We start from the raw sequence: 110,242 nt of genomic DNA, 5'->3' as shown, positions 1-110,242 counted from the left end.
GGGCACCAATGCGTTCGTGGTGCTTGCGCAGCAGGGGAGCCAAGCGGCTTCCGCCTTCGGACCGTTGGGCGCCGCAATCGCACGGCTGTTGCCATCGCGGCACGCTGGCGGCGGTCATGTTCGGGCTTGGGCAGAAGACGGAGGACACAACCACCTCCTTCAACGACTACGCCAAAGCGCTCGACTTCGCCCGCAAGGTCAGTGAACAGATGCGTTCCGCATCCGAGGGCGCCCGTGCTGCGCTGGAGGCAGAGGGGCGCTCTGCAGTCGACGCCGCACAAAAGCGGCTGGCCAAGGCTGACGCGGACCTGAAAGCGCTCGAAAGCGGCATGATGGGCAACGGCGACGCTGCATCTTCTGCTGGCGCTGCTGTCGCCTACCTTTTCCAGTCCAGCAAAGTTAAGGAACTGCGCCAAGAAATCGAGGTGCTTCGCGGGACGCTTGGCCAATACAACGACGGTGCGCGTGAAGTCCGCATCCAAACCGAACAGGGCAATGGAAAGCTCCGGGAGGCGCGGAGCGCGATTGAGGACTATCGGGAAAGTCTGCGACAGCAGATCGCCGAAACCAAGCTCTCTGCCGACAGCGAAGATCTGAGCAACGCAGGGAAGCTGCGGGCCAAGCTGGAGACCGAAGCGCTGACGAAGGCGCGGGCGGCCGGGCGTGTGGAGATCGACGCCGGCACCCGCGCGCTGATCGAAGAACTGGTTAAGCAACAGGAGCGCATTGACGCACTGCAGGAGGAGGGAGAAGGCTGCCAACAAGGCGGAAACCGCCAACGCCACTCTTGCCAAGGCGCGGGCTAAGGTTGTCGAGGACCTGGACCGGGACGTTGCCGCACAAAAGCGCCTCGCTGAAATTGCCGGTATGAGCGCGTCCGAGCAGCGCGAAGCCAACGAGCAGACGCGCATTGCCGCAGAGCTGGCGAAAGCCCACACCACGGCGTCGACGGAAGAGGGCCGGGCGATAGCGGCCAAGGTCAAGAGGCCGAGAAATGGAAGGCTGTCGCCGCTGATACCAAAGCCATCAAGGACGCCGAGTCTGCGCTGGAATTTGCCAAGAAGGAGATGGAGCTTACCAATCTACTTCCCGCGGCGAGAGAACGCGCCGTCCGTAGCCTGCAAATTCAACGCGAAGCTACTCAGAAGTGGGGAGACACCACGGACGAGGTGAAAGCGAAGTGGATCGCGCTGCAGGAGCAGATTGCCGACGTCCAGGCTGTGAAGAGGTTTCAGGACGACGTCACCCGCGTTGCGACCGATATCGGCAAAGATATCTCGGAAAACCTGTGGGACCAGATCACCGGGCAGGCCAAGGCCGGGGACGCGCTCCAGTTCTTCAAGAATTGGGCGAAGCGTCTGGCGGTGGAGATGCTGAACCAGAACATCGTCCTGCCGATCACCATGCAGATCGTCGGCTCCATGCCGTCGCTGTTCGGCATTCAGGCGCCCGCCGGTGCGGCGGGAGCGGCGGGCAACGCCACCGGCGGCCTGACCAACACCGTCCTGTCGAAGGCGATCAGTTGGGGTGCCGACAAGCTGGGCCTGACCGGCGGCATGGACCAGCTGATGAACACCACCCTGATCGGCTCGGCCGGCGGGTGGGCGATGGCCGCGCCTGCCAGTGTCACGGCGGCGACAGCCGCGCCGATCACCGGAGCGGCCAGCCTCAACGCCGCGACCGGCGTCGCGGCGGCCGGCAACACCGGGGTGGCCAACACCCTCTATGCCGGCGCGGCGTCGGGCGTGTCGGGCAGCGGCATCACGCTCAGCGGCGTGCTGGGGGCGGCCGGCCCCGCGGCGCTCGCGGGCATGGGCGCCGGCTATCTCGGCACCATGGCGAACAGCAAGGCGGTCGGCGGGCTGTCCGGCGCCGCGCTCGGCGCCGGTGCCGGCTACCTCTCCACCATCGTCGGTCTGTCGTCGCTGGGCGGCCCGATCGGCGCCGCCATCGGCGCCGTCGTCGGTGCGATCGTTGGTTTGCTCGGCACCCAGAAGGCGACCGTCGGCAAGACGGCGTCGGCTGACGTGACGATCAATGCCGGCGGCAAGTCGGCGACCTTCGGCAACATCCAGACCGACAACGAAGGGGACCCGGAAACCGGCAAGGCGCTCGGCACCGCCCTGTCCGGCATCTACTCGATTGCGGCCATGGGCGGCGGCACGCTGACCAAGGACTTCGGCATCGGCCAGACCGCGGCCAAGGGCCTCTATGTCGGCGGTTCGGTGCCCTACAAGGAGTTCGGCAAGGGCGACAACGCCATCGGCGACCTGCTGCGCTACACGCTGCTGGAGCAGGGTGGCCTGAAGGACGGCGGGGCCAACACCATCGCCGCGCTGAAGGCGACCAAGGCGAAGGACTGGGAAGAGGCCGCAAAGGACATCGGTCTCGGTGCCTCCATCGACGCGGGCACCACCGCACTGGCGGCCCTGGACAAGTCGCTGAACAGCTTCACCAAGTCCGCCAAGGAGACCACGGCGGAGGCGATGAAGCCGATGCTGGAGGAGTTCGAGCGGGCCAAGAAACTGGGCATCGATGGGGCGTACAAGACCCTCGCCACCGACCAGCTGAAAACCTACCTGGACCAGCTGAAGAACCCGGTCGACTTCACCCAGCGCGAACAGGACATGGCATCGCTGACCGGACAGTTCCAGGCGATCCGGGAGGCGGTGGTGCAGCTCAACCCGGCGATGGCGGCTTATGTCGACCAGATCGAGGCGGAGACCCGCGCGCGGATCAAGGCGCAGACCGCGCAGGAAGCCACCGTCCTGCTGAACGAGGCGATGGGGCGGGGCTATCTGAACCAGATCAAGGATCTGGAGAAGGCGCGCGACATCAACGCCCGCAACCTTGCCGCGGTTGGGTTGGACGTCTCGACGGCCGGCGACATCTTCAACGCCTCCCTCACCAGCCTGTTGAGGGGGCTGGACGACGCGTCGCTTTCCGTGGTGGCGCAGTCCTTCACCGGCGACATCGCCACTCTGGCGACGACGCTGCGGAACGCCAGCAGCGCGGCGGTGTCCTTCGCCACCGACGTTGCCGGCCGGGTGCAGACGGCGCTTGGCAATGATCGTGGCGCATCGCTCATTGCCCTGGACGCGCAACAGGCAGCGGCACTCGCCACCGCCCGCGCCAGCGGCTATGACACGACCACGCTTCAACAGGTCCAGGCGACCGAGCGGGCGGCGCAGGCCTTCAAGTTGGCGCAGGCTGACGTTCTGGCTGCCTATGACCAGCAGATCGCGGCGCAGCAGGACTATGTTGCCGCGCTCACCGACGGTGCGGTAAAACTGGCACAGTCGGCCCGTGAGTTCCGGTCCGCCTACGACGCTCTGGCGCTCAACGACAATTCGCCGCTGAACGCCAAGGATCGGCTGGAGGAGGCGCGCCGGCAGTTCGGAACCGCGCTCACCACTTACCGTGACGTTGCTTCCACCGCTGAAGACCGGGACGCAGCCAAACAAACCCTGCTGTCGCTTGGCCCCTCGCTGGTCCAACTGGCCAAGGGCTTTCTCGGCTCCACCGACACCACCGATTACGACTATGTCCGATCTGTGTTCGCGGAGTTGGGCGACACCACGGCGATGGGGGTGGACACCGCCGACAAGCAACTGGAGGCCGCGAACGCCACGCTGAAGGAGATGCAGCGCCAACGGGCGGACGCCGCGGCCATCGGGCAGAAGCAGTATGGGGTGTTGAGCGACCTCAACAGCATCATGGCGCAGTCTTACGGCATCTGGCAGGCGCAGTTGACCGCCCTGCAGGCCAGCACCGGCACCACCTCCAGCACGTCGCCATCCACCTATGTGGACAGCTCCGTCGAGGCGAAGCGGACGCGCCTGCAGGCCTTCACGAATGCTGACATCGAGAGGACTTTCGGCGGCTTCTCGGACATCATCGCGGCACGGGCGGCCGATCCATCCTTCAACCTTGCCCTGTGGTTCAAGACCTTCGGCATCAACGAAGTGCTGGCCGGCACCCGCAAGATACCCGGCTTCGCCACCGGCACCCTCTCCACTCCGCCGGGCGCGGTATGGGTTGGCGAGCAGGGGCCGGAACTACTGTGGCAGGGGGAGCGGCGGCGGTCGCCTCCTCCGTCGACAGCCTGCGCATCGCCAAGGCCTTCGAGGCGGCCAATGACCGTTGGTCGGGCAACGTCACCCCCCTCCGGTCGGCCGGCGCCTCCACCATCAGCACCCGCGGCATTGAGCAGCGGTTGGACCGGGCGGTTGCCGTCCTGGAGCGGGTGGTGGAGGCCATCGACGCCGGCAATGAGGAAGCGGTCCCGGTGCTCAAGACGCTGGCGAGGCAAGCCGGCCGGTCGCCCGAACCGCTGGGGCGGCGGATCGCAGTTGCGAGGTAATCCATGCCCTACCTGATGCGCGCGGAGCCGTACGACGCCGATCTAGGCGCCGTGCGGCCCGTCTACCGGTCTGACGTCGGTTTCACGACAGAGCCGGGAGACAGCCCCTCCAACACCTACTTCGTGCGCCGGATCGACACTCCGTTGACCGTCAAGCGGAGCCTTTTCAATGGGACCGCCATCGGGGGCTATTCGGAGACCTCCTTCGGCTCCGTCACGCTCGGCAACGATGACGGAGCCGATGATTGGCTGGCCGAATTGGATTGGGATGGCCGGCTGGTCGAAGTCCTCTATTCACCTCTGGAGCGGCCGGCACTGGCCGACTTCGGGGTGTTGTTCTCCGGCGCCGCGGAGCAACTGGTCCTTGGCGACGCCATCGAAATCCAGCTTCGCGACCTGCTGGTGTTGCTGGACACTCCCGCCAGCCGCGGGCAGTTCGGCGGAACCGGCGGCATCGACGGGACGGCGGAGCTGAAGGGGCGGGAAAAGCCATGGCTGATCGGCCGGCGCCGGCAGATCGAACCGGTGCTGATCGACGCCGCCAACAACGTCTACATGGTCGATCCGCTGGGCTTCTCCGCCCTGCTGACCGCCCGCGACAAGGGGGTGGACTACCCCGCAACGGTGGGTGATTACGGCTCCTATGCCGCACTGGTCGCCGCCTCCCTCACCGGCACCAACGTTGCCACGGCCAAGGCCGCCGGGCTGATCCGTCTCGGGCAGAAGCCGTCCGGGCGCTTCACCATCGACGCCGAAGGGGTGTCGGTCTCCGGCGCCTGGATTTCCCGCTATGCCGATCTGGTGCGCCATCTGGTCACCAGCATGACGACACTATCGGTCGACGATCTGGACGACACGTCTTTCGTGGCCTTCAACACGACGCAACCGGCGGTGTTGGGCTACTGGTGCGACGGCTCCAGCGTGCCGAAGGTGCGCGACGTCATCGACCAGTTGTCCGCGACCGTCGGCGCCTATTGGGGGTTCGGGGATGACCGCCTGCTGTCGCTGGGGCGCTATGAGGGGCCGGCGGCAACCGCCGACTATGAGTTTGACGCGCGGGACATCATCGACCTGACCCCCGAACCGGTGGAACGGCGCATGAAGTCCCTGAAGCTGGGCTATCGCCCCTTCGGAGTCGTGTTCACCGCCGACGAGCTGGACCAAGTCAACGTCACCGCGGCCAACCGGGAAGCATTCCAAAATGAATACCGGTGGACTGCCGTGGCCACCGATGCGACGGCTGAAGCGGCGTCGCTGCTGGCCACCGAAGACGAGGCGCAGACCCTCTTTGATGCGGAAGCGGACGCCGTGGCGGAGCGGGACCGGCGCCTCTCCCTTTACGCGGCCAAGCGGAAGGGCTTTTCCGTCACGGTCCCGATCACGCCGGGCCTGACCACGGGCCACACGGTCAAGCTGACCGACGAGCGCTATGGACTGTCGTCCGGCTGGCGCGGCGTCGCTTTGGAGATCGAGCGGAACGCCAACGATGAAACCCTGACCATGAAGGTGATGGGCTGATGCACGCGCTATGGAAGAAGCCGACCGATGACGGGACCTATTCAGAAGGGTCATGGGTCGACACGGGCGGGCTGTCGCTGGACAACCTCAAGACACAGGACGTGATGGAGTTGGCCCGCTCCACCGACACGGCGGAGGCGTCCACCTGCTGGCGGGTCGACTTCGGCCGGCTGGTGCCGCTGAGCCTCTTCGCCGTCCTGAACCACAACGCCACCGTCTCGGCCAAGCGCCGGCACGTCGTCACCAACAGCCCCACCAACAGCGGCCCCCCGGTTTACGACACCGGCATGGAACGGATGCGGGTGGCCACCGAGATTTGGGGCGGGCGTCCGTTCGGCGCGTTCTCTTTCGACGGCATCGACACGGCGGCTTATCCAGGCGGCACCATCGACCTGCATTTCGCTCCCTCCACCGTCTATGGCCGCTATCTCTTCACCTACGTGAGCGACGTCGACAACCCGGCCGGCTATTTCCAGGCGGGACGCTTCATGGCGGGAGAGGCTTGGTCCCACCGGGTGAAGTACGGGTTCCAGGTCCGGACGGTGGACCCGAGCGAGACCCGCCGGACCCGCGGCGGCCGGCGCCTGGTTAGACGCCGTCCGCGCTACCGGACCATGACGATGACCTTTGAGGCGATGACCGAGCGGGACGCCTTCGCGACGGGCTTCGAAATCGAAAACCAACTCGGCAAGGATGGGGATTTCCTGCTGGTCTACGACCAGAACGACGATCCATCCATCCAGTTCCGCCGAACCATCTACGCCGCGCTGGTCGATACCGCCGGCATCACCACCACGTCGCACCAGCGCTATGGCTGGTCGATGAATGCGGAGGAGCTGATCTGATGGCCACTTTCAACGGGAGAAACTGGACGGTGGCTGACATGGTGCCGTTCAAATACGTGGAGAATTGGGACACCTTCTTTGATGACGTGATCGCGGAAATGGATGCGCGCCGCAATGACTTGGGCGCCTCAATAGTCGCCACGTCCTCCACCAGTGACGTATCCATCGGCACCGGAACCAAAACCCTGACGGTCGCCAGCCCGTCCACCAAGGGCTTCTCCGCCAGCATGTACGTAGTGGCGGTGGATGGCGCCAACAGCGCCAACGCCATCACGGGCCGCGTGACCAGTTACAACACCACCACTGGTGCGCTGGTCATCGCGGTTCCGACCGGCGGCACGACCGGCAGCGGAACGCCGTCGTCTTGGGTGATCGGCATTTCCGGCGCTGTTGGGCCGCAGGGACCGACCGGCCTCATGCCGCTGTGGGGCGGAACTGCCGGCGGCACGGCGAACGCGCTGACCGCCACGACCGGCACGAGCCTGTCCAGCCTGACCACCGGGCAGATCGTCGGCGTGAAGGTCGGCGCATCGGCCAACAGCGGCGCGTCCACTCTGGCGGTGGACAGTACGGGCGCCATCGCGATCCGCAAGGACGGCAGCGCTCTAGTCGGCGGTGAGTTGGCGGCCGGGGCGGACCGGTACTTCATGTACGACGGCACCTATTGGCGACTGCTGTCTGGAGCCGGCGGGTTGGGGTGGCTGTCTACCACCGTCGCCAAGACGGCAGACTTCACCGTCACGACCACCTACAACGCCAACCTGATCCGCTGCACCACGGCGCTGACGGCCACGATGGACACCATCGCCAGCCTGCCGGCAGGGTTTGCCTGCCGCATTTGGGGTGATGGGGTATCCGTCGTCATCTCCGGCGGCGCCAGCACGATTAATGGCGCGGCGACCATCACGATTGCGGCCGGTGAGTTCGCTGACATCGCCAAGGACCAAGCCGGGACCAACTACGTGGCGACCAAGGGCGGCGCCAGCACGGTTGGGTTCGCATTCGATCCGACGAAGAAGGGCTCCGGCATCGTCCTGTCATCCAACAACACCGTTGCAACGCTCAGCACCGCAACGGTTGGTTCTGTGATCGGCGCCAAGGGGATTGCCGGCACAGACAAGAAGGTTTTCGCTTTCCGACTGACGGCCCTTGGAACGGGCGTGACGGTCGCGTGCGGGTTCGGCGCCAATGGCGTGCCGTACGACGGAGCAGCATACGTCAACTCGCCCAATGGCTACAGCTACACTTCGCAGGGCAACAAGGGCAATAACGGGGGCGGCACGACTTTCGGCGCTTCCTACACTGTCGGCGACGAAATCGAAGTTGCGCTTGATATCGCGGCTGGCAAGGCGTGGTTCGGCAAGAATGGCACATGGCAGGGCAGCGGCAACCCGGCGACGGGCGCGAACCCAGCTTTCACCTTCACGGCGGGCACCACAATGTTCCCCGCGGTCTACTTGGACGGAGCGTCCGGCGGCGCGTCATGGACCATCGTCACCACCCCGGCCGTCGTGCCGACCGGCTTTGCGATCCTGTAAGGAGGGCGCGCCATGACTGATCTTCCCCGCATTTGCCCGCCCTTTGATGCCTCAACCCATCACGCGATTGACCGGTGGATGGAGAAGGTGGACGCCAGCGGCAACGCCTACCTTGAACAGACAGTGGAGCCGATCCCGCCGGAGGAAATCGCCGCGGCGGAAGCGGCCAAGCGCCGGGCCGAGCGCGACGCCGCCATGCCGGAAGCCTTGAACATCCTTTCGCGACACCGGAACCAGCGCGACTACGGCATCACCACGACGCTGACAGAAGAACAGGCGGCGGCATGGGCCGCGTACCTGCAAGGGCTACGGGATTACCCTGAAACGGGAGAGTTTCCGTCTGCTCCAACTTAATGTTGGAAAAGGGGGAGCCTTCACCTAACCTGCGAGTGCGGAGCGCTACTGTGGGTGGCTTCCCCTAGCCCATTCTCTAGATTTCCAAGGAATATAGAGGTTGATGATGAGTGAGAGTGACGATCGGATTGTTAGTATAAAGCTCAGAGATTTCCAGATGCTACTTGGGAATTATCAGTATAGAGACAGCCGTATTGACTATGCGTTTAAACTGTTAGATGACCGCCTCCAAAAAACAAGACACTGGCTGAAGGCATCACGAGAGGTAGCTTCATTTACATATGATATTACCGAGGAAAGCTTGCGCGCTATGGTTGGGCTTGCAGCTTCTGTTTGCGGCGTCGGAATTGTTGAAGCTGAAGCCTATTTTTCTGAGCTGCTTGAAGATAGTGATTTTTTGGATAAGATCAGCAAGGCGAAAGGAGAATGCAAATACGCTAACGAGCTTGATGAAACTGCTAAGCCAGGGCATAGGATGTTTCTTTATGCAATAGCGCGCATTAAGAAGCCAAAGATTGTAGTAGAAGCTGGCCCGTTTCGTGGGTTTGGGAGTGTATTTTTGATTGAAGCCATTCGCCGGAATGACTTGGATGGATTTCCGGGAGAGATTTTTACTGTTGATATTATGAATGCCTTCGATGGAGACATCGTGGAAGCGTGCGGATACGGAGCTTTCAGGAAAGTCCGCGTAGGCGACGCAACAGAGTTCATTGAGAATTTTGAAGAGAAGATAGATATTTTTTTATCTGAGACACATTACTCTGGAGGATATGGGAAACAATTAAAGGCAATTGAGGGAAAGCTACAGCAGGGTGGAGTTATAACTATGAGCGCGCTTGATGACGAGCTTTATAACTTCAGCAAGATGTTTGGGAGGCGCTATGCTTCGTTTTATACTGAAGCAGTAAATCATATTTATCAGGGTCAGTTCTGTTGCGTTTCGTATTGACGTGGTGGCGCTGCTAACATAGCGGCGCGATAACACCCCAATCTCTACAGGCCGCCCGTGAGCGGCCTTTTTCATGCCTGGATTTTCATAACTGGAGGTTCCAATGCCCGATGGTCCATCCCCTGCCGAGCAGGAGGTGCAGCAGGCGCTGGATGCCTGCGGTGGCAATAAGGACGCCGCCCTCCTGTTGCTCGCCCTACTGTTGACCAAAGCCCGCGGCGGACTGTCCGCCGGGATGCTGCGGCTGCCGCCGGCCAACCGGCGCTAAAAGCGTTACAGGCGCCCTGTAACGCATAATTCCCCAACCATGGAGACCATCATGCCCACCACGCCGACCGGCGCGGCGATCCCGCGCGACCCTACCGAAGCCATCATCGACACCATCCTCCGCCGTGAGGGCTGGCCGCGCTACACTGACCGGTCCAGCGACCGCGGCGGGCCGACGAAGGGCGGCATCACCCTGGCGACGCTAGCCGCATGGCGCAAGCGCCCGGTTATCGCGGCCGACGTCGCAGCCCTGGACGAGGCCGAGGTGCGGACCATCTACCGCGCCCGGTACATCGAGGAGCCGGGCTTTGCCGGCATCACCGACGACGCGCTGCGCGCCCTGATCATCGACTCGGGCGTCAACCACGGCACCGCCCGCGCCGGGACGTGGCTGCAGGATGCGGTCAACGACCTCGCCGGCCGACCGGTGCTGAAGGTCGACGGCGCCGTCGGGCCGAAGACGCTGGCTGCGGTCAACAGCGGTGATGCGGCCGGGCTGTGGCGCTCGGTGTTTGTCCAGCGCATGCGCTTTTACGGGCAGATCATCACCGGCGATGCCCGGAAGCGTGGCCGGACGGAAGACGACGCCTTGAATGCTGCCGGCTGGCTCAACCGGCTGGCCGAGTTCATGGAGGTGTGAGGCGAGTTTGACCGGTCCTGTGCCGTCAGCTACGCTTTATCCCGTGCTGTCGGAGGATAAATCCATGGCCGATTTGATGGAAGCCCTCTGGGATGTCGTGCTTGGAAACCGTCTCCTCAGATGGTTCTTCATCGGCCTTCTTATTGGATTGGTCCTGATCGGCTACATGATCTGGTCCGGTTCCGATATGGAGGCTGCAGATGCCCTAATGGGGATCGTCGTCAGCGGCATTCTCGTGCTTGGACTGCGTCTTCTCCTTTGGTTCTTTAGCCATTAACGTTACGGACAGATCATCAGGGGTCGCGCCAGGAAGCGCGTTCGGACTGAGGGCGACGCACTGAACTCCGCGGGCTGGCTCAACCGGCTGTCCGAGTTCATGCAGGTGTAAGAGGCGCTCCTACTCTCCGCTGGCAATTGGCGGCGCCGGCTCGATGACGAGTTCCACGCCTTCCACGCGGAGGAATGAGCCGGGTGAGATAATCCCGTCCGCGATGTCCTCATTGATCATCATCTGCGCATCTGCAAGGGAGATGGGCTCGCCGGAGTAATAGACCGGCCCATCAGCATGCCGAATGTGGTGGTAGAGGGTCTGCAAAGCGGGCCTCCAGGATTGTCATCGTCTACCAACGTCCGAGCAACCCAATCCATTCCCATCCGCCCGCGCCATCCCGGCAGCGGGCTTTTTTATGCCCAACAGGAGGCACCCATGGCCGTAGCCATCCCGCTCATCACCGCGCTTACCCCGCTCATCTCCGACCTGATCGACCGCATCCCCGACCCGGACGCCAAGGCTGCGGCCGAAGCCAACGCGAAGTTGGTGGGCATGCTCCAGGCTGGCGACACGGCGCAGCTCCAGGTGAACGCCGCAGAGGCCGCCAACCCGTCGCTCTTCGTCTCGGGCTGGCCGGCCGGCTGTCGGTTGGGTCTGCGTTGGTGGGCTGTTCGTCCAGACCGTCGGCTATCCGCTAATGGGCTGGGCACTGTCGATCTGGTCACCCGGTACGCCCATGCCGCAGATCAACACCGACACGCTCATGAGCTTGCTGGTGCCGATGCTGGGCCTGGGAGCCTACCGGACCTATGAGAAGGTCAAGGGCGTGGCGCGCTAACGCAAAATCTAACTCAATAAGGCTTAGGTCGTCGCTGACCTGCCAAATAAACTGGTACTACAGGATGAATAGGAATTCCGTGAAATTCAACATCCCACCCTCCAACCTTCAAAGTTGATCCGCTACCGGATATATGCGAAGCGGCTAAAAATCCCCAAGGATGAATGACGGCCGGAGTGTAAGCAACTTGAATTATTTGATTTATATCGGCCATATTTACTGCGTGAGGTTCGCTCGGTATAAATTCAACCATAACTTTCCTCTGACAGTTAGCCCCGATAGTTACAGACATGCAGTGTGGTCCAACTGTCGATGAGCGAGATGAGGCTACACGTGTTGCAGTGACGAATTCTCTGATAATTGGGTTCCTGCTCGGTTGATTGCTATTGTTAAAGTCTGAACCCGGTATATTTAATCCAAACATAAGCCCAGAATATCCCGAAGATATGGTTGCAGGGTCAACTTGCTGATTTGTTATTGCTTCGCATGAAGAATTAATCTTGACCGAAGAAAGATGAGAATGAACTAGCTCTGACAAGTGAACATTTGGGGAGTGGTCGAAAGCATGAATGGCGCCCCTCGATCTGGATACGTCTCTATTTCTCTTGATGACGCATTCTGTACTGTTCGGTTTTTTATGAATTACATCAAAGACAGGAGTGTACCGATTGTTTACTAACTCGAAACCTGCAACGCACAGAGAAAATAGAATTTTCTTTTGAGGCTTGGATGCGCGACGGAACGCTGATGTGAGGCTATCTCGCAATTTTCTTAAGCAAGGCCTATATCTAAGACTGATATCTTTGTCTTGCTGACCAATGGATGGGACGCGGCCGCCAACGGTCATGCTCTTGCCGTGCAATATTTCAGCGATACGCTGGTCAGTTGGTAGCCCTTCCAAAAACGCAGCCCCCGTGTAGCTCATGACAAAAACTCCGTCGATAGCCACGAAAATGACTGTTTTGTTTGAAACTCTATCGAGAGCAACCCCATCTCTTGTAATAAGTCTGTCTGAAGTCTGAAAAACCCCGTCGCGCGAAGCGTGAGTAAGTATAAGGGTCATCGCAAAACTTTCCTGATATTTAGTTATGTCGTATATTTGTCCTAACGACAGAGTGAGCAACGTCTGCGCAACTTAGGCTTTCGCTCTTCTTTTTCACTTAAGCCATTCTGGGCATGCGAGAGCCAGCTATCTATTGAGCTAGCTCTCACAGTGTTCTGCCATCCCTAACAGCGCCGGGGTCTTACTCCATCTTAGCAGGCAACTGTCCGGTCAGCTCACTAAGCCATTCCGGATAACCAAATAGCGGTAACCTGCACTGCACTTCTGCTGTGGTTGCTTGCTTGCTATCCCCGCTTCAACTGCCTCCCTGACTGCTGCGCATCGTGCTCTAAGGTTTGGGCATCTCGGAAGGTCCCACATAATAGTTCCGATGTGATACGCGAGTCGCTCGCCCGGCTGGAGCGCTTCAATCCGGAGTCGCATTGCCTCCTTCTCCCGCTCGTAGTCCGTCGTTGCTGGGGACGGCGGGTAGTCCGTCATACCAAGCTCCTTTAGCTTGGCCCTCACCAAATCGTCCAGGATCGACACCCGAAGCATGATGATGCTCATGTCGTGGGTATGCGGATCGTAATCGAGGTTGCTCATTCTACGCCCTCGGTCAGGAAGGTCAGAGCGTTATGGACAAGCGTCTGGCGACTTGCCCGTACATCGGCGCCGGCCGGGCGCTGAGCCTCATAGCGCATGCGCCAGACCTGAAGCTGAATAACGGCATCGGCCATCGACAGCGGCGGGACGGCTGCAATCTCATCCATGGCCGCCGCGATCTCCTTCAAGACGGCGTCGCGCCGCTCCATAAGCTGGGGAATGCCCTTCTGCTTCTGAGCACGCCGCAGAAGCTTCTGCATGATCTCCCACGCGGTCAGCAGCTTCCCGCCCTCATCGAGAGCGGCGATCACGTCCCCGCCCTCCTTTCGTGCTTTGGCAACCCGCTTGAGGATGATTTTGCGGAGTTCCCCCTTCGTCACCTTGGCGTGGGTATCCGCCACGATGCCGTAAGCCTCTCTCATCGACGCCGGCATGCGCGCCAGCATCTGCGGCCGGTAGGAGTGACCGATGCATACGTCCTCCGCTGCGCCGCTGGCCGTGCGAAGATCGGTCTCGGCTCGATGCAGATCAGCGCAGAGCATCGCGAACCGGGCGGCCATGTCCAACAGGGCGGGATTGGCCGTGCTGTAGTCGACGGCCAGCGGCTTTCCAATATGGCTCATGCTGCACCTCCGATGGCGCGCGGGGCGTCCGGCAGATAGTCCAATTCGCCGCGGTCCTCTTCCGGCTCCATGTCCGGATCGGCGTCCATGCAGTCCAGCACGGTCAACAGCGCGTCGACGGTGCGTTCGATCAGCCGGCGGCAGCGCGCGGGGACCTGGCCGAACGTCTCCGCGGCGTCCATGGCTTCGCGGAGCGCTTCAGGCAGGGTCGGGTCGCGTTCCACAATGCGCAAAGCGGGAGAATTTTTGCATCCCACACGTTGAACGGCTATTGCGCCGTTCGATTGCGGGGCTATACTGAGGACGAGTTTAGGCATTGCCGTCATCTCCACGAAAGATGGGCGGTAAGTCAGGGGCCGGTTGAGCGCTGCAACGCTCGCCGGCCCTACTCATTTGCGGGGAGTGAGCCCCGCGACTCGGGGATCAGACGTCGCTGCGTCTGCTGCCGATCACGCTTTTCATGTCTCAACCTTTCGGGGGAAGTCACCCACGAGTGGGTGGAAACCAACCATACATCCGAGGTATGCTTGCCGCAATAGTTTGAATTGCCCCAAGGTGCCAGATGACAGCGACCCTCTGTGACATTGGCAGCATGACTCCCGAACAGCTCCGCATGGCCCGTGCCGCTCTGGATTGGTCGGCTGAGCGCTTGGCCGACGAATGCGGCATTGGCGTCAACACCGTGCGCCGAATTGAGAAGGGGCGCGGTGCGCTGTACGAGACGATCCAGAAGCTCCAGAAGACCCTTGAGGCGGCTGGCGTCGAGTTCATCGGCGAAGGGGAGTATCGGGGCGACGGCGGGCCGGGCGTGCGCCTGCGCAAAGGGCTTATCTAAGCCTCGACAGCCGACGATTGCTGCCTCATGCTGCCCCGGTTGCGCTGGGCGATGGACGCTCGCGCGCATGCTCGGGGCTGGACCATGATGCTGAGACTTCCCTTCCTGATCGGGGCGGCTGCCCTCTCTTGCCGGGTGTCAGACGGCGGCGGCTCGCCCCACGACCTGGGAACAGGTGCAGGCGAACTGCACTCAGCAGCACGGCACCCCGGCCGCGTGCAAGTGCATGACGGACAACCTGTCTAAGTCGGTCACTGTTGAGCGGTATCAGGCCCTTGCTCTGGCGGCAGTCCAGCGCGCCAAGCCGGGCGCCAACGACTGGCAGACGCTGGACCAAGCGACGAAGAGTGAGGACGAGTTCACCCGCCTGTCTTCGTCGGCCATGAAGCCCTGTTCCGATCTTGTGCTGAGGAGGCTGTAAGGCAACTATAAACTGGACACATAGTAAATACTCCGCCTGAAACGATAGCACTCAAGGAAGAAATGTGGAAAAGCCTCGCACGGAAATAACTGATGACATTGCGAAGAAATTGCTCACTCTTCTTGAAGAGGATGGGTGCTTCAATGACGAACAAACGCAGCTTGGAGCTACCGACGTCGAACGTCATAGCGATTACATCGAGAAAAGATTGCGAGATGTAGGATATGATGGGCCAAGCCTGGGGAGCTACACCAAACATTACGACATGTATGGCCCGGTATACTGTCTTTTCAATCCAGAACGCATAAATATGGGCGAAGCTGGTCGCTGCACGGACCGTTGGGTACGGCGCAGAAAGGCGGAGGACGACGCAGCTTGCGATATTAACTAATACCTCAATCCTTTAATGTTCGCTTTGCGAAATCTATGGAGCGAGCTTAAGTGCGCAAGTTGGAATAAAACAGTATCTTGTATAGAAGGGGTCCAGAAGTTACTTGGACAACTCGGAGGGTTTCGCGAAAAATATAGGGGGTGCGTGGCGCACCCCTTAAATTATCATCTATGTGGTTATAGTCGCCTCTCAGTTCTTATAAACCTAATAGTATCTTTGTGTAGATGCATGCCAACCCCAAGGAATATCAGCGCCACAACTGCTGCTGTGATGGCGATTTCTCCTAGGGAAAAGCTCATATTGAATTTACCCGCCACAAAAGTTGTTAATAAAAATCCCGCAAAAGCTCCGAGGCCCATAACTCCTTTCTGTTCGCTTGCCGTCATTCCATGAACCTTTATAGCTCCACAACCTGTACAAACACGCTGCGAGACCTGAGTTCCACAATGCCCGCATACGTAGGCCATGGTTACCTTCCTTACCGAGTTAAGGTTATAACCCTAAATCGGTACCACGACCGACGCTTTGGGTCGATCACATCGTGTGTCCCTACGTGCGACAAAGTGAGATTTTAATCGCAGAAAGCTTCGGGCATCCCGTTCCTCACTCTCAAACGGTCAACGCTCCAATCCCTCCTCCCGCTCTGCCTTTTCCAGCTCTACCCGGCGATCCCTGACAATCCCTTGGAACATGCGAGCTTCGTACTTGATCTGACAGCCCGTTTCAAAAGTCTGGTGAAGGAAGCCGCTTTCGGTTTGGGTGAGCGAGGCGGTGTATCATGATCCTGATGGCGGCAATGGTGACCATGGCCTCGGCGACGTCGGTGCGCTCCTCGTAATCCTTTGACAAGCGTCGCCACCGTCCGAGCCAGCCGAATGATCGTTCGACCACCCAGCGGCGGGGAACGAGGATGAAGCCGCCGCCGGCGATGCGCCGGACGATGATCAGCGTCAGCCCGAGCAGGAAGCAGGCGAGGATCACCGGCATCCGATTGTAGATGCTGTCGGCAAAGATGGCGCGCAGCCAGCAGTAGAGCCGCTTGATCCGCGTCAGCAGCGCTCCGGCGCTGTCGGCGTCCTGAATGTCAGCGGCGTGGACGAGGACGCCGAGCAGGAAGCCCGAGGTGTCGACGGCGATGTGACGCTTGCGGCCCTTGATCTTCTTGGCCGCGTCAAAGCCTCGGGCGCCCCTTTTTCCGTCGTCTTGACGCTCTGGGTGTCGAGGATGGCGGCCGAGGGTGTCGGATCACGGCCTTCCTGCTCGCGCAGCATCACCACCAGATGGTGGCGAAGGGCCTCCCACACGCCGGCTTCCAGGAAGGCGCGGAAGTAGCGGTAAACCGTGGGCCAGGGCGGAAAGGCCGGCGGGGGCGGCAAATGGCGCCATTGGCAGCCGGTCCGCACCACATAGAACAGGGCGTCCAGCAACCGACGCATGTCCGTACTGCGGGGCCGTCCACCGGGCTTGGCTGACGGAATCAGGGGCTCGATCAAGCGGTACTGGTCATCGCTCAGGGCTTGGCCGGCGCCGTAATCGCCAACCAGCCGGCGGTCCTCGGGCGTCCACATCGGCGGCCTCCGGCAGGGTGTGTGTCCCCTGCCAACAGCCTTTACGTCAGACCCTCACCACGTCAGCGACAACTTTCGAAACGGGCTGTGAGCCAGCCTGGAGCGAAGTGTTCCCTCTTGGGACTCCAAAGCTCTGTCGATGGTATCGGCAAGCTCCCTAAACAGGTCAGCAATTTCAGGAAGAAGGCTGACATGGATGATCGGAAATTCCAGTCGTATCGCTCTCCCCAACAGCTCCTTCTCCACTTCAGTGAGCCTGTTCCCGCCATTTGCGTTGAGCTTTCTGGCCTTATCCCATTCGGCTTCATTGACCTTGACCATCACCAAACCCTCGCAAGTGAATGTAGAGGGGCTATCGTGTGCTGATTATGATGTTGCCGCATCTGTCCATAAGGTGAGGCGGCGTAAGATGGGCGGTCAATCTCTCTGGCAGGCAAGAGTTCCATTCATGCTGAATACGAACAGCCTTCCACGCGTCCTGTCTATCTATCGATGGCTTGCGTCCTGAGCTTGAGTTCAGAGCAATGCCGTTGAGCGACTCGTGGACCGAACCAGACCGGACGTGTCGTTCTACATACGAAACGGTCCATTTAGCTCTGGTCATTAGACTGCACTTCCGTCATGACCGTTTAAGACGCCGATTGCGGTGCTCCTACAGCCAATACCAAGGGAGAGTCGTGCGGGGCCACAAAGGGCTTCATTATCATTGTTATCTGCAACAATCTGTCCATAACAGGTACTTAACACCGGTAGTAGGTGCGCGCATTAGATGTTTCTTGGATAGATAGACCCAATACAACAACGGAGAACATTATACAATGAAGACTATACTCTCGATTGTTAGGAAATTTGTTCTTTTGGTATTCATCGCTTATATCATTAACGAAATTGCCTCAATTTGGCCAGAAATTGCCAATGGAAGGGGCGCCTGTTATATAGATGAAGGCAACATTTTTAAGTCTGTGATAACGCTGGCCTTAGTAATTATAACGCATATAGTGATTATCAAGGATTTCATCTGTCTAATTTTTTCAAATTCTGAGGAATATAGTAAAGTATACGAAAATAGTGGATTTTACAGTCATTCTATTTTGAAAGCAATTTTCCATTTTATATTTAAATTTTCTCCCCCTTACATTGTTCCGCTTGTTATTGGAATAGAGTTTAGTGGAAATATTTCTGATATGTTTAGCCCTAAGATATTTTGTCTCCCAGGCTTTGGATCATTCACTTCGTTTTTTACACAAATGCCACTGTATTTAGCCACGCATATCTATGCAATAAGACTCTATATCTACGCTATGGATAGGCGATGGGCAGTCTCGCCAACCTTCCGGATTAGCTTGAACTGGAGCGATACACATACAATACTTTCAGTAGCGGCGATGGTTCTTCTGGGAATTATTTACACATTTGTGCTATGAATTGTCACCTCTTAGCCTTTCTACATCTCCTCCATTCTCGGAAATTAGCGTGATACGCGTCAAATTATTCTACCCTTCTCTTTGTTGGAGAAGCAGGTAGATTGTGCATAGCGCCAGACCGGATGTATCGTTCCAAACGTACCAATGCCCATCTGGTTCGGCCCACTAGGTAGTTACCTGGGTAATCCGATGGCATCGGACTACCCGCTGGCGCCGACCGGGGTTCAGACCAAGGCCCGGTCAGCATGGAGGGGCACCACGTTGACCGATGCCTCCAAGGATTTATCAGCATCAGTCAGTAGATGAGGGAAGGCGCTTCCCACCCTTCTTGTAGCGCTCCATTTCCGGACTCTCTGCCAGGGCACGACAATCAGGGCAATCCTCTGCGTGTTCAACGGCTCTCAGCCAGCGGACGTGGTACTCATCCACCTCATACAAAAGAACATGGCTGTTCAGCAAATCTTCGGCATCTGTCCAAGACAAACCAGATGCTTGAGATAGTTCATTTGGGTTAGGCATTTCTCCAGATGAAGCCAAGCGCCCGCGGCAGAAGGCTACGGCGCGTTCAATCTTCCGCATATAGGAAATTTGCCTATTGGCGTCTGCATAAGCTAGCAATTCCCATGCAAGGCGTTTCGCCACGATCACGGTAATAGGAGCCTCATGCGCGAACACTGGACGTTTGTCTTCTTGCAGCGCTTCAAGGAAGCGCGCAGCCTTCGCACTCTTTGCGCCAGAGTTGGGCACTGTTGAGGCGTAAGAAGCCAAAGCTACGATAGCCGGTGTAAGCTCTATAACCTTTATCTGGCAGAGATGAAGAAGGAATACAGTTAGTTGGTGAAACCAAGCGGGACCAACTCGTTCCGTACCTCTGGAGCGCTCGCCCTCTTCATCATTGTAGTGTTCCTTGTTGGCTTTCTTCCGTGGATTATTTACTATGTTATGACGGTCTGTTTCCTTTAGGTATCGCAACGCGCCTTCTACGAACACTGCAGTTGACCATTCGTGCCCCTTTGCAACATCAATAAGAAGTGGCGCGAGTCGCTGGAACGAGCGGTAGCGGTTAGGAAGTAGAGACGCGCTGGCGACATGTGCAACACGAACCGCTTCGGCGAAGCTATTGTAAATAGCCGCGCGATGCTCACCGCAATAGCCTGCACTATGTCTCCATAGTGCCTCTTGGAACCTGTATCTAATTTCGCTCCAAACTTCTTCTTCCGCGTCGTAGAACTGATCGTCAGTCACTTTAGAAAGAGCATGGCAAACATCCGGTGTAAAATATTCATGCCCGGATCGAAAAACAGAACGTGCGGTCAATATCGAAGCTTCCGCGATATGCCAGTTAGCTCTAGCAAGATCGCGGAGGCCCTCTGGAACATCATCAACGGATGGGGGATCGTCAACATCATTGGAGTGAAAATAAGAAACAATTATGTTAACATAGTTTTGCATTATTGTTTTTGGTTCTTGGTAAATCCTGTAACTAGCAAAAATATCTTTGCCGACGTCCTTTTCATGTTCGTTGGTCATTTGCGTATCAGCAGTGCCGAGCGCAATATCTAGCAAATTGGCTTCTTCCAAGTTAGCAGGTTTGTTATTCATTTTGCCTCCAGGGGAAGAGCGCTGCTCGTATCAGCGCTCATGCTGAAACGTGGGGCATTGGCCCGGATCACATCGGCCTTGTAACTCTGAGCAAGGTGCCCATAGTGGCGCTCCACCATGCGCGTGTCTGCATGCCCGAGGTTGGCCGAAACCACCATGAGCGGAACGCCGTTCATGACGGCCAGCGATGCCCATGTGTGCCGCAGGATGTGGAAGGAGACGTCAGGGCCAAAGCCGGCCCGTTCCGCCGCTTCACGCATGAGCCTCAAGTGGTAGCCCTTGCGCCATTGCGACCCGTCGTCCCTGACAAGGATATGGCCAGTGGGTGCTTTCCCTTCGCACAGGCGGCGAAAGAGTTCATTGCCCTCATCGGTCAGGACGATGTGCCGCGCTCTGCCTCCCTTGCTGGCTCGGACGTGAACAGTTCCTGCGTCAGCATTGAAATCGGACACTCGAAAGCTCGCCAGTTCGGAATAGCGCGCCCCGGTCTGGAGCGCAGCCTCTACCAGCGCGCGGAACCCACCCTCTGCCGCCTCGATAAGGCGCCGCGCCTCGTCGACCGAAAGGTACCGCAGACGTGCGGCGTTGGCCTCTCTGAAGGGCTGGACCTTGCGCCACGCTTCGTCCGAGGGGGTCCGCCCCTCCCTCCAGGCGAGGTTTAGTCCAGCCTTGAGAATGCCGAGCATCCGGTTTGCGGTCGCCCTGCGCTTCCTAACTATCTCAGGACTGCCAAGATCAACATCCCTGTACCGGACAGGGGGCGGCCCTTTCCCGTCTTTGGGCGCCTTTGTCCGGAGCCTAGGCGGCGTCTTTACGATCTTGCCCATCCAATCGCGGATGTGCTTAGGGGTGAGCTTGGCGACCTCAATGCCGCCGATCTGTGGGACGATTAGGGCATCAGACCGGATGCGCGCATCGTCAACCGACTTTCCGCCCTCTGCCTCCTTGTGCGAAAGGTAGTCGGCCATAGCGTGCGCTACGGTGTAGGGGCCGGAGGAGTCTGGCAGGCCTCGTTCCTGTCGGGTCAGCGCTTCATGCCGGCTACGGGCGAGAGCCTGCGCCTGACGATAGTTCAGGACCCCTACGCCATCCGCGTCGGCCCGGTCATCGGCCAGAGCTAGAGTTTCGACGGCATACTTCTTTGCTCCCACATAGCGGCGAAGCACCCACTTCCCGCCAGTCTTTCCCTTTCGGTATCCGAGGTCGGCCCCGTCGACGCCAAGGTCTGCATAGATGATCGCCGCACCGATAGGGATGGCATCGCGGGCGTTCCGCGTGTCAATCTTGGTGTTCTTGATTTGTCTCGCCAACTGCAAGCCCCCTCAGTGCAAGGTGTAGCGCAGGCCAGTCAATTGACTTCGGACGATAGCGCCGTCTGTCAAACTTCTGTCGAACTGTCCGGCCTATCGCCAGCAGCAGCCCGTTAGCGCTAGTGTTGCTCAAGGCGGCAAGGAAATCAACGCTTCCAATGCCGGCGTTAGCGCTGGTTCGACAAACCTAGCCCATCAGTCAAACCGCTTCCCGCTGCTGCACAGCGGCATCCTGCTCGGCACCCTGACGGCGGTGGCGCTGAACTGGTACTTCAACGGCCTGGCCGGCGCCGACCGCGCCCGTCACGATGTGGCGGCCGCCGCGCAGGGGGTGGAGGCTTGAGACTGAGACGGGCAATGAGAAATGACAAGGGCCTCACCGTTTCCGGTGAGGCCCGATTCTTGAGGTCCCGGCCAGCTTGTCATCGCCATCTGCCGGAACCTGCCACGGTCGCCCGTGGTCTTCCAAGCCCGTTGCCGACAAATGCCGACAGTGCGGGAACATCACTATATGGTGACTTTTCTCGCGGATAGTCAAGGCCTTACGGTGAGAGAAGTTTTTGCATTAGCCAAGCCTTTACAGACCGAGCGCGATCCGGAGGCAGTTGTCGATTGCAGTCATGTCATCGGCAGGCATTGTGTAAACTAGGTATTGTCGTTGTCCATTCGATAGTTTCACTTTGACCCGGTCGAGACGACTACAAGAAACCGTCACTGCCATATCGCATTTGGCCCATATCGCTCCCCGAGCTGGCGGATAAGCGATTGGCGACAATTGGTGGTGATATGGTTCGATCGGGTCCGGCTCAACGCTGCTCAAGGGCACCACGGTACACAGGCCCGGCCCACGACGGCGACGAGCGGAAACCACCACGACCGGCCGGACCTTGATCATCTCCGGTGGTTGGAAACCGGTATCGAAGTCGCAGATGAGAATCGAGCCACGGCAGGGATGGAAGGTGATCGGCATGTCCTCTGGGTAGCATTCATGCCGCTTCTGTTCAAGCAGGAGGCTGTTCTCCGGTTGCTCTTACCTCCGCCGCAGCAAATCCTTGCTGGCGAGAAGCGACCCGCCGGCGATCAGGGCGCAGGACACCCAGATGATGCCGGAGTTGGGGGCTAGGCCGAACAGGACCAGCAGCAGGGTCGACAGCAGGGGCGCCAGATAGGACAGCGCCCCCAGCGCCCGGATGTCGCCGTGGCGCACGCCATAGTCCCAGACGAAGAAGGCCGCCCCCACCGGCCCCAGCCCCAGCAGCAGCATCGCTCCCCAGCCGGCGGCGCTCTGCGGCCACACCGTCTGCTCCAGCGCCAGATGGCAGAGCAGCGACAGGAGCGCGGTGACGAGGCAGAAGGCGCTGACCGCGTCGGTCGGCGCCTCGCCGATCTGGCCCAGCCGGCGGCGCAGCACCGAATAGCCGGCCCAGGTGACGGCGCTGCACAGGGCGATGGCATAGCCCGGAAGATGAGCGGGATCGATGGAAACACCCCCTCCCAGGCCGCCGCTCCCGCCGCGCACGATCAGCAGCACCGTGCCCGCCAGCCCGGCCAGCGCGCCGCCGACATGCCAGGACCGCAGACGCTCTCCCGGCAGCAGGGCGGAGAACAGCACGATCAGCAGCGGCCACAGGTAGTTGATCAGGTTGGCTTCCACCGGCGGTGCCAGCCGCAACGCCATGAAATAGAGGAAGTGGAAGCCGAACAGCCCGCCGACCCCCAGTGCCCAGGCCGCCGGCGGCTGGCGGAAATAGCGCAAGGGGTTGTCGCCGCGCGACACCGTCCAGCCGCTGCCGACCAGGAAGGCCAGGAAAAAGGAGGTCGCCACCAGCTGGAACGGCGGCACCATCGAGGCCAGCGTGGCCAACGGGGCCAGAGTCGCCCACAGCAGGATGGCGGTGAAGCCGACCAGCGTGGCGCGGTTGACGGATCGGCGATCAGGCAAGGTGGCGGAGACGGTCATGATGCGTGTCGGTCGGTTGGCGCGGGGGAGGCGACCATAGCCGGCCGGCGGCGGCCTGTCTTGACCGGACCTCCGCCGCGCGTTGACCGAAACTCCGGCCCTATGCCGTCCCCTCAGGCCGTCAGGGGCAGCGCCTCGTTTCGGGCGAAGGCGGTCATCACCATCGCTTCCGCCGCCTCGGCCGCCAGCGGGCGCGAGATCAGGAAGCCCTGCAGGCAGTCGCAGCCCGCCTCCGCCAGCCAATGCCGCTGCTCGGCGGTCTCCACCCCCTCCGCCACGGTGGACAGCAGCAGCCGCTGCGCCAGCGCGATGACGGTGGAGGCGATGTCGGGGGCGTGCGGCAGGTCGTTGACGAAGCTGCGGTCGATCTTCAGCACGTCCACCGGCAACTGGCGCAGATAGGCCAGCGAGGAATAGCCGGTGCCGAAATCGTCGATGGCGATGCGCACCCCCAACGCCCGCAGCCGGTTCAGCGTCGGCAGATGGTGGCGCACATCCTTCATGATGACGGTCTCGGTGATTTCCAGCTCCAGCAGGTGGGGCGGGGTGCCGTGGCGCTGCAGCACCTGCTCGACCAGCCGGGCGAAGCCGGGGTCGGCGAGCTGGCGGGCGGAGACGTTGACCGCCACCGGCACCGGGCCATGGTCGAGCGCCCAGCGGGTCGCGGTGCGGCAGGCCTCCTCCAGAACCCAGCGGCCGATCTCAATGATCAGGCCGGTGTCCTCGGCCACCGGGATGAAGTCGGCGGGGGAGATCGCCGCCCCCTCGTGCCGCCAGCGGATCAGCGCCTCGAAACCGGTCAGCCGTCCGCCGGCCGCCTCGATCTTCGGCTGATAGACCAGCTCGAAGGCCCGCGCCGCCACCGCCTCGCGCAGGCCGGATTCCAGCCGCAGCCGGGTCTCGGCGCGGTCGGTCATGTCGCGGGTGTAGAAGACGAAACGGTCGCCGCCCGCCGTCTTGGCCGCCTGCATCGCCGAATCGGCCATCCGCATCAGGCCGGTGCTGTCGGGCGTTTCCACGGTTTCTTGGCCGTTGCCCTGCTGGGGATGGACGGCGATGCCGATGCTGGCGGTGAGGTGGACGCGATGCTCCCCCACCTCGCGCAGGGAGGACAGGCCGTCGAGCAGCCGTTGCGCCACCATGGCGGCCTCGTCGCGGTCGGCGACGCGCTCCAGCACCACCAGGAACTCGTCGCCGCCCAGCCGGCCGACGGTGTCGCAGCGGCGAACGCTGGCGCCCAGCCGCTCCGCCACCCGGCAGAGCAGCAGGTCGCCGACGCTGTGCCCCAGGCTGTCGTTGATCCGCTTGAAGCGGTCGAGGTCGACATACAGCACCGCCAGCCGGCCGGAGTCCGGCTCCCGCGCGCGGTTCGCCAGTTCGATGGCGTGGTCCAGCCGGTCGAGCAGCAGCGCCCGGTTGGCCAGCCCGGTCAGCGGGCAGCGCGTCGCCAGCCGCCGCAGCTCGTCATGCTCGCGCTCCAGCAGGGTCAGGGTGTGATTGAAGCGGGCGATGACGAAGCCAAGCTCGTCGTCGGCATGGCCGCGCGGCACGGCCAGCGGCTGGCCATAGGGCTTTTCCGGGTCGATCCGCGCCACCGCGCGGCCGATCTGCAGCAGCGGCCGGGTCAGCAGCCGGTGGAACACCGCCGCCATCGCCAGCCCGATCAGCAGGTTGCGCAGGGTCCCCGCCACCAGTGCCGCCGAGACATAGGCGAGAAATCCCGACGCCGCCCGCCCGGTATCGATGCCGACGATCAGCGTGCCGATGCGGGAAACGCCGGCGGCCTTGTAGCCGCTCGGCGGGGTCGTCAGGTCATGCGCCACCACCGGCCGGTCGATGAACAGCAGCGCGGTCGCCGCGCGCACCGGCAGGGTCGCCGGTCCGGCCGCGCGTTCGCGGCGGGCGAGCAGGGTGCCGTCGCCCAGCCGGATCTCGGCCCAGGCGGCATTGGCGCGGACCATGCCCTGCAGCACCTGACCGGCCAGTTCCGCGTCGATCAGCCAGGCGGCGGTGGCGGCCGGCCCGTCCACCAGGGCGACGGCGTCCGCCATCTGGGCCAGGGCCGTGGCGCGCTCACGGCTGGCGGTCCAGGCGAATTCGGCCGCGGTGATGGTCAGGCCGATGACGAAGGCGGCGAGAACCGCGTGAATCGCCTGCTTCAGCGTCAGGCTGCGCAGGACTGGGATCGCCATCGCACCGTTCCTCGGCCGCATGTTTCGCACCGCCGCATCTGTCGGGCTTAAGCCTTTCGGCAGAGGCGGCGAACCGAAGCATTAGTGGGATGGGCGATGACCGCGGCGCGGCGGTTCCGTGAAATTTTTGTAACCGGGGACTCGCTCTATTGCTGACAATGCATATTGCTGCATGGGCCCATTCCCGCGGCGCATGGCTACCATTCAGCATTGGTAATACCAGTTCGTGTGCGCCGCAGCATATCTTGGCCTTGCCCATTCTCGGGGCGTTTCCTCCCTAAACTTCAGGGCCGCGCGATTGCGCGGCCCTTTTTCTTTTCGGGGATGGGAGGAAGAGGCTTGCGGCTCAGACCCGGCGGGCAAGCGCCAGCAGGCCGCCGGCGCCGATCATCAGGCCGCCGGTCAGGCGGTTCAGCGACTTGGCCGCCGACACCGTGGTCAGCTTGGCCGCCAGCCGGTCGCCACCGGTGGCATAGGCCATGATCCAGCCGAACTCGATCACCACCATGGTGGCGACCAGCGCCATCAGCTGCGGCGCCAGCGGGGCGGCGGCGTCGATGAATTGCGGGAACAGGGCGCCCATGAACACCAGCGCCTTCGGGTTGCTGAAGGCGACCAGCGCGCCGCGCAGGAACAGGCGGGCGGGCGTGCCCTCGCCGGATACGGCGGCGGTGTTACGCTCGCCGGGCTGTTCGACCGGCGCCAGCCATGCGGCGATGCCGAGCCATGTGAGGTAGGCGACGCCGGCCCAGCGCACGATCTCGAAGGCCAGGACCGAGGTGGAGAGCAGGGCGCCCAGCCCGAAGGCCGACAGCGCCGCCATCACCGCCAGCGCCGCGCACATGCCGGCGCCGCCCCAGGCGGCCCGCTTTGCGCCGAAGCGCAGGCCGAGGCTCATCGCCAGCAGCATGTTCGGGCCCGGCGTGGCCGAGATCACGAAGGCGGTGGCGAAGAAGAAGGCGAGCGTCTGCCACATCATGATTGGGGAGCCTCAAGAGCGGGGATGCCGGGTTGTGCAGCAATCTGCCGCACCACAGCAGCATGCGCCCGGCTCCGCCGCAAGCGGCTCCGGCGAAACACAGCCATGCTCGCGAAGGCCGGGGCCCGCGGAGACCGGCACGGCGTCGGAGTACCCCGCACTGGCCGTTCGCGACTGCCGGAATAGCCCGGCGGGGCATGGACAGAGAAGCTTCGCATACCAATCCTCAATCCTTCGTCCGGCGCGGCCCTTCCTTCGGCGCGGCAGCCGGGACACCGGTGGCGAGAAGGAGGGTGCGTATGCGTGCATACCGTCTCTTGGCCTATAGCCGTGCCTGCCTCCTCGCCTCCCTGCTCGTCGTCGCTCCCTTATGCTTGTGCTTATCCGCGGTTCCGGCCGCGGCGCAGACGCCGGTGGACCTGGAACTGGTCCTGGCGGTGGACGTGTCCGGCAGCGTCGACCCGGACGAGGCGAAGCTGCAGCGCAACGGCTATGTCCAGGCGCTGCTGAACCCGAAGGTGCAGGCGGCGATCCGCGGCGGTCCCTTCGGCCGGATCGGCGCCACCTATGTGGAATGGGCGGGCGAGAGCCACCAGCACGTGGTCGTCGCCTGGACCGAACTGAGCGACCCGGCCAGCGTCGAGCGCTTCGCCGCCATGGTGGCGGAGGCGCCCATGATGACGGAGCAATGGACCTCGATCAGCGCCGCCATCGACTATGTCGTCCCGCTGTTCGACAACAACGGGTTCGAGGGCATGCGGCGGGTCATCGACATTTCCGGGGACGGCGAGAACAATCGCGGCCGTCCGGTGGAGGAGGCGCGCGACGCCGCGGTCGCCCGCGGCATCACGATCAACGGGCTGCCGATCCTCAACGACCGCCCCAACCCCTGGGGCGGCGCGGCGCCGAACGACCTGGAGGGCTATTACCGCGACCATGTCATCGGCGGCCCCGGCGCCTTCCTGGTGCCCGCCCGCGACTTCGACGCCTTTGCCGACGCCATTCTCAGCAAACTGCTGCTGGAGGTGTCGGGCGTTCCGCCGGTGGGGCGGGGACAGGACCTTGCCGCCCGTTGATCCAACTGTCCAGACAGTGGTTCGCGCGGCTATTCCACGCCTTCGAAGTGCACGATGTGGCAGGTCAGGTTCTTTCCGGAAATTTCGGTGCAATGGGCCAGGACATGCATCGCGGTTCCTTCCTGCGTTACAAGGCCGCTGGCGTCGCGGCTTAGGATGCAATAGTCCTTCGACGTCTTGCGCAGCTTGAAATCAACGAGGATGGCCTTCTTGTCACCCGCCCTCCATGGAGACTTTTCGTGGAGGCCGCGGGCGAACGCATCCCACAGCTCGGCAGGGTCGAGGTAATCACAGATGACGACGGTGTTGCGCTTGGTGACGGCTCCGCCCAAGGCTACCTTGGCGTATTTTCCCTGCCCATCGGCACTGAGAGCGTTGAATTTGGCTTCGCGCTCCAGATTGTAGGCGTTGACGGTCTTCTTATTGAAGCGATGGGCCAGGATTCCCTGCGCCTTATGGTCCGGGTCTGCCGACCGGCCACCTTTGTCGTGACCCTTGCCGCCCTTGAACGTGATCAAATGCTTCTTGGCGAATGAGTTATGTTTGGTGGTCGTTCCGTCATTATATTGACCGGACAAATGTATATGATATGTAAACTTTCCTTTCGTTATTGATTTCACCTGCTCTGCTTCTCTGTGGCAGCCTGCGGTGTTTCCGTCGAAGAAGTAAGTGAAGTAATCATTGCCGTTCAACGACATCAGATCCTCCCTGCATACATGCTTATGCAACCCTGCGGTATGGTAAATTTTCCACCGCAACTAAAATAATCGTGCCTAAGCAGCAGAAAGAAGTCGAGTCTCGCGAGGACGGGGCGGCGGGCAGCGCCCGCCGGTCCTGTCAGTCAACCGCGCGGTCGATGGCGCGGCCGGCCTTTTCCGCCGGACCCGGCGGGTCGATGGCGTCCTTGACGCTCTGGCCCGCGTTGTCGATGGATTCGCCGGCCCGCTCGGCCGGACCGTCCTTGTGGCAGGCGGCGACGGCGACCAGAGGCAGGACCAGGACGGCGGTGCGCAACAGCGTCAGCATGACGGTCTCCTTCTTGTGGCGCGCGGCGTCCGGTGACGGGCGGCGCGCTGCAGTGCGATAGGGAACGGGACCGCCCGGCCTTGGGTTCGGCCGCCTAGCCGATTGCTCCGCTGACGCTTCCGCTTGGACCGGGGTTTGCCCGGAGGGGGTATGCTCCCTCTCCGGGGCGGGAGAGGGACCCCGGTGGGGCTTCTGACCCACCCGCATTTTGTGTTCTACGGTCAACTGCCCGCCGCGTTTCCCGTGCCACTCTCGTCCCAGGATGAGACGGGCGGGAGGGCGGCATGGCCGGGTACCATTGCGATCTGGGGCGGCAGCGCCACCGTTTCGACGACCTGAAGGCGGTGATGGCCTGCGCCTCGCCGCGGCGGTCGGGGGACGAGCTGGCGGGCATCGCCGCCGACAGCGACGAACGGCGGGTGGCGGCGCGCATGGTGCTGGCCGACCTGCCGCTGAAGGTCTTCCTCAGCGAGGCGCTGGTCGCTTACGAGACCGACGAGGTGACGCGCCTGATCATCGACCGCCACGACGCCGACGCCTTCCGGCCGGTGGCGCACATGACGGTCGGGCAGTTCCGCGACTGGCTTCTGTCCTATGATGCCGACACCGCGGCGCTGGGGGCGCTCGCCCCCGGACTGACGCCGGAGATGGTGGCGGCGGCCTCCAAGCTGATGCGCAACCATGATCTGGTCTGCGTCGCCGCCAAATGCTCGGTCGTTACCCGCTTCCGTACCACGGTCGGGCTGCCGGGCCGGCTGTCGAGCCGGCTGCAGCCCAACCACCCGACCGACGACCCGACCGGCATCGCCGCCTCGACGCTGGACGGGTTGCTGTACGGCATCGGCGACGCGGTGATCGGCATCAACCCGGCGACCGACAATGTGCCGGCCTGCATCGCGCTGTTGGAGATGCTGGACGCCGTGCGCACCCGCTTCGACATTCCGGTGCAGTCCTGTGTGCTGGCCCATGTCACCACGACGATGCAGGCGATGGAGCGCGGGGCGCCGGTCGATCTGGTGTTCCAGTCCATCGCCGGCACCGAGAAGGCCAATGCCGGCTTCGGCGTCACCCTGTCGCTGCTGGCCGAAGCGCAGGATGCCGCCAAGTCGCTCAAGCGCGGCACCATCGGCGACAACGTCATGTATTTCGAGACGGGGCAGGGCTCGGCGCTGTCGGCCGACGCCCATTTCGGCGTCGACCAGCAGACGGTGGAAGCCCGCGCCTATGCCGTCGCCCGCGCCTTCGATCCGCTGCTGGTCAATACGGTGGTGGGATTTATCGGTCCTGAATATCTCTATGACGCCAAGCAGATCACGCGGGCGGGGCTGGAGGACCATTTCTGCGCCAAGCTGCTGGGCGTGCCGATGGGCTGCGACGTCTGCTACACCAACCATGCCGAGGCCGACCAGGACGACATGGACGTCCTGATGACGATGCTGGCGACCGCGGGCGTCAATTTCCTGATCGCGGTGCCCGGTGCCGACGACGTCATGCTGAACTACCAGAGCCTGTCCTACCACGACGTGCTCGGCCTGCGGCATCTGCTGAAACGCCCGCCGGCGCCGGAGTTCGAGGCGTGGCTGGACAAGGCCGGCTGGCTCGACGAGCAGCGCCGCCTGCCGCCCTGGCCCGACCAGAGCCTCGTCGTCTCCGCCCTGCTGGGGAGTGCGGCCTGATGAGCGACAATCCCAAGGATAATCCCAAGGATCCGTGGGCGCGCTTCCGCAGCGCCACCCGCGCCCGCATCGCGCTCGGCCGCAGCGGCGACGCCCTGCCGACCAAGGCGCTGCTGGAATTCCAGCTTGCCCATGCCCGCGCCCGCGACGCGGTGCACAGCGCGGTCGATTTCGACCGGCTGGCCGCCGACCTGTCGCCGCTGGAGACCATCCGCGTCCACAGCGCGGCATCCGACCGGCCCACCTATCTGCGCCGGCCGGACCTCGGCCGCCGGCTCGACCCGGACAGTGCCGCCGGGTTGCCGGCCGGGGAATGGGACCTGCTGTTCGTCATCGCCGACGGGTTGTCGGCCGCTGCGGTGCAGGTGAATGCCGCGCCGCTGGTCCATGCCTGTTTGGCGCGGCTGGGGCATCTGCGCATCGGGCCGGTGGTGCTGGCCGGACAGGCGCGGGTGGCGCTGGGCGACGAGGTGGCGTCGGCGATGGGCGCCCGGCTGGTGGCGCTGCTGGTGGGCGAGCGGCCCGGCCTGTCGGCCGCGGACTCGCTGGGCGCCTATCTGACCTGGGACCCCAAGCCCGGCCGCGCCGATTCCGAACGCAACTGCATTTCCAACATCCATGCCGGCGGCCTGTCCATTCAGACGGCCGCCGACAAGCTGTGCTGGCTCGCCACCGAGGCGGCGCGGCTGAAGCTGACGGGGGTCGCCCTGAAAGAGGACGCCCCGTCCCTTGCCGGTCCGGACAACGAGAAAAACCAACGGATCGGCAATTCCTGAGAGAGCGCCGCCATCGGCACCAATGCCGTGACTTTCAAAGCCTTGAACAGGGGCAGGAGGCAACATGTCTGGGAACACGAAGCCTGAATTGAGCAAGAGCCTGAGCGGGCTCCATCTGTGGGGGATCGCCGTGGGGCTGGTGATCTCCGGCGAGTATTTCGGCTGGAGCTACGGCTGGGCGGCGGCGGGGACGCTTGGCTTCCTCGTCACCACGATCCTGATCGCGGCGATGTACACCACCTTCATCTTCAGCTTCACCGAACTGACCACCGCCATTCCCCATGCCGGCGGTCCCTTCGCCTACAGCTATCGCGCCTTCGGGCCGAAAGGCGGCTTCGTCGCCGGCTTCGCCACGCTGATCGAGTTCGTCTTCGCACCGCCGGCCATCGCGCTGGCCATCGGCGCCTATCTGAACGTGCAGTTTCCGGGGCTGGACCCGAAGACAGCGGCGGTCGGCGCCTATGTCATCTTCATGGGGCTGAACATCGCCGGCGTGTCCATCGCCGCCACCTTCGAGCTGTTCGTCACCATCCTGGCGATCATCGAGCTGGTGGTGTTCATGGGCGTCGTCTATCCCGGCTTCTCCTGGGCCAACTTCACCGCCAACGGCTGGGCGGGATCGCCCAGCTTCAGCATGGACGCCTTCGGCGGCATCTTCGCCGCGATCCCCTTCGCCATCTGGTTCTTCCTGGCGATCGAGGGGGCGGCGATGGCGGCGGAGGAGACCCGCGATCCCAAGCGCACGGTGCCGCGCGCCTATATCGGCGGCATCCTGACGCTGGTGGTGCTGGCCTTCGGCACCATGATCTTCGCCGGCGGCGTCGGCGACTGGAACGCGCTGTCCAACATCAACGACCCGCTGCCGCAGGCGATGAAGGCGGTGGTCGGTGAATCGAGCGGCTGGCTGCACATGCTGGTGTGGATCGGCCTGTTCGGCCTGATCGCGTCCTTCCACGGCATCATCATGGGCTATTCGCGCCAGATCTTCGCGCTGTCGCGCGCCGGCTTCCTGCCGCCGGTGCTGGCCCGCCTGCACCCGACCCGCAAGACCCCGCATTGGGCCATCCTGGCCGGCGGCGTCATCGGCATCGCCGCCATCTATTCTGACCAGTTCATCCAGATCGGCGGGCAGCCGCTGACCGCCAACATCGTCACCATGTCGGTGTTCGGCGCCATCGTCATGTACATCATGAGCATGGCGGCGCTGTTCCGCCTGCGCGCCACCGAACCGGCGCTGGAGCGGCCGTACCGTGCGCCCTTCTATCCGGTGTTCCCGGCGATCTCGCTGGTGCTGGCGGTGCTGGCCCTGGTGACCATGGTCTACTACAACGCCCTGGTTTTCGGGCTGTTCGTGGCGCTGTTCGCGCTGGGCTACCTGTTCCATGTCGCCACCGCCGGCATGCGGGTGAAGGCCGGCGGCGCCTCCGGTCTGGGGCACATGGATGCCTTCACCGAGGCGCGGACGATGGTGGATTGAGGAGGGGGTGGGGGGTGGATGGGGGTGCCTAACGGGTGCCCCCTCCCTCCCGCTCTTACGAGCGGGTCCCTCCCTCCCCCGCTTTGCGGGAGAGGGTGGATTCGCAAGACGGCGGCAGTCCCCTCTCCCGCGAAGCGGGGGAGGGTTAGGGAGGGGGCACCCGCAGCCGGCGCGCCCCCAACTCCCCCTCACTCGCCGTCGTGGCTTCGGATGAAGCTGCGGATTTCCGGCAGGATGCTTTCGCGCCAGCGGCGGCCGTTGAAGATGCCGTAATGGCCGACGCCCTTCTGGAAATGCGTCTTGCGCATCCCGTCCGGCAGCGACGAGCACAGGCGCTGCGCCGCAATCGTCTGGCCGGGGGCGGAGATGTCGTCCAACTCGCCCTCCACCGTCATCACCGCCGTCTTGGCGATCGCCGCCGGCTCCACCTTGCGGCCGCGCGAGACCATCTTGCCTTCGGGCAGGGCGTGCTTCTGGAACACCGTCTCGATGGTCTGCAGGTAGAATTCCGCCGACAGATCCATCACCGACAGATATTCGTCGTAGAAGCGGCGATGCTGCTCGGCCGAATCGCCGTCGCCGCGGACGAGGTGGCGGAACAGCCCGACATGCTCGTTGATGTGGCGGTCGAGGTTCATCGACATGAAGCCCGACAACTGGATGAAGCCCGGATAGACGCGGCGGAAGGCGCCCGGATAATAGACCGGGACCGTGGTGATGACGCTGCGCTCGAACCACTTCAGCGGGCGTTCCATCGCCAGCTTGACCGGCACCGTCGGGTTGGCCATCGGGTCGATCGGGCCGCCCATCAGGGTCATGCTGCGCGCCTGCACCGGCTCGTCGGCCGCCGCCATCAGCGACACCGCCGCCATCACCGGCACCGCCGGCTGGCACACCGCGATGACGTGGGTGTTGGGGCCCAGGAAGCGGATCAGCTCCGCCACCGTGTCGATGTAGTCGTCAAGGTCGAATCGCCCGGCCGCCATCGGCACCAGCCGCGCGTCGATCCAGTCCGTGATGTAGACGTCATGGTCGCGCATCAGCGCTTCGACCGTGCCGCGCAGCAGCGTGGCGTGGTGGCCCGACATCGGGGCGACCAGCAGCACCTTGGGCTGGCGCGGCGTGCCTTCCGGCTTGGCGAAGTTCAGCAGCTTGCAGAAGGGGGACTGCCAGACGAAGCGTTCGGTGACCGGCACGGTCTGCCCGTCGACCACCGTCTCCGCCAGCCCGAAGGCCGGCTTGCCGAAGCGGCGGGTCGTCCGCTCCACCAGCTCGGCCCCGGCGGCGACCGCCCGGCCAAGCTTGGTGTAGGACAACGGCATCAGCGGGTTCTGGAAGGTGTGCTGGGCGGCTTCGGCCCAGAAACGCATCGGCCGCATGGCGGCGTGTTGCATGTCGTACAGGTGATACAGCAAATCAGATCCTCACGTCACGGCTACCCCCGGTCGGCCAGGGTACGATGGTCCGGTTCGTTATTCCTTCGATCAGCTTATTGATCGTATTACCAACCATATCCTTCGTCAGGGGTCGCGTATAGGTCAAGAGCCTCTTCGCATTTGCAAAGCTCTGTTGTTGAAAGAACATTGCACTGCACAAAAAATTATCAACCGCAACAATCCCGCTATGACCTCGGCGCGTGACTCCGTTGGTCATACTGACGTTCTGGGATGGCAGCTGACGATCAGGGGACGGCGAGCACCGCGCGGACCGGCAGGTGGTCCGATGCCCGACGGGTGAGGATGGTGCGGACCACCTCGAAAGCGGGGATTTGCAAGCCTCCCGTCACATAGATGCGGTCGAGCCGCAGGGTCGGCATGCGGGCGTGGAAGCTGCGCGGATTGGCGACGTCGGCGAAGGAGGCCGCCAGCTGGCGCAGCCGGGGGGAGCTGGGCGTCCATTCGTTCAGGTCGCCCATGAACAGGGTGGGCAGCTCCGGCTGGCTTTCCACCCGCGACACTATGTCACCCACCTGTTTGGCCCGCTCCCAGGGGTCGAGGCCGAGATGGGCGACGATCACCCGGACGGGGCGGCCCTGCACCTCCACCACCGCGTCGATGGCGCCGCGCGGCTCGCGCTTGCCGACGGACAGGTCCATCGTCTCCATCGACCGTACCGGCAGGCGGGTCAGCAGGCAATTGCCGTAATGGGCGCGCTCGCTGTGCTTGGTCGGGCCGGCGAAGGCCTTCAGCCCGGTGTTCCGTTCGAGGAAGGCGAACTGGTCCATCCCCGATTCGCCGCGATGGTGCCAGCCGACCTCCTGCAGGCCGATCAGGTCGACGTCGAGGTCGCGGATCACCTGGGCGATGCGGTCGGGGGCGAATCGGGCGTCGAGCCCGACGCAGCTGTGGATGTTCCAAGTGGCGACGCTGAGCGCCGCCATGCCGTCCGGGATGGGGTTGCTGCGGCGGTCGGCACGGCGGGGACGGCGGGCGCGGGCGGCGCGCAACGCGGCGGCGATGCGCTGGACACGGTCACGGCTGAAACGGATCACGGTTCCAAAATCCTTTCGTCTGCCCTGTCGTCTGGCCGGTCCTCACCGGTCTTGCTTCCGCCGGACCGGCCGAGAAGGCGGCTGGTCACCCAGCCGAGCCCGATCGCCACCGCCGCCATCCCCACAAGCAGCGCGATGTCGGCGGCCCCGGGGTCGGTGATTGTGCGCTCAAGCTGGTGCCCGAGCAGATTGAAGGCAAGGATGCCGGGCGCAAGACCGACCATGGTGCCGATCACATAGTCGCCGAAGCGCAGCTTCGACGCGCCGGCGGCGAGGTTCACTATCGTATAGGGCGCCACCGGCACGGCGCGTACGCCGGCCACCGCGGCGATGCCGCTGTCGGCCAGCTTCTCGTTGATGCGGGCGATCAGCGGGCCGCCATGGCGGTCCAGCAGGTTGCGCCCGGCCATCCGCCCGGTCCAGAACATCGCCACCGCAGAGGCGACCGCCCCGGCCATGGCGGTGGGAAAGCCCCACCACGGCCCCATGACGATGGCGGTGGCGGCGATCATCACCGTCAGCGGGAACATGACGTAGCCGCCGGCGACATAGGCCAGCATCAGCCACAGCGGCGCCAGCGGACTCTCGCCCAGACTGTGGAAGACGGTCAGCACGGAGCCCAGCGTCGCCCATTCGCTGAGCGCGGTGTAGCGCCACATGCCCCACAGCCCCAGCAGGGTCAGGATGCCGGCCAGCGTCAGCCAATGGCGGGTGCGCGGGATGCGCGACGGCAGCACCCGGCGGACGATCTCCACCGCGCCGACCGGATGTTCGGGATCGAAGACGCGGGCGTCGGCGACGGCGGCGGCCAGCCCGTCGGGTTCGGGGTCGTGCAGCGGCTCCAGCGTGCGGCCGATCGGCTTGCGCAGCTGGTCGATGGCGGCGGCGAGCGAGCCCAGCCGACGGTGCGCCGCCGCGACTGCCGCCGCGGTGGATCCCAGATGCTCGGCGATCAGGTCGTCGCGGGTGTGCCGGATGGCGCGGCGGGTCTCCGCATGCTCCGGCCCCGGCCCGGCCTCCAGCGCCAGGTCGCACTCGGTGTCGAGGCCCATCGAGCGGTTGTTGAGATTGGCCGAGCCGATGCGCAGCAGCCAGTCGTCCACCACCATCACCTTGGCATGCACCGTGATGCAGGCCCCGTTGTCGGTCAGCGCGGCGAACAGGCGGAAGCGGCCATGGCGGTCGGCCTCGCGCAGCTCGCGGGTCAGCCGGGCGCGGGCGCCCAGCATGACGGTGTTCTCCAGCCAGCTGGTGGTGCGCACCGGGTTGACGACGATCACCTCCGGCCCGTCCGGCTCCATCAGCCGGGCCTTCAGCGCCTCGGCCACCGCGGTGGAGGCGAAATACTGGCTTTCCAGATAGATGACCTCGCGCGCCTGGCCGATGGCCTCAAGATACAGCGCTTCCACCTCGCGCACCGCCTCGCGCCCGTTGCAGGCGGGATCGGTGCGGGCGATGCCGACGCGCACGCCGCGCAGCATCGGCTCGAAGCCGGGCGGCCAGGGATCGGCGGCCAGCGGGTGGCGGCGGGCCGGCCGGCCGGGGGCCGGGGCGGGGGGCGTCAGCGTCTCGCCGGTCGCCCGCGCCCAGCGGTCGCGGAACAACTCCCCCAACGCGCGGGCGGCGTCGCCGTCCACCGCCATCATCAGGTCGTGGAACGGCTCGTAGGGTTTGCCGTCGGGCTGGCGCCGGCGCGGGTCATGCCCGTGATGGGCGCGGGTGTCCCAGCGGTTGGCGGTGATGTCCAGACCGCCGCAGAAGGCGACCCGGTCGTCGATCACCAGCATCTTCTGATGATGGCAGGCGCCGGTCGGATGGTCGCTGTCCAGCCGGTATTGCAGGCGCCGGTGGGTCAGCCAGTTGCGCAGCATGAAGGGGTGCGACCAGCGGGCGAGGTCGAACAGCTCGGCATAGTCCCATTTCAGCACATGGATGTGCAGATCGGGCCGGGTGGTCGCCAGCCAGTTCAGCAACGTGCCCAGCCGGTCGGGCCGGCGCGGACGGCGGGTCTGCGGCATCAGCCGGATGCGGGCGTCGAAATCCCAGGCGGTCAGATAGATGCTGCGCCGGGCGCGCCGCATGGCCGCCTTGGCCAGAGCGAAGTAATCCTCCCCATCGACGATGACGCCCAGCCTCGTGGTGTCCTCCACCCGCCAGCAGGTCCGCCCCGGCTCCAGGATCGGCCGCAGTGCGCCGATGGCCCCGGTGGGGTCGGGCGGCGATCCGGCTGACGGGATGGGCTGGGGCGAGTGGGCGTACATGGTGTCCGATCGGCTGCGTGTCCTGGGTCATAACATGTGGGAAGGCCAATCCTTCCCCACCCTTCGCCATTTGGTGAAAGCCGGTGGGAATTGCAGCCACCCGGACCACGCCGCCGGTCGAAAAATCCGCCGATTGACCTCGCTCAGTGCGGGCGGGGATCGGGTGTGGCAGGACTGGGCCGTCGCCGGGCACCACCCTCGAGGGGACCGCAGAGCATGAAGATCGCCGTCGGCACCAAGGATTTCGCCACCATCGCCACCCATGGCGGCCGCACCCGCCGTTTCCTGGTCTATGAGGCCGAGGCCGGCAGCGACCCGGTCGAGACCGGGCGGATCGAGTTGGGGGAGGAGGAGGTGCTGCACCTCTGCGGCGACGGCCGGCCCCACCCGATCGACGCGGTGCGGGTGGTCATCACCGGCTCGTCCGGCGCCGGATTCGTCGCCCATATGAAGCGCCGCGGCATCGAACCGGTGACGACGACGGAGACCGACCCGGTGCGGGCCATCCAGGGCTGGTTCGCCGGCACGCTGGACCCGGCGCCGGAACCGGCACACCCGCACGAGCATGATGATGGCCATCAGCACGATGATGGGCACCGGCACTGAGGGGAGTGAGTCTCTTCAGACCGGGAAGCTGACGCTGGCGGTGGTGCCGGCGGCGTCGCTGTCGGTGGACAGCGTGTCGCCGAGCTGGCCGGCCAGCGCCTCGGCCAGCATCATCCCGTCTTCGGAGGTGGTGTCGAAGCCGGCGGGGAGCGCACGGCCGTTGTCCTCGACCGTCAGGCGGGCACGGCCGCTGTCGTCCTGCTGGCGCACGGTGATGCGGATCCAGCCGTCGTCGGGGAAGGCGTGGTGCAGGCAGTTCGTCACCAGCTCCGCGGTGATGAGGCCGAGCGGCATCGCCTCGTACAGGCCGATCTGGATCGGGTCGGAATTGACGGTCACCGGCACGCGCGACAGGGCGCCGGGCGTGCCTTCCCGCACCGCCTCGCACAGCGCGGTGACGTAGCGGCCGAGGTCGACATGGGTGCCGGCGCCGCTCTCGTGCAGCTGGCGGTAGAGGATGGCCAGCGCCTCGATGCGGACCATCGTCTGCTCGTAGGCGGCGCGGGCGTCGGGGTCGCGGATGCGGCCGGCCTGCAGCTTCAGCAGGCTGATGACCAGCTGCAGGCTGTTCTTGGCGCGGTGCTGCAGTTCCCGCAGCTCCGCTTCCAACTCCTGGATGCGCGCCGTCAGCCGGTCGGCCAAGGGCATGCCGCCGGCCTCGCCGCCGGGCACGCCGCCAGACGCGCCGGGCGCGACGCCGTCGCCGGTCTGGTCCGGAGGAGAATAGGCGGTCTGCGACCGCGGAAGCATCGGCATGGGAACGGGCTCGGCTCGGTCGTCATGGATAGGCATCGTCGAAAACATTCGTCAATCTAAGCGCTTGTCCCGCGGACCCCATCGGTTCTGAGGGAGTAATCCGCCGCGCCTAGCCGGTATGATGGATGTGCCGTAACGGTCGCGCCGCAGGTCGCCATATGCACGAAAGCATCCTCAAAAGAAAGATTGTGTCTTTCGATTGCACTGACAAGAGTCGCGCGATGACGATGCGAAAGACAGTTGTATGGAGCCTGCTGCTGGTGGCCCTGTCCGGCGGCTGCGTCGCCGTGGTCGGTGCCGGCGGCGGGGAGCCCGAATCGGTCAAGGCCGCCGCGGTTCCGCTCGACCGCGGGCGGTCGGGCAGGCTGGCGGTCGGGCCGCTGCGCTTTCTGGGCGGGCTGGACATCGCCGGGGGCGACCGGGTCGGCGGCCTGTCCGGCCTGTCGGTGGACCCGGCCGGCGACCGTTTCGTCGCCATCGGCGACACCGGGCTGGTGGTGGATGGCCGGCTGCAAACCGATGCCGGGGGGCGGCTGACCGGCCTCTCCGATCTCCATTCCCGTCCGCTGACGATCGAGGAGGGAACCTCCCACAGCAAGCACCGCACCGATGCGGAGGATCTGACGCGGCTGCCCGACGGCGGCTGGCTGGTCTCGCTGGAGCGCGACCACCGCATCCTCCGCTATAAGGACGGCGAGCGAGGGCCGGAGGGTACGCCGACACCCATTCCGCTGCCGCCGGGCATGGACAGCGCGCCGGAGAATGGTGGGCTGGAGGCACTGACCCGCCTTCCCGACGGGCGGCTGCTCGCCATGGAGGAGGGGAGTGATGACGGCCGCCGGGAGCGCCGCGCCTGGATTACCCGGGTGGGGATCAAGGGAGACGGGGTTCCGCGCAGTGCCGCCGATTGGCAGCCCTTCACCTATCTCGCCGCTCCGCGCTACCGCCCGACCTCCGTCGCGCCGCTGCCGGACGGCGGCGTTCTGGTGCTGGAGCGCTGGGTGTCGCTGCTGGGCGGCTGGTCGTCGCGGCTGGTCCGCGTGGCGCCGGGCCAGTTGACCGCCGGCGCGGTGGTGGACGGCGAGGAGCTTGGGCGGCTGGAGCCGCCGCTGGTGAACGACAATTTCGAAGGCATCGCCACCCGGCCGGGGCCGGCGGGGGAAACGCTGGTCTATCTGATCTCCGACAACAATTTCAGCCCGCTGCAGCGCACCTACCTGCTGCTCTTCGCCCTGCATGGCCCGTCCTCCTGACTCGTCCTCATGACCTCTGCGTCCGACCAAAGTCGGACGGGAGCGACGAGGCTCGGCATTTGACAGGGCGGCGGCCCTGCGGCTAGCTGGGCTGGACCGGTTGCGAGGGAAACAATCATGGCGGCGAGCGATAAGATGGGGGCCGTTCCGACTCCGGTCCCGGCCCCGCACCCGGCCATTCCCGGCGCCGGGCGGGCGGCGCTGCTGACCCTGCTGGCGATGCTGGCCTTCGCCGCCAACTCCATCCTGTGCCGGCTGGCGCTGACCCAGACCGCCATCGACCCGGCCGGCTTCACCCTGGTGCGCATCGCGTCGGGGGCCGCCAGCCTGTGGCTGATCGCCCGCGCCACCGGCCATGCGAAAGCGGGGGCGGGAAGCTGGCGCGGGGCGGCGGCGCTGCTGGCCTATGCCGCCGCCTTCTCCTTCGCCTATCTGACCATGACGGCTGGGACCGGGGCGCTGCTGCTGTTCGGGGCGGTGCAGGCGACCATGATCCTGGTCGGGCTCTATCGCGGCGAAAGGCTGGTGCCGCTGCAGTGGGGCGGTCTGGCGCTGGCGCTCGGCGGTCTGGCGCTGCTGCTGGCGCCCGGTCTGTCGGCGCCGGACCCGCTGGGGGCGGTGCTGATGGTGGCGGCCGGTGCCGCCTGGGGCGTCTATTCCCTGCTGGGGCGCAGCAGCCGCGACCCCATCGCGACCACCGCCGGCAACTTCCTGCGCGCCGCGCCGATGGCGGCGGCTCTTGCATTGATGGCCGCTCTGGTCGGCCCGCTGTTCGGCGGAGGCGTGCGTTGGGATTCCGGCGGGCTGGTCTATGCGGTGCTGTCGGGGGCGCTGGCGTCGGGCGTCGGCTATTCCATCTGGTATGCGGCGCTGCCCGCCCTGACCGCCGCCCGCGCCGCCTCGGTCCAGCTGAGCGTCCCGGTCATCACCGCACTGGCCGCGGTGCTGGCGCTGGGCGAGCGGATCACGCCGGTCCTGGCGCTGTCGTCGGCCGCCGTGCTGGGCGGCATTGCCCTGGTCATCGTCGGCAGGGCACGACGCACTTAACATAGTCCCTCACGCCGAGGCGGCCTGCACCCGGTCCAGGGCCGGATGGTCGTCGTGACAGGTGCGCAGCCGCGACTGCGGGAACAGCACCGTTGCGGTGGTGCCGCGTCCCAGCACGCTGGACAGCACGAAGCGGCCGTCCTGCAACTCCACCAGCGACTTGACCAGGGGGAGCCCCAGACCCGTCCCGGCATAGCGGCGGGTGTGGGAGTTGTCGACCTGATGGAAGGGCTCCATCACCTGTTCCAGCTCCACGGCGGGGATGCCGATGCCGGTGTCGCTGACCCGCAGGCGCAGGCTGCGCGCCGCCCGGTCGGCCTCCACCGCGATCCGCCCGCCCGGCGGGGTGAACTTCACCGCGTTGGACAGCAGGTTCAGCAGGATCTGCCGCACCGCGCGGGCGTCGGCATGGAGGATGGGCAGGGAGGCGGGCAGCGCCGACGTCAGGGTCACGCCCTTTTCCACCGCCAGCGGCTCCATCTGGCGCAGGCATTCGCCGATCAGCTCGCCCACCGCCAGATCCTCCTGGTGCAGCACGTATTTGCCCGATTCGATCTTGGTGGTGTCGAGGATGTCGTTGATCAGGCTCAGCAGATGCTGGCCGGACTTGCGGATGTCGCCGACATATTCGGTCTGCTTGCCCGACATCGTGCCGAAGATGCCGCTCTCCAGCGCCTCGGCGAAGCCGATCACCGCATTCAGCGGCGTGCGCAGCTCGTGGCTCATGTTGGCCAGGAACTGGGTCTTCGCCCGGTTGGCGGCGTCGGAGACCTGCTTGGCGGCGATCAGCTCCGCCTCGATCCGGTGGCGGGCGGCGATGTCCTGGATCAGCCTCTGCTGGCTGTCGCGCAGCGCCTGCTCGCTGTTCTGGAGGTCGGCGATGGCGCGTTCGCGCCGCTCCGCCTCGCGCAGCAGGGCCAGCGTCATCGCCGCCAGCACCAGCGTCCCGGCGAGGTCGGCCGCCGCCAGCGTCATCGCCTTCGACCACCAGGGGGCCAGCACCGCGTCCTGCGACGAGGACACCGTCACCACCAGCGGCATTTCGGCGGAGGCGCGGTGGCTGAGGATGCGGCGCGGTCCATCGACGCTGCCGTCCAGCATTGCGGTCCCCGCCCGCGCCGTCTTCATCAGGTCGGTGAACAGCGGCAGGAGCTTGGCCGAGCGGCCGATGAAGCCGTCATGGTCGGGGAAGCGGGCGATCACCGTGCCGTCGGCGTGATAGAGCGTCACCACCGCGTCGCCGGCCAGAGGAAGCGACTGGTAGAAGGCGCGGAAGGCCATCGGCTCCAGCACGGCGACCACCACCCCGGCGAAATGGCCGTCGGGCGAGTCCAGCCGCCGGCTCATGCTGAAGAACCATGTGCCGGAGGTCCGGCCGCGAACGGGATTGCCGACGAAGACCCCGCCGTCGGGAACCAGCCGGTCGCGGTGGGCCATCAGGTAATCGCGATCCGACAGGTCGATGTTCGCCGGGCTCAGCGTTTCGGTGTCGTGGATCAGCCTGCCGTCGGCGGACACCACCAGGATGGCGCGGACCAGCGGCGACAACGCGACCTGACGGCGCAGCAGGGCGTGGATGTCGGCATCGCCGCGGGTCCAGCTGTCGGACCTGACGGCCAGCACCTCCACGGTGCCGGCAAGGATCTTCGACACGCCGGACAGGGAGTCGCTCGCCTGGCGTTCCAGCACCAGTGCCATCGACGCGGTGTCCTCCCGCGCCCGGGCGATGGTCTGGTCACGCTGGTGCAGCAGGTCGTAACCGACCATGGCGTTGAGGCCAATGATCAGCGCCACACCGAATGCGCCCATTCCCCCTTTGAGACGCGAGATCAAGCAATGCCCCGCCGTGTCCGGTCATGGATCGACCGATCCTACACCGTGCGCCGGGCAGCCGGAAGTCGCCTTTTCGTGGAATGGAGCGGTTGGATATTCCCCTACAGGCGGACGGAGGTGCTGGAATAACGCTCCGCGGTCGAATGGCCGACGGCGTTCAACGCCGCAGCCGTGCCCAGCGCGATCACCGCCGCGGCGGCGAAGCCGAGGATCATTGCCTTCATGTGGTCTCTCCCAAACAGGCGTCCGAAATCATTCGCATAAAAGCAAAGCCGCCGCTGCCGCGCAATCCGCGCTTTCCCGGAGTGTCCAGCCCCAAACCCCAGTGCCGGACTTCAGATCTCGTCCGGATCGACCACCGTCAGCGCAATGACATCCGAATCGATCAGCACCTTGCCCGCATGCTCGAAATTCACCGTGATGCGGTTGCGGATGGCCGACTGCACCTGTCCCAGCCCCCAGTCGGGCTGGTCCGGGTGGCGCACCCAGGCGCCGGGCACCAGCGAATCGTCCATGTCGCGTCCCATCCATGCCGCTATTCTACATAGGAAATGCGACCGCCTGTGCGGCGGCGCCCGGAGAGTATAGAGTCTCCGGCACCACGCCGTCGCCGTTCCTTTTTCCCGGAGTCCGCCCTGTGACCGATTCGTCCTCCCGCCCCGTCAGCGTCGACATCCGCGTGCTGGAACTGCTGGCGTCCAAGCTCTGCCACGATCTGGTCAGCCCGGTCGGCGCCATCCGCAACGGCCTGGAACTGATCGAGGAGATGCAGGAGGACGAGGATGGCGGCCCCGCCGTCGGGGGATTCCTGGGCGAGGCGGTGAAGCTGATCGACCATTCCTCCGGCCAGGCGGACCGCCGGCTGCGGGTGTTCCGGCTGGCCTATGGGCTGGCCGGGCGAGACCAGAAGGGATTCGGCGACGCCCGCGCCGCCGCGGCCGGCTATGTCGAGGGCGGGCGCACCCGGCTCGACTGGCCGGAGCGGGTGCCCCACGACATGACCGCCCAGCGCCGCGGCGTGGTGAAGCTGGTGCTGAATCTGGTGATGCTGGCGGACGAGGCGCTGACCCATGGCGGGCTGGTCTCCGTCGCCGCCGAGGGCGACGAGACCGCCGGCCGCATCACCGTGACCGCCGCCGGGCGGCCGGGCACGCTCAACCCGGAGGCCGCGGCGGCGCTGGCCGGCACGGCGGGGGCCGAGGCGCTGACCCCGCGCACCATCCACGCCTATCTCGCCGGCCGGCTGGCCGAGAGCGACGGCTTCCGCATCGCCGTCGCCACCGAAAGCAGCGAGCGGCTGGTCTTCACCGCCGAATGGTGACGCTTCCTACAGCTGCTTGAAGATCCGCGGCTCCAGCACGACCTGCTCCACCCCGCCGGTGGTCTGGTGGGACGTGGTGCGCAGCGTGACCGCCAAATTGTGGCGCGCGGCCTCCGCCAGCGCGGCGTTGAGGCGTTCCACGGCTTCGCGCACGGCTTGGGCGAGTTCGGCGTCGGTCATCGATCCTCCCTGTGACAATGGAACCCCGCTCCTACCGGTGGAACCTCCCGGAGGACTCCCTATCGGAAGAGGTAAGGTTCTCTTAATCAGTGTTTGACAGGCTCCCACCCTACCTGGACTGGAGCGCAACCGGCGGCCGGCAAAGCCGTCCGTTCGAGCCGCAGGCCGGCGCGGACCATAAACATTGGGCCTGGGGAATGCGACATGGATGATCTGCTGTCCGAATTTCTGACGGAAACCAACGAAAACCTCTCGGTGCTGGACGTCGAGTTGGTCCGGTTGGAGCAGAACCCCAACAATCCGGAACTGCTGTCGAACATCTTCCGGCTCGTTCACACCATCAAGGGCACCTGCGGCTTCCTCGGCCTGCCCCGCCTGGAAAAGGTGGCGCACGCGTCGGAGAACGTGCTGGGCAAGTTCCGCGACGGCGAACTGACGATCAACCCGGAAGCGGTGTCGCTGATCCTGCAGGCTCTGGACACCATCAAGAGCCTGCTGGCGGTCCTGGAAGCGACCGAGGCGGAGCCGCCGGGCGACGACCTGCCGCTGATCGAGCGGCTGAACCTGTGCGCCGAAGGCAAGCTGGGCGGCCCCGCCCCGGCCGCCGCCGCTCCGCCCCCGCCGCCGCCGCCGACCGCCCCCGCGGTCGCCGCGTCGGAGTCCCGTCCGGTGACGCTGGACGAGCTTGAGGCGCTGTGGAACGCCACCCCCGGCCCGAACGACATTCCCGCTCCGGCCGCCGCGCCCGCCGCCGGCACCGCGGTCGCCACCCGCGCGCCCGAGCCGGCCGAGGAGCCGGCCCCGTCGCAGGACCTCGTCGTGCCCGACGCCGAGCCGGCCGCCGCCAAGATGCCGGCCCCGGTCGCCCCGATGGCGAGTGGCGGCGGTTCGGCCGGCGGCTCGGCTGGTGGCGGTGCCGCCGATGCCGGCGCCGAGGCCGCGACCAAGGAATCGGCGGTTGCCGCGCAGACCATCCGCGTCAACGTCGACCTGCTCGAAAACCTGATGACCATGGTGTCGGAGCTGGTGCTGACCCGCAACCAGCTGCTGCAGATCCTGCGGTCGCAGAAGGAGAGCGAGTTCGCCGCCCCGCTGCAGCGCCTGAACCATGTGACGTCGGAGCTGCAGGAAGGCGTCATGAAGACGCGCATGCAGCCCATCGGCAACGCCTGGGCCAAGCTGCCGCGTCTGGTGCGCGATCTGGCGCACGAACTGAACAAGAAGATCGACCTCCAGATGCTCGGCGCCGACACCGAGCTGGACCGTCAGGTGCTGGAGCTGATCAAGGACCCGCTGACCCACATGGTGCGCAACAGCGCCGACCATGGCCTGGAGATTCCGGCGGAGCGCCTGAAGGCCGGCAAGTCGGAGACCGGCCGCATCACGCTGAACGCCTATCACGAAGGCGGCCACATCATCATCGAGATCCAGGACGACGGTAAGGGCCTTGCCATCGACCGGATCAAGCAGAAGGCGATCCAGAACGGGATGGCGTCGGAAGGCGAGCTGGCCTCGATGACCGACCAGCAGATCATCCAGTTCATCATGAAGCCGGGCTTCTCCACCGCCGCCAAGGTCACCAACGTGTCGGGCCGCGGCGTCGGCATGGACGTGGTGAAGACCAACATCGAGAAGATCGGCGGCACGATCGAGATCAAGTCGGCCCAGGGCAAGGGCTCGACCTTCGTCATCAAGATCCCGCTGACGCTGGCCATCGTCTCGGCCCTGATCGTGGAGTGCGCCGGCGAACGCTTCGCCATCCCGCAGATCAGCGTGGTCGAGCTGGTGCGCGCCGCGTCCGACAGCGAGCACACCATCGAACGGCTGAAGGGCACGCCGGTGCTGCGCCTGCGCAACCGCCTGCTGCCGCTGGTGTCGCTGCAGCAGCTGCTGCGGCTAGACGACAGCGAGGGCGCCGCCAAGACCGAGGACGAGACCTTCATCGTCGTCACCCAGGTCGGCACCTACACCTTCGGCATCATGGTCGATCGCGTGTTCGACACCGAGGAAATCGTGGTGAAGCCGGTGGCGCCGATCCTGCGCCACATCGAGATGTTCTCGGGCAACACCATCCTGGGCGACGGCTCGGTCATCATGATCCTGGACCCCAACGGCATCGCGTCGGCCACCGGCGAGATGGCGATGGGCGAGGCCGCCGGCAAGGAGACCACCGCGGTCCAGACCCAGCGCCAGGAGGACAAGATGGCGCTCCTGCTGTTCCGCGCCGGCGAGGGCGCGCCCAAGGCGGTCCCGCTGTCGCTGGTCGCCCGCCTGGAGGACGTCGATCTCGCCACGGTCGAGCTGTCGAACGGCCTGCCGGTGGTCCAGTACCGCGGCAAGCTGATGCCGCTGGTGCCGATCGACCCGAACTTCGTTGTCGGCAGCGAAGGCCGCCAGCCGGTCCTGGTCTTCGCCGACGGCGACCGCTCGATGGGCCTGATCGTCGACGAGATCGTCGACATCGTCGAGGAGAAGCTGAACGTCCAGCTGGCCGCGGAGCGTCCCGGCCTGATGGGGTCGGCCATCATCGCCGGCAAGGCGACCGAGGTGATCGACGCCGGCTTCTTCCTGACCCAGGCCTACAAGGACTGGTTCGGTTCCTCCGCCCAGGAGGGGTTCGAGGAGGAGAAGCTGCAGCGCGTGCTGCTGGTCGACGACAGCCCCTTCTTCCGCAACCTGCTGACGCCGCTGCTGTCGGTCGCCGGTTACGACGTGACGGCGGTGGAGAATGCCGGCGACGCGCTGGCGCTCTGCGAGGCGGGCGAGGACTTCGACGTCATCGTCTCCGACATCGAGATGCCGGGCATGAGCGGCTTCGACTTCGCCGAGGCGGTGCGCCACGGCAGCCGCTGGCAGCGTGTGCCGATGGTGGCGCTGTCCAGCCACGCCAGTGCCCGCGATCTCGACCGCGGCCGGATCGCCGGTTTCAACGACTATGTCGCCAAGTTCGACCGTGACGCGCTGCTCTTTGCGCTGCAGCAGACGCTGACCGAACAGAAAGGTGCCGCATGAGCAACGCCAAGCTGCCGTCCACCGTCCGGAAGTCGAAGGGGGACGACATCGTCGTCTCCGGCAACCAGGACTATGTGACCATGACGATCGCCGACCAGATGTTCGGCATCCCGGTCCTTCAGGTGCAGGACGTGCTGGGCCATCAGCGGATCACCCGTATCCCGCTGGCCCCGCCGGAGGTCGCCGGATCGCTGAACCTGCGCGGCCGCATCGTCACCGCCATCGACGTCCGCCTGCGGCTCGGCCTGTCGGCCCGGCCGAAGGACAAGCCCGGCATGTCGATCGTCGTCGACCTGCGCGGCGAGCTGTACAGCCTGATGGTCGATTCGGTCGGCGAGGTGCTGAGCCTGACCAAGGAGGACTTCGAACGCAACCCGGCGACGCTGGATCCGCGCTGGCGGGAGGTCTCGACCGGAATTTATAGGCTGAATGGCCAGTTGATGGTTGTGCTGGACGTGCCTCGTCTGCTCAACTTCACAACCATCGAGACGGCCTGACGGCTGGAGGCGCCCTTCGCGATGAAGGGCGCCGCTTCCGCCGGCCGGCTATTGCCGACGAACAGATGACCTGAGGCCCTGCCGCAATGAAATCCTGCCTGGTGGTCGATGACAGCCGCGTGGTCCGCAAGGTCGCGCGCAAGATCCTGGAAGAGCTGAACTTCACCTGCGCCGAGGCGGAAGACGGCAAGCAGGCGATGGAGGCCTGCGCGGCGCAGATGCCCGACGCCATCCTGCTGGACTGGAACATGCCGGTGATGACCGGGATCGAGTTCCTGCGCCGGCTGCGCAAGATGAGTGGGGGCGAGCAGCCCAAGGTGGTGTTCTGCACGACCGAGAACGACCTCGCCCACATCCAGGAAGCGCTGTCCGCCGGGGCCAACGAGTACATCATGAAGCCCTTCGACAGCGACATCATCCAGACCAAGTTCGCGCAGGTCGGCCTTCTCTGACCCCGGAGGGGAGTTCAGGAGAGTCCGCGTTGAACACGTCGAGTTGAAAGGCGAATCGCCGTTATGTCGGACAGTTTTGGCAGAGGCCCCCTCACCACCGCGCGACCGGCCAACCCGGATCCCGTCCGGGTCATGGTGGTGGACGACTCCGCCGTCATCCGTGGCCTGCTGACCCGCGCGCTGGAAGGGGACCCGGACATCCGCGTCGTCACCTCGGTCGGCGACGGCCAGATGGCGGTCAATTCGCTGCAACGCAACTCCATCGACGTCATCGTTCTGGACATCGAGATGCCGGTGATGGACGGGCTGACCGCCATCCCGAAGCTGCTGGCGGTGGCGCCGCAGGTGAAGATCATCATGGCCTCCACGCTGACGCTGCGCGGGGCCGACGTGTCGATGCGCTGCCTGTCGGCCGGTGCGGCCGACTACATCCCGAAGCCGACCTCCACCCGCGAGATCGGCGGGGCGGAGGACTTCAAGCGCGAACTGGTCGCCAAGGTCAAGGCGCTGGGCGCCGCCGCCCGGCGCGCCGGGTCGCGAAGCCGCGGCGAGATCCGCCCGCTGACCCCGGCGGCCCCGGTCGGGCTGCTGAAGCGCGAGGTCGGTCCGATCACCACCCGTCCGGCCCCGGCCGGCATCGCGGTGAAGCCGGACGTGATCGCCATCGGCAGTTCCACCGGCGGTCCGCAGGCGCTGTTCGAGGTGCTGTCGCACCTGAAGACCGGCGTCAGCCAGCCGATCCTGATCACCCAGCACATGCCGGCGACCTTCACCACCATCCTGGCCGAGCACATCAGCCGCCAGTGCGGGATCGACGCGCGCGAGGCCAAGGACGGCGAGCCGGTCGTGCAGAACCGCTGCTACATCGCGCCGGGCGACTTCCACATGCTGGTGACGCAGCGCGCCGGCACCAACGTGATCGCGCTGAGCAAGGATCCGCCCGAGAATTTCTGCCGCCCGGCGGTCGATCCGATGATGCGGTCGATCCTGAAGTCCTTTGGCGGACGCAAGATCCTGGCCTGCATCCTGACCGGCATGGGACAGGACGGGCTGAAGGGTTGCACCGACGTGGTCAACGGCGGCGGTACCCTGATCGCCCAGGACGAGGCGTCGAGCGTGGTCTGGGGCATGCCCGGTGCGGTGGCGCAAGCCGGCATCTGCAACGCCATCCTGCCGCTCAAGGAAATCGGTCCCCACATCCGCAAGCTCGCTTCGAGGGCAGCATGAGAGTCGAAGATTTCGACATGTTCTCCACGCTGCTCAAGCAGCGTTCCGGCCTGGTCCTCACCCGCGACAAGGCATATTTGCTCGAATCCCGGCTGATGCCGGTGGCGCGCAAGTGGAACATGAAGGGGCTGGAGGAGCTGGCGACCACCGTCCGCACCCGCAAGGACGAGGCGCTGCTGCGCGACATCACGGAAGCGATGACGACCAACGAGTCGTCCTTCTTCCGCGACCAGAAGCCCTTCGACCAGTTCCGCCAGCTGGTGCTGCCGAAGCTGATGGAGGCGCGGGCGGCCAAGCGCAGTCTGCGCATCTGGTCGGCCGCCTGTTCGTCGGGGCAGGAAGCCTATTCGCTGTCGATGATCCTGAACGACGAGGCGGCGAAGCTGGCCGGCTGGCGCATCGAGATCGTCGGCACCGACATCTCGGCGGAAATGGTGGAGCGGGCGAAGTCCGGCATCTACACCCAGTTCGAGGTGCAGCGCGGTCTGCCGATCACCATGCTGGTGAAGCATTTCAAGCAGAACGGCGACAAGTGGCAGATCAGCCAGCAGCTGCGCCAGATGGTGTCGTTCCGTGAATGGAACCTGCTGGGTGACCTGTCGGCACTGGGCCAGTTCGACATCGTCTTCTGCCGCAACGTGCTGATCTATTTCGACCAGCCGACGAAGGCGAAGGTGCTGGAGTCGATTTCCCGCCAGATGCCGCAGGACGGCGTTCTGTATCTGGGCGGCGCCGAAACGGTGCTGGGCATCACCGACAAGTTCAAGCCGGTGGACGGCCAGCGCGGCCTCTACAGCATGGGCGGCTTCTCCGCCGCCGGCGCCAAGGTGGCGTGAGGCTCTCCGCAGGAGCGACGGGGGCGGGAGAGCCGCCCCCACTCGAACGAATCAGCGTCAGGCGAAACGTCGTCAGGCCGACGGCGTGATCGACTTGATCGGGCCGCGCGGGTTGCCGGACATTTCCGCGATCTTGCGGTCCTGCTGCTCGATGAAGGTGCGGATGGAGTTCTCGCGGTCGAACTGGTCGATGTCGGCGGTCGGCACCTTGCGGTTCGAGGTGCGCGCACCGTCCTGGTAGATCACGTCGAAAAGCGCGAAGCCGTTGTCGACGGGTTGTTTCTTCTGACGGGCCATGGCCTGTCCTCCGTGGTGTCGCGGGTGGCCGCGTGTGCGGTCGCCCGGTCAGGCATTGTTGGTGTCGGTTTTGGTGTCGGCGTCTGTCGAGACGGCGTCATCCTGCACGTCCGCATCGTCCTGCCCGGTCTGTTCGGGATCGGTCTGGTCGCTGTCGGTCTGGTCGCCGGCGCGGCGGGCGGCGACGCCTTCCTCGCGGCGCTGCAGCCGTTCCTGCTTCTTCTGTTCCTTGGCCCGGTTGCGCTCGGCCCGCTGCTGGTTGTAATTCGGTTTGAAAGCCATAGCGGTTCTCCTCTGGGCAGAGCCCTGCGTCTGGGCAACAGGGACTTGTGCAACACGGAAAAAGGGCACCGGTTTCCCGATGCCCCTTTTTCCGCAGGTCGGCGGTCAGGCGGTCAGACCGCCTTCAGATTTTCCGCCGAGGTCTTGCCACGCTTCGGATCGCGCTGTTCCTCGTAGGAAATCTTCTGGCCATCGACCAGGCTGCGCAGCCCGGCGCGTTCGACAGCGGAGATGTGAACGAACACATCCGGGCCGCCGCTTTCCGGCTGAATGAAACCGAAGCCCTTGGTGCTGTTGAACCATTTGACGGTGCCGACGGGCATGTCTGTCTCCCATAACGCGAAGGGCGCCACACCACCGGTGCAGCGCATCAGACTGGGTGTGGGATTGGCGGCCCCCGAATGCCCGCTAAGGCATGGTCGCAATGGCGAAAAAAGGGGGGCTGAGCGTGGAGGCGTTTGAACGCCCCGCAGTCCGAAGCAGAATGACCCACCTGACATGGGAACGCCCGGTCCCGCTTTCAAGGTGAAAGACGGCCGGGCGTTCGATGGGCGGACGAAAAAGAAACGCGGGCCTGATATCAGCCGGCGGCCTGCTGCTGCGGCACGCGCGGCGGCGGCGGGGGATTGCCCTCGGCGATCTCCTCGTGCGGGTCGCGCAGAACGTAACCGCGGCCCCACACGGTTTCGATGTAGTTGTCGCCCTGGGTGGCGGCGGCCAGCTTCTTGCGCAGCTTGCAGACGAAGACGTCGATGATCTTCAGTTCCGGCTCGTCCATCCCGCCATAGAGATGGTTCAGGAACATCTCCTTGGTCAGCGTCGTGCCCTTGCGCAGGCTCAACAACTCCAGGATGCCGTATTCCTTGCCGGTCAGGTGCAGCGGCGACTGGTCGACCTCCACCGTGCGGGTGTCGAGGTTGACGGTCAGGCGGCCGGTGCGGATGATGCTGTCGGAATGGCCCTTCGACCGGCGGACGATCGCCTGGATGCGGGCGATCAACTCGCGCTTGTCGAACGGCTTGGTCAGGTAATCGTCGGCGCCGAAACCCAGCCCCTTGATCTTGTTGTCCATCTCGGTCAGACCGGACAGGATCAGGATTGGGGTGGTGACGCGCGCGGCGCGCAGGCGGCGAAGAACCTCGTACCCGTCGATGTCCGGCAGCATCAGATCAAGAATGATGATGTCGTAATCATAGAGCTTGCCGATCTCCAGCCCGTCTTCACCCAGGTCGGTAGAGTCGACGATGAATCCTTCCGTGTTCAGCATCAGCTCGATGCTTTTGGCGACGGAGGAATCGTCTTCAACCAGCAGAACCCTCATGGCGATATCCCGACGTTTGATGGCGCGCTTTCGCTACCCGACCCCGGAAGTGGTCCCCGATCCTTGATGATCGATTTCAACCATCCCGTTTACACAAGTTAACAGACGATTCAGCTTAACGCCAGTGCCAAGCGCTTACACAACGTTAATCCTTCCATCGCAAGATGCGATCATGGTGGTTAACGTCGCCTCCGTCCACAGAACTACCCCTTAATAGGAGCGCGTTCCGTCTTGTGAACGCCGGTATCCGATCCATGCCGTTCGATATCGATCAGTTGATCCGCGACATCGACCAGATTCCCGACTGCAGCCGTTACGGCCGCGTCACCGCCGTGTCCGGCCTGATGGTCGAGGTCGGCGGGATCGAAAAGGAATTGTCGGTCGGTGGCCGCTGCATCGTCGAGACGCGCGACCGCCGCCGCATTCCGTGCGAGGTCGTCGGGTTCCGGCAGGGGCGGGCGCTCGCCATGCCCTTCGGCGCGCTCGACGGGGTGGGTCTGGGCTGCCGCGCGCTGGTGGCCGGCGACCAGGCGATGATCTACCCGACCGACGCCTGGCTCGGCCGCGTCGTCAACGCGCTGGGCGAGCCGGTGGACGGCAAGGGGCCGCTGCCCAAGGGGCCGCAGGGCACGCCGATCCGCAACAACCCGCCCAACGCCCACTCCCGCGCCCGGGTGGGGCAGAAGCTGGATTTGGGCATCCGCGCCATCAACGCCTTTCTCACCTGCTGCCGCGGCCAGCGCATGGGCATCTTCGCCGGTTCGGGCGTCGGCAAATCGTCGGTGATGTCGATGCTGGCGCGCTTCTCCGCCGCCGAGGTCGCGGTGATCGGCCTGATCGGCGAGCGCGGACGCGAATTGCAGGAGTTCATCACCGAGGATCTGGGCGAGGAGGGGCTGGCCCGCAGCGTCGTCGTTTGCGCAACGTCGGACGAAGCGCCGCTGATGCGCAAGCAGGCGGCCTACATGACGCTGGCGGTGGCCGAGCATTTCCGCGACCAGGGGCGTGACGTGCTGTGCATGATGGACAGCGTCACCCGCTTCGCCATGGCCCAACGCGAGATCGGCCTGTCCGCCGGCGAGCCGCCGACGACCAAGGGCTATCCGCCGACCGTCTTCGCCGAGCTGCCGCGCCTGCTGGAGCGCGCCGGACCGGGGGTGGTCGGGTCGGGCACCATCACCGGCCTGTTCACCGTGCTGGTCGACGGCGACGATCACAACGAGCCGATCGCCGACGCCGTGCGCGGCATCCTGGACGGCCACATCGTGATGGAACGACAGATCGGCGAGCGCGGGCGCTACCCCGCCATCAACATTCTGCGCAGCGTGTCGCGCACCATGCCCGGCTGCAACACGGCGAACGAGAACGAACTGGTCGGCCATGCCCGGCGCCTGCTGTCCTCCTACGACAATATGGCGGAGATGATCCGGCTGGGCGCCTATCGCCGCGGCACCGACCCGCAGGTGGACGAGGCGATCCATTATCAGCCGGCTTTGGAAGCCTTCCTGAAGCAGGGCAAGCGCGAGGCCACCGATCTGGAGACCAGCTACGCCATGCTCGCTGAAATCTTTGGGGTGCAGTGGCCGCAATGAGCCTGAAGACGATCATCCGCCTGCAGAAGCTGCAACTGGACGAGAAGCGTCGCGTCCTGGCGGAACTCCACACGCTGGCCGACCGGCTGCGCAACGAGATCGAGAAGGTGAAGCAGGAGATCGCGCACGAACAGGAAACGGTGCGCGACGACTTCTCCGTCTCCTTCACCTATTCCAACTTCGCCCAGGCGGCGTTGGAGCGCGGCCGCAAGCTGGGCGAGTCCCTGGGCCAAGTGGAGGCCCAGATCAACATCGCCACCGACGAGATGGCCGAGGCCTTCCAGGAACTGAAGCGCTACGAGCTGGCGGAGGAGGAGCGGCTGAAGCGCGAGCGCGACAAGCAGAAGCGCAAGGAGGCCGCGATGCTGGACGAAACCGCGCTGGTGGGGTTCAGGCGCCGGCAGGCGGAGGAGGAGACGGCCGGGGGGTGAGGGTTTGGGGGGGCGACGTTCTATTGCCCCCTCCCTAACCCTCCCCCGCTTTGCGGGAGAGGGAACTGCCGCCGCTTTGGCGGTTGGTTCATGCTGACAAGCGTCCTACCTCCTCCACCGCCAAAGGCGGGGGAGGGATGGGGAGGGGGCAATCAGCGACAACGTCGCCCTTCAAACCGTCACCGAAACCAACCCACCCGGCGACCCACCAGCGCGCCCACCGGTCGCGGCCGGAGTGAACCCACCGGTCATCGGCGCCGCAGCACTGGCCACCGCAGCCGTCCCGCCGCTGCCCGAAGCACTCGCGAACGAAACGCCGATTGACGTGCCTGCCGACCCGGAGTCGCCCGCCGCCGTGCTATAGCCGCTGCCCGACGAAGTCACCGTTCCACCGGTTGAACCGTCCGTCGATCCGCTTGCTTCCGTCTTCGCCGCGGCCGATTTCCGCTCGTCCTCCTGGGCGAGGCGGCTGGCGGTGCGGCGGTATTCCTCGACCACGCGCTGGGAGGGAATCTGGTCCTGGGTTTCGCCGGTGTCGAAATCGCGGAAATACAGCACCGCCACCCGCGCGCCCTGGTCATAGCGCAGGAAGGGGCTGATATAGCCGGGTCCGGACGCCTTGTCCGTCTCGCCCCCGGCGGTGCTGCCGGTGCTATCGGCGGGACGTGATGCGGACGCGGAACCCGCCTCCGTCGGCTGGAAAGCCGTCGGGCGGATTGCCGTCGTGCTGGAAACGCCACGGATCTCCATCGGTGCCTCCCGCGCTTCTTGCCCGCATTCCAGGCGTTGCCGTTGAGACGGTCCCCCGCCGGGTGCCGTCCCGCTTCGCTCTCCCAGCCGTTCCCGCTACCCGACCCGATCCGGTTCAGACCGAGATATTGAGATTCTGGCCGCGGGTGGGGGTGGTGTTGCCGCCGCTGGAACCGCTCTGGACCGTCTGCGCCTCCTGCTGGCGGCGGGTGCGCTCGGTCTGGTCTTCCTGCGCGGATTCGACGGGGGAGGTGGACCGCTGCGCCGCGGCCGGGCCGCTGCTGAGCGGGGTGACGTAGGGCTGCTGCTGATAGCCGCCGATACCACCGATGCTGCTGACGCCCATGATCGTTCCTCCGGTCGCTGATGCGACGCATCCTAAAACCAACTAGGCAAATTTTGCCTGATCGGAAGGGTTAGTGCCAGCGAAATCGCGCGGTTGGAAGGCCTTTGTCGAGAATGTCAACGATCAAAGTGACTTGCGGTCAAACGGTCACAACTCTTTTTCCGTCACCGGCTCCGCTCCGGCAACCGGGGCTGAGGTCTCCGCCGGCGACTCGGCATTGCGCCACAGGGCGGCTTCGACCGCCAGCGTCCAGAAGCTTTCGGCCGCCTTGCTCTGGCGGGCACGAGGGCGGACCAGCCGGATCTGCACCGGCACGGTCCAGCGCTCGTCGCCGGTCGGCACCCCGGCGCGAACCACGGAGCCGCGCGCCAGATCCTCGGCGATCAGGCTTTCCGGCAGCCAGGCCACCCCCCGCCCGTCGCGCGCCAGCGTGCGCAGTACCGCCGCGAGGTGGGAGGTGAAGACGGTGTCGAGCGCCGCGGGCAACGGCTGCACCGCCCGCACCGCCTCCAGGATGCGGCCCATGCCGGATTCGCGGCTGTAGGACAGGTGCGGCAGCGGCGCGTCCTGACCGTCCGCCAGCAGATGGCGCGGCCGGCCGGCGGCATCGGGGGCGGTCACCGCCAGCAGCCGGTCACCGCCGACGACGACGGAGCGGAAGGATTCCGCATCCAGCCGGCCGGACGCCGCCGGGTGGGCATGGCAGAGCAGGAACTGCGCCTGTCCAGCCAGCATCAGCCGCTCGCAGGCCTCCATGCTGTCGGACGACAGGGTGATGGCGCCCAGCCGCGCCCGCGCCTCCAGCGCCCGCAGCCAGGAGGGGAAGAAGGTCAGCGACAGCGCGTGGGTGGCGGCGAAGCGCAGGGTCGCGGCCTCCGACTGGGCGGCGAGCCGGGCCTCCTCGCGGCCCTGCAGCAGGCGGCGCACGGTCTCGTCGGCGAAGGGGCGGAAACGGCGCCCGGCCTCCGTCAGCGTCACCGGCTGGGCGCTGCGGTCGAACAGCGGGGTGCCGGCCCAATCCTCCAGCGCGCGGATGCGGCGGCTGAAGGCCGGCTGGGTCAGGTGGCGCGCGTCGGCGGCGCGGGAGAAATTGCCGCAATCCACCAGCGCCAGGAAATCGTCGAGCCAGGAGAGTTCCATCGGCCAATCTTCGTCACGGAATCTTCGTCGCGGGATTTTCGTCACGTCTGCCGGGCCGGTTTCCCGCCGCCTATGCCGAACCCGCATGATGCGTTCCGACCTTGGCATTGGCCCGGCCGCCCGCATCATCCCTACAGTGCCGGCACGAAACGCGCCACCACGCTGCAAGGGGAACCGCCATGCGCATCGTCGAAATCCGCGAGCAGACCGCCGGCATCAAGTCCGACATCGCCAACGCCTTCATCGATTTCAGCCAGATGACCTGCAGCGTCGTCGCGGTGGTCACCGATGTGGTGCGCGACGGCAAGCCGGTGATCGGCTACGGCTTCAATTCGAACGGCCGCTATGCCGCGGGCGGGCTGCTGCGCGAGCGCTTCATTCCCCGGCTGATGTCGGCGGCGCCTGACAGCCTGCTTGACGACAGCGGCGAGAACCTGGACCCGTTCCGCATCTGGGCGCGGCTGATGACCAACGAGAAGCCGGGCGGTCATGGCGAGCGTTCCGTCGCCGTCGGCACCATCGACATGGCGGTGTGGGATGCGGTGGCGAAGATCGCCGGCGTGCCGCTCTACCGCCTGCTGGCCGACCGCTTCCGCGGCGGGGTGGCCGACGACAGCGTGTGGGTCTATGCGGCGGGCGGCTATTACTATCCCGGCAAGGATGTGACGGCGCTGCAGGACGAGATGCGCAGCTACCGTGATCGCGGCTACAAGGTCGTGAAGATGAAGATCGGCGGCGCCCCGCTGGCGGAGGATCTGCGGCGCATCGACGCGGTGCTGGAGGTGGTGGGATCGGGCGAGAACCTGTGCGTCGACGCCAACGGCCGCTTCGACCTCGACACCGCCATCAAGTATGCGGAGGCGCTGAAGCCCTATGGCCTGTTCTGGTACGAGGAGGCCGGCGATCCGCTGGACTATGCGCTGCAGGCCGAACTCGTCAACCACTATGACCGCCCGATGGCGACCGGCGAGAATCTGTTCTCCCACCAGGACGCCCGCAACCTGATCCGCCATGGCGGCATGCGGGCCGACCGCGACTGGCTGCAGTTCGACTGCGCGCTGAGCTATGGGCTGGTGGAGTATCTGCGCACGCTGGACATGCTGAAGGACAATGGCTGGTCCAGCCGCCGGGTGGTGCCGCATGGCGGGCACCAGATGTCGCTGAACATCGCCGCCGGCCTGCATTTGGGCGGCAATGAATCCTACCCCGACGTCTTCAAGCCCTTCTGCGGTTTCGCCGACGGTATCGCAGTCGAGGATGGCCGGGTGCGCCTGCCCGACCTGCCCGGCGTCGGCTTCGAAGCGAAGTCCGAACTGTTCGCGACGATGAGCGGACTGCTGGAAACCCGATAATACTGCTCAAGGTCAAGGTCCGAACCTGTTCCATTGGGAGACGGCGTCATCAATCTTCGAATCGGCCATTGACCGAGCGCTGCACTGTGTCAATCTGTTGGTGGTCGCAACGTTTCAGAAAGGAGGTGATCCAATGTCTCATGGAGCCAGTCCGGTTGTCGCCGCTTTGTTCGGTCTCGCCACTCTCCTGACGGCTGGGATCGCCAACGCGGACTGTTCGCCCAACCACAGCGCGAGCGCATCGCCGCCGCCGGCCTCCAGCACCGTCGGGTCGACCGGCACGCCGGCGCCCAGCACCACGCGCGGCGGGTGACGGCCGAACGCTGACGACCAGGAACATCCATGTATGGAAACGGGCCGCCCCTGACCGGGGCGGCCCGTTTTCTTTTTCCGTTCGGAAATGGAATGAAATCCGGTTGTGGGGCGATCTATCCGAAAAATACCACAGCGCATGCTTTTATTGCTTTTCCGTACCGTGGAAGCCCGTGTATTGGAATTTTTAATACTTATCCGCCACCATCGCGCGTGAAACCCCCGATACGGGTTCGGGGCGTGTTGGGAGGGCACAATGGATCATTCGACCGGTCATCACCATGGCTGCTGCCAGGGCGAACACAGCTCGCGCCGCGGGTTCCTGAAGCTGGCGACGCTGGGTGCCGGCGTGACGCTGATGGCGCCGATGATGATGAGCCGTCCGGCGCTGGCCGGCAGCGTCGACACGCTTCTGCTGTCCTGCATGGATTATCGCCTGATGGGCCATGTCGCCGGCTACATGAACGCCCGAAACATGCAGGCGAACTACGACCACGTCATCCTGGCCGGCGCCAGCCTGGGCGCGCTGACCGAGAAGAAGCCCGCCTGGGGCGAGGCCTTCTGGGACCATGTCGCGGTCGCCAAGGAATTGCATCACATCAAGCGCGTGATCGTCATGGATCACCGCGACTGCGGCGCCTACAAGGTCTTCCTCGGCATGGACCTGTCGCCCGATCCGGCCAAGGAGGCCGAAGTGCATGGCCAGTACCTGACCAAGCTGAAGGCGATGGTCAAGGAACGCCACCCGGACCTCGAGGTCGAACTGCTGCTGATGGGCCTGGACGGCAACGTCGAGAAGCTGGCGGCGTAAGCCGGTTCAGAAAAAAGCCCCTTCTTCCTTTCAATGGAAGAAGGGGCTTTTTGATTTCCGCACCCTCACATATCCAGCCCCAGATCCAGGTTCGGGGCGCTGTGGGTCAGCCAGCCGCAGCTGATCATGTCGACGCCGGTCTCCGCGATGGCGCGGACGGTGGCGAGCGTGACGTTGCCCGACGCCTCGGTCAGCAGGCGGCCGTCGACCATCCGCACGGCGCGGCGCAGCGTCTCCGGGTCCATATTGTCGAGCAGCACGACATCGACCGGCAGGCCCAGCAGTTCGTCGAGCTGGTCGAGCGTGTCGACCTCCACCTCCACCTTCACCATGTGGCCGATGGCGGCGCGGACCCGCTCCACCGCCGGGCGCACGCCGCCGGCGACGGCGATGTGGTTGTCCTTGATGAGGACGGCGTCATCCAGCCCGAAGCGGTGGTTGAAGCCGCCGCCCAGCTTCACCGCATGCTTTTCCAGAACGCGCAGGCCGGGGGTAGTCTTGCGGGTGCAGACGATGCGGGCGTTGGTGCCTTCCACCTCGCGGACCAGGGAACGGGTGGCGGTGGCGATGCCGGACAGCCGGCCCATCAGGTTCAGCGCCGTGCGCTCCGCCGTCAGCAGGGCGCGGGCCTTGCCGGTCAGGCTGGCGATGGTGCCGCCGGGCGCCACGTCGTCGCCGTCGGCGCGCTCCACCGTCACCGAGATGGCCGGATCGAGCAGGCGGAAGGCGATCAGTGCCGCCTCCAGCCCGGCGACGCGGCCGTCCTTGCGGGCGGCGATGCGGGCGGTCGCCATTGCATCGGCCGGGATGATGCTGTCGGTGGTGATGTCGCCGGCCCGGCCCAGATCCTCCACCAGGGCGGCGCGGACGATGGGCTCGACGGTCAGAGGATGCAGCATGCGGCGTCTCCGGACAGGGGACCGGCGGTGCCGGCCAGTTCGCTGAGGGTCAGGGTGCGGCGGGTGAAGGCCGGATTGGGCAGGGGATGGTCGCTGCGGCAATGGGCGCCGCGGCTTTCCTCCCGCGCCAGCGCGGCATGGACGACCAGCCGGCCGACCAGCAGCCGGTTGCGCGCCTCGCCCCATTGGCGGACGATCTCCGGCGGGGCTTTGGCCTCTTCGTGGGCGTCATCCCCCTCGCAGCGGAGCATGTCGAGTGCCGCCGCCAGTCGGTCGAGCTTGCGCCGGGCGGCCAGCAGGCCCAGACCGTCGCGGACCAGCCCGGCGCCGTCATAGAGCGCGCTGCGCGCCTCCGCCCCAATGGCGTCGAGCAGGATATGGCTGACGTCGGCGGCGACCGCCGGCGGGCGGGGCAGGGCGAAGGGCGGCAGCGGCGCCAGGGAGCGCTCCGCCACGTCGCGGGCGACGCGGGCGCCGAAGACCAGCGCCTCCAGCAGGGAATTGCTGGCAAGGCGGTTGGCGCCGTGGACGCCGGTGCAGGCGACCTCGCCGCAGGCCCACAACCCCTCCAGGCTGGTGCGCCCGTCGGCGTCGGTCACCACCCCGCCCATGTGGTAGTGGGCGGCGGGCGCCACCGGCATCGGCTCGGCGAAGGGATCCAGCCCATGCTCGGCGCAGAGCGCCAGCACGGTGGGGAAGCCGTCCGGCTTGGCAGCCAGCGCCGGGCGCAGGTCGAGGAACACCGGCTCCCCCGCCGCGACGCGCCGGCCGATGGCGCGGGCGACCACGTCGCGCGGCGCCAGTTCGGCCAGCGGATGCTCGTCGGGCATGAAGCGGTGGCCGGCGTGGTCGAGCAGGAGGGCGCCGGCGCCGCGCAGCGCCTCGGTCAGCAGCGGCACCGGGTCGGCATCGACGGCCAGCGCGGTGGGGTGGAACTGCACGAACTCCAGGTCGGCCAGCCGGGCGCCGGCCCGCGCGGCAATGGCGAGGCCGTCGCCGGTGGCCTCCGCCGGGTTGGTGGTGCGGGCGAAGGTGGCGCCGATGCCGCCGGTCGCCAGGATCACACGCGGGGCGCGGTGCAGCACCCAACCCTCCGGATGGCAGGCCAGCAGGCCGCAGACCCGGCCGTTGCGGAGGACGAGATCGACGGCGAAGGCGTCGGTCTCCACCCGCACCGAGGGGGTGGCGCGCAGGCGCTCGGCCAGGGCGGTGACCAGCGTTCGCCCGGTGGCGTCACCCCCGGCATGGACGATGCGGGCGGCGCCATGCGCGGCCTCGCGGCCCAGCAGCGGCGAGCCGTCGGCGGCGCGGTCGAAGGGCAGGCCGTTCTCCAGCAGGCGGCGGACCAGGGCGGCGCCGTCGCGGGTCAGCAGGGTCGCCATCGTGGCGTCGACCAGACCGGCCCCGGCGGCGACGGTGTCGGCGGCATGGTCCTCCGGCCGGTCGCCTGGGCCGACGGCGGCGGCGATGCCGCCCTGGGCATAGAGGCTGGAGCCGCCGGGCAAACCGGCGGTCTTGGTGATGAGGGTGACGGCGCGCGGGGCCAGTTGCAGGGCGGCGGTCATGCCGGCAAGGCCGGAACCGACGACGATCACCTCGGCATCGCGGACATCGTAAGGCGTGCTGGAGGTCATGGGGGACTCCTGACTCTCCCTCTCCCGCCCCGGGAGAGGGAAGGGGCCCATGCGCAGCATGGGAAGGGTGAGGGGCGAGGCGAGGATCAGAAATCCATGTTTGGATGACCCCTCACCCTCCCCGCGCCTTTGGCGCGGGTCCCCTCCCTCTCCCGGGGCGGGAGAGGGCTTTTCTACGCACTCACTTCGGCTTCACCGCCAGCATGCGTTCCACGGAGCGGCGGGCGCGGGCGGCGAGCGCGTCGGGGATCTCGACGCGCGGTTCCAGGGTCTGCAGCGACTCCAGGATGCCCGACAGGGTCACCGTCTTCATGTGCGGGCACAGGTTGCAGGGGCGCACGAACTCCGTCTCGGGCGAGGCGGCGGCGACGTTGTCGCTCATCGAGCATTCGGTGACCATCAGCACCCGCGGCGGCTTCTCCGAGCCGACGAAGTCGATCATCCGGGCGGTGGAGCCGACGAAATCGGCGGCCTCCAGCACGTCGGGCGGGCATTCCGGGTGGGCGATCACGGTCAGCCGGTCGAAACGGCGGCGGAAATCCTCGATCTCGGCGCCGGTGAAGCGCTCATGCACCTCGCAATGGCCCTTCCAGGCGATGATCTCGACCTTGGTCTGGGTCGCGACGTACTTCGCCAGATATTCGTCGGGCAAGAAGATCACCCGGTCGACGCCCAGCGATTCCACCACCTCCACCGCGTTGCCGGAGGTGCAGCAGATGTCGACCTCCGCCTTCACCTCGGCCGAGGTGTTGACGTAGGCGACCACCGGCACGCCGGGATGCGCCTCGCGCAGGAGCCGCACGTCGGCGGCGGTGATGCTGTCGGCCAGCGAGCAGCCGGCGTTGCGGCTGGGGATCAGCACCGTCTTGGCCGGGTTCAGCAGCTTCGCCGTCTCCGCCATGAAATGAACGCCCGCCAGAACGATGACGTCGGCGTCGGTTTGCGTCGCCTTGGCGGCCAGCGCCAGGCTGTCGCCGACGATGTCGGCCACGCCGTGGAAGATCTCCGGCGTCTGGTAGTTGTGCGCCAGGATGACGGCGTTGCGTTCGCGCTTCAGCTCGTTGATGGCGTGGACCAGCGGCGCGTGGAAGGGCCATTCGATGGCCGGCACGACGCGCTTCATCCGGTCGTAGATCGGCGCGGTCGCCGCAGCGACGGCGGGGGTGTAGGCGAGTTCGGCGACCTCGGGCATCGGTGTGCTCCGCTCTATGCTCGTTCTGAGTAAAACCATATGTGCTCTATAAGAGCATATCAAGCGGAAAAGATCGGGCGGAAAAGATGGAATGGAAACAATCCGGCGCGGGCGGCGTTGTGTATGGCGTGGGCGAGGTCGGCAGCGTGGCCTCGCCCCGGTCAGTGCTGTCCGGAGTTCAGCCGATGAAAGCCTTCCTCGCCGCGCTCGTCGCCATCCTCGTCCTGGCCGGTGGTGCCTGGGCGATCCTGCCGAGCCTGTTCGCCCGCAGCGCCGACGAGACCTTCGCTTCAAGCGGCGCGCGGGTGGGGGAGGAGGCGTCGATCGAACACCGCAACTTCTCCGGCCGACCGCAGGCCGACCGTCAGGAATGATCGCTCAGACAGGGAAAAAGGGATGAGCCCGACCGGGTTGCCCCGAACGGCGAAGGCAACCTTTGGTCCTGCCGGGCGTTGTCCATGTTCGGGCCAGTGATGGCATTCGAACAGGATTCCGGAGCGGTTTGCGGGAGTGTGATGACGGTTCATGATCCGGAAAGCGGCGCGGATGGTTTGCGCGCCGACGTCTACCGGCTGCTGGCGCTGACACTGGCCGCCCCACCGGGCGCCGACCTGCTTGCGCTGCTGGGCGGCCTTGCCGGCGATGCGACGCCGATCGGCCGCGCCTTCGACGATCTGGCCGCCCGCGCCCGCGCGACCGATGCCCAAGCGGCGGAGCGGGAGTTCAACGCGCTGTTCATCGGCGTCGTCCAGGGCGAGCTGGTGCCCTATGCCTCCTTCTACCGCACGGGCTTCCTGACCGACCGGCCGCTGTCGGCCCTGCGCGCCGACCTGCAGGCGCTGGGGCTTGAGCGCGCGCCCGACGTGTCGGAGCCGGAGGACCACATCGCCGCACTCTGCGACGTGATGGCGGTGTTGATCCGCGAGGGGGCCGATCCGGCGGTGCAGCGCCACATGCTGGACAGCCATCTGACGCCCTGGGCGGACCGCTTCTTCCAAGATCTGGAGGGGGCGGAGGCGGCCGGCCTCTACCGCCCGGTCGGCACCATCGGCCGCCTGTTCCTGGAGATCGAACAGGAAGCCCTCAATAGACAAACCGACCTGCTGGAGGAGGCCGACGCATGAAGACGCCGCCAGAACCCCCGCGCAATCCCCTGCAGCGCCGCGACATCCTGAAGACGCTGGGCCTCGGCGCCGCGGGTGCCGCCGCGGTCGCCGTGCTGCCGGCGGGCGAGGAGGCGCAGGCGATGGAATCGCCGCAGGAGCAGGTGAAGACCCGCTACCGCGAAACCGAACACGTCAAGCGCTTCTACGCGCTGAACCGCCTGTAGGGCGATCCGGAGGGTGTCCATGCTGGTCAAACGCAGCTCGGCGAAATCGACAGGCAACAAGCGCTCCGGTCTGGTCGCCGCGCTGGCCGACAGCCTGGAGTCGGGCGTCAGCCGCCGCGGCTTCCTGCGCCGCTCCGGCCTTGCCGCGGGCGGCATCGCCGCCGTCGGCGCGCTGCCGGGCGCGATGATCCGCAAGGCCGAAGCCGGTCCCATCCTGCCGAACATCGAGGTGGTGACGCGCAAGAATGTCTGCACCCACTGCTCCGTCGGCTGCACGGTGATCGCCGAGGTGCAGAACGGCGTCTGGGTCGGGCAGGAGCCGGGCTGGGAAAGCCCGATCAACCAGGGCACCCACTGCGCCAAGGGCGCGTCGGTGCGTGAGCTGACAAAGGGCACCCGCCGGGTCAAATACCCGCTGAAGCTGGTCGACGGCGTGTGGCAGCGCATCGCCTGGGACCAGGCGATCGAGGAGATCGGCAACCAGTTGATGGAGATCCGGCAGGCGTCGGGGCCGGACGCGGTGTTCTGGCTGGGCTCGGCGAAGTTCTCCAACGAGGGCGCCTATCTCTACCGCAAGCTGGCGGCCTTCTGGGGGACCAACAACGTCGACCATCAGGCGCGCATCTGCCATTCCACCACAGTCGCCGGCGTGGCGAACACGTGGGGCTACGGCGCCATGACCAACAGCTACAACGACATCCAGAACTCCAAGGCGCTGCTGATCGTCGGCGGCAACCCGGCGGAGGCGCACCCGGTGTCGATGCAGCACATGCTGCGCGGCAAGGAGCACAACCGCGCGCCCTTCATCGTCATCGACCCGCGCTTCACCCGCACCGCCGCCCACGCCACCGAATATGTCCGCATCCGCCCCGGTACCGACATCCCCATCGCCTGGGGCCTGCTGTGGCACATCTTCGAAAACGGCTGGGAGGACAAGGAATACATCCGCCAGCGCGTCTACGGCATGGATGAAATCCGCGCCGAGGTGAAGAAATGGACTCCCGAGGAGGTGGAGCGGGTGACCGGCGTCCCCGGCGCCCAGGTTCGCCGGGTGGCGGAGGTGATTGCGAAGAACAAGCCCAGCACGGTGATCTGGTGCATGGGCGTCACCCAGCACACCGTCGGCACCGCCAACGTCCGCGCCCTGTCGATCCTGCAGCTGGCGCTGGGCAACATCGGCGTGGCCGGCGGCGGCGCCAACATCTATCGCGGCCACTGCAACGTGCAGGGCGCCACCGACTTCGGCCTCGACGTCAGCACGCTGCCCGCCTATTACGGACTGGCGGAAGGGGCGTGGAAGCATTTCGCCCGCGCCTGGGACGTCGAGTACGACTATCTGAAGGGCCGCTTCGCCTCCAAGGACCTGATGGAGGCCAAGGGCATCCCGACCACGCGCTGGTTCGACGCGGTGCTGGCCAAGCCGGGCGACATCGACCAGCCCAGCCCCTTGCGCGCCATGATGTGCTTCGGCCATGGCGGCAACACCGTCACCCGCATGCCGGACATGGTGAAGGGGCTGGAGAAGCTGAGCCTGCTGGTCATCGCCGATCCGCACCCGACCACCTTCGCGGCGATCAAGGAGCGGCGCAACGGCACCTACATCCTGCCGGCCTGCACCCAGTTCGAGACCGACGGGTCGCGCACCTGCTCCAACCGCTCGATGCAGTGGGGGGAGAAGGTGGTGGAGCCGATCTTCGAATCGAAGGACGACTACACCATCATGTACCTGCTGGCGCGCAAGCTGGGCTTCGCCGACCAGATGTTCAAGCACATCACGGTGGAGGACACCCGGCCGGTGCCGGAGGACATCCTGCGGGAGATGAACCGCAGCTGCCTGTCGATCGGCGCCACCGGCCAGTCGCCGGAACGGCTGAAGATGCACATGAAGCATCAGGCCGATTTCGACAAGATCACCATGCGGGCCTCCTCCGGCCCCTGCGCCGGCGATTATTACGGCCTGCCCTGGCCGGTCTGGGGCCATCCGGAGATCAAGCATCCGGGATCGGCGGTGCTCTACGACACCTCCAAGCATGTGATGGACGGCGGCGGCGTCTTCCGCGCCCGCTTCGGGGTGGAGCGCAACGGCGTCTCGCTGCTGGCCGACGGCTCCTATTCGAAGGGGTCGGAGATCGAGGACGGCTATCCCGAATTCACCATGGCCGTGCTGAGGAAGCTGGGCTGGGACAAGGATCTGACGCCCGACGAGATGCGCGTCATCCAGGCCATCGGCGGCGGCGGGGCCGAGGTGGACAATGTCAGCTGGCAGACCGACCTGTCGATGGGCATCATCCGGGTGGCGCTGAAGCATGGCTGCGTGCCGCACGGCAACGCCAAGGCGCGCGCCGTCGCCTGGAACCTGCCCGACCCGGTGCCGATCCATCGCGAGCCGATCTATTCCCCGCGCCCCGATCTGGTGAAGGCCTTCCCGGCCATCGAGGACCGGCGCGACTTCCGTCTGGTCCAGCTTGCCCGCTCCCTCCAGTTCAAGGTGGCGGACAGCGACCTGCGCCAGCGCTTCCCGATGATCCTGACCTCCGGCCGGCTGGTCGAGTATGAGGGCGGCGGCGAGGAAACCCGGTCGAATCCGTGGCTGGCCGAGCTGCAGCAGTCGATGTTCGCGGAGATCAACACCAAGGACGCCGAAGGGCTGGGCATCAGGGATGGCGCCTGGGTCTGGATCCATGGGCCGGAGGACGGCAGCAAGGCCAAGGTCAAGGCGCTGGTGACCGACCGCGTCGGCAGCGGCACGGTGTTCCTGCCCTTCCACTTCTCCGGTTTCTGGCGCGGCGACAGTCTGCGCGGCAACTACCCGCCCAACACCGACCCGATCGTGCTGGGCGAGCCGGCCAACGGGGTGACGACCTACGGCTACGACCCCGTCACCTTCATGCAGGAAACCAAAGTCACCCTCTGCCGGGTCGAACCGGCATGACGTGCGGGAGCTGATCAGACATGGCCCGGATGAAGTTCCTGTGCGATTCGGAACGCTGCATCGAATGCAACGCCTGCGTCACCGCCTGCAAGAACGAGCATGAGGTGCCCTGGGGCATCAACCGCCGCCGGCTGGTCACGCTGAACGACGGCAAGCCCGGCGAGCGGTCGATCTCCATGGCCTGCATGCATTGCAACGACCCGCCCTGCGCCGCGGTGTGCCCGGTCGACTGCTTCCTGCAGACCGCCGACGGGGTGGTTCTGCACAGCAAGGACCTGTGCATCGGCTGCGGCTACTGCTTCTACGCCTGCCCGTTCGGCGCGCCGCAATACCCGCGCACCACCGACTTCGGCAGCCGCGGCAAGATGGACAAATGCACCTTCTGCGCCGGCGGTCCCGAACCGGACGGCAGCGTCGAGGAGTACCAGAAATACGGCGCCAACCGGCTGGCCGAGGGCAAGCTGCCGCTCTGTGCGGAGATGTGCTCCACCCGCGCGCTGATGGCCGGCGACGGCGCCATCCTGGCCGACATCTATCAGGAGCGGTCGGTGCGGCGCGGCTACGGCTCCGGTGCTCCCGGCTGGTCCACCGCCTACGGCCGCAACGACCGCGGCTCCCCCTTCGCGCCCGGCGGGCCGGGGACGGGAGGGGCGTGAGGGTCGGCTGACGATACCCCCACCCTAAACCCTCCCCCGCTGGGCGGGGGAGGGGACACGCGCTTGTTCGGGAGAGTGGCGGCAGTCCCTCCCCTGCCCAGCGGGGGAGGTTAGGTGGGGGCAAGTGAAGCAAAGAAGTCGCCTAACCGGGAGACCCAACCCATGCGCCCCACCATGCGCCCCCTGCACGCCCTGCTGCTGATCGCCCTGATGGCCGTTGCTGGTCTGGCCGCTCCGACTTTCGCACAAGCGCAACTCACCCAGGTGCCCGGCCCCAGTTCGCCGACCACCAAGGAGCAGGTGCCGCTCTACGTCCCGCAGGACGACAAGGTGGTCGGCCGCGTCAGCATTCCGGACGAGAAGCTGGCGGTGCTGGTCCAGCCGGAAGGGCGGGAATGGCGGGAGTGGCGCACCCATACGCTGCGGCTGGCGATCGGCGGGCTGGCCATCGGCATGATCGTCGTGCTGGCGGCCTTCTTCCTCTATCGCGGTACCATCCGAATCCATGGCGGCAAGGCGGGGCGGCTGGTGCTGCGCTTCAACTGGGCGGACCGCTTCGCCCATTGGACGACGGCGGTCAGCTTCCTGACCATGGCGCTGACCGGGGTGATCCTGACCTTCGGCCGGCCGCTGCTGATCCCGCTGATCGGCCATCAGGCCTTCACGCCGCTGGCGGAGTATTCGAAGTCGATCCACAATTTCGTCAGCGTGCCCTTCGTCGTCGGGCTGGTGATGATCCTGGCGCTGTGGCTGCGCGACAATGTGCCGGAGAAGGCCGACTGGATTTGGATCAGGACGGCCGGCGGCCTCTTGTCCAAGGCCGGCGGCCACCATCCTGAGGCCGGGCGCTTCAACGCCGGGCAGAAGATGGTGTTCTGGAGCATCGTGCTGGGCGGCATGGCGCTGGCGGCCACCGGCTATCTGATGATGGTGCCCTTCGTCTTCACCGGGATCGGCGGGATGCAGATCATCCATGTCATCCACGGGCTGCTGGCGGCGGCGCTGATCGCTGCGGTGATCGGTCACATCTACATCGGCACCATCGGCATGGAAGGCGCCTTCGACGCCATGGGCTGCGGCGAGGTCGACGAGAACTGGGCGATGGAGCATCACCGCCGCTGGTATCAGGAGCAGCTGCGCAAGGGCTATGTCGAAGGGCGCCAGCCGGCGGAGTGAGGCGCCCCGGCGCACCTGTCATTGGGTGGGATACGAACAATCCCACCCCCGCACCGTCTCCTTCCATAGTACAATTTACCCTCCGCCTCTCAGAGTGGCTGAATGGCCCCGACAAACGCGCCGGACCGGGGACCTGACCGGTTCGCCACACTGAGAGGAACGGCCCAAATGCTCCACCAGGCTCTCGAAACGCTCCAGAAGCAGATCGCGCTCCGCCCCCGCTACGACAACTTTATCGGCGGCCAGTGGGTTGCGCCGGTGGACGGCCAATACTTCACCAACCTGACCCCGATTACCGGCAAGCCGCTGTGCGAGGTCGCCCGTTCCCAGGCCGCCGACGTCGAGCTGGCGCTGGACGCCGCCCACAAGGCCAAGGATGCCTGGGGCCGCACCTCGCCGACCGAGCGCTCGAACATCCTGCTGAAGATCGCGGACCGCATGGAAGAGCGGCTGGAGATCATCGCGCTGGCCGAGACGCTGGACAACGGCAAGCCGATCCGCGAGACCCGCGCCGCCGACGTGCCGCTCGCCATCGACCATTTCCGCTACTATGCCGGCTGCATCCGCGCCCAGGAAGGCTCGATCGCCGAGATCGACCACACCACCTACGCCTACCACTTCCATGAGCCGCTGGGCGTCGTCGGCCAGATCATTCCCTGGAACTTCCCGCTGCTGATGGCCGCCTGGAAGCTGGCCCCGGCGCTGGCCGCCGGCAACTGCATCGTGCTGAAGCCGGCCGAGCAGACCCCGATGGCGATCATGGTCCTGATGGAGATGATCGGCGATCTGCTGCCGCCGGGCGTCATCAACGTCGTCAACGGCTTCGGCATCGAGGCCGGCAAGCCGCTCGCCACCAACAAGCGCATCTCCAAGATCGCCTTCACCGGCGAGACCTCGACCGGCCGCCTGATCCTGCAGTACGCGTCGGAGAACATCATCCCGTCGACCGTCGAGCTGGGCGGCAAGTCGCCGAACATCTTCTTCGAAGACGTGATGGCGTCCGACGACGAGTTCCTCGACAAGGCGCTGGAAGGCTTCGCGATGTTCGCGCTGAACCAGGGCGAGGTCTGCACCTGCCCGAGCCGCGTCCTCATCCAGAAGTCGATCTATGACCGCTTCATCAAGCTGGCGGTGGAACGCGTCACCAAGATCGCCCAGGGCCACCCGCTGGACGGCGCCACCATGATCGGCGCCCAGGCGTCGCAGGAGCAGATGGAGAAGATCCTCTCCTACATCGAGATCGGCAAGGCCGAGGGCGCCAAGGTTCTGGCGGGCGGCGGGCGTGCCCATCTGGGCGGCGAGCTGGAGGGCGGCTACTACGTCCAGCCGACCATCCTGGAAGGCCACAACAAGATGCGCATCTTCCAGGAGGAGATCTTCGGCCCGGTCGTCGCCGTGACGACCTTCGAGACCGAGGAAGAGGCGCTGGCCATCGCCAACGACAGCGAGTTCGGCCTGGGCGCCGGCGTCTGGACCCGTGACGGCAACCGCGCCTTCCGCATGGGCCGCGGCATCCAGGCCGGCCGCGTGTGGACCAACTGCTACCACCTGTACCCGGCGCACGCCGCCTTCGGTGGTTACAAGAAGTCCGGCATCGGCCGCGAGACCCACAAGATGATGCTCGACCACTACCAGCAGACCAAGAACCTGCTGGTCAGCTACAGCCCGAAAGCGCTCGGCTTCTTCTGAGCCCTGCTCCTCCCTATCGGGCAAACCTGGGCCGGGGGCGCGTCCCCCGGCCTTTTTTCTTTCGCCGCGTGGTTTCGTGATAAAGGACCACCATGACCGCCCCCACCTCGATCGATCGCGTTACCGCCACCCCCGAAGCCATCGCCCTGCTGGACCGCCTTGCCGCGAAGCACGGGCCGCTGATGCTGCATCTGTCGGGCGGCTGCTGCGACGGGACGGCGCCGCTCTGCCTGCCGAAGGGGGAATTCCGGCTGGGCGGGCGCGACCTGTGCCTCGGCAAGATTGGCGACACGCCTTTCTGCATGTCCGACGACACTTTCCAATGGTGGCGCAACACCCAGGTCATCCTGGACGTTATCCAGGCGCGCGGCGGCGGCTTTTCGATCGAGGCGCCGGACGGCGTCCGCTTCACCGCCAAGGCCCGTCTTTTCACCGACGATGAGTTGGCTGGCTTGCCCGATCCGCGGCCGGCAGAGAGTATCTAGGCCGAGCATCTTCAGGAGCCTCCCCGCATCATGTCCTCCTTCACCGGTCCGCGGATTGGTCTTGCCCGCCGCCATCCCTGGAGTACCCTTGCCGGATCGCATCCGCGCACGGAGAGGGAGGCGCAGGCGGCATCGATGTCCACACGGGAGATCTCCGCAGACGGACCCTCCGCAGACGGCCCGGTGAAACCCGCGCCCGGCGACGGCATGCCGCGCGCCGTGACCCATGCCGAACGGCCCGACGAGGCGGCACGGGAGCTGCGCGCCGGGCTGGGCGAGGCGGCGCTGGAACTGGTGGTGGTGTTCTGCGCCCCCAGCTATGACCGCGACGCCCTGGCCGACGCCCTGGCGCGGGAGTTCGGCATGGTGCCGGTCATCGGCTGCACCACGGCGGGGGAGATCGGTCCCGGCGGCTACACCACCAACGCCCTGGTGGCGGTGGGCTTCCCGAGCGAGGATTTCTGCATCGTCACCGCGCTGGTCGACCATGTCGACCGTTTCGAGATCGCCGACAGCACCGCCATTGCGCGCTCGCTGCTGTCGCGCCGCGACCGGGCGATGGCGAGCCGGCCGGTGCCGCTGGGCGAGGATGCCCGCAGCTTCGCCATGCTGCTGATCGACGGCCTTTCGATGAGCGAGGAGACGGTGGTCAGCGCGCTGCACAATGCGCTGATCGACATCCCGCTGTTCGGCGCCTCGGCCGGCGACGACCTGCATTTCGAACGCACCTTTGTCCTGCACGAGGGCGCCTTTCACCCCAATGCCGCCGTGGTGACCCTGTTCACCACCAACCGGCCCTTTACCGTCTTCCGCACCCAGCATTTCGTCAGCTCCGACCGCAAGATGGTGGTCACCGGCGCCGACCCGCAGCACCGTATCGTCCATGAGATCAATGCCGAGCCGGCCGGCCGCGAGTACGCCCGGCTGGTCGGACTGGAGGGCGAGCCGCTGACCCCGATGATCTTCGCCGCCCATCCCGTCGTCGTGCGGGTCGGCGGCCAGTACCATGTCCGCTCGATCCAGAAGGTGAACGACGACGAGAGCCTGACCTTCTTCTGCGCCATCGACGAGGGCATCGTCCTGACGGTGGCGGAGGGGGTCGATCCGGTCTCCAACTTCGACGGGCTGATCGCGGGCATCGAGGAGGAGGTTGGCGCGCCCGACCTCATCCTCGGCTGTGACTGCATCCTGCGCCGGCTGGAGATGGAGCAGCGGCAATTGAATGCCGTCATGTCGGAACGGCTGGCGCGCAACCGGGTTGTCGGATTCTGTGCCTACGGCGAACAGGTGAACGGCATGCACGTCAACCAGACCTTCACGGGCGTCGCCATCGGAGGGCGCTAAGCCATGGCCGGCATCCAAACCCGCAGCTGGACGCTCGATCCCGCCGACCGCATCGCCGAGCTGGAGCGCGAGAACGCTAAGCTCCAGCGCATCAACAAGGTGCTGATGGACCGTGTCGAGCGGTCGATGGATTTCCAGGGCGGCGCCTTCTCGCTGTTCCAGACCGCCATCGTGCTGGAGCAGAAGATCCGCGAGCGCACGCTGGAGCTGGAACGCGCCCTGCACAAGCTGGAGGACAGCAACCGCGACCTCGCCCGCGCGAAGGAATTGGCGGACACCATGCGCACCCGCCTGTTCGAGGCGATCGAGTCGGTGAACGAGGGGTTCGCCCTGTTCGACTCGGCCGACCGGCTGGTGCTGTGCAACCGCAAATACCTGTCCTACTGGCCGTCGGTGGCGGGCCGCATCCAGGCCGGCATCCGCTTCAACGATCTGGTGGCGATGGTCGCCGCCGCCGGCGCGGTCAGCGAGCCGCCGCCCGACGTCTGGCTGCGCGAGCGGATGGAGCACCGCCACGACCTGAAGGGCGTGTTCCTCAATCGCCTGTCCGATGGCCGCTGGATCCAGGTGAACGAGCGGCGGACCCGCGACGGCGGTATCGTCGGCGTCTACACCGACATCACCGTCATCAAGCATGAGGAGGAGCGGCGGCGCGAATCCGAACAGGCGGAGAAATCGGCGCTGATGACGCTGAACGACCAGTTGCAGCAGGCGAAATCCCAGGCCGATCAGGCCAATCTGTCGAAGACCCGCTTCATCGCCGCCGCCAGCCACGACCTGCTGCAACCGTTGAACGCAGCCCGCCTGTTCGTCTCGGCGCTGGCCGACCTGGAACAGCCGGACGCCAATGCGGAGCTGGTGGAGAACATCGACGTCGCGTTGGCGTCGGTCGAGGATCTGCTGTCGGCGCTGCTGGACATCTCCAAGCTCGATGCCGGGGCGGTGACGCCGGAGGTCAGCGATTTCCCGTTGCGCGGCATCCTGGCGCCGCTCGCCACAGAATATGCCGCGGTGGCGGCAGAGCGCGGCATCGACCTGAAGGTGGTGGGATCGGGGGCGGTGGTGCGCAGCGACATGCGGCTGCTGCGCCGGATCGTGCAGAATTTCCTGTCCAATGCGCTGCGCTATGTCCAGGGCGGCCGGGTGGTGGTCGGTTGCCGCCGGGCCGGCGACGGCATCCGCATCGAGGTGTGGGACAACGGCCCCGGCATCCCGCGCGACAAGATCACCGAGATCTTCCAGGAGTTCCGCCGGCTCGACACCCCGGTCACCAAGGGGCGCGACCGCGGCATGGGGCTGGGGCTTGCCATCGTCGACCGCGTCGCCCGCATGCTGGGCCACCCGATCACCGTGCGGTCGGAGCCGGGCAAAGGGTCCGTCTTCGCCGTCACCGTGCCGCGCGGGACGGAGCGCCGCGCCGCGCGCCCGGCCAGCATCGCCGCCCGGCCGATGACGAACCGGCTGGCCGGCACCTCCGTGCTGGTGCTGGACAATGAGCCGGCGGTGGTGGCGGGGATGGAGGCGCTGCTGCGCGGCTGGGCCTGCGACGTGGTGTCGGCCACCAACGGCGACGAGGCGCTGGCGCTGCTGTCCGGCATGCCGCAGCCGCCGGACCTGCTGATCGCCGACTATCACCTCGACGACGGGGCGCTCGGCGTCAACGAGGTGGCGCGGCTGCGCGCCGCCTGCGGCCGCATCCTGCCTGCCGTGATCGTCACCGCCAACCGCACGCCCGAACTGGCGGACGAGGCCAAGGCGGCCGGCTGTCTGGTGCTGAACAAGCCGGTGAAGCCGGCGCAGCTGCGCGCCGTGATGTCGGGGCTGGTGGGCTGAGCGGAGGCTGATGATTTACCGGTAACGCCTTACCGGTTCGGCTGTTGTCGGTTTTTATGACCGACCCCGCTGCGCTGCGCGACAAGGCGCTCGAAATCCACCGGCTGCTGTGCACCGTTTACGGCTGCCCGGTCGCCTATTTCCACAGCCTCGACCCGCTGAGCGAGTTGGTGTCGTCGCTGCTGTCGCACCGCACCCGGAATGCGGCATCCGGCGCCGCCTTCAAGGCGCTGCGGCGGCGCTGGCCCGGCTGGGAAGCGGTGCGCGACGCCCCGGTCGCGGAGGTGGAGGCGACCATCGCCGGCGTCACCTGGCCGGAGCAGAAGGCGCCGCGCATCCAGGCCATCCTGCGCCGCATCACCGATCGGGTCGGCAGCCTGTCGCTCGACCTGTTGTCCGATATGACGGTGCCCGAGGCCCGCGCGTGGCTGGAGGAGTTGCCGGGGGTGGGTCCGAAGACCAGCGCGGCGGTGCTGAGTTTCTCCACCTTGCGACAGGCAGCGCTGCCGGTGGACAGCCATCACCACCGCGTCGCCGTGCGCACCGGCCTGATCCCCGCCAACGTCGCCGTCGGTCCCTCCCACGCCGTGCTGTCGGCGCAATTGCCGACGGAGTGGGACGCCCAACAGGTCTACGACAACCACGAAGTCATGATGCTGCACGGCCAGCGCTGCTGCTATTATCAGGCGCCGGCCTGCGACCGTTGCGTGCTGCTGCGCCTGTGTCCCACTGGGCAAGCCTTGCGCCCGTCGGAGGAGGAGCGGGAGAGGGCGTGAGGGTGGGACGGCCGGCCGGTGGGGATACCGGATTGACCTGATCCTGCTATATTGTACCGTCGTCGGGTACATGTTGCCGAAAGAGAGGGTGTCATGGGCTACGCTGAGCTGATCAAGAAGCTGCAGGCTTTGCCCGAAGACAAGCAGGCCGAAGTTTTCGATTTCGTCGAGTTCCTGGCTGCCCGCTTCGCTGCTTCCAAGGATGCAGGAAGGGACGAATGGTCCGGAAATGAATTCGCCGAGTTCAGCATGGAGCAGGCAATGCGGGGGATGGAAGACGATCCCGTTACCTACAGCCGTGGTGATCTGCGGGAAGTCTGGCGATGAAACGGGCTGGTCAGATTGCGTTGGTGCCTTTCCCGTTCACGGATCTGAACGGGAGCAAGCTGCGGCCGGTATTGCTGATCCGACAGGCATCGTCCCAGTTCGATGATTGGCTTGTCTGCATGGTTTCATCACAGGTCCGGCAAGCTGAACCCGATCTTGATGAAATTCTCACTCCCGAAGATGCCGATTTTAATGACACAGGCTTGAAGGTGACCAGCGTAATGCGGTTGGGTCGGCTCGCTGTGATCGATGGAGCGCTGTTGAGCGGTCGGATTGGACAGATTGGCGCTGAGCGATTGGTTCGCTTACGCCATCGACTTGCCGCATGGTTGATCGATGCGCCGAAATCTCCGGACTGATGGCATCCTCCTCCATTCGTTTTGTGCATTGCAACACGCAGCCATTCCCAGAATGCACGGCCAATCACCATCGGCAGAGCGCATATAAGATTGTGAGGGCGACGAAGACGCCGCTCCGATCTTTATAAGACGAGGCCTGAGGTGATACACAAGATTCTGGACGCGATCGATGCCATTGTCGCGGAAAAACGCCAGAACGGTCAGCTTGAGGATTGGCTCAAAAGCGGTGCCGCCCGGCGTTTCTGCGAGAAGATTTCGTCCGAGCGCAAGCACTATTATCCCGCCTTGCTTCTCTACTTGGAGCGCAATGGCGGGCAGCATATCTGACCAGTACTGGTAACGGGAACGGGCCGCGGCATTCCGCGGCCCGCCCGTTTTTGAGGGGCCCTATTCGGCGGCCAGCGGCTTCGGCATCATGCTGCCGGTCTGCTGGAAGCGGGTGTGCCAGGCGAAGGCCTCCTCCAGCAAATGCGGGGTGTGGCCGCCGCGCTGCAAGGCCCGGCGCTGATAGTCGGCCGCCAGCTCGCGGTAGCTGGGATGGACGCAGTTGCGGATGATGGTCTCCGCCCGCTCGCGCGGTGCCAGACCGCGCAGGTCGGCCAGCCCGACCTCCGTCACCAGAACGTCGACGTCATGCTCGTTGTGGTCGACATGGGTGACCATCGGCACGACGCTGGAGATGGCGCCGCCCTTGGCCAGCGACTTGGTGACGAAGATGGCGAGGTGGCTGTTGCGGGCGAAGTCGCCGGAGCCGCCGATGCCGTTCATCATCTGCGTGCCGTTGACGTGGGTGGAGTTGACGTTGCCGTAGATGTCGCACTCCAGCGCCGTGTTGATGCCGATGACGCCCAGGCGGCGGATCACCTCCGGATGGTTGGAGATCTCCTGCGGGCGCAGCAGCAGCCGGCCCTTGTAGGAGCCGATCTTCGGCAGCACCTCGGCGTATTTGCCGGCGCTGAGCGTGATCGAGGAGCCGGACGCGAAGTTCAGCTTGCCGGCGTCGAACAGCTCGAAGGTGCTGTCCTGCAACACCTCGCTGTACATGGTCAGGTCGTGGAACGGCCCGTCGATCAGCCCGTGCAGCACCGCGTTGGCGATGGTGCCGATGCCGGCCTGCAGCGGGGCCAGCGAGCGGCCCATCCGGCCCTGCTTCACCTCGCGGCCGAGGAACTCGATCAGGTGGCCGGCGATGGCGTTGGTCTCGTCGTCGGGCGGCAGGATGCTGGCGGAACTGTCCTGCTTGCGCGTCACCACGATGGCGGCGATCTTCGACGGGTCGATCGGGATATAGGGCAGGCCGGCACGGCTTTCCGCCGTCACCACCGGGATCGGCTCGCGGAAGGGGCGGCGGGTCGGGATGTAGACATCGTGCATCCCCTCCAGATCCAGCGGCTGGGTCAGGTTCAGCTCGATGATGATCTTCTCGGCCAGGATGGCGAAGGTCGCCGAGTTGCCGATGGAGGTGGTCGGCACGATCCCGCCGTTTTCGGTGATGGCGCAGGCCTCGATCACCGCGACGTCGACCGGCCCCATCTGGCGCGAGCGCAGCAGTTCCACCGTTTCCGACAGATGCTGGTCGACGAACATCACCTCGCCGCGGTTGATCGCCTTGCGCAGCACCGGGTCGGCCTGGAAGGGCAGGCGGCGGGACAGTACCCCCGCCTCGGTCAGGATTTTGTCGACGTCGTTGCCCAGCGAGGCGCCGGTCATCAGCGTGATTTTCAGCTTCTCCGAGGCGGCGCGCTCGGCCAGCGCCAGCGGCACCGCCTTGGCATCGCCGGCGCGGGTGAAGCCGCTCATGCCCACGGTCATGCCGTCCTTGATGAGGAAGGCGGCTTCTTCCGCCGGAACCACCTTGCCCCACAGGGATTTCAGGCGGATGCGATCTCGGTACATCGGGCGTTCCTTTTATGAGTGCTTTTTGGCGAATGGCGAACGATCCGTACCTTGGCGGTCGTCTTTCTTGTTTGAAAATACTCATAAGGAGGCGCTGTCCGTCGCCGCAATTGTTCGTCCGGAATATCAGGCAACGCTCAAGTGAATGGGTGGGCGAATATCGGCTGTTCGGTGCGCTGTGCGGACGTTGACTTGAAACTGTGTCGGGCTGATTTGCTGAAACTCAGTTTCGCTTTCTGGTATTTGTGGGCATCGGCCGGTCCTGTACCTGTGCGCAGCTGTGTCTGTACGCGCCGGGGAGGAGGGCGTAGCATCGGCCCGTCGATCCAACCGCAGGAGTCCGCCGGCGTGGCGTCCCCGCATCGGCCGACCGTCAGCACCCGCAGTTACGACGGGCATGAACGGCGGCACGCCCATGACCATCACCAGATCGTGCTGCCCGTCGCCGGGACCCTCGACATGGAGGTCGGCGGTGCCTGCGGGCGGGTGGGCGACGGGCGCGGGGTGCTGGTGGCCGACGGCGTGCCGCACAGCTTCCGCAGCGGCGGGACCAACCGCTTCGTCGTGCTGGACGTGCCGGCCGCCGGGCTGATGCCGGAGGCGGCGGTGCGCGCCTGCGACGCCTTCTTCGCCATCGACGGTGCGCTGGACGGGCTGGTGCGTTACTTGGCGGCGGAGGCGGCCGACCGGCCGCTCGACCCGGTGCTGGCCCATCATTCGGCGGGGCTGCTGCTGCGCGCCCTGGAGGCCCGGCAGCCGCCGCCCGTATCGAGCGATCCCATTGACCGCGCCCTCGCCCTGATGGCGGAGCGCTGTGCCGAGCCGCTGACGGTGGCGGAATTGGCCGAGGCGGCCGGTCTGGCGCCCAGCCGGTTCCATGAACGCTTCCGTGCCCGCACTGGGAACACCCCCGCCGCCATGCTGGCAAGTCTGCGGCTGGACCGGGCGGAGGCATTGCTGCGGGAAGGGCAGCTGCCGCTGGCCGAGGTGGCGCTGGCGGTGGGCTTCTCCGACCAGAGCGCCCTGACCCGCAGCCTGCGCCGCCGCCGCGGCACCACGCCGGGGGCGGTGCGGAAACCTAGATAGAGCGGGCTGCTTCGACGATCACCGCCGCCACCGCGTCCGGGCGCGACAGGTGGGGAGCGTGGCCGCTTTCGACCTCCACCGTCCGGGCGCCGATGCGCGACGCGGTGGCGCGCAGGAAGTCGGGCGGCAGCATGCGGTCGTTGGTGGCGACGACATACCAGGCAGGCCTGGTCTTCCAGGCGGCGGCGCTCACCTTCGTCGCGAAGCAGGCCGCCGCCACCGGCCCCTGCGTCGCGGCCAGCAGGGCTGCATCCTCGGCCGGCAGATCCTGGGCGAAATTGCGGGCCATGCCCTCCGGTTTCAGGGTCAGGAAACGGTCCTTGTCCACCGACACGCCGGACAGGCCGGCCGATGGCGGGAAGGACTTCAGCGTGTCGTTCGGCGACTGCCCGGCGTCGGGGGCGAAGGCGGCGACGTAGACCAGCGATTTCACCCGCTCCTGGTCGCCGATCTGGGTGATGACGGCGCCGCCCCAGGAATGGCCGACCAGCACCACCGGCCCCTTGGTCCGGTCGATGGCGCGCTGGACATGGGCGACGTCGTCGTCGAGCGAGACCAGCGGGTTCTGCACCGCGACCGCCGCGAACCCTTCCGCCTGCAGGCGGGGGATCACCCGGCCCCAGGAGGAGCCGTCGGCGAAGGCGCCATGCACGAGGATGATGGTGGGGGTGGAACTCATGAGAAGGGCGCTCCCGCTGGCGGTCGGATCAGCCAGTCAGAGCATGCCGGCGGCGCGGCCGTCCAGCCGGGGCGGGGAGCTTTTTCTCAGGGTGGAAAAGGACTTGCCGGTTATTCCGCCGGCTGTCCGCTCGTCCGCCGGCCGAAAGTGGCGACGCGATACACGTACCAGAGCGCGATCCCGGCGGCGACGATGTTGGACACCGGGTTCAGCCAGCCGGCGACCTGCTGATAGCGGTCCTCCAGCAGATAGCCGGCGGTGGCGAGGAAGGTCGTCCAGATCGCCGTGCCGACGGTGGTGTAGAGCAGGAAGGGGGCCAGCGCCATCTCCGACACCCCGGCGGGAATCGAGATCAGCGTGCGCACCGCCGGGATCATCCGGCCGATCAGCACCGACCGGCCGCCATGCTCGCGGAAGCGGGTGGCGGCCTGATCGACCTCCTCCGGCGCGATGGTCAGCCAGCGGCCATGCCGCCCGGCCCAGCGCTTCAGCCGGCGGCAGCCGACCCCGCGGCCGATCAGATACCAAAACAGCGCCCCCAGCACGGCGCCGCCCGTGCCCGAGACGATGACCATCACCAGCCCCAGCTCGCCGCGCGCGGCGGTGAAGCCGGCCAGCGGCAGGATCAGCTCCGACGGGATGGGTGGGAACAGGTTCTCCGCGAACATCAGCAGAGCGACGCCGACATAACCGGTCTGCTCCACCATGTTGACGATCCAATCGAACACGTCCGTTCTCCCACGTTTGACGCCCACGCCCACCGTCGGACCAACACCGGGGGGTGGGATTGGTTGCATGGAAGGGCTCGCACCGGCCGCCGGCTCTGCTTATGTTTGCAGGTGTAACGATTGGATGGGCGGAGGAGGGGGAAGGCGCAGATGGCGGCGATCAAGCTCGACCGGCATGAGAAGGGCATCCTGGCGGCCCTGCAGGAGAACGCCCGTCTGACCATGCAGGAGCTGGGCGATACGGTCGGGCTGTCGGCCTCGCCCTGCTGGCGCCGGGTGCGGTCGATGGAGGACATCGGCGTCATCCGCCGCTACACGGTGCAGCTCGACCCGCGCAAGCTGGGGCTGGGCGAATGCGTCTTCGCCCATGTCACGCTGGAACGCCACAAGGAGAATGCGGTCGAACAGTTCGAGACCGCCATCGCCGACATGCCGGAGGTGCTGGAATGCTTCGCCGTCACCGGCGATGCCGATTACCTGCTGCGCATCGTCGTGCCGACGACGGAGGATTACGGCCGCTTCCTCAGCGAACGCATCTTCTCCATCCCCGCAGTGTCGCACGTCAAATCGAGCGTCACCCTGAAGGAGGTCAAGTTCGAGACCCGGCTGCCGCTGGATCATCTGGAGTGAGCGAGCGACTTCATTCGGCAGCTGCCGTCGGCCGGCCGGAGCGGCGGGGGCGCAGGAAGGCGGCCATCGGCAGGGGGTCACGGTCGATGGCCCGGCAGGCGATCGCCAGTGCCCGTGGCACCGGACTGGAGCCGTTGCGATAGTTGGCCCAGGTATTGACGTGCAGCGCAAAGAGGTCGGCCGCTTCCTGGTTCGCCAAACCATGGCGGTTCTGCCACTCGGCCAGTTCGGCTGCACCGAAGGCGGCTTGCTGTTCGGCCAGTAGTTCCAGATGCACGCTGTCGATGCACAGATCCTCATCTCCAGCCCATTGGACGGTGTCGCCATCCTCGCCGACCTCGGGTTTGGCGAAGATGGTGGGAACGCGCAGGGCCTCGATCCGATGCAGGGCGATCCAGCCGGCCAGATCGACCTTCACCCCGCCTCCGCCCACCCAATCGACGGTCAGGATGGTTCCGGGGCCGGCCTCGACCGCGGCGATCAGCGGAACGGGGCGGGGATCGGTGCCGATGACGAAGCCTTCGGACATTGGGATCTCCCTTCAGGCAGTGGGGATGTGGGGATTGAGAGTGTTCCAGGCGGCGATCAGTTCGCTACGGTGGGCGATGGCCCAGTCCCTGATTTCGGGCCACAGGACGGACGGCAGCTTTCCCCGGATGACCGTGACGGGATCAATGCCGACCAAGGCGTTGATGTCGGGGCCTTTGACGTGGAAGTGGGGTGGGTTGTGATCACGTCCCTGGATGACCACCCGCAGATTTCCGAAGTTCGCCAGTTTGCCCATCATGGCCCTCGTCATCGGCAAACCAGCATACCACAAATTTTGTTGGTTCGATAACTCAAAATTTGTGGATAGCGGTTCCGCCGCTACCCGGCGCCTGCCTGTTGCAACTCCGTCGCCAAGGCCGGCGCCAAATCGCCGCCGCCGGTCATCGTCACCCGCTCCAGTCCCAACCAGCCGGACAGACGGCGCAGTTCCGCCGCCAGGTGCGCGGCGACGGTTTCGTGGCTGGCGTGGGGTTCGGTGTGGGCGGCCTGGACCAGCAGGTTGGACGCCTTGCGGTCGGACTTCAGGTCGACGCGGGCGGCGATGCGCTCGTCCATCAGGAAGGGCAGGACATAATAGCCGTGTTCCCGCTTATGGGCGGGGGTGTAGATCTCCAGCCGGATGCGGGCGCCGAACAGCCGTTCGGTGCGCTGCCGCTCCCAGATCAGCGAATCGAAGGGGGAGAGCAGGGCGCGGGCCGGGGCCTTGCGGGGGATGCGCAGGTCGGGGGTGACGTAGGCGGTGCGCTCCCAGCCCTCCACCGTCACCGGGATCAGGTCGCCGGCCTCCACCAACTCGGCGATGCGCAGGCGGGCGTCGGCGACCTCCAGCCGGTGATAGTCGCGCAGGTCGCGCTCGGTCGCCACGCCATGGGCGCGGGCGGCGATGCGCAGAAGGGCGCGCTGGGCCTCGGCCTCCTCCGGGGTGGGGGTGTCCAGGACGGCGGATGGCAGCACCCGCTCCGGCAGGTCATAGAGCCGCTCGAAGCCGCGGCGGCCGGCGGTGGTGACCAGACCGGCCCAGAACAGGAACTCCACCGCCCGCTTGCCGTCGCTCCACCCCCACCAGCCGCCAGCGCCGCGTCCGGCCTCGCTGAGTTCCGACGCGCCCAGCGGCCCGCGCGCCGCCACCTCGGCCAGCACGGAGTCGATGTAGGGGCGGCGTTCGGCGGCGAAGCGCGCCAGCTCGCCATAGATGCCCTCGCCACGTTCTGCCCGCGCCATGCGCCAGCGGAACAGCGGCTGCTGCTCCACCGGGATCAGCGACGCCTCGTGGCCCCAGTATTCGAACAGCGACCGCCGCTTGCCGCCATAGGCCAGCCGGTCGAGCAGCGCCGCCTCGTACGGCCCCAGACGCGAGAACAGCGGCAGGTAATGCGAGCGCACCAGCACATTGACGGAATCGATCTGAACCAGCCCCAGCCGGCCGATCAGGCGCCGGGCGTGGCGGGCCTCGACAGGATCGGCGTCGGGGGGCGTGTTGGGGAAGCCATTGGGGAAGCCTTGGGCCGCGATGGCGACGCGGCGGGCCTCGCGCAGGGATAGGCTGTCGGGACGGGGCATGGACCTGGAAGGAAAGGAAGCGGGGGAGCAGCTTGCGAATGCGTTTGATTTTCGTCAAGGCGGCGTGGGGGTGGCGGGCGCAGGCTGACGGTCAATCCTGCACTGCAGCACCCGTTTTGCGGAGTCCCCCTTCATGTCCTCCCCCAGTCTTGCCGGCCGCGACGACGGCCCCGCCATCCCGATCCTGTTCCAATATGGCTTCCGCTTCTTCTTCCTGTTCAGCGGTATCGCCGCCGTCGGGCTGCTCGGCGCCTGGCTGGGCGTGCTGGTGACCGGGGAGTGGCCGGAGCATGCGGTCGGCGCCAGCGCCTGGCATGCGCACGAGATGCTGTTCGGCACGGTGGTGGCCGCCGTCGCCGGTTTCCTGCTGACCGCGGTTCCGAGCTGGACCGGAACCAAGGCGGTGGCCGGCGCACCGCTGATGGCGCTCGCCGCGCTGTGGATCGCCGGCCGCGTCGCGATCTTCCCGTGGACCGGCATGCCGGAGCCGGTGGCGGCGGTGATCGACATCGCCTTCCTGCCGGGGCTGGGGCTGGCGCTCGCCCGGCCGCTGGTGGCGGCGGGCAAGTGGCGGAACAGCGCCTTCCTGATCCTGATCGGGCTGCTGACGGCGGCCAACCTGCTGATCCATCTGGACTGGCTGGAGCTGCTGGACGGCGGGGCGGATGCCGGCTTCGCGCTGGGGCTGGGCGTCGTGCTGATGATGGTGACGGTGATCGGCGGGCGCATCCTGCCGGCCTTCACCCGTAACGGGCTGGGCAAGGCGGGGCTGGGCGTGCGGTCCTGGCCGATGGTGGAGCGGCCGGTTCTGGTGCTGACGCTGGCGCTGATCCCGGCGGCGATGGTGGCGCCGGACTCCGTGGTCACCGGGCTGATCGCGCTCGCCGCCGCGGTGGCCCACGCGGTGCGGCTGGCCGGCTGGCAGGGCTGGAAGGCCTGGCGCTCGCCGATCCTGTGGATCCTGCATGTGGGGTATCTGTGGGTGCCGGTGGCGTTGAGCTTGCGCGCGCTGCATGCCTTGGTCGGGCTGCCGGCGGCGGCGGGGACCCATGCGATGACGGTCGGCGCCTTCGCCACCCTGATCCTGGCGGTGATGAGCCGCGCCTCGCTCGGCCACACCGGCCGGCCGCTGGTGGTGTCGCGGCTGACGGTCGCCGCCTATGTGCTGCTGACGGTCGCGGCGGTCGCCCGTACCGCCTCGCCGATTCTGCCGGTGGAGTGGGTCTGGGCGGCGCTGCAATGGTCGGGCTATGCCTGGGTCGCCGCCTTCGCCCTGTACCTCGTCGCCTATGCCCCGGTCCTGCTGTCGCCGCGGGTCGATGGGCGGCCGGGCTGATTGAAGTCAGGCCGCGCCGCGGAAGTAGCGGTCGATGGCGTCGGTCATCTCGACCTCGCGGAAGGGCTTGGTCAGGACGGGGCGGTCCTGATGGCTCTGCGGCAGGCCGGCGGCGCCATGGCCGGTGGTGAAGACGAAGGGGATGCCCCGGGCGCTCAGCGCGTCGGCGACGCTGTCGACGCGCTCCCCGCGCAGGGTGACGTCCAGCAGGGCGGCGTCGATGCCGCCCTTGGCGATCAGTTCCAGCGCCTCCGCCACCGTGCCGGCGGGGCCGACGACGCCGACATTCTGGACTTCCAGCGAATCCTCGATGGCCATGGCCACCAGCGGCTCGTCCTCGACGAGCAGGATGCGCAAAGGCTTCGATCGGTCGGCTTCCATGGACAATCGGCTCGCTGCTGGTCGGGGCGATGGCTTTGGGCGGCGGTCGGCCGTCAGATGGGGATCGTGATCCCATACGGCAACCGGCGTGAGCTTTTCCGTTCAGCCGTCCGTTTGTCCACTCCGACCTTGGTCATCGCCCATTGGGCCATCCGCGAGCTATGGCTTGACTATCACCCCAGATCATCGAGCGCCTGTTGGAGGGACGGATAGAGCGCCTCTACCAGCGATCCGTCCGGCCGCACCGGCGACGGCAGGGTATCGGCCCCTTCCAGTGCCCGGAACAGCGGCAGGCCGCCGACCTCGACGAAGCCGCCGCGCTCGCCATATTGGCCGACGATCCAATCCTTGACCGTCGGGTCGCCGTCCAGCGCATTGTTGTGCGAAATCAACGCATGGGTGCCGTCGTCGGACCGGCGGTACCAGGCCCGGCAGCCGTCGCCGAGATCCATCGGCGTGAAGCCGGCCTCGGTCATCGCGTTGCGCACCGCCGGGCGTACCCGGTCGGCCCGCAAGCCGGTCCGCAAGTCGGTCCGTTGTTCGAGATCGTCCGCAAGGTCGGTCATTTCGCCTCTCTGGTCATGGTCCTGAAGGGACAACGCATCAGGGAGACTTTTGTGCCCGGCGGACCTGTCCGAATGTGGAGGGAGCGGCTGCCTGTTGGTGACTGTCCGGCCGCCGCCTATCCGTTCAGACGTTTAGCGGCCTGCGGGTGCGGAGTGCGGCAAGGGAGCGGTCGAGCAGGTCGCGCAACCGGTCCTCCTGCTCCAGAACCACCGAGGCGGGGGCATGTTCCAGCTCCCTCGCCAGGTGGCCGAGGGCGGCGGCGCCGAGATTCAGCGAGGTGCCCTTCAGCGTATGGGCGGTGCGGTTGTGCGGTTCCCCGGCGCGGGCCTGGGCGACCATGCTGTCGATGGTCTTCTGCCCGTTGTCGGTGAAGCCGGCGACGGAGGCGGTCCAGTCGTCCGCCGTCAGCACCTCCAGCAGCAGGGACACCTGCTCCTCATCCAGCAGGTCGGCATCGGGAATGGCAGGCAAATCCGTCATGGCGGGCTCCGGAGCGTCGGATGCGGGTGCGGCGGACACGGCCGCGCCGGCAGCAATGCCGTTGCCCAGCACCGATGCCATTTCGGCAAAGAGCAGGGCGGGGCGCAAGGGCTTGGTGACGAAACCGTTCATCCCCGCCGACAGGCATTCCGGCCGCGAGCTGCCCGACGCATGGGCGGTCAGCGCCAGGATGGGGACGTTGCCCGTCGGGCCGGGCAGTTCGCGGACGCGGCGGGTGGCGGTCAAACCGTCCATGCCCGGCATCTGGATGTCCATCAGCACGAGGTCGAACGGCTGGTCGCGCACCATGCGCACCGCCTCCCCGCCGCTGGCGGCCAGCGCCACGCTGTGGCCGGCGCGCTCCAGGATGCCGCGGACGATGTCGCGGTTGACCTCGATGTCGTCGACCGCCAGAACGCGCAGCGGCGGCAAGGCCGCGGCGCGCGCCGCCTCGCCGACGCTGGTGCCGTGGCCGGGTTCGATGCGGCGCAGGGCCGACGGGTCGCCGGGACGGGCGACGACGGTGAAGCGGAAGACGCTGCCGCGGCCGGGGGCGGTGTCCACCGCGATGCTGCCGCCCATCAGCAGGCAGAGGTCGCGGCAGATCGCCAGCCCAAGGCCGGTGCCGCCATAGCGCCGGGTGATGGAGCTGTCGGCCTGGGTGAAGCGGTCGAACAGGGTCGGCACCGAACCCGGCGCGATGCCGATGCCGGTGTCCTCGACCTCGAATTCCAGCAGGAAGGAATCGGGACGGCCGTACGCGATGAGATCGGCGGGCGCGCGGTCCAGCCGGCGCACCCGCACGGCGACATGGCCCTCCTCGGTGAACTTCACCGCGTTGCCGACCAGATTGAACAGGATCTGGCGCAGGCGGGCCGGATCGGTGACGATCACCTCCGGCACCGACGGCATCAGCCGGGCCGACAGCTCCAGCCCCTTGTCGGTGGCATTCGGGCGCAGAACCTCCAGCACGCCGTCGATCAGCTGGGGCAGGGCGCAGTCCGCCTCCTCCAGGTCGATGCGGCGGGCCTCCAGCTTCGACAGGTCGAGGATGTCGTCCAGCAGCCGCAGCAAGGTCTCGGCCGAGCGGCGGGCGACGTCGGCCAGCCGCTTCTCCTCCGTCGGCAGCGCGGCGTCGGCCAGCAGGGTCAGGTTGCCCAGCACGCCGTTCATCGGGGTACGCAGCTCGTGGCTAACGGTCGCCAGGAACTCGGTCTTCGACCGGCTGGCCGCCTCCGCCTTCTCCTTGGCCTGAAGCAATTGCTCGGCCGCCTGCCGCGGCTCTGTCACGTCGATGCACAGCCACAGCTTGCCGATGGCGGACCCTGCGGCGTTGCGCACCGGCACATTGTGCCAGCTGACGATGCGCCCGTCGGTCAGCGTCATTTCGCGCCGCTCGTCGCCGTCCACCGCCGACAGCAGAGTGTAGTCGGTGTCGAGCGGGGCGTTGCCGGCATTGGCCAGCGTCTCGTCCAGCCGGTGGCCGACCGGTGCCTCGGCAATCGTGAAAAGGGCGGAGAAGGCCGGGTTGGCATAGGCGATGCGACCGTCGCCGCCGACGAACAGCACGCCGAAATCCATCGCCGACAGCAGCGCCGACAGGCGGGCACGTTCCTGCTCCACGTCGCGGGCCAGCGCCTCCTGCTCGTCCAGGGCGACGGTCAGCTGGTCGACACGTTCCTTGATGGCGTGGGACATGGTGTTGAAGGCGGCACCCAGCCGGCCGATGTCGTCGTCGCCCTCCGCCAGGGCCGGCGGGCTGTAGTCGCCGGCGGCCACCCGTTCGCTGGCCCGCGCCAGCGCCGCCAGATGGCGGGTCAGCCACAGGCCAAGCAGGGTCAAGAGCCCGGCCGACAGCAGGATCTCCGACAGGGCGATGGCGATGCCCTGGGTCAGCAGGTCGCGCCGCGCCTCGACGATGTGCAGCAGGTCGAGACCGAACTGCACCGCGCCCAGCTTCTGCCCGGCCAGCGACACCGGCACCGCCACGTCGTAGCGGGCGACGCCGTCCTTGGCGTCCAGCGTCAGGGCCGGGTCCGGATCGGGCAGCGCGCGGTCCTGCGGCCAGCCGCTGGTCGCCACAAGCCGGCCGTTGCTGTCGCTGACGGCGAGATAGATAACCCCGCCGGTGGAGCGGCTTTCGTCCAGCACCGCCTGCAGCGTCGCATAGTCGCGCTGGGCCAGCGGCGCCACCAGCGCGGCGTTCAGCACCGGCGCCACCTGCCCCGCATGCAGCCTTGCCTGTTCGGCGAGGCTGCCATAGAGCAGGCGTACGCTGTTGGCGACCAGCAGGGTCAGCATGATCGCCTCGACCGCCATGGCGGCGACCAGCATGCGCCCGCGCAGGGTCTTCCAGGGTGCCAGACGGGTCAGGATCATTTCCCGGCCTTCAGGACGCTCCGGACCTCGTCGGACAGCGGCTCCATCGCCTCCAACTCCTCATCGGTGACCGCACGGTAGCCGCCCAACTGGTTGGCGTCGAAATAGGCCTTGCCCTCCGCCGTCTCGCCGAAGGCGAACAGGGCCTTGCGCAGTGGCTCGGCCAGGGCCGCCTGCCTGTTGTTCAGCATATAGACGCGGCCGGCCATCGGGCGGCTCTCGGCGATGGTGGACAGCTGGGCCTGCACCTCCGGCGCCAGCTTGGCGCGGTTGGCCAGCGACATGAAGCCGGCCGACGCATCGCCGGCCAGGATCAGCTGGGCCACGCTGTCGGCGGCGCTGACATAGCGGATCTGGATGCCGGGCAGCTTTTGGCCGGCAAGCCAATGCTGGCCCCACAGCGTCACCAGCGAGGACGGGCTGAGCCCCAGGACGGTGGTGCCGGCAAGCGACGCCGCCGTCTGGTACGGACCCTTGGCCGAAGTCACCACCACGGCGCGGAAGTCGGCCTTGTAGGTCAGCAGCGGCAGATAGCCGGCGTCCTTGCGCAGCATCTCCGCCTGATGGCCGGTGGTGACGGCGATGTCGTAGTCCTGATCCATCGCCCGGCGGGCGAAGGCGGTGAAGTCGGGGGCCGTCACGATCTCCACCGACCGGCCCAGCGCCGCCTCCACCGCGCGGCGGACGGGCTGGTACTGTTCGATGATGACGCGGGCGCTGGTGTGCGGGGCGATACCGATGCGGAACGCCTGCTCCGCCGCCAGGGCCGTAGCGGAAGTCGCCAGCCCGCACAGCAGGGCGGAACAGAGCACGGCAAGACCGGCCAACAGACGCTTTGTCATGGGTTTCGGATCCCTACGTTGTGCAGGCGTGAAATGCCGGCGCATGAACGGACAGCATTCGTGACGGCGACGGCCCAGCCAGGATGTAGGACGAAAGATATAACATTCGATAAATGCCACAGGTAGGGACAAGAGCGCGCAGGGAGGCCCGTTTCGCGCACGTCGCGGCCGGTTTCGCGCGATCCGAAAAGCCCGTGGAACTTTGACCATTCCTGTTCGCATCATTCTGCCGGCCTTGCGCAACTTTGAAACGGGGGCGAGGAAGGATTCGGCGGGCGTCCAAGAAAGATCACGCTTTGGTTGCGGGGTGGTCCGTTATGTGTCGGGTGTCCCCACAGCGCCCCAAGGAATCACCGTGCCGGAACGAGCCCTCGACCCGCAGTCCGCCATCTGCCGCGCCATCCGCCTGCTGCGCGACCACAGCCGCGGCTGCGACAGCATCGAAACCCGGCGCCTGCTGATCCACACGGAACGCTGGCTGGTCTGGATGCTCCGCCGCGAAGAGGGCGAGGACCTGCCGGTGCCGGCGGAACTGGCGGGGTGAGACGTGAGACCTCTGCAAAAGCATGGCCTATGTAACCATATGGTGATTGAAACCATAGAGCGGGGATGCCATGATCCCGTCATGACCAAAGCCAAACTTCTGCGCGACCGCAAAATGGTGCTGCCTGACGGTGCCATCGTGCAGATTCGGGTGTGGCTGGTGACTGAGCCGGTGCCCCCGAGCGAACACCGCTTCAAGTACAGCCTATATTATGGGCGCAACGGCGAGCGTCTCGTTGCGTACGATAATGAGCGTGGTAAGGGCGACCACAAGCACATTGTCAATGACGAGGTGCCGTACCGCTTCACCGACATCGAAACGCTGCTGGGAGACTTTCTGGCGGATATCGGGACCTTGAGGGGAGAACCGCTATGACGGATCTGAAGATCACAGTCGGTCAGAGCCTGCGGGATATCGCGGCGGAGGTTGCGGACGCTGTGCATCGCGTCGAGCGCGGCGAAACCGTCGAGCCTGAAAGCTCCATCAACTTCGCGGACTGGGAAACCCTGGCGCGGACGCTGACGGGAAAGCGCCTGGAACTCCTGCGCCATCTTCACCGGCAGCCGACCGTGAGCGTGCGGGCTCTGGCGATGGCGTTGAAGCGCGATTACAGCAACGTCCATGCCGACGTCCAGGCGCTGACGGAAGCCGGACTGATCGAACGGAGCGAAGACGGCGACCTGCGCGCCGAGTATGACGGGATTCAGACGCGGATCGCGCTGTAATGATCGCAACCGACTGTGATCCCGAAACGAAAACAGGCCCCTCCCGGTCGGGAGGGGCCTGCTTCGTCTTGCGGTTCCCGACGGGGCGTCAGGTCATGCTGCGCAGCTCCTCCGCGCGGGTGGAGCGCGAGGCGGCATAGTGGTCCTTGGCCAGCAGGGTGTAGACCGCCGGCAGGACGAACAGCGTGAACAGCGTGCCGATCAGCATGCCGGCCACGATGACCAGGCCGATGGAGAAGCGGCTGGCGGCACCGGCACCCGCCGCGGTCAGCAGCGGCAGCAGGCCGACCACCATCGCCGCGGTGGTCATCAGGATCGGGCGCAGGCGGACGCGGGCCGCGTGCTCGATCGCGGTGCGGCGGTCCACGCCCTCGTTCAGCTGCATCTCGCGGGCGAACTCCACCAGCAGGATGCCGTGTTTGGAGATCAGGCCGATCAGCGTCACCAGACCGACCTGGGTGTAGATGTTCATGGTGGCGAGACCGAAGAACAGCGGCAGCAGCGCGCCGCAGATCGACATCGGCACCGACACCAGGATCACCAGCGGGTCGCGCAGGGATTCGAACTGGGCGGCCAGAACCAGATAGATCACGATCAGCGCGAAGGCGAAGGTGACCATCAGCTGGCTGCCCTCCGTCACGAACTGCCGCGATTCCGACAGGTAGGCGTGATTGAAGCCGGCCGGCAGGTTGATGCGCGCCTGCTCCTCCAGGAAATCGACGACCTGGCCCATGGAGACGCCCGGCATCGGCACGGCGGAGAAGGTGGCCGACGGCAGCTGGTTGTACTTGTTCAGCGCGTTGGGCTCCACCGCCGTTTCCACCGACACCACGGTGGACAGCGGGATCTGGGCGCCGGAACCTGAGGTGACGTAATAGCCGGTCAACGATTCCGGCGTCAGGCGGTCGGCCCGCGGCACCTGCGGGATGACCTCGTAGGAGCGGCCGTTCAGGTTGAAGCGGTTGACGTAGTTGCCGCCGACCAGCACCGACAGCGTGCTCGACACCGACTGCATGGTCAGGCCGAGGTCGGCCGCCTTGGCGCGGTCGATCTTCAGCCGGACGACCGGGCTGTCATATTGCAGGTCGCTGTCGGTGATGATGAACATGCCGCTCTTGGTGGCGGCGTCCTTGATCCGCTCGATGGCGTCGTAGATCGTCCGGTAATCGCCGGGGCTGGAGATCACCATCTGCACCGGCAGGCCGCCGGTGGAACCGGGCAGGGCGGGGGGCGACACCAGGAACACGTTGATGCCCGTCACCTTGCTCAGTTCCGCCTGGGCCAGCGGCTGCAGTTCCTTGGCCGACCGCCCGCGCTCGTCCCACGGCTTCAGGATCATGCCGGCGAAGCCTTGGTTCAGGGTGGGAATGCCGGTCAGGACGAAGCGGGTGTCGGTCTCCGGAAAGCTGGCGAAGGTCTCGTCGATCTGCTTCCCGAAGCTGTCGATATAGTCGAGGTTGGCGTATTGCGGCGCCTTGGATATGCCGAACAGGATGCCCTGGTCCTCTTCCGGCGCCAGTTCCGACATGGTGTTGGCGAACAGATAGCCGACGCTGGCCAGGATGCCGACCGCGAACAGCAGCGTGGCCGCCCGGTAATCCAGCGTGCCGTGCAGACGCCGCTCGTACCAGTTCGCCAGCTTCTCGAACTGGCGGTCGAGGAAGGCGGCGAAGCGCCCCTGGGACCCGCCCTCCTTGAGGATGACCGAGCACATCATCGGCGACAGCGTCAGCGCCACGACGCCCGACACGATCACCGCCGCGGCGAGCGTGAAGGCGAACTCGCGGAACAGCGCACCGGTCAGGCCGCCCAGCAGGCCGATGGGCGCATAGACCGCCGCCAGCGTGATGGTCATGGAGATGACCGGCCCGACGATCTCCCGTGCGCCGATCAGCGCCGCGGCGACCGCCGATTTTCCGTGCTCGATATGCCGGTGGATGTTCTCCACCACCACGATGGCGTCGTCCACCACGAGGCCGATGGCGAGCACCATCGCCAGCAGCGTCAGCAGGTTCAGCGAGAAGCCCAGCGCCAGCATGAAGGTGGCGGCGCCGATGATGGACAGCGGGATGGTGACCACCGGGATCAGCACCGACCGGAGGGACCCGAGGAACAGGAAGATGACGACGATGACGATGGCCACCGCTTCGAGCAGCGTCTTCACCACCTCGTCGATGGAGGCCTGGATGAAGCGTGTGCTGTCATAGACGATCTCCATCTTCATGCCCGGCGGCAGGTTGCGCCGCAGGTCCGGCTCCATCTTGCGGATGTCGGCGACGATGTTCAGCGGGTTGCCGGTGGGGGTGGCGTCGACGCCGATGAAGATCGCCTGCTGCCCGTTCATCGCCACGCTGGCGTCGAAGCTGCGGGAGCTGAGTTCGACTGTGGCGATGTCGCGCATGCGCACCAGCGCCCCGTCCTTCGCCTTCACCACCATCTCGCGGAACTGCTCGACGTCGGTCAGCCCGGTGTTGGCGGTGACGTTGGAGATGACGAAGACGCCCTTGGTCTGGCCGGGCGCCGACTGGTAGTTGTTGGCCGTTACCGCGGCCGACACGTCGGCGGGCGAGATGCCGCGCGCCGCCATCTTGACCGGGTCCAGCCACAGCCGCATGGCGAAAGTCTGGCCGCCCAGGATCTGGGCGCGCGCCACGCCGTCCACCGTGGACAGCACCGGCTGCACGACGCGGGTCAGATAGTCGGAGATCGCCGCCCCCGACAGGTCGGGGCTGGAGAAGCCCATATAGAGGATCGAGGTCGTCTCGCCGGTCGATTTCAGGATGACCGGGTCGTTGGCCTCGCGCGGGAGCTGGTACTTGACCTGGTTGACCTTCGCCATCACGTCGGTCATCGCGACGTTGGGATCGAAGTTCAGCCGGACATAGGCGGTGACGATGCTCTGCCCCTGGGTGGAGGAGGAAGTCAGGTAGTCGAGCCCCTCGGCCGAGGACACCGCCTGTTCGATCGGCGTGGCGATGAAACCCTGCATCAGTTCGGGCGAGGCGCCGGGATAGCTGGTGGTGACGGTGATGACCGTGTTCTGCAGCTGCGGATACTGCCGGATCGGCAGCTCCAGCATCGCGCGGGCCCCGACCAGCAGGATCAGCAGGCTGACCACGACGGACAGGATGGGCCGGCGGATGAAGATGTCGGTGAAATTGCCCATGGCGTCGGCCTCAGTTCTGCGGCAGGGACTGCGGCGGGGTCAGCGGGTTGCTCTCGGCCGGGACGACGGCGGCGCCGTTGGCGAGCTTCAGCTGGCCCGACACCACGACGCGGTCGCCGGGGTTGATGCCGCTGCGGATCTCCACCCGGTTGGCCAGACGGTCGCCGGTCTTCACCGCCTTGCGTTCCACCACCAGCTGCTCCTTGCCGTCAGGGGTCTTCTGCGACGACGCCACGAACACGGAATCGCCGTAGACGGTGTAGTCCACCGCGGTTTCCGGCACGGTCAGGGTGTTGGGCTGCGGCGGCAGGACGACGCGGACATTGGCGAACATGCCGGGCCGCAGCTGGCGTTCGCGATTGTCCATGGTCGCCTGCACCTTGACCGCCCGGGTGTCGGCGCTGACCTGCGGCTCGATGGTGGTGATCTTCGCCCCGAAATCGCGGCCCGGCAGGGCATCGACGTTGATCAGCACGTCCTGGCCGACCGACAGCTTGGGGAAGGCCTGCTCCGGCAGGGTGAAGTTGATATAGAGCTGCGACAGGTCGGTCAGCGTGACGATGGTGGCGCCGGGATTGACGTAATCGCCGACATTCACCTGCCGGATGCCCAGGTCGCCGTCGAACGGGGCCTTGATCAGCTTCTGGCCGATCAGGGCGCTCGTGCGCTTCATGTTGGCGTTGATCTCGTCGAGCTGCGCCTGATACTGGTCGACGTTGCTCTGGGGCGTGGCCTGGCTGCGGCGCAGGTCGCGGTAGCGTTCCAGGTTCAGCTCCGCCAGACGCGCCTGGGCGCGCTGGGCCAGCAGGTCGGCCTGCTCGGTGGCGTCGTTCAGCTGCACCAGCGGATCGCCGGCCTTGACGCGGGCGCCCGACTCGAAGGGGATGCGGTCGACTCGGCCGGCGACCTCGGGGGCCACCGTGACCTGACGCGCCGCCTGCAGCGTGCCGATGGCGGACAGGTATTTCGGCACGGTCTGCACCGTCGCCTCCGCCAGCGCCACCGGGGTGGGCGGCGGCTTGTTGTTGGCGAAGAAGTCGGCGATGGCCTTGGCGCGGAAGCTGTTGAAGCCGTACAGCGCGGCCCCCAGCAACCCAAGGATCACCAGCATGATGACGATGCGGAACGTCAGCCGCCCGCGCGTCACCGGTTTGCGGGGCGGGGGAGGGGGAGGCGTCCCGCGGCCCGGCTCGGACGCCGGGTGCCCGAATGACGTCTCGGTCTTTGGCGAATGGTCCAGGGTCACGATCGGCTACTCCGGTCTCTCGGGTGTGGGGTCGTCATTGTTTGGTCCGCCAATTGCCGGCGATTCCGGTGGCGGTTGGGACGGCACGAAGGGAAAGCGTCCGCCCCGCTCATGCGCGGCGATGGTGGCGTCGCGAAGCCCGAGCCCGCGCAGGATGAACCAGATGGTCTGGCGCGCGAGGTCGGGACGGCCGCAAGGATAGGGGACGATGGCCCCGCCGGACAGGCAGACGGTCGCCATCATCTCGCACAGATGCTCGGCGAGCCAGAAGCCGTTCTCCGCATCGACTGGTCCCGGCACCAGATCGCCGCCGGCGATGGCGGCTTCGACGGAGGCGGCGAAGCAGGGCAGAAAGCGGCTGCGGATGCCTTCGAACACCTGTCGCATGAACTCGCCGTCCTCCAGCAGGCTGATGATCGACAGGCGGTGGCGGGCGCGTTCGTTCGGATCGGCCGGCAGCTCGATCACGAAGTAGTTCACCAGCCCCTGGATCATCTGCACCAGCGTGCCGGTGCCCGGCGGCAGCGCGACCAGCCGCTCATATTCCGGGTCGCCGTCGATGCAACTGAGGAAGATCGCCTCGTACAGCGAGGCCTTGGACGGGAAATGCTTGAAGATCAGCGCCTCCGACACGCCGGCGGCCTGCGCGATCTCCCGTGTGGTGGTCGCGGCGAAGCCCTTGCGCGCGAACAGCGGCAAGGCGGCGTCGAGGATCGCCCGCTTGCGGGCGCTGCTGTCGAGGCGTGGGGCCATCAGGGGCTTTGAATCAATCGCTTGTGATAAGTGAGTACTTACTCACCTTTGTCGGCGGAGGTATAGCTTGGGTGCGGCATTCTGTCCATGGGGTTTGGTAGGACCAGCGCGGGTCTCCTGCCCGGCCCCTGACAAGGACGGCCGGAGAGCCTTGCGGCGTGGAGGAAAGCTCGGCCGGTTCGCGCCGCGATGGACTCAACGCCGCGACATCGCCGCACCGGCGGGGCGGGGACCGATTACAGCGGCTACAGCGGCATCTTCAGCGTCACCCGGGTGCCGGGATGCTGGCGGTCGTGATGCAGCAGTGCTCCCAGGCTGCTCGCCATCGCCTGGACGATGCGGGTGCCGAGGCCGGTTCCCTGGGGGGTGTGGTTTTCGGAAAAGCCGACCCCGTCATCCTCCACGCTCACCGACAGTTGCCCGTCGGCGGTCATGGCCCGGACACGGATGCTGCCGCTCCGGCCATCGGGGTAAGCGTATTTGCAGGCGTTCGTGACCAGTTCAGTCACGATCACCGCGAGGGACACTGCCTTGTCCGTCGGCACGGAAACCGGATCGGCGACGACGATGAAGCTGTCGGGGCGCCGCAAGGCCATGGCGGTGTGCATTTCCGCGAGAAGCGTTTCCAGATAGGTGTCGAACCGGACGGAAACCACGTCGTCGGAGGTGTAGAGGCTGCGGTGAATGCCGGCGATCGCCGTGATGCGTGCCTGGGTCTCCTCCAGGGCGGTGCGGGCCGTGGAATCGGACAATCCCGTCCTCTGCATCCGGACGAGGGCCGCCACCAGGGCCAGACTGTTGGCGACGCGATGGTTGACCTCCCGCAGCAGCAGTTCCGCCCGGTCCCGCGCCGCGCGCACCTCCTGTTCCGCCCGTTCCCGTTCCCGGCGCAGACAGGCCTTCTCAAGGGCATGTTCGATGGCCGCCGCCAGCAGGTCGAAGAACCCATCGCCGGCTTCCTTGGGGACATAGTCGTCCGCGCCGGCCTTCAGCGCGGCGACGGCCACCCGCGTGTCGCCGGCGCCGGTGACGTAGACGACCGGCGGCGCATTTTCGCGGGCGAGCAGGGTTGGCAGGATGTCCAAGCCGGTCGCCCCCGGCATTTCGTGATCCAGCCCGACCACCGTGATGCCGCCCCGCTCCAGCCGCTCCAACCCCTCCTGGCCGTCCTTTGCCCACTCCACGGCGTAGCCCCGCCGCTCCAGCCTCCGTTGCACCAGCCGCGCCATGGCAGCGTCGTCGTCGATGTAGAGGATGCGGACGGCCGGGTCGGTCATACCTCCGCCTCGGGGATCTGGATGACGGAAAAGAACAGCCCAAGCTGCCGGATCGCGGTGGCGAAGCTTTCGTAATTCACCGGCTTGGTGATGTAGACGTTGGCCCCGATGTCGTAGCAGCGCTGGATTTCCTGCCGGTCATCGGTGGTGGTCAGCACCACGACCGGAAAACGCTTGGTATGGGGGTTGGCCTTGAGCCTGGACAGGATGTCGACACCCGTCATGTCCGGCAGGTTCAAGTCCAGGAGGATGAGAAGCGCCCGGCCCATGCTGGCCTGCCCGCTGCCGTCCGGTCCGAACAGATGGGCGAGCGCGCTGGTGCCGTCGGTGAAGGGCACGATCTCGTTGGTCACGCCGGCCCGCCGGATGTTCTTTTCGATCAGCCGGGCGTGCCCCTCGTCGTCCTCGATCATGACGATGCTCACCGTCTGGGGGTCACGCATCATGGGCGGACTTCTCCGAGGGCAGGGGGAGGATGTCAGGAAGGCTTATGCGAAAGACGCTGCCCTGTCCAGGAACCGAGTCGACGGTGACCTCGCCGTACAGGCGACGGACGAGTGTCCGGACATAGGCCAGACCGATCCCCTCGCCGGGACGGTCCTGCACGCCGGAGCGGCGGAACAGCTCGAAGATGCGCTCGTGATCCTGTGCCGCGATCCCGCGGCCGTTGTCCGCGACCTCGAAGATCAGCCGGTCCGCCTCGGGATATCCGCGGATGGTGATCCGGCCGGTCCGGGCCGGGTCGAGATACTTGATCGCGTTGTCGAGCAGGTTGCCGAACACCTGTTCCAGGGCGAGGCGGTCGGAGACGAGGGATGGCAACGGACCGGCGATGTCGATGGTGCAGCGCAGTTCGCCGGCCCGGTGGCGGAAGCTGGCGACGGCGTTTTCCAGAAGGGCCTGCATGGAAACCGGTTCGGGGGTCAGCATCCGGCTGCCTTGGCGTGACAAGGCGAGGATGGCGTTGATCAGCCGGTCCATCCTGGTCGTCGATGCGCGGATGAAGCCGATGGCCTCCGGCATGTCCTCGGTCACCGCCCGCCGCGCTTCCGCCGCGGTGGCGTCGTCGCTGTTTGCCGGCCGGCGGACGAGGTCGGCGGCCACGCTTGCCAGTCCCGCCTCGAATTCGCTGGTGAACCCCATCACATTCACCAGCGGCGCGCGCAGGTCATGGCTGACGATGTAGGCGAAGCGCTGGATTTCGGCGTTGGCCCGTTGCAGCTCCATGGTGCGTTCGGACACGCGCTGCTCCAGCGAATCGTTGAGGGCCTGGATTGCACGCTGCGCCTGCATGAGGTCGCGCGTGTAGCTGAACGCGATCCACACGGCGCCGCCGACGACCAGCAGGATGAACAGGCCGCCCAGGTTCGCCACCCAGCCCGATATCCTGGCCTGCCCGGTCAGGGCGCGGAGTTGGGTGTCGAGCTGCGCATCGGCGGGGGTGATCAGGTCGGCGAGCGAACGCCGGGCATCGTCCATCAATCGCATGCCGCGGCCGGTGCGCACGATGGCCAGGGACTCGTCGGGGCGTCCGGCCTTCATCAGATCGATGGTCTCCGCCAGTTCCTCCCTCTTGGCGGCGGCAAGGCCGACGAGATGGTCGACGATGCGCAACTCGTCGGCATCTCCATCGGCAAGGTCGCGCAGTCGGTCGATCGTGGTGTCCACCGCCGCGATGGCGGCCTCATAAGGCCTGAGATATTGGCGGTCCTCGGTGAGGAGGTAGCCGCGTTGTCCGATCTCGGCGTCCTGCAACTGGCTGAGGAGGGTTCCGGCGGCGACCCGCAGGGCGGTCATCCGGCCGACGGAGCGGGAGTATTGCTGCGTGCTGTCCGCCAGCCACCCCGACATCACGATGATCGCCAGCAACGCGAAAGCAGCCGCGAGCAGCATCAGAAGGGTCCGACGGGTGACGGTGCTTCTGGACTTTTGCATCGCGGATCGCCGGCCGGTGCGGGGATGGGTAAGAGCCTCTACCAAGCCGCAGTGGGGTTGGCAATTGGCAGCATCATCCGGCAGCTCCCCCATCTTTCGTCATTTTTTGAAGCTGTTGGGACGGACGAATGGTTTTCCGCACCCGCACACTCGCCGTACAGTCAAGCCATCGATCTCGACCGGAAGGAGCGTGCGCGCGATGGAGCCCATCCTGTGGGAATGGATCAACGCCCTGGCGCGGTGGCTGCACGTCATCACCGCCATCGCCTGGATCGGATCGTCCTTCTACTTCATCCATCTCGACGCCTCGCTGCGCAAGCGGGCCGGGGCGCCGGCCGGGACGGCGGGGGATGCGTGGCAAATCCACGGCGGCGGCTTCTATCACATGACCAAATACATGGTCGCCCCGCCGCAGTTGCCGGAGGATCTCACCTGGTTCAAGTGGGAATCCTACGCGACCTGGCTCAGCGGCTTCTTCCTGATGTGCGTGCTGTATTACCGCGGCGCCGACCTGTTCCTGATCGACCAGGACGTGATGGCGCTCAGCCACTGGCAGGCGGTGGCGATCAGCGTCGGCGCGCTGGTGGCGGGCTGGGTCGCCTATGACCTGATGTGCAAGTCGCCGCTGGGCCGCAACGACGGGGCGCTCGCGGTTGCCGGATTCGTGCTGCTGGTGGCGACGGCCTGGGCGATGACCAAGGTCTTCAGCGGGCGCGGCGCCATGCTGCAGGTCGGCGCCCTGATGGCGACGATGATGGCCTGCAACGTCTTCATGCTGATCATCCCCAACCAGCGCAAGACGGTGGCCGCCATGCTGCGCGGCGAGACGCCGGACCCGTTGCTGGGAAAGAAAGCCAAGCAGCGGTCGCTGCACAACAACTACCTGACCCTGCCGGTCGTCTTCCTGATGCTGTCCAACCATTATCCGCTGGTCAGCTCCACCCGCTACAACTGGGTAATGGTGGCGCTGGTGCTGGTGGTCGGCACGGCGATCCGCCACTTCTTCAACAGCCGCCATGCCGGCAAGCCGACGCCCTGGTGGACCTGGGGAGTCGCCGCCGCCGGCATGCTGGCCTGCGCGTGGCTCAGCACCATGGGGCCGGCGACCGGCGACACGGCCGAGGCGGCGCCGGTCAAGGTCGGCTTCAATCAGGTCGAGGAGATCGTCTCCACCCGCTGCAGCATGTGCCATGCCGCCCAACCGGTGTGGGAGGGCATCGCCACCCCGCCGCGCGGCGTCGTGCTGGAAGGCGACGGAATCCGCCGCCATGCCGAGCAGATCCGCCTGCAGGCCGGCTTCAGCAGCGCCATGCCCCCCGCCAACATCACCGGCATCACCCCCCAGGAACGCGCGGTGTTGGCGGCGTGGTCTGGGGACATTAAGTAACCGCCCTCACAGATTCTCCATCGAACCGGATCCCCATGCCCGACCAAACCGTTGCTTCCGCCATCCGTGGGCGCCTGCTCAGCTTCCATCGCGCACCCGCCGGGCCGGGGGACTTCGATTGCCTGACCCATCACGAGGACGGGCTGCTGCTGGTCGGGGCCGACGGGCGGATTCTGGAGGTCGGTGAGTGGGCGGACCTGCGGGGCCGGGTGCCGGAGGGGGTGGCGGTCGACGACCACAGCGGCAAGCCGGTGCTGCCGGGCTTCATCGACACCCACATCCATTTCCCGCAGACCCAGGTCATCGCCTCCTACGGCGCCCAGCTGCTCGACTGGCTGGAGAAATACACCTTCATCGAGGAACAGCGCTTCGCCGATCCGGCCCACGCCGCCGCCAACGCCGCCTTCTTCATGGACGAGCTGCTGCGCAACGGCACGACGACGGCGGTGGTCTATGGCTCGGTCCATCCGCAGTCGGTCGACGCCCTGTTCGCGGAGGCCGAGGCGCGCGGCGCCGGGATGATCGCCGGCAAGGTGATGATGGACCGCCATGCTCCGCCCGCCCTGACCGACACGGCCGACAGCAGCTATCGCGACGGCAAGGATCTGATCGGCCGCTGGCACGGCACGGGGCGGCAGCGCTATGCGGTGACCCCGCGCTTCGCCATCACCTCGACGGAGGCGCAGCTGGAGGCGGCGGGCGCGCTGCTGCGCGAGCATCCCGGCGTCCACATGCAGACCCACCTGTCGGAGAACACCGACGAGATCGCCGAGGTGCGGCGCCTGTTCCCCGGCGCGCGTGACTACACCGACGTCTACGACCGCTTCGGGCTGCTGGGTCCGACCTCGCTGTTCGGCCACTGCATCCATTTGTCGGAAGCGGAGATGGGCCGGCTGTCGGAGAGCGGGTCGGTCGCCGTCTTCTGCCCGACCAGCAACCTGTTCATCGGCAGCGGCCTGTTCGACCTCGACGCCCTGTCGAAGCCGGAGCGGCCGGTGCGCACCGCCATCGCCACCGATGTCGGCGGCGGCACCAGCTATTCGATGCTGCGCACGGCGGCGGAGGCCTACAAGGTGCTGCAGCTGCGGCGCCAGAACCTGCCGGCGCTCGCCGCCTTGCACTGGATGACCCGCGGCAATGCCGAGGCGCTGGGCATGGCCGACGAGATCGGCAGCCTCGAGCCCGGCCGCTGGGCCGACCTCGTCGTGCTCGACCCCGCCGCGACCCCGGCTATGCGACATCGCATGAATGCCGTAGACGGCGATCTGGAGGAGGAGCTGTTCATCCAGGTGACGCTGGGCGACGACCGTTCGGTGGCCGCCACCTATCTGCGCGGCCGTATCTCGCACCTGCGGCAATCGGGCGCTTGACCCAAGCCCCTAGTCCTTGTAGGAGTTCCCCCGTCATTGGGGAGTAGCCACCCGCCGGCACCGATCCGGTGGGGTTCGCGTCAACAGACTTGGATGGTTCCGGCCTCCGGCCGCTACCGCCATGGCGCGCACGGCGGCCAGAGGGCCGACCCGGCGAGACCAGTGGATCGGGCATCTCCGCGGCCAGCCGGAGTCCGTCCGATTCCACTGTGTTGTCTGGCCCGGGAATAGCCATGATCGCCACGTCCCTCGCGCTCGCCTTCAGCCTTTCGATGGATAGCTTCGCCGCCGCTCTCGGCCGCGGCGCCTGCTCGCGCCGGTCCGGCCTGCCCGAGGCGGTGCGCGTGGGCGCGGCCTTCGGCGTCTGCCAGTTCGCCATGCCGCTGGTCGGCTGGGGCGTCGGCATCGCCTTCGCTAGCCTCGTGGAATCGGTCGATCACTGGATCGCCTTCGGCCTGCTGCTGGCGGTCGGCGGTGCGATGCTGCGCAACGCCATCATGGACGGCGATGACGAGAGCGAGGAGGATTGCGGCCCGGTGCGCAGCGCGCGGGCCGAATGGCTGGCCCTGCTGACCACCGCCGTCGCCACCAGCATCGACGCCGCCGCCGTCGGCGCGGGTCTGGCGCTGGTCGATGTGGACATGGTCACGACCTCGGCACTGATCGGCGCGGTGACCTTCGCGGTGGCCTTTGGCGGCGTGCTGATCGGCAAGGCCGCCGGCAACCATCTGGGCCGCTGGGCGGAAATGGCTGGCGGCGTGGTGCTGATCGGCCTGGGCGCGAAGATCCTGTTGGAGCATACGCTGGGGTGACACAGTCACCCATCCGGCCGGCCTGAACGGGAAATTTCCCCTCTCCCCTGGGAAAGGGCTGGAAGTAAATGGAGCCGGGGCGATGCGTCGCCCCGGCTCCTTCCGTCTTTACTCCGCCGCGATGGTCTCGCGGGCCGGTTCCTCGGCCGGGACCGTGCGGATCAGGTGGTCGAAGGCGGCCAGCGCGGCCTTGGCGCCCTCGCCCATGGCGATGACGATCTGCTTGAACGGCACCGTCGTCGCGTCGCCGGCGGCGAAGACGCCGGGCAGCGAGGTCTGGCCGCGGTTGTCCACCTCGATTTCGCCGCGCGGGGTCAGCGCCAGCGTGCCCTTCAGCCATTCGGTGTTCGGCACCAGACCGATCTGCACGAAGATGCCTTCCAGATCGACCCGCTTCAGCTCGCCGCTGTTGCGGTCCTTGTAGGACAGGCCGACGACCTTGTTGCCGTCGCCATGCACCTCGGTGGTCTGGGCCGACAGGAGAACGGTGACGTTGGGCAGGCTGTGCAGCTTGCGCTGCAGCACCGCGTCGGCACGCAGCTGGTTGTCGAACTCGATCAGCGTGACGTGCGAGACGATGCCGGCGAGGTCGATCGCCGCCTCGACGCCGGAGTTGCCGCCGCCGATCACCGCCACGCGCTTGCCCTTGAACAGCGGGCCGTCGCAGTGCGGGCAGTAGGCGACGCCCTTGTTGCGGTATTCCGCCTCGCCCGGGACATTCATCGAGCGCCAGCGGGCGCCGGTCGACAGCACCACGGTGCGGGATTTCAGCGAGGCGCCGCTGGCCAGCTTCACCTCGATCAGCCCGCCTTCCTGCGCCGCCGGCACCAGGGCGGTGGCGGTCTGCAGGTTCATCACGTCGACCTCATAGTCCTTGACGTGCTGTTCCAGCGCCGCGGCCAGCTTCGGCCCCTCGGTGTGGGAGACGGAGATGAAGTTCTCGATCGCCATGGTGTCGAGCACCTGACCGCCGAACCGTTCGGCCGCCACGCCGGTGCGGATGCCCTTGCGGGCGGCATAGATGGCGGCCGCGGCGCCGGCGGGGCCGCCGCCGATCACCAGCACCTCGAACGGGGCCTTGGCCTTGATCTTCTCGGCGGCGCGGGCGACGGCGCCGGTGTCGAGCTTTGCGACGATCTGCGCCACGTCCATCCGGCCCTGGGCGAAGGGCTCGCCGTTCAGGAAAACGGTGGGGACGGCCATCACCTGACGCTGCTCGACCTCCTGCTGGAACAGCGCGCCGTCGATGGCGACATGCTTGATCCGCGGGTTCAGCGCGCTCATCAGGTTCAGGGCCTGGACCACGTCCGGGCAGTTCTGGCAGGACAGCGAGAAATAGGTCTCGAAGCGGAAATCGCCGTCCAGGTTGCGGATCTGCTCCAGCAGTTCCTCCGACTCCTTGGACGGATGGCCGCCGACCTGCAGCAGTGCCAGAACCAGCGAGTTGAATTCGTGACCCATCGGCAGGCCGGCGAAGGTGACGCCGATGTCGGTGCCGTCGCGCTTGATGGCGAAGGAGGGCCGGCGCTCGTCGGCGCCGTTGCGGTCCAGCGTGATCTTGTCCGACAGCGATGCGATGTCTTCCAGCAGGCCCAGCATCTCCTGCGACTTCGCGCCGTCGTCCAGCGACGCCACCAGCGTGATCGGGTTGGTGATGCGCTCCAGATAGGCCTTCAACTGCGTCTTCAGATTGGCGTCCAGCATGGCTTTCGTTCCCAACGTCTCGTGTCCGGGGCGGATCGCCTGCGTGATTTCGCGGCGATCCGGGCGGAAAAATGGTGGCCCGAGTCAAAAGAGCCGGTCGGGCGGGCGGTCTGGTTTTGAAACAGTGAAGAGTTTGAAACGTCATCGTCCTCCCCGCGCAGGCGGGGATCCAGACTTTGGAAGCACTGCGACAAAACGCGCGCCTGGGTTCCTGCCTTCGCGGGGATGGGGAAACCGATGACGGACCCTGATGGCGGGGAGGCTTTGAAAGCCAGCCCGGGAAAACGTGCCTTGCGGCCGGTCCGGCCGATCAAGGGTACTGGTGTTCACTCCCGCCGGAGCGGGGTGGGAGCCGGCCGAAGCCGGCCCCCGATCCTTAGGATTTCCCTTGAAGGGGAAACCTTAGATCTTGCCGACGAGGTCGAGCGAAGGGGCGAGGGTCTTCTCGCCTTCCTGCCACTTGGCCGGGCAGACCTCGCCCGGGTGGGCGGCGACGTACTGGACGGCCTTGATCTTGCGCAGCAGCTCCTTGGCGTCGCGGCCGACGCCGCCGGCGGTGATCTCGACGATCTGGATCTTGCCGTCCGGGTCGACGACGAAGGTGCCGCGGTCGGCCAGACCGACTTCCTCGATCAGGACCTCGAAGTTGCGGCTGATCGCCAGCGTCGGGTCGCCGATCATGGTGTAGTTGATCTTGCCGATGGCCGGCGAGGTGTCGTGCCAGGCCTTGTGGCAGAAGTGGGTGTCGGTCGAGACGCTGTAGATCTCGACGCCCAGCTTCTGGAATTCGGCGTAGTTGTCGGCCAGATCCTCCAGCTCCGTCGGGCAGACGAAGGTGAAGTCAGCCGGATAGAAGAACACGACCGACCACTTGCCCTTCAGGTCGGCGTCGGTCACGTCGATGAACTTGCCGTTCTTGAACGCGGTCGCCTTGAAGGGCTTAATCTCGCTGTTGATCAAAGACATTTGTGTTCTCCGATGAGGTGCGATGAATGGTTGTCGCCTCGATCTCCGGCCGGGGGCCGTGACATGCCCGACTTAGTGCGGCGCACCGGGTCGAACAAGAGGGCCTGCCTTGTGGCCAGGGAAGGGGGCGATGTTCCCGTGTCCCGTTGACCCGTGGAGGAATACGGGAAATCGGTTATCAAGAGAAGTAGAAAATACCAATTGGATTGATCGATAAAACCGATTACATAACCGGGCATGAAACCGCTCCCTACCCTACGCCAGCTCCGCTATCTCGTCGCCGTCGTCGACCGCTGCCATTTCGGGCAGGCGGCGGAGGCCTGTCTCGTCAGCCAGTCGACGCTCAGCGCCGGCCTTCAGGAGCTTGAGGATCTGCTGGGCGCCACGCTGGTGGAGCGCACGCGCCGCTCCGTCCTGCCGACCCCGCTCGGCCGCGAGATCGCGGAGCGGGCGCGGCAATTGCTGAAGGGGGCGGAGGAGCTGGTGGACATCACCCGCTCGGCCGCCGATCCAATGTCGGGGTCGCTCCATCTCGGCGTGATCCCGACCATCGGCCCTTTCCTGATCCCCCGCGTGATGCCGGCCCTGCGCGAGACCTTCCCGCGCCTGCGGCTTTATCTGCGCGAGGACCAGACGGCGCGGCTGCTGGAACAGCTGAACGCCGGCAAGCTGGATGCGGCGTTGCTGGCCTTGCCCTATCCGATGGGCGATCTGGAGACGGAGGACATCGCGGAGGACCGCTTCTCCTTCGTCTGCCCCACCGGCCACCGGCTGAACGCCGGCGATCCGGCCGAGCCGGTGACGGTCCCGTCGGAGGATCTGCTGCTGCTGGAGGACGGGCACTGCCTGCGCGACCACGCCATGGCCGCCTGCGCGCTGGACGCGACGCCGCACAACACAGCCTTCGAGGGCACCAGCCTGCACACGCTGGTGCAGATGGTGGCGAACGGGCTGGGGGTGACGCTGCTGCCGCAGATGGCGGTCGATTCGGGCATCCTGCGTGGGCTGGATCTGGCGGTGCGTCCGCTGGCTGGCGGCCGGCCGGGGCGGCGGATCGCGCTGGCCTGGCGCCGCACCTCCGGCCGGAAGGAGACCTTCCAGCGGCTGGCCGAAGCGCTGCGGGCGGAGATGACGGCGAAGGAGGGGTGACGGGTCCTTGCAGGGGCTGGGCGATAAAGAATCGCTTGGTCCGGCGGGTGCGAGGTGGTTTAAACGGGACGGTTTTTCGCCCGTTCACTCCGCTTTCGGGACACCCTGCGTCATGTCCACCGCCAGCACCGACACCGCACCTCTCTTCGACCGCGTCGCCATCATCGGCATCGGCCTGATCGGCTCCTCCCTGGCGCGGGCGCTGGCGGAATATGGGATCGCGCGGCAGGTCGTCTGCACCGACCGCAGTGCAGAGGCCTGCGCCAAGGCGCTGGAGCTGGGCATCGTGGCGGAGGCCTCCACCGATCCGGCGGTGGCGCTGGCCGGTGCCGATCTGGTGATTCTGTCGACCCCGGTCGGCAGCTATGCCGCGGTCGCCGAGGCCATCGGGCCGTTGCTGCAGCGCGGGACCATCGTCACCGACGTCGGCTCGGTCAAGCAGGCGACCCTGCGCGACGTCGGGCCGCATCTGCCGGACGGCGTCCACCTGATCCCCGGCCACCCGGTGGCGGGCACCGAGCATTCCGGGCCGGAGGCCGGCTTCGCCACCCTGTTCCAGGGCCGCTGGTGCATCCTGACCCCGCCGTCCGGAGCCGACCGCAACGCGCTTGAGCGGGTGACGGAGCTGTGGCGCCGCGTCGGCTCCACGGTGGAGATCATGGAGGCCAGCCACCATGACCGCGTGCTGGCCATCACCTCGCACCTGCCGCACCTGATCGCCTACACAATCGTCGGCACCGCGTCGGACCTGGAGGAGGACACCAAGTCCGAGGTGATCAAGTTCTCCGCCGGCGGCTTCCGCGATTTCACCCGCATCGCTGCCAGCGATCCGGTGATGTGGCGCGACGTGTTCCTGAACAACCGCGAGGCGGTGCTGGAGATCCTGCAGCGCTTCACCGAGGACCTGACGGCGCTGCAGCGCGCCATCCGCTGGGGCGAGGGGCAGCAGCTGCAGGACCACTTCACCAAGACGCGGGCCGTGCGCCGGGGCATCATCGACGCCAAGCAAGCGTAAGGGTCAGGCGTAAGGGGCGGGCGTGCCGGCGGTTCTTCATTCCATCGGCAAGCCTACGTAATTCTCCGCCAGTGCCGTCATGGCGGCGCGGGAATGGACCAGATAGTCCAGCTCGGCCAGATGCACGCGCTGCTCGAACGGCGACTCCGCCTCGTTTCGGTGAAGCATGGTGGTCATCGACCAGGAGAAGCGCTCCGCCTTCCAGATCCGCCGCAGGCAGGTGGCGCTGTAGCCGTCCAACCCCGCGGTCGTGCCGGATTTATAGTAGGCGGCCAGGGCGCGGGACAGCACGGCCACATCGGCGACCGCGAGGTTCAGCCCCTTGGCGCCGGTCGGCGGCACGATGTGGGCGGCGTCGCCGGCGATGAACAGCCGGCCATGCTGCATGGGATCGCAGACGAAGCTGCGCATGGCGATGATTCCCTTCTGGAAGACCGGCCCCTCCGTCAGCGTCCAACCGCTGTCGTCCTCCAACCGGCGGTGCAGTTCGGACCAGATGCGGTCGTCGGACCAGTTGGCGATGTCGTCCCTGGGATCGACCTGGATGTAGAGCCGCTGCACCTCCGGCGAGCGGGTGCTGAGCAGGGCGAAGCCGCGCTCGTGGTTGGCGTAGATCAGTTCGGGATGCGACGGCGGCGCCTCGGTCAGGATGCCGAGCCAGCCGAAGGGATAGACCATCTGGTATTCGGTGCGCGCGGCGGCCGGGATCGCCTGCCGGCTCGGTCCGTGGAAGCCGTCGCAGCCGGCGACGAAATCGCAGCGCAACTCCTCAATCGGTTCGTCCGGTCCTCGGCGGAACTGTACGCGCGGCGTCTTGCCCTCCAGATCGAGGAACTGCACGTCGGAGACGCCGAACAGGATGGACCCGCCATCCTCCAGCCGGGCGGAGACGAGGTCGCGGATCACCTCGTGCTGGGCGTAGACGGTGACGCGCTTGCCGCCGGTCAGTTCCGCCATGTCGATGTGGTGGCTGCGGCGGTCGAAGCGCAGCGTGATGCCGGAGTGGAAATGGGCCTCGCGCATCATGCGCTCGCCAAGGCCCATGTCGTTCATCAGGTCGACAACCCATTGCTCCAGCACGCCGGCGCGGATGGTGCCCTCGATCTCCTCGCGGCTGCGGTGTTCCAGGATCACCGACTCGATGCCCTGGCGGTGCAGCAGATGGGACAGGAACAGTCCGGCGGGGCCGGCGCCGACGATGGCGACCTGGGTGCGGCCAGACTGGGTATTGGCCGATTTTGTCGGATGCATGTCTCTCGCCCTCCTTCGGGACTGGCGGCAGGCGCGCGCTTTTGCTGATTGTTGTGCGCACCAATCATTTGCACTCATGCTATTCCCGGAAGTGGAGGGCCGGACATAGACGAACCGGCGAAAGACTTGTACTTTTCATCGCAAGCCTGCCGGAGCCTGTGCGATGTCCGCCCATCCTGCCCACAGCGCCGAACCCATTCCCCGCTATTGGCTGTACGGCGAACCGCCGGCGCTGCCGGAGCTGCGCTTCGTCCATATCGAGACGATTCCGGAGCGGATGCGCTTGTACAATTGGGAGGTCCGCCCCCACCGCCATGATGGGCTGAGCCATGCGCTGCTGGTCACGGACGGCGGCGGCCGGCTGACCGCCGACGGGGTGGAGGTGGTGTTCCGCGCCCCGGCGCTGATCACCGTGCCGGCGCAGGTGGTGCATGGTTTCCGCTTCGATCCCGGCACCGACGGCCATGTGCTGACCATGTCGGAGGGGTTCCTCGCCGGTGTGCTGTCTGCCGCACCGGAAGCCGAACTGCGCGAGGCCCCGGCCCTGCCGTTGGCCTGGGATCTGGATGCCGGGTCGGACGAGGCGGCGGCGCTCGACCGCTGTTTCGCCGAAATCAGGCGGGAGTTCCGCGCCCACCACATCGGCCGGGCCAGCGTCATTTCGGCGCAGGTCATGCTTCTGCTGGTCGCCACCGCGCGGCTGGCGGCCGACCGGCGGCGGGACGGCGCCGGGCGCGACGGGCAGGGGCTGTCGCCCGATCTGCGGCTGCTCGCCCGGCTGCGGCAGATGATCGACGAGCGGTTCAGCCGGCATTGGCCGGTGGAGCGCTATGCCGCCGCGCTGGGCGTCACGCCCGGCCGGCTGAACGCCGCCTGCCGCCGCGTCACCGGCCTGTCGACCCTGCAGCTGGTCCATGCCCGGCTGATGCTGGAGGCCCGCCGTTCGCTGATCTACACCAGCCATGGCATGGCGGAGATCGGCTATGCCCTGGGCTTCGAGGACCCCGCCTATTTCTCCCGCTTCTTCACCAAGCGCCAGGGGCAGTCGCCGCAGGCCTTCCGCCGGGCGCATGCGGAGGGTTCGGCGGGATGCAGCCCTGACGGGAACGGCCTTGACCGGACCGGGGGCCGCTCACCACAGTAACAGCCTTGTTTTCGGAAGAGGGTGATGGCGATGGACAGCCTGGACGTCACGATGCGCGAGCCGGCCGAGACGGTCGAACAGTCGCTGTGGCGCCGGCTGCGCGCCGACGCCGCCCGCGTGGCGGAGGAGGAAAGCGGCCTCGCCCCCTACCTCTATGACGCGGTGCTGGCGCGCGACGGATTCGGCCCGGCATTGGCGGCCCTGCTGGTGCGCAAGCTGGCCGACCGCGCCATGCCGGAGGACCGGCTGGCCGCCGTGGTGCGCGACGCCATGGAGTCCGACCCGGCCATCGTCGAGGCAGCCGCCGCCGACCTCGCCGCCATCCTGGCGCGCGACCCGGCCGCCGACGGCTGCCTGACGCCCTTCCTCTATTTCAAGGGCTTCCACGCCCTGCAATGGCACCGCGTCGCCAACTGGCTGTGGAAGGGCCAGCGGCACGACCTTGCCCACTTCCTGCAAAGCCGGGTGTCGGAGGCTTTCGCCGTCGACATCCACCCGGCGGTGCCGGTCGGGCGCGGCGTGTTCATCGACCATGGCACCGGCGTGGTGATCGGCGAGACGGCGGTGATCGGCAACGACGTGTCGATCCTGCAGAACGTCACGCTGGGCGGCACCGGCAAGGAGCATGGCGACCGCCATCCCAAGGTGCGCGACGGCGTGCTGCTGTCGGCCGGGGCCAAGGTGCTGGGCAACATCACCATCGGCGCCCATGCCAAGGTCGGCGCCGGCAGTGTCGTGCTGAAGGACGTCCCCGGCTGTGCCACCGTGGCCGGCGTGCCCGCCAAGGTCGTCGGCTGGTGCCGCGACGAGCCGGCGCCGGCCCTGACCATGGACCAGAGCCTGCAACAGGGCGATTACAGCATCTGAGCGGCCTCCTCCGCGCTGTGTCCTTCCGCTGTCACCGGAAATCCGCCTTCGCAATGACTACATAGAAGGGGGACGGTAATAGGGCGTGAGGGCCGTGAGGGTGTTGCTGGCATTTCTGTTGACGCTGGTCCTGCTGCTGGCCGGGCCGGTGTTCCTGCTTGCCTCCGGGGCGGTGCCGACGGCCGTCGACTGGAGCCGCATCGACCGCAGCCC

General features: G+C 66.3%; 114 protein-coding genes and 1 riboswitch (2 of these 115 only partly in view). Of the genes, 61 read left to right on the top strand and 53 right to left on the bottom strand.

Going from position 1 to position 110,242, the window contains the following annotated elements; all coding sequences use genetic code 11:
* The 11 genes from B9N97_RS34605 to B9N97_RS34565 form a co-directional block, all read left to right on the top strand.
* Positions 1-205 carry part of the coding region annotated (locus B9N97_RS34605) for a phage tail length tape measure family protein (protein WP_208621361.1) on the top strand (this coding region is incomplete at its 5' end). 441 nt of the annotated region lie to the left of the window's left edge, so 205 of the 646 annotated nt are shown.
* Positions 117-806 carry a hypothetical protein gene (locus B9N97_RS34600; RefSeq protein ID WP_143266991.1) on the top strand — a complete coding sequence of 230 codons (690 nt, stop codon included), beginning with the start codon at positions 117-119 and terminating at the stop codon, positions 804-806. The genes B9N97_RS34605 and B9N97_RS34600, both read left to right, overlap by 89 nt.
* A 363-nt stretch (positions 807-1,169) precedes the next feature.
* Positions 1,170-4,379 (top strand): AAA family ATPase, encoded by a 3,210-nt coding sequence (locus B9N97_RS34595; RefSeq protein WP_085092324.1) that lies wholly within the window; start codon positions 1,170-1,172, stop codon positions 4,377-4,379.
* Entirely contained in the window at positions 4,367-5,881 is a 1,515-nt protein-coding gene (locus B9N97_RS34590) for a hypothetical protein (RefSeq protein ID WP_085092323.1), read from the top strand. The genes B9N97_RS34595 and B9N97_RS34590 overlap by 13 nt, the downstream gene beginning before the upstream one ends.
* The gene (locus B9N97_RS34585) at positions 5,881-6,726 is read left to right on the top strand and encodes a hypothetical protein (protein ID WP_085092322.1); all 846 of its coding nucleotides are present in this window, start codon (positions 5,881-5,883) and stop codon (positions 6,724-6,726) included. Before B9N97_RS34590 ends, B9N97_RS34585 begins: the two co-directional genes overlap by 1 nt.
* Complete coding sequence (locus B9N97_RS34580) at positions 6,726-8,264, top strand: SPRY domain-containing protein (protein WP_143266990.1); 1,539 nt, start codon at positions 6,726-6,728, stop codon at positions 8,262-8,264. Before B9N97_RS34585 ends, B9N97_RS34580 begins: the two co-directional genes overlap by 1 nt.
* Before the next feature lie 12 nt (positions 8,265-8,276).
* Positions 8,277-8,618 carry a phage tail assembly chaperone gene (locus tag B9N97_RS34575; RefSeq protein WP_085092320.1) on the top strand — a complete coding sequence of 114 codons (342 nt, stop codon included), beginning with the start codon at positions 8,277-8,279 and terminating at the stop codon, positions 8,616-8,618.
* 103 nt (positions 8,619-8,721) lie between these two features.
* A complete protein-coding gene (locus tag B9N97_RS35445) occupies positions 8,722-9,567 on the top strand; it encodes a class I SAM-dependent methyltransferase (protein WP_143266989.1) in 846 nt (281 codons plus the stop codon).
* Positions 9,568-9,670: 103 nt separating this feature from the next.
* Positions 9,671-9,835 (top strand): hypothetical protein, encoded by a 165-nt coding sequence (locus B9N97_RS35865; protein ID WP_167393481.1) that lies wholly within the window; start codon positions 9,671-9,673, stop codon positions 9,833-9,835.
* A gap of 51 nt (positions 9,836-9,886) precedes the next feature.
* Entirely contained in the window at positions 9,887-10,474 is a 588-nt protein-coding gene (locus tag B9N97_RS34570) for a glycoside hydrolase family 108 protein (RefSeq protein ID WP_167393480.1), read from the top strand.
* A 64-nt stretch (positions 10,475-10,538) separates the two neighbouring features.
* Positions 10,539-10,751 (top strand): hypothetical protein, encoded by a 213-nt coding sequence (locus B9N97_RS34565; RefSeq protein ID WP_085092318.1) that lies wholly within the window; start codon positions 10,539-10,541, stop codon positions 10,749-10,751.
* Positions 10,752-10,871: 120 nt separating this feature from the next.
* On the opposite strand, the gene B9N97_RS34560 is transcribed toward B9N97_RS34565, so the two are convergent.
* On the bottom strand, positions 10,872-11,069 hold the full coding sequence (locus tag B9N97_RS34560) for a hypothetical protein (RefSeq protein ID WP_085092317.1): 198 nt from the start codon (positions 11,067-11,069) through the stop codon (positions 10,872-10,874).
* A gap of 343 nt (positions 11,070-11,412) precedes the next feature.
* On the opposite strand from B9N97_RS34560, the gene B9N97_RS36925 reads away from it, so the two are divergent.
* Complete coding sequence (locus tag B9N97_RS36925) at positions 11,413-11,583, top strand: hypothetical protein (RefSeq protein WP_348520112.1); 171 nt, start codon at positions 11,413-11,415, stop codon at positions 11,581-11,583.
* A gap of 13 nt (positions 11,584-11,596) precedes the next feature.
* Here the strand turns inward: B9N97_RS36925 and B9N97_RS35440 are convergent, their stop codons facing one another.
* The 4 genes from B9N97_RS35440 to B9N97_RS34540 form a co-directional block, all read right to left on the bottom strand.
* A complete protein-coding gene (locus tag B9N97_RS35440) occupies positions 11,597-12,646 on the bottom strand; it encodes a hypothetical protein (RefSeq protein WP_143266988.1) in 1,050 nt (349 codons plus the stop codon).
* 210 nt (positions 12,647-12,856) lie between these two features.
* Positions 12,857-13,231 (bottom strand): hypothetical protein, encoded by a 375-nt coding sequence (locus B9N97_RS34550; protein WP_085092316.1) that lies wholly within the window; start codon positions 13,229-13,231, stop codon positions 12,857-12,859.
* Complete coding sequence (locus tag B9N97_RS34545; protein ID WP_085092315.1) at positions 13,228-13,854, bottom strand: hypothetical protein; 627 nt, start codon at positions 13,852-13,854, stop codon at positions 13,228-13,230. The genes B9N97_RS34550 and B9N97_RS34545 overlap by 4 nt, the downstream gene beginning before the upstream one ends.
* Entirely contained in the window at positions 13,851-14,171 is a 321-nt protein-coding gene (locus B9N97_RS34540; protein ID WP_143266987.1) for a hypothetical protein, read from the bottom strand. The genes B9N97_RS34545 and B9N97_RS34540 overlap by 4 nt, the downstream gene beginning before the upstream one ends.
* 245 nt (positions 14,172-14,416) lie before the next feature.
* Here B9N97_RS34540 and B9N97_RS34535 point away from each other — a divergent pair, with 245 nt between their 5' ends.
* A complete protein-coding gene (locus tag B9N97_RS34535; protein ID WP_208621360.1) occupies positions 14,417-14,689 on the top strand; it encodes a helix-turn-helix domain-containing protein in 273 nt (90 codons plus the stop codon).
* Positions 14,690-14,915: 226 nt separating this feature from the next.
* Complete coding sequence (locus B9N97_RS34530) at positions 14,916-15,110, top strand: hypothetical protein (RefSeq protein ID WP_143266986.1); 195 nt, start codon at positions 14,916-14,918, stop codon at positions 15,108-15,110.
* A gap of 567 nt (positions 15,111-15,677) precedes the next feature.
* Here the strand turns inward: B9N97_RS34530 and B9N97_RS35435 are convergent.
* The 3 genes from B9N97_RS35435 to B9N97_RS34520 all read right to left on the bottom strand — a co-directional run bounded on the left by B9N97_RS35435 (position 15,678) and on the right by B9N97_RS34520 (position 17,390).
* Positions 15,678-15,968: a zinc ribbon domain-containing protein gene (locus B9N97_RS35435; RefSeq protein WP_143266985.1), complete on the bottom strand. Its 291-nt coding sequence runs from the start codon at positions 15,966-15,968 to the stop codon at positions 15,678-15,680.
* 256 nt (positions 15,969-16,224) lie between these two features.
* A protein-coding gene (locus B9N97_RS34525; RefSeq protein ID WP_244560564.1) for an IS5 family transposase occupies positions 16,225-17,069 on the bottom strand; the annotation gives its coding sequence in 2 pieces (ribosomal slippage) (positions 16,225-16,694 and positions 16,694-17,069; 846 coding nt in all).
* A 54-nt stretch (positions 17,070-17,123) separates the two neighbouring features.
* Positions 17,124-17,390 carry a hypothetical protein gene (locus tag B9N97_RS34520; RefSeq protein WP_085092312.1) on the bottom strand — a complete coding sequence of 89 codons (267 nt, stop codon included), beginning with the start codon at positions 17,388-17,390 and terminating at the stop codon, positions 17,124-17,126.
* 497 nt (positions 17,391-17,887) lie between these two features.
* On the opposite strand from B9N97_RS34520, the gene B9N97_RS35430 reads away from it, so the two are divergent.
* Positions 17,888-18,493, top strand: coding sequence for a hypothetical protein (locus tag B9N97_RS35430; RefSeq protein ID WP_143266984.1), 606 nt, complete (start codon positions 17,888-17,890; stop codon positions 18,491-18,493).
* A 291-nt stretch (positions 18,494-18,784) separates the two neighbouring features.
* Here the strand turns inward: B9N97_RS35430 and B9N97_RS35425 are convergent, their stop codons facing one another.
* From B9N97_RS35425 to B9N97_RS34495, 6 genes are all read right to left on the bottom strand, one after another.
* Positions 18,785-20,095, bottom strand: a complete 1,311-nt coding sequence (locus tag B9N97_RS35425; RefSeq protein ID WP_143266983.1) for a hypothetical protein — start codon at positions 20,093-20,095, stop codon at positions 18,785-18,787.
* Positions 20,092-21,405 carry a tyrosine-type recombinase/integrase gene (locus B9N97_RS34515; RefSeq protein ID WP_085092382.1) on the bottom strand — a complete coding sequence of 438 codons (1,314 nt, stop codon included), beginning with the start codon at positions 21,403-21,405 and terminating at the stop codon, positions 20,092-20,094. The genes B9N97_RS35425 and B9N97_RS34515 overlap by 4 nt, the downstream gene beginning before the upstream one ends.
* A gap of 577 nt (positions 21,406-21,982) precedes the next feature.
* Positions 21,983-22,375, bottom strand: coding sequence for a type II toxin-antitoxin system PemK/MazF family toxin (locus tag B9N97_RS34510; protein WP_085092311.1), 393 nt, complete (start codon positions 22,373-22,375; stop codon positions 21,983-21,985).
* Positions 22,376-22,435: 60 nt separating this feature from the next.
* Positions 22,436-23,365, bottom strand: coding sequence for an aromatic amino acid exporter YddG (gene yddG / locus B9N97_RS34505; protein WP_085092310.1), 930 nt, complete (start codon positions 23,363-23,365; stop codon positions 22,436-22,438).
* A 113-nt stretch (positions 23,366-23,478) separates the two neighbouring features.
* A complete protein-coding gene (locus B9N97_RS34500; protein WP_085092309.1) occupies positions 23,479-25,557 on the bottom strand; it encodes a putative bifunctional diguanylate cyclase/phosphodiesterase in 2,079 nt (692 codons plus the stop codon).
* A gap of 346 nt (positions 25,558-25,903) precedes the next feature.
* Entirely contained in the window at positions 25,904-26,536 is a 633-nt protein-coding gene (locus B9N97_RS34495) for a LysE family translocator (protein ID WP_085092308.1), read from the bottom strand.
* Positions 26,537-26,949: 413 nt separating this feature from the next.
* Between B9N97_RS34495 and B9N97_RS34490 the strand changes: the two genes are divergently transcribed.
* Positions 26,950-27,612 carry a DUF1194 domain-containing protein gene (locus B9N97_RS34490; protein WP_348520110.1) on the top strand — a complete coding sequence of 221 codons (663 nt, stop codon included), beginning with the start codon at positions 26,950-26,952 and terminating at the stop codon, positions 27,610-27,612.
* A 29-nt stretch (positions 27,613-27,641) separates the two neighbouring features.
* On the opposite strand, the gene B9N97_RS34485 is transcribed toward B9N97_RS34490, so the two are convergent.
* Positions 27,642-28,310, bottom strand: coding sequence for a hypothetical protein (locus tag B9N97_RS34485; protein WP_143266982.1), 669 nt, complete (start codon positions 28,308-28,310; stop codon positions 27,642-27,644).
* 139 nt (positions 28,311-28,449) lie between these two features.
* Positions 28,450-28,638 (bottom strand): hypothetical protein, encoded by a 189-nt coding sequence (locus B9N97_RS34480; protein WP_085092305.1) that lies wholly within the window; start codon positions 28,636-28,638, stop codon positions 28,450-28,452.
* Between the two features lie 284 nt (positions 28,639-28,922).
* Here B9N97_RS34480 and B9N97_RS34475 point away from each other — a divergent pair, with 284 nt between their 5' ends.
* The 3 genes from B9N97_RS34475 to eat all read left to right on the top strand — a co-directional run bounded on the left by B9N97_RS34475 (position 28,923) and on the right by eat (position 32,567).
* Positions 28,923-30,314 carry an ethanolamine ammonia-lyase subunit EutB gene (locus B9N97_RS34475; RefSeq protein WP_085092304.1) on the top strand — a complete coding sequence of 464 codons (1,392 nt, stop codon included), beginning with the start codon at positions 28,923-28,925 and terminating at the stop codon, positions 30,312-30,314.
* Positions 30,314-31,090, top strand: coding sequence for an ethanolamine ammonia-lyase subunit EutC (gene eutC, locus B9N97_RS34470; RefSeq protein WP_085092303.1), 777 nt, complete (start codon positions 30,314-30,316; stop codon positions 31,088-31,090). The genes B9N97_RS34475 and eutC overlap by 1 nt, the downstream gene beginning before the upstream one ends.
* 64 nt (positions 31,091-31,154) lie before the next feature.
* A complete protein-coding gene (eat, locus tag B9N97_RS34465) occupies positions 31,155-32,567 on the top strand; it encodes an ethanolamine permease (protein WP_085092302.1) in 1,413 nt (470 codons plus the stop codon).
* Positions 32,568-32,755: 188 nt separating this feature from the next.
* On the opposite strand, the gene B9N97_RS34460 is transcribed toward eat, so the two are convergent.
* From B9N97_RS34460 to B9N97_RS34450, 3 genes are all read right to left on the bottom strand, one after another.
* Positions 32,756-33,982 (bottom strand): polyhydroxyalkanoate depolymerase, encoded by a 1,227-nt coding sequence (locus B9N97_RS34460; protein WP_085092301.1) that lies wholly within the window; start codon positions 33,980-33,982, stop codon positions 32,756-32,758.
* A gap of 266 nt (positions 33,983-34,248) precedes the next feature.
* On the bottom strand, positions 34,249-35,058 hold the full coding sequence (locus tag B9N97_RS34455; RefSeq protein WP_085092300.1) for an endonuclease/exonuclease/phosphatase family protein: 810 nt from the start codon (positions 35,056-35,058) through the stop codon (positions 34,249-34,251).
* Complete coding sequence (locus B9N97_RS34450) at positions 35,055-37,319, bottom strand: VTT domain-containing protein (RefSeq protein ID WP_085092299.1); 2,265 nt, start codon at positions 37,317-37,319, stop codon at positions 35,055-35,057. Before B9N97_RS34450 ends, B9N97_RS34455 begins: the two co-directional genes overlap by 4 nt.
* Before the next feature lie 216 nt (positions 37,320-37,535).
* Between B9N97_RS34450 and B9N97_RS34445 the strand changes: the two genes are divergently transcribed.
* On the top strand, positions 37,536-37,925 hold the full coding sequence (locus B9N97_RS34445; RefSeq protein WP_085092298.1) for a NifB/NifX family molybdenum-iron cluster-binding protein: 390 nt from the start codon (positions 37,536-37,538) through the stop codon (positions 37,923-37,925).
* A gap of 15 nt (positions 37,926-37,940) precedes the next feature.
* On the opposite strand, the gene B9N97_RS34440 is transcribed toward B9N97_RS34445, so the two are convergent.
* Entirely contained in the window at positions 37,941-38,681 is a 741-nt protein-coding gene (locus B9N97_RS34440; protein ID WP_085092297.1) for a sensor histidine kinase, read from the bottom strand.
* A 221-nt stretch (positions 38,682-38,902) separates the two neighbouring features.
* Between B9N97_RS34440 and B9N97_RS34435 the strand changes: the two genes are divergently transcribed.
* Both B9N97_RS34435 and B9N97_RS34430 read left to right on the top strand, forming a co-directional pair.
* Entirely contained in the window at positions 38,903-39,934 is a 1,032-nt protein-coding gene (locus B9N97_RS34435) for an esterase-like activity of phytase family protein (protein WP_085092296.1), read from the top strand.
* A gap of 117 nt (positions 39,935-40,051) precedes the next feature.
* Positions 40,052-40,981, top strand: a complete 930-nt coding sequence (locus B9N97_RS34430) for a DMT family transporter (RefSeq protein ID WP_085092295.1) — start codon at positions 40,052-40,054, stop codon at positions 40,979-40,981.
* A 9-nt stretch (positions 40,982-40,990) separates the two neighbouring features.
* On the opposite strand, the gene B9N97_RS34425 is transcribed toward B9N97_RS34430, so the two are convergent.
* The 3 genes from B9N97_RS34425 to B9N97_RS34420 form a co-directional block, all read right to left on the bottom strand.
* Positions 40,991-42,790 (bottom strand): sensor histidine kinase, encoded by a 1,800-nt coding sequence (locus tag B9N97_RS34425; protein WP_085092294.1) that lies wholly within the window; start codon positions 42,788-42,790, stop codon positions 40,991-40,993.
* Between the two features lie 125 nt (positions 42,791-42,915).
* Positions 42,916-43,038 (bottom strand): hypothetical protein, encoded by a 123-nt coding sequence (locus B9N97_RS36875; RefSeq protein ID WP_280174808.1) that lies wholly within the window; start codon positions 43,036-43,038, stop codon positions 42,916-42,918.
* A gap of 111 nt (positions 43,039-43,149) precedes the next feature.
* Positions 43,150-43,329: a DUF3553 domain-containing protein gene (locus tag B9N97_RS34420; protein ID WP_085092293.1), complete on the bottom strand. Its 180-nt coding sequence runs from the start codon at positions 43,327-43,329 to the stop codon at positions 43,150-43,152.
* 122 nt (positions 43,330-43,451) lie between these two features.
* On the opposite strand from B9N97_RS34420, the gene B9N97_RS34415 reads away from it, so the two are divergent.
* Positions 43,452-44,135 (top strand): histidine phosphotransferase family protein, encoded by a 684-nt coding sequence (locus B9N97_RS34415; RefSeq protein WP_085092292.1) that lies wholly within the window; start codon positions 43,452-43,454, stop codon positions 44,133-44,135.
* Between the two features lie 6 nt (positions 44,136-44,141).
* On the opposite strand, the gene B9N97_RS35860 is transcribed toward B9N97_RS34415, so the two are convergent.
* Positions 44,142-44,315 carry a hypothetical protein gene (locus B9N97_RS35860; RefSeq protein WP_167393477.1) on the bottom strand — a complete coding sequence of 58 codons (174 nt, stop codon included), beginning with the start codon at positions 44,313-44,315 and terminating at the stop codon, positions 44,142-44,144.
* A 204-nt stretch (positions 44,316-44,519) separates the two neighbouring features.
* Between B9N97_RS35860 and B9N97_RS34410 the strand changes: the two genes are divergently transcribed.
* The 5 genes from B9N97_RS34410 to B9N97_RS34390 all read left to right on the top strand — a co-directional run bounded on the left by B9N97_RS34410 (position 44,520) and on the right by B9N97_RS34390 (position 50,339).
* Entirely contained in the window at positions 44,520-47,327 is a 2,808-nt protein-coding gene (locus B9N97_RS34410) for a hybrid sensor histidine kinase/response regulator (protein WP_085092291.1), read from the top strand.
* Positions 47,324-47,824, top strand: a complete 501-nt coding sequence (locus B9N97_RS34405; RefSeq protein WP_085092290.1) for a chemotaxis protein CheW — start codon at positions 47,324-47,326, stop codon at positions 47,822-47,824. The genes B9N97_RS34410 and B9N97_RS34405 overlap by 4 nt, the downstream gene beginning before the upstream one ends.
* Positions 47,825-47,910: 86 nt before the next feature.
* On the top strand, positions 47,911-48,276 hold the full coding sequence (locus B9N97_RS34400) for a response regulator (RefSeq protein ID WP_085092289.1): 366 nt from the start codon (positions 47,911-47,913) through the stop codon (positions 48,274-48,276).
* 63 nt (positions 48,277-48,339) lie between these two features.
* Complete coding sequence (locus tag B9N97_RS34395) at positions 48,340-49,503, top strand: protein-glutamate methylesterase/protein-glutamine glutaminase (protein ID WP_085092288.1); 1,164 nt, start codon at positions 48,340-48,342, stop codon at positions 49,501-49,503.
* Positions 49,500-50,339, top strand: coding sequence for a CheR family methyltransferase (locus B9N97_RS34390; RefSeq protein ID WP_085092287.1), 840 nt, complete (start codon positions 49,500-49,502; stop codon positions 50,337-50,339). The genes B9N97_RS34395 and B9N97_RS34390 overlap by 4 nt, the downstream gene beginning before the upstream one ends.
* Before the next feature lie 72 nt (positions 50,340-50,411).
* Here B9N97_RS34390 and B9N97_RS34385 read toward each other — a convergent pair whose 3' ends face one another.
* The 4 genes from B9N97_RS34385 to ctrA form a co-directional block, all read right to left on the bottom strand.
* On the bottom strand, positions 50,412-50,636 hold the full coding sequence (locus tag B9N97_RS34385) for a hypothetical protein (protein WP_085092286.1): 225 nt from the start codon (positions 50,634-50,636) through the stop codon (positions 50,412-50,414).
* Between the two features lie 48 nt (positions 50,637-50,684).
* Complete coding sequence (locus B9N97_RS35855) at positions 50,685-50,918, bottom strand: hypothetical protein (protein WP_167393476.1); 234 nt, start codon at positions 50,916-50,918, stop codon at positions 50,685-50,687.
* Positions 50,919-51,031: 113 nt separating this feature from the next.
* Positions 51,032-51,241: a cold-shock protein gene (locus B9N97_RS34375; protein ID WP_012977930.1), complete on the bottom strand. Its 210-nt coding sequence runs from the start codon at positions 51,239-51,241 to the stop codon at positions 51,032-51,034.
* A gap of 257 nt (positions 51,242-51,498) precedes the next feature.
* A complete protein-coding gene (gene ctrA / locus B9N97_RS34370; protein ID WP_012977929.1) occupies positions 51,499-52,239 on the bottom strand; it encodes a response regulator transcription factor CtrA in 741 nt (246 codons plus the stop codon).
* Between the two features lie 254 nt (positions 52,240-52,493).
* On the opposite strand from ctrA, the gene fliI reads away from it, so the two are divergent.
* The gene (fliI, locus tag B9N97_RS34365; RefSeq protein ID WP_085092285.1) at positions 52,494-53,831 is read left to right on the top strand and encodes a flagellar protein export ATPase FliI; all 1,338 of its coding nucleotides are present in this window, start codon (positions 52,494-52,496) and stop codon (positions 53,829-53,831) included.
* Positions 53,828-54,262 carry a flagellar export protein FliJ gene (locus tag B9N97_RS34360; protein ID WP_085092284.1) on the top strand — a complete coding sequence of 145 codons (435 nt, stop codon included), beginning with the start codon at positions 53,828-53,830 and terminating at the stop codon, positions 54,260-54,262. Before fliI ends, B9N97_RS34360 begins: the two co-directional genes overlap by 4 nt.
* 171 nt (positions 54,263-54,433) lie before the next feature.
* Here B9N97_RS34360 and B9N97_RS34355 read toward each other — a convergent pair whose 3' ends face one another.
* The 3 genes from B9N97_RS34355 to B9N97_RS34345 all read right to left on the bottom strand — a co-directional run bounded on the left by B9N97_RS34355 (position 54,434) and on the right by B9N97_RS34345 (position 56,498).
* Positions 54,434-55,012: a hypothetical protein gene (locus tag B9N97_RS34355; RefSeq protein ID WP_085092283.1), complete on the bottom strand. Its 579-nt coding sequence runs from the start codon at positions 55,010-55,012 to the stop codon at positions 54,434-54,436.
* 115 nt (positions 55,013-55,127) lie between these two features.
* The gene (locus tag B9N97_RS34350) at positions 55,128-55,358 is read right to left on the bottom strand and encodes a hypothetical protein (protein WP_085092282.1); all 231 of its coding nucleotides are present in this window, start codon (positions 55,356-55,358) and stop codon (positions 55,128-55,130) included.
* 147 nt (positions 55,359-55,505) lie between these two features.
* On the bottom strand, positions 55,506-56,498 hold the full coding sequence (locus B9N97_RS34345) for a LysR family transcriptional regulator (RefSeq protein WP_085092281.1): 993 nt from the start codon (positions 56,496-56,498) through the stop codon (positions 55,506-55,508).
* 179 nt (positions 56,499-56,677) lie between these two features.
* Between B9N97_RS34345 and B9N97_RS34340 the strand changes: the two genes are divergently transcribed.
* From B9N97_RS34340 to B9N97_RS34330, 3 genes are all read left to right on the top strand, one after another.
* Positions 56,678-57,850 carry a mandelate racemase/muconate lactonizing enzyme family protein gene (locus B9N97_RS34340; RefSeq protein WP_085092280.1) on the top strand — a complete coding sequence of 391 codons (1,173 nt, stop codon included), beginning with the start codon at positions 56,678-56,680 and terminating at the stop codon, positions 57,848-57,850.
* Between the two features lie 133 nt (positions 57,851-57,983).
* Positions 57,984-58,163 (top strand): hypothetical protein, encoded by a 180-nt coding sequence (locus B9N97_RS35850; RefSeq protein ID WP_167393475.1) that lies wholly within the window; start codon positions 57,984-57,986, stop codon positions 58,161-58,163.
* Between the two features lie 255 nt (positions 58,164-58,418).
* Positions 58,419-58,973, top strand: a complete 555-nt coding sequence (locus B9N97_RS34330; RefSeq protein ID WP_085092279.1) for a carbonic anhydrase — start codon at positions 58,419-58,421, stop codon at positions 58,971-58,973.
* Between the two features lie 65 nt (positions 58,974-59,038).
* On the opposite strand, the gene nadC is transcribed toward B9N97_RS34330, so the two are convergent.
* The 3 genes from nadC to nadA form a co-directional block, all read right to left on the bottom strand.
* Entirely contained in the window at positions 59,039-59,872 is an 834-nt protein-coding gene (nadC, locus tag B9N97_RS34325) for a carboxylating nicotinate-nucleotide diphosphorylase (protein ID WP_085092278.1), read from the bottom strand.
* Positions 59,857-61,506, bottom strand: coding sequence for an L-aspartate oxidase (locus tag B9N97_RS34320; protein ID WP_085092277.1), 1,650 nt, complete (start codon positions 61,504-61,506; stop codon positions 59,857-59,859). Before B9N97_RS34320 ends, nadC begins: the two co-directional genes overlap by 16 nt.
* A gap of 181 nt (positions 61,507-61,687) precedes the next feature.
* Positions 61,688-62,698 (bottom strand): quinolinate synthase NadA, encoded by a 1,011-nt coding sequence (gene nadA / locus B9N97_RS34315; protein ID WP_085092276.1) that lies wholly within the window; start codon positions 62,696-62,698, stop codon positions 61,688-61,690.
* Between the two features lie 185 nt (positions 62,699-62,883).
* Here nadA and B9N97_RS34310 point away from each other — a divergent pair, with 185 nt between their 5' ends.
* The 14 genes from B9N97_RS34310 (at position 62,884) to B9N97_RS34245 (ending at position 75,932) form a co-directional block, all read left to right on the top strand.
* Complete coding sequence (locus B9N97_RS34310; RefSeq protein WP_085092380.1) at positions 62,884-63,072, top strand: hypothetical protein; 189 nt, start codon at positions 62,884-62,886, stop codon at positions 63,070-63,072.
* Positions 63,073-63,213: 141 nt separating this feature from the next.
* Positions 63,214-63,822, top strand: a complete 609-nt coding sequence (locus B9N97_RS34305; protein WP_085092275.1) for a TorD/DmsD family molecular chaperone — start codon at positions 63,214-63,216, stop codon at positions 63,820-63,822.
* On the top strand, positions 63,819-64,028 hold the full coding sequence (locus B9N97_RS34300; protein WP_085092274.1) for a hypothetical protein: 210 nt from the start codon (positions 63,819-63,821) through the stop codon (positions 64,026-64,028). The genes B9N97_RS34305 and B9N97_RS34300 overlap by 4 nt, the downstream gene beginning before the upstream one ends.
* A gap of 19 nt (positions 64,029-64,047) precedes the next feature.
* Positions 64,048-66,960 carry a formate dehydrogenase subunit alpha gene (locus tag B9N97_RS34295; protein WP_085092273.1) on the top strand — a complete coding sequence of 971 codons (2,913 nt, stop codon included), beginning with the start codon at positions 64,048-64,050 and terminating at the stop codon, positions 66,958-66,960.
* A 20-nt stretch (positions 66,961-66,980) separates the two neighbouring features.
* A complete protein-coding gene (gene fdh3B, locus B9N97_RS34290) occupies positions 66,981-67,616 on the top strand; it encodes a formate dehydrogenase FDH3 subunit beta (RefSeq protein ID WP_085092272.1) in 636 nt (211 codons plus the stop codon).
* A gap of 162 nt (positions 67,617-67,778) precedes the next feature.
* The gene (locus B9N97_RS34285; RefSeq protein WP_244561083.1) at positions 67,779-68,792 is read left to right on the top strand and encodes a formate dehydrogenase subunit gamma; all 1,014 of its coding nucleotides are present in this window, start codon (positions 67,779-67,781) and stop codon (positions 68,790-68,792) included.
* 168 nt (positions 68,793-68,960) lie between these two features.
* Positions 68,961-70,481 carry an aldehyde dehydrogenase gene (gene adh, locus B9N97_RS34280; RefSeq protein WP_085092271.1) on the top strand — a complete coding sequence of 507 codons (1,521 nt, stop codon included), beginning with the start codon at positions 68,961-68,963 and terminating at the stop codon, positions 70,479-70,481.
* A gap of 92 nt (positions 70,482-70,573) precedes the next feature.
* Entirely contained in the window at positions 70,574-70,966 is a 393-nt protein-coding gene (locus tag B9N97_RS34275) for a DUF779 domain-containing protein (RefSeq protein WP_085092270.1), read from the top strand.
* A 183-nt stretch (positions 70,967-71,149) separates the two neighbouring features.
* Positions 71,150-72,310 (top strand): nitric oxide-sensing protein NosP, encoded by a 1,161-nt coding sequence (gene nosP, locus B9N97_RS34270; RefSeq protein WP_244561082.1) that lies wholly within the window; start codon positions 71,150-71,152, stop codon positions 72,308-72,310.
* Positions 72,311-72,313: 3 nt separating this feature from the next.
* A complete protein-coding gene (locus B9N97_RS34265) occupies positions 72,314-74,143 on the top strand; it encodes an ATP-binding response regulator (protein ID WP_085092269.1) in 1,830 nt (609 codons plus the stop codon).
* A gap of 56 nt (positions 74,144-74,199) precedes the next feature.
* A complete protein-coding gene (locus B9N97_RS34260; RefSeq protein ID WP_085092268.1) occupies positions 74,200-74,919 on the top strand; it encodes an endonuclease III domain-containing protein in 720 nt (239 codons plus the stop codon).
* A 93-nt stretch (positions 74,920-75,012) separates the two neighbouring features.
* Complete coding sequence (locus B9N97_RS34255; protein ID WP_085092267.1) at positions 75,013-75,246, top strand: DUF2281 domain-containing protein; 234 nt, start codon at positions 75,013-75,015, stop codon at positions 75,244-75,246.
* Entirely contained in the window at positions 75,243-75,605 is a 363-nt protein-coding gene (locus B9N97_RS34250) for a type II toxin-antitoxin system PemK/MazF family toxin (RefSeq protein ID WP_085092266.1), read from the top strand. The genes B9N97_RS34255 and B9N97_RS34250 overlap by 4 nt, the downstream gene beginning before the upstream one ends.
* A gap of 141 nt (positions 75,606-75,746) precedes the next feature.
* A complete protein-coding gene (locus B9N97_RS34245) occupies positions 75,747-75,932 on the top strand; it encodes a hypothetical protein (RefSeq protein WP_085092265.1) in 186 nt (61 codons plus the stop codon).
* Positions 75,933-75,992: 60 nt separating this feature from the next.
* Here the strand turns inward: B9N97_RS34245 and B9N97_RS34240 are convergent, their stop codons facing one another.
* Complete coding sequence (locus tag B9N97_RS34240) at positions 75,993-77,501, bottom strand: acetyl-CoA hydrolase/transferase family protein (protein WP_085092264.1); 1,509 nt, start codon at positions 77,499-77,501, stop codon at positions 75,993-75,995.
* A gap of 348 nt (positions 77,502-77,849) precedes the next feature.
* On the opposite strand from B9N97_RS34240, the gene B9N97_RS34235 reads away from it, so the two are divergent.
* Positions 77,850-78,587, top strand: a complete 738-nt coding sequence (locus B9N97_RS34235; RefSeq protein WP_085092263.1) for an AraC family transcriptional regulator — start codon at positions 77,850-77,852, stop codon at positions 78,585-78,587.
* On the opposite strand, the gene B9N97_RS34230 is transcribed toward B9N97_RS34235, so the two are convergent.
* Both B9N97_RS34230 and B9N97_RS34225 read right to left on the bottom strand, forming a co-directional pair.
* Positions 78,580-79,266, bottom strand: a complete 687-nt coding sequence (locus B9N97_RS34230) for an alpha/beta fold hydrolase (RefSeq protein WP_085092262.1) — start codon at positions 79,264-79,266, stop codon at positions 78,580-78,582. The two genes, B9N97_RS34235 and B9N97_RS34230, sit on opposite strands and share 8 nt — an antisense overlap.
* Positions 79,267-79,376: 110 nt before the next feature.
* Positions 79,377-79,994: a DedA family protein gene (locus tag B9N97_RS34225; RefSeq protein WP_167393474.1), complete on the bottom strand. Its 618-nt coding sequence runs from the start codon at positions 79,992-79,994 to the stop codon at positions 79,377-79,379.
* Between the two features lie 150 nt (positions 79,995-80,144).
* On the opposite strand from B9N97_RS34225, the gene B9N97_RS34220 reads away from it, so the two are divergent.
* Complete coding sequence (locus B9N97_RS34220) at positions 80,145-80,624, top strand: Lrp/AsnC family transcriptional regulator (protein WP_109156215.1); 480 nt, start codon at positions 80,145-80,147, stop codon at positions 80,622-80,624.
* 10 nt (positions 80,625-80,634) lie between these two features.
* Here B9N97_RS34220 and B9N97_RS34215 read toward each other — a convergent pair whose 3' ends face one another.
* The 3 genes from B9N97_RS34215 to B9N97_RS34205 form a co-directional block, all read right to left on the bottom strand.
* Positions 80,635-81,153: a DUF2442 domain-containing protein gene (locus tag B9N97_RS34215; RefSeq protein WP_085092260.1), complete on the bottom strand. Its 519-nt coding sequence runs from the start codon at positions 81,151-81,153 to the stop codon at positions 80,635-80,637.
* A 12-nt stretch (positions 81,154-81,165) separates the two neighbouring features.
* The gene (locus tag B9N97_RS34210) at positions 81,166-81,411 is read right to left on the bottom strand and encodes a DUF4160 domain-containing protein (RefSeq protein WP_244561081.1); all 246 of its coding nucleotides are present in this window, start codon (positions 81,409-81,411) and stop codon (positions 81,166-81,168) included.
* An 80-nt stretch (positions 81,412-81,491) separates the two neighbouring features.
* Entirely contained in the window at positions 81,492-82,733 is a 1,242-nt protein-coding gene (locus B9N97_RS34205; RefSeq protein WP_085092259.1) for a winged helix-turn-helix domain-containing protein, read from the bottom strand.
* A 133-nt stretch (positions 82,734-82,866) separates the two neighbouring features.
* Here B9N97_RS34205 and B9N97_RS34200 point away from each other — a divergent pair, with 133 nt between their 5' ends.
* Positions 82,867-84,069: an NnrS family protein gene (locus B9N97_RS34200; RefSeq protein WP_085092258.1), complete on the top strand. Its 1,203-nt coding sequence runs from the start codon at positions 82,867-82,869 to the stop codon at positions 84,067-84,069.
* Positions 84,070-84,075: 6 nt separating this feature from the next.
* Here the strand turns inward: B9N97_RS34200 and B9N97_RS34195 are convergent, their stop codons facing one another.
* The 4 genes from B9N97_RS34195 to B9N97_RS34180 all read right to left on the bottom strand — a co-directional run bounded on the left by B9N97_RS34195 (position 84,076) and on the right by B9N97_RS34180 (position 88,718).
* Entirely contained in the window at positions 84,076-84,450 is a 375-nt protein-coding gene (locus B9N97_RS34195) for a response regulator (RefSeq protein WP_085092257.1), read from the bottom strand.
* Positions 84,451-84,623: 173 nt separating this feature from the next.
* Entirely contained in the window at positions 84,624-85,016 is a 393-nt protein-coding gene (locus tag B9N97_RS34190; protein WP_085092256.1) for a hypothetical protein, read from the bottom strand.
* A 124-nt stretch (positions 85,017-85,140) separates the two neighbouring features.
* Positions 85,141-87,876, bottom strand: a complete 2,736-nt coding sequence (locus B9N97_RS34185) for a hybrid sensor histidine kinase/response regulator (protein WP_085092255.1) — start codon at positions 87,874-87,876, stop codon at positions 85,141-85,143.
* The gene (locus B9N97_RS34180) at positions 87,873-88,718 is read right to left on the bottom strand and encodes a phosphate/phosphite/phosphonate ABC transporter substrate-binding protein (RefSeq protein WP_085092254.1); all 846 of its coding nucleotides are present in this window, start codon (positions 88,716-88,718) and stop codon (positions 87,873-87,875) included. The genes B9N97_RS34185 and B9N97_RS34180 overlap by 4 nt, the downstream gene beginning before the upstream one ends.
* A gap of 355 nt (positions 88,719-89,073) precedes the next feature.
* Between B9N97_RS34180 and B9N97_RS34175 the strand changes: the two genes are divergently transcribed.
* From B9N97_RS34175 to B9N97_RS34165, 3 genes are all read left to right on the top strand, one after another.
* Positions 89,074-89,262: a hypothetical protein gene (locus B9N97_RS34175; protein WP_085092253.1), complete on the top strand. Its 189-nt coding sequence runs from the start codon at positions 89,074-89,076 to the stop codon at positions 89,260-89,262.
* A gap of 81 nt (positions 89,263-89,343) precedes the next feature.
* Positions 89,344-89,637, top strand: a complete 294-nt coding sequence (locus tag B9N97_RS34170; protein ID WP_085092375.1) for a toxin-antitoxin system TumE family protein — start codon at positions 89,344-89,346, stop codon at positions 89,635-89,637.
* A complete protein-coding gene (locus tag B9N97_RS34165; RefSeq protein ID WP_085092252.1) occupies positions 89,634-89,987 on the top strand; it encodes an HVO_A0114 family putative DNA-binding protein in 354 nt (117 codons plus the stop codon). The genes B9N97_RS34170 and B9N97_RS34165 overlap by 4 nt, the downstream gene beginning before the upstream one ends.
* A gap of 88 nt (positions 89,988-90,075) precedes the next feature.
* Here B9N97_RS34165 and B9N97_RS34160 read toward each other — a convergent pair whose 3' ends face one another.
* The 6 genes from B9N97_RS34160 to B9N97_RS34135 all read right to left on the bottom strand — a co-directional run bounded on the left by B9N97_RS34160 (position 90,076) and on the right by B9N97_RS34135 (position 98,322).
* A complete protein-coding gene (locus B9N97_RS34160; protein ID WP_085092251.1) occupies positions 90,076-93,153 on the bottom strand; it encodes a multidrug efflux RND transporter permease subunit in 3,078 nt (1,025 codons plus the stop codon).
* Between the two features lie 10 nt (positions 93,154-93,163).
* Positions 93,164-94,399: an efflux RND transporter periplasmic adaptor subunit gene (locus B9N97_RS34155; protein ID WP_244561080.1), complete on the bottom strand. Its 1,236-nt coding sequence runs from the start codon at positions 94,397-94,399 to the stop codon at positions 93,164-93,166.
* Positions 94,400-94,405: 6 nt separating this feature from the next.
* The gene (locus B9N97_RS34150; RefSeq protein ID WP_085092250.1) at positions 94,406-95,152 is read right to left on the bottom strand and encodes a TetR/AcrR family transcriptional regulator; all 747 of its coding nucleotides are present in this window, start codon (positions 95,150-95,152) and stop codon (positions 94,406-94,408) included.
* A 245-nt stretch (positions 95,153-95,397) separates the two neighbouring features.
* Entirely contained in the window at positions 95,398-96,429 is a 1,032-nt protein-coding gene (locus B9N97_RS34145) for a sensor histidine kinase (RefSeq protein WP_085092249.1), read from the bottom strand.
* On the bottom strand, positions 96,426-96,875 hold the full coding sequence (locus B9N97_RS34140; protein ID WP_208621359.1) for a response regulator: 450 nt from the start codon (positions 96,873-96,875) through the stop codon (positions 96,426-96,428). Before B9N97_RS34140 ends, B9N97_RS34145 begins: the two co-directional genes overlap by 4 nt.
* Complete coding sequence (locus tag B9N97_RS34135) at positions 96,865-98,322, bottom strand: sensor histidine kinase (protein WP_244561079.1); 1,458 nt, start codon at positions 98,320-98,322, stop codon at positions 96,865-96,867. Before B9N97_RS34135 ends, B9N97_RS34140 begins: the two co-directional genes overlap by 11 nt.
* A 241-nt stretch (positions 98,323-98,563) precedes the next feature.
* Here B9N97_RS34135 and B9N97_RS34130 point away from each other — a divergent pair, with 241 nt between their 5' ends.
* The 3 genes from B9N97_RS34130 (at position 98,564) to B9N97_RS34120 (ending at position 101,933) form a co-directional block, all read left to right on the top strand.
* Positions 98,564-99,751: a urate hydroxylase PuuD gene (locus tag B9N97_RS34130; RefSeq protein ID WP_085092247.1), complete on the top strand. Its 1,188-nt coding sequence runs from the start codon at positions 98,564-98,566 to the stop codon at positions 99,749-99,751.
* Between the two features lie 35 nt (positions 99,752-99,786).
* The gene (gene guaD / locus B9N97_RS34125; protein WP_085092246.1) at positions 99,787-101,121 is read left to right on the top strand and encodes a guanine deaminase; all 1,335 of its coding nucleotides are present in this window, start codon (positions 99,787-99,789) and stop codon (positions 101,119-101,121) included.
* Positions 101,122-101,147: 26 nt separating this feature from the next.
* A riboswitch (yybP-ykoY riboswitch) is annotated at positions 101,148-101,272 on the top strand.
* 82 nt (positions 101,273-101,354) lie between these two features.
* Positions 101,355-101,933 carry a manganese efflux pump MntP gene (locus B9N97_RS34120; protein WP_085092245.1) on the top strand — a complete coding sequence of 193 codons (579 nt, stop codon included), beginning with the start codon at positions 101,355-101,357 and terminating at the stop codon, positions 101,931-101,933.
* A 108-nt stretch (positions 101,934-102,041) separates the two neighbouring features.
* Here B9N97_RS34120 and ahpF read toward each other — a convergent pair whose 3' ends face one another.
* Both ahpF and ahpC read right to left on the bottom strand, forming a co-directional pair.
* Positions 102,042-103,637, bottom strand: a complete 1,596-nt coding sequence (gene ahpF / locus B9N97_RS34115; RefSeq protein ID WP_085092244.1) for an alkyl hydroperoxide reductase subunit F — start codon at positions 103,635-103,637, stop codon at positions 102,042-102,044.
* Positions 103,638-104,039: 402 nt separating this feature from the next.
* Positions 104,040-104,603, bottom strand: a complete 564-nt coding sequence (gene ahpC / locus B9N97_RS34110) for an alkyl hydroperoxide reductase subunit C (RefSeq protein ID WP_085092243.1) — start codon at positions 104,601-104,603, stop codon at positions 104,040-104,042.
* 237 nt (positions 104,604-104,840) lie between these two features.
* Between ahpC and B9N97_RS34105 the strand changes: the two genes are divergently transcribed.
* Together B9N97_RS34105 and B9N97_RS34100 are read left to right on the top strand one after the other, a co-directional pair.
* Positions 104,841-105,752 carry a hydrogen peroxide-inducible genes activator gene (locus B9N97_RS34105; protein WP_085092242.1) on the top strand — a complete coding sequence of 304 codons (912 nt, stop codon included), beginning with the start codon at positions 104,841-104,843 and terminating at the stop codon, positions 105,750-105,752.
* A gap of 112 nt (positions 105,753-105,864) precedes the next feature.
* Positions 105,865-106,767: a prephenate/arogenate dehydrogenase family protein gene (locus tag B9N97_RS34100; protein ID WP_085092241.1), complete on the top strand. Its 903-nt coding sequence runs from the start codon at positions 105,865-105,867 to the stop codon at positions 106,765-106,767.
* A gap of 36 nt (positions 106,768-106,803) precedes the next feature.
* Here B9N97_RS34100 and pobA read toward each other — a convergent pair whose 3' ends face one another.
* Positions 106,804-108,018, bottom strand: a complete 1,215-nt coding sequence (pobA, locus tag B9N97_RS34095) for a 4-hydroxybenzoate 3-monooxygenase (protein WP_085092240.1) — start codon at positions 108,016-108,018, stop codon at positions 106,804-106,806.
* Between the two features lie 163 nt (positions 108,019-108,181).
* On the opposite strand from pobA, the gene B9N97_RS34090 reads away from it, so the two are divergent.
* From B9N97_RS34090 to B9N97_RS34080, 3 genes are all read left to right on the top strand, one after another.
* Positions 108,182-109,162, top strand: coding sequence for a helix-turn-helix domain-containing protein (locus B9N97_RS34090; protein ID WP_085092239.1), 981 nt, complete (start codon positions 108,182-108,184; stop codon positions 109,160-109,162).
* Positions 109,163-109,186: 24 nt separating this feature from the next.
* Positions 109,187-110,029 carry a serine O-acetyltransferase gene (cysE, locus tag B9N97_RS34085; protein WP_085092238.1) on the top strand — a complete coding sequence of 281 codons (843 nt, stop codon included), beginning with the start codon at positions 109,187-109,189 and terminating at the stop codon, positions 110,027-110,029.
* Positions 110,030-110,129: 100 nt separating this feature from the next.
* Positions 110,130-110,242, top strand: partial view of a DUF3750 domain-containing protein gene (locus B9N97_RS34080; protein ID WP_244561078.1) — the 5' end (the start) only. 619 nt of this gene lie beyond the right edge of the window; the window shows 113 of its 732 coding nt (coding positions 1-113); the start codon lies at positions 110,130-110,132; its stop codon lies beyond the right edge, outside the window.

This window comes from Azospirillum oryzae, from assembly GCF_900177515.1.
GTDB lineage: Bacteria > Pseudomonadota > Alphaproteobacteria > Azospirillales > Azospirillaceae > Azospirillum > Azospirillum oryzae_A.
Note: the sequence above shows the minus strand (reverse complement) of the source record. Positions and strands in the feature narration are given on the sequence as shown.

What these genes read in the sequence shown, in the direction of transcription:
- ctrA (WP_012977929.1), bottom strand. Translation starts at nt 52,239, where the DNA reads ATGAGGGTTCTGCTGGTTGAAGACGATTCCTCCGTCGCCAAAAGCATC.
- B9N97_RS35440 (WP_143266988.1), bottom strand. Translation starts at nt 12,646, where the DNA reads ATGACCCTTATACTTACTCACGCTTCGCGCGACGGGGTTTTTCAGACT.
- nadC (WP_085092278.1), bottom strand. Translation starts at nt 59,872, where the DNA reads ATGCTGCATCCTCTGACCGTCGAGCCCATCGTCCGCGCCGCCCTGGTG.
- B9N97_RS34375 (WP_012977930.1), bottom strand. Translation starts at nt 51,241, where the DNA reads ATGCCCGTCGGCACCGTCAAATGGTTCAACAGCACCAAGGGCTTCGGT.
- B9N97_RS34405 (WP_085092290.1), top strand. Translation starts at nt 47,324, where the DNA reads ATGAGCAACGCCAAGCTGCCGTCCACCGTCCGGAAGTCGAAGGGGGAC.
- adh (WP_085092271.1), top strand. Translation starts at nt 68,961, where the DNA reads ATGCTCCACCAGGCTCTCGAAACGCTCCAGAAGCAGATCGCGCTCCGC.
- yddG (WP_085092310.1), bottom strand. Translation starts at nt 23,365, where the DNA reads ATGACCGTCTCCGCCACCTTGCCTGATCGCCGATCCGTCAACCGCGCC.
- B9N97_RS34520 (WP_085092312.1), bottom strand. Translation starts at nt 17,390, where the DNA reads ATGGTCAAGGTCAATGAAGCCGAATGGGATAAGGCCAGAAAGCTCAAC.
- B9N97_RS34440 (WP_085092297.1), bottom strand. Translation starts at nt 38,681, where the DNA reads ATGCCGATGCTTCCGCGGTCGCAGACCGCCTATTCTCCTCCGGACCAG.
- B9N97_RS35430 (WP_143266984.1), top strand. Translation starts at nt 17,888, where the DNA reads ATGAAGACTATACTCTCGATTGTTAGGAAATTTGTTCTTTTGGTATTC.
- B9N97_RS34205 (WP_085092259.1), bottom strand. Translation starts at nt 82,733, where the DNA reads ATGCCCCGTCCCGACAGCCTATCCCTGCGCGAGGCCCGCCGCGTCGCC.
- B9N97_RS34255 (WP_085092267.1), top strand. Translation starts at nt 75,013, where the DNA reads ATGGGCTACGCTGAGCTGATCAAGAAGCTGCAGGCTTTGCCCGAAGAC.
- B9N97_RS34480 (WP_085092305.1), bottom strand. Translation starts at nt 28,638, where the DNA reads ATGCTGACGCTGTTGCGCACCGCCGTCCTGGTCCTGCCTCTGGTCGCC.
- B9N97_RS34570 (WP_167393480.1), top strand. Translation starts at nt 9,887, where the DNA reads ATGCCCACCACGCCGACCGGCGCGGCGATCCCGCGCGACCCTACCGAA.
- B9N97_RS34410 (WP_085092291.1), top strand. Translation starts at nt 44,520, where the DNA reads ATGGATGATCTGCTGTCCGAATTTCTGACGGAAACCAACGAAAACCTC.
- B9N97_RS34185 (WP_085092255.1), bottom strand. Translation starts at nt 87,876, where the DNA reads ATGATCCTGACCCGTCTGGCACCCTGGAAGACCCTGCGCGGGCGCATG.
- B9N97_RS34585 (WP_085092322.1), top strand. Translation starts at nt 5,881, where the DNA reads ATGCACGCGCTATGGAAGAAGCCGACCGATGACGGGACCTATTCAGAA.
- B9N97_RS34485 (WP_143266982.1), bottom strand. Translation starts at nt 28,310, where the DNA reads ATGTCGTTGAACGGCAATGATTACTTCACTTACTTCTTCGACGGAAAC.
- B9N97_RS34105 (WP_085092242.1), top strand. Translation starts at nt 104,841, where the DNA reads ATGAAACCGCTCCCTACCCTACGCCAGCTCCGCTATCTCGTCGCCGTC.
- B9N97_RS34340 (WP_085092280.1), top strand. Translation starts at nt 56,678, where the DNA reads ATGCGCATCGTCGAAATCCGCGAGCAGACCGCCGGCATCAAGTCCGAC.
- B9N97_RS34580 (WP_143266990.1), top strand. Translation starts at nt 6,726, where the DNA reads ATGGCCACTTTCAACGGGAGAAACTGGACGGTGGCTGACATGGTGCCG.
- B9N97_RS34165 (WP_085092252.1), top strand. Translation starts at nt 89,634, where the DNA reads ATGACGGATCTGAAGATCACAGTCGGTCAGAGCCTGCGGGATATCGCG.
- B9N97_RS34350 (WP_085092282.1), bottom strand. Translation starts at nt 55,358, where the DNA reads ATGGGCGTCAGCAGCATCGGTGGTATCGGCGGCTATCAGCAGCAGCCC.
- B9N97_RS34160 (WP_085092251.1), bottom strand. Translation starts at nt 93,153, where the DNA reads ATGGGCAATTTCACCGACATCTTCATCCGCCGGCCCATCCTGTCCGTC.
- ahpF (WP_085092244.1), bottom strand. Translation starts at nt 103,637, where the DNA reads ATGCTGGACGCCAATCTGAAGACGCAGTTGAAGGCCTATCTGGAGCGC.
- nadA (WP_085092276.1), bottom strand. Translation starts at nt 62,698, where the DNA reads ATGCCCGAGGTCGCCGAACTCGCCTACACCCCCGCCGTCGCTGCGGCG.
- B9N97_RS35865 (WP_167393481.1), top strand. Translation starts at nt 9,671, where the DNA reads ATGCCCGATGGTCCATCCCCTGCCGAGCAGGAGGTGCAGCAGGCGCTG.
- B9N97_RS34565 (WP_085092318.1), top strand. Translation starts at nt 10,539, where the DNA reads ATGGCCGATTTGATGGAAGCCCTCTGGGATGTCGTGCTTGGAAACCGT.
- eutC (WP_085092303.1), top strand. Translation starts at nt 30,314, where the DNA reads ATGAGCGACAATCCCAAGGATAATCCCAAGGATCCGTGGGCGCGCTTC.
- B9N97_RS34540 (WP_143266987.1), bottom strand. Translation starts at nt 14,171, where the DNA reads ATGCCTAAACTCGTCCTCAGTATAGCCCCGCAATCGAACGGCGCAATA.
- B9N97_RS34320 (WP_085092277.1), bottom strand. Translation starts at nt 61,506, where the DNA reads ATGACCTCCAGCACGCCTTACGATGTCCGCGATGCCGAGGTGATCGTC.
- B9N97_RS34265 (WP_085092269.1), top strand. Translation starts at nt 72,314, where the DNA reads ATGGCCGGCATCCAAACCCGCAGCTGGACGCTCGATCCCGCCGACCGC.
- B9N97_RS34180 (WP_085092254.1), bottom strand. Translation starts at nt 88,718, where the DNA reads ATGACAAAGCGTCTGTTGGCCGGTCTTGCCGTGCTCTGTTCCGCCCTG.
- B9N97_RS35425 (WP_143266983.1), bottom strand. Translation starts at nt 20,095, where the DNA reads ATGAATAACAAACCTGCTAACTTGGAAGAAGCCAATTTGCTAGATATT.
- B9N97_RS35860 (WP_167393477.1), bottom strand. Translation starts at nt 44,315, where the DNA reads ATGACCGACGCCGAACTCGCCCAAGCCGTGCGCGAAGCCGTGGAACGC.
- B9N97_RS34530 (WP_143266986.1), top strand. Translation starts at nt 14,916, where the DNA reads ATGACGGACAACCTGTCTAAGTCGGTCACTGTTGAGCGGTATCAGGCC.
- fdh3B (WP_085092272.1), top strand. Translation starts at nt 66,981, where the DNA reads ATGGCCCGGATGAAGTTCCTGTGCGATTCGGAACGCTGCATCGAATGC.
- B9N97_RS34150 (WP_085092250.1), bottom strand. Translation starts at nt 95,152, where the DNA reads ATGGCCCCACGCCTCGACAGCAGCGCCCGCAAGCGGGCGATCCTCGAC.
- eat (WP_085092302.1), top strand. Translation starts at nt 31,155, where the DNA reads ATGTCTGGGAACACGAAGCCTGAATTGAGCAAGAGCCTGAGCGGGCTC.
- B9N97_RS34500 (WP_085092309.1), bottom strand. Translation starts at nt 25,557, where the DNA reads ATGGCGATCCCAGTCCTGCGCAGCCTGACGCTGAAGCAGGCGATTCAC.
- B9N97_RS34285 (WP_244561083.1), top strand. Translation starts at nt 67,779, where the DNA reads ATGCGCCCCACCATGCGCCCCCTGCACGCCCTGCTGCTGATCGCCCTG.
- B9N97_RS34250 (WP_085092266.1), top strand. Translation starts at nt 75,243, where the DNA reads ATGAAACGGGCTGGTCAGATTGCGTTGGTGCCTTTCCCGTTCACGGAT.
- B9N97_RS34135 (WP_244561079.1), bottom strand. Translation starts at nt 98,322, where the DNA reads ATGCTGCTCGCGGCTGCTTTCGCGTTGCTGGCGATCATCGTGATGTCG.
- B9N97_RS34395 (WP_085092288.1), top strand. Translation starts at nt 48,340, where the DNA reads ATGTCGGACAGTTTTGGCAGAGGCCCCCTCACCACCGCGCGACCGGCC.
- B9N97_RS34535 (WP_208621360.1), top strand. Translation starts at nt 14,417, where the DNA reads ATGACAGCGACCCTCTGTGACATTGGCAGCATGACTCCCGAACAGCTC.
- B9N97_RS34240 (WP_085092264.1), bottom strand. Translation starts at nt 77,501, where the DNA reads ATGTACCGAGATCGCATCCGCCTGAAATCCCTGTGGGGCAAGGTGGTT.
- B9N97_RS34120 (WP_085092245.1), top strand. Translation starts at nt 101,355, where the DNA reads ATGATCGCCACGTCCCTCGCGCTCGCCTTCAGCCTTTCGATGGATAGC.
- ahpC (WP_085092243.1), bottom strand. Translation starts at nt 104,603, where the DNA reads ATGTCTTTGATCAACAGCGAGATTAAGCCCTTCAAGGCGACCGCGTTC.
- B9N97_RS34230 (WP_085092262.1), bottom strand. Translation starts at nt 79,266, where the DNA reads ATGAGTTCCACCCCCACCATCATCCTCGTGCATGGCGCCTTCGCCGAC.
- B9N97_RS34355 (WP_085092283.1), bottom strand. Translation starts at nt 55,012, where the DNA reads ATGGAGATCCGTGGCGTTTCCAGCACGACGGCAATCCGCCCGACGGCT.
- pobA (WP_085092240.1), bottom strand. Translation starts at nt 108,018, where the DNA reads ATGCATCCGACAAAATCGGCCAATACCCAGTCTGGCCGCACCCAGGTC.
- B9N97_RS34145 (WP_085092249.1), bottom strand. Translation starts at nt 96,429, where the DNA reads ATGACCGACCCGGCCGTCCGCATCCTCTACATCGACGACGACGCTGCC.
- B9N97_RS34345 (WP_085092281.1), bottom strand. Translation starts at nt 56,498, where the DNA reads ATGGAACTCTCCTGGCTCGACGATTTCCTGGCGCTGGTGGATTGCGGC.
- fliI (WP_085092285.1), top strand. Translation starts at nt 52,494, where the DNA reads ATGCCGTTCGATATCGATCAGTTGATCCGCGACATCGACCAGATTCCC.
- B9N97_RS34600 (WP_143266991.1), top strand. Translation starts at nt 117, where the DNA reads ATGTTCGGGCTTGGGCAGAAGACGGAGGACACAACCACCTCCTTCAAC.
- B9N97_RS34215 (WP_085092260.1), bottom strand. Translation starts at nt 81,153, where the DNA reads ATGTCCGAAGGCTTCGTCATCGGCACCGATCCCCGCCCCGTTCCGCTG.
- B9N97_RS34295 (WP_085092273.1), top strand. Translation starts at nt 64,048, where the DNA reads ATGCTGGTCAAACGCAGCTCGGCGAAATCGACAGGCAACAAGCGCTCC.
- B9N97_RS34550 (WP_085092316.1), bottom strand. Translation starts at nt 13,231, where the DNA reads ATGAGCAACCTCGATTACGATCCGCATACCCACGACATGAGCATCATC.
- B9N97_RS34170 (WP_085092375.1), top strand. Translation starts at nt 89,344, where the DNA reads ATGACCAAAGCCAAACTTCTGCGCGACCGCAAAATGGTGCTGCCTGAC.
- B9N97_RS34420 (WP_085092293.1), bottom strand. Translation starts at nt 43,329, where the DNA reads ATGGACGATTCGCTGGTGCCCGGCGCCTGGGTGCGCCACCCGGACCAG.
- cysE (WP_085092238.1), top strand. Translation starts at nt 109,187, where the DNA reads ATGGCGATGGACAGCCTGGACGTCACGATGCGCGAGCCGGCCGAGACG.
- B9N97_RS34305 (WP_085092275.1), top strand. Translation starts at nt 63,214, where the DNA reads ATGACGGTTCATGATCCGGAAAGCGGCGCGGATGGTTTGCGCGCCGAC.
- B9N97_RS34445 (WP_085092298.1), top strand. Translation starts at nt 37,536, where the DNA reads ATGAAGATCGCCGTCGGCACCAAGGATTTCGCCACCATCGCCACCCAT.
- B9N97_RS35435 (WP_143266985.1), bottom strand. Translation starts at nt 15,968, where the DNA reads ATGGCCTACGTATGCGGGCATTGTGGAACTCAGGTCTCGCAGCGTGTT.
- B9N97_RS34300 (WP_085092274.1), top strand. Translation starts at nt 63,819, where the DNA reads ATGAAGACGCCGCCAGAACCCCCGCGCAATCCCCTGCAGCGCCGCGAC.
- B9N97_RS34425 (WP_085092294.1), bottom strand. Translation starts at nt 42,790, where the DNA reads ATGGGCGCATTCGGTGTGGCGCTGATCATTGGCCTCAACGCCATGGTC.
- B9N97_RS35855 (WP_167393476.1), bottom strand. Translation starts at nt 50,918, where the DNA reads ATGGCTTTCAAACCGAATTACAACCAGCAGCGGGCCGAGCGCAACCGG.
- B9N97_RS34140 (WP_208621359.1), bottom strand. Translation starts at nt 96,875, where the DNA reads ATGATGCGTGACCCCCAGACGGTGAGCATCGTCATGATCGAGGACGAC.
- B9N97_RS34510 (WP_085092311.1), bottom strand. Translation starts at nt 22,375, where the DNA reads ATGCCGATCACCTTCCATCCCTGCCGTGGCTCGATTCTCATCTGCGAC.
- B9N97_RS34090 (WP_085092239.1), top strand. Translation starts at nt 108,182, where the DNA reads ATGTCCGCCCATCCTGCCCACAGCGCCGAACCCATTCCCCGCTATTGG.
- B9N97_RS34575 (WP_085092320.1), top strand. Translation starts at nt 8,277, where the DNA reads ATGACTGATCTTCCCCGCATTTGCCCGCCCTTTGATGCCTCAACCCAT.
- B9N97_RS34190 (WP_085092256.1), bottom strand. Translation starts at nt 85,016, where the DNA reads ATGACCGACCTTGCGGACGATCTCGAACAACGGACCGACTTGCGGACC.
- B9N97_RS34590 (WP_085092323.1), top strand. Translation starts at nt 4,367, where the DNA reads ATGCCCTACCTGATGCGCGCGGAGCCGTACGACGCCGATCTAGGCGCC.
- B9N97_RS35850 (WP_167393475.1), top strand. Translation starts at nt 57,984, where the DNA reads ATGTCTCATGGAGCCAGTCCGGTTGTCGCCGCTTTGTTCGGTCTCGCC.
- B9N97_RS34260 (WP_085092268.1), top strand. Translation starts at nt 74,200, where the DNA reads ATGACCGACCCCGCTGCGCTGCGCGACAAGGCGCTCGAAATCCACCGG.
- B9N97_RS34435 (WP_085092296.1), top strand. Translation starts at nt 38,903, where the DNA reads ATGACGATGCGAAAGACAGTTGTATGGAGCCTGCTGCTGGTGGCCCTG.
- B9N97_RS34220 (WP_109156215.1), top strand. Translation starts at nt 80,145, where the DNA reads ATGGCGGCGATCAAGCTCGACCGGCATGAGAAGGGCATCCTGGCGGCC.
- B9N97_RS35445 (WP_143266989.1), top strand. Translation starts at nt 8,722, where the DNA reads ATGATGAGTGAGAGTGACGATCGGATTGTTAGTATAAAGCTCAGAGAT.
- B9N97_RS34430 (WP_085092295.1), top strand. Translation starts at nt 40,052, where the DNA reads ATGGCGGCGAGCGATAAGATGGGGGCCGTTCCGACTCCGGTCCCGGCC.
- B9N97_RS34130 (WP_085092247.1), top strand. Translation starts at nt 98,564, where the DNA reads ATGGAGCCCATCCTGTGGGAATGGATCAACGCCCTGGCGCGGTGGCTG.
- B9N97_RS34200 (WP_085092258.1), top strand. Translation starts at nt 82,867, where the DNA reads ATGTCCTCCCCCAGTCTTGCCGGCCGCGACGACGGCCCCGCCATCCCG.
- B9N97_RS34100 (WP_085092241.1), top strand. Translation starts at nt 105,865, where the DNA reads ATGTCCACCGCCAGCACCGACACCGCACCTCTCTTCGACCGCGTCGCC.
- B9N97_RS34450 (WP_085092299.1), bottom strand. Translation starts at nt 37,319, where the DNA reads ATGTACGCCCACTCGCCCCAGCCCATCCCGTCAGCCGGATCGCCGCCC.
- B9N97_RS34195 (WP_085092257.1), bottom strand. Translation starts at nt 84,450, where the DNA reads ATGGAAGCCGACCGATCGAAGCCTTTGCGCATCCTGCTCGTCGAGGAC.
- B9N97_RS34390 (WP_085092287.1), top strand. Translation starts at nt 49,500, where the DNA reads ATGAGAGTCGAAGATTTCGACATGTTCTCCACGCTGCTCAAGCAGCGT.
- B9N97_RS34360 (WP_085092284.1), top strand. Translation starts at nt 53,828, where the DNA reads ATGAGCCTGAAGACGATCATCCGCCTGCAGAAGCTGCAACTGGACGAG.
- B9N97_RS34545 (WP_085092315.1), bottom strand. Translation starts at nt 13,854, where the DNA reads ATGAGCCATATTGGAAAGCCGCTGGCCGTCGACTACAGCACGGCCAAT.
- B9N97_RS34400 (WP_085092289.1), top strand. Translation starts at nt 47,911, where the DNA reads ATGAAATCCTGCCTGGTGGTCGATGACAGCCGCGTGGTCCGCAAGGTC.
- B9N97_RS34275 (WP_085092270.1), top strand. Translation starts at nt 70,574, where the DNA reads ATGACCGCCCCCACCTCGATCGATCGCGTTACCGCCACCCCCGAAGCC.
- guaD (WP_085092246.1), top strand. Translation starts at nt 99,787, where the DNA reads ATGCCCGACCAAACCGTTGCTTCCGCCATCCGTGGGCGCCTGCTCAGC.
- B9N97_RS34385 (WP_085092286.1), bottom strand. Translation starts at nt 50,636, where the DNA reads ATGGCCCGTCAGAAGAAACAACCCGTCGACAACGGCTTCGCGCTTTTC.
- B9N97_RS36875 (WP_280174808.1), bottom strand. Translation starts at nt 43,038, where the DNA reads ATGAAGGCAATGATCCTCGGCTTCGCCGCCGCGGCGGTGATCGCGCTG.
- B9N97_RS34330 (WP_085092279.1), top strand. Translation starts at nt 58,419, where the DNA reads ATGGATCATTCGACCGGTCATCACCATGGCTGCTGCCAGGGCGAACAC.
- B9N97_RS34310 (WP_085092380.1), top strand. Translation starts at nt 62,884, where the DNA reads ATGAAAGCCTTCCTCGCCGCGCTCGTCGCCATCCTCGTCCTGGCCGGT.
- B9N97_RS34210 (WP_244561081.1), bottom strand. Translation starts at nt 81,411, where the DNA reads ATGATGGGCAAACTGGCGAACTTCGGAAATCTGCGGGTGGTCATCCAG.
- B9N97_RS34495 (WP_085092308.1), bottom strand. Translation starts at nt 26,536, where the DNA reads ATGATGTGGCAGACGCTCGCCTTCTTCTTCGCCACCGCCTTCGTGATC.
- B9N97_RS34475 (WP_085092304.1), top strand. Translation starts at nt 28,923, where the DNA reads ATGGCCGGGTACCATTGCGATCTGGGGCGGCAGCGCCACCGTTTCGAC.